Annotated in this window: 90 protein-coding genes, 1 tRNA gene and 2 pseudogenes (2 of these 93 running past the window's edge); 53 read left to right on the top strand and 40 right to left on the bottom strand. The window is 72.6% G+C overall.

The window, feature by feature from the left end; all coding sequences use genetic code 11:
* From AC0VYL_RS27450 to AC0VYL_RS27440, 3 genes are all read right to left on the bottom strand, one after another.
* Window positions 1–624, bottom strand: partial view of a JmjC domain-containing protein gene (locus AC0VYL_RS27450; protein WP_475481897.1) — the 5' portion only. The gene continues 231 nt to the left of window position 1, outside the view; 624 of the gene's 855 nt are visible here — the first part of the coding sequence; it begins with the start codon at window positions 622–624; its stop codon lies beyond the left edge, outside the window.
* The gene (locus tag AC0VYL_RS27445; protein ID WP_475481896.1) at window positions 621–1,775 is read right to left on the bottom strand and encodes a hypothetical protein; all 1,155 of its coding nucleotides are present in this window, start codon (window positions 1,773–1,775) and stop codon (window positions 621–623) included. Before AC0VYL_RS27445 ends, AC0VYL_RS27450 begins: the two co-directional genes overlap by 4 nt.
* An 894-nt stretch (window positions 1,776–2,669) precedes the next feature.
* Window positions 2,670–3,554: an NAD(P)-dependent oxidoreductase gene (locus AC0VYL_RS27440; protein WP_475481895.1), complete on the bottom strand. Its 885-nt coding sequence runs from the start codon at window positions 3,552–3,554 to the stop codon at window positions 2,670–2,672.
* A gap of 133 nt (window positions 3,555–3,687) precedes the next feature.
* Between AC0VYL_RS27440 and AC0VYL_RS27435 the strand changes: the two genes are divergently transcribed.
* A complete protein-coding gene (locus tag AC0VYL_RS27435; RefSeq protein ID WP_475481894.1) occupies window positions 3,688–6,798 on the top strand; it encodes a BTAD domain-containing putative transcriptional regulator in 3,111 nt (1,036 codons plus the stop codon).
* Between the two features lies 1 nt (window position 6,799).
* Here the strand turns inward: AC0VYL_RS27435 and AC0VYL_RS27430 are convergent, their stop codons facing one another.
* The 3 genes from AC0VYL_RS27430 to AC0VYL_RS27420 form a co-directional block, all read right to left on the bottom strand.
* On the bottom strand, window positions 6,800–7,471 hold the full coding sequence (locus AC0VYL_RS27430; RefSeq protein ID WP_475457337.1) for a response regulator: 672 nt from the start codon (window positions 7,469–7,471) through the stop codon (window positions 6,800–6,802).
* Between the two features lie 260 nt (window positions 7,472–7,731).
* Window positions 7,732–9,261, bottom strand: a complete 1,530-nt coding sequence (locus AC0VYL_RS27425; RefSeq protein WP_475457335.1) for an amidase — start codon at window positions 9,259–9,261, stop codon at window positions 7,732–7,734.
* Window positions 9,262–9,287: 26 nt separating this feature from the next.
* Window positions 9,288–10,319, bottom strand: coding sequence for a D-2-hydroxyacid dehydrogenase (locus tag AC0VYL_RS27420; protein ID WP_475481893.1), 1,032 nt, complete (start codon window positions 10,317–10,319; stop codon window positions 9,288–9,290).
* Window positions 10,320–10,672: 353 nt separating this feature from the next.
* Here AC0VYL_RS27420 and AC0VYL_RS27415 point away from each other — a divergent pair, with 353 nt between their 5' ends.
* From AC0VYL_RS27415 to AC0VYL_RS27400, 4 genes are all read left to right on the top strand, one after another.
* Window positions 10,673–11,155: a DUF3830 family protein gene (locus AC0VYL_RS27415; RefSeq protein WP_475483585.1), complete on the top strand. Its 483-nt coding sequence runs from the start codon at window positions 10,673–10,675 to the stop codon at window positions 11,153–11,155.
* Between the two features lie 98 nt (window positions 11,156–11,253).
* Window positions 11,254–12,123 (top strand): maleate cis-trans isomerase family protein, encoded by an 870-nt coding sequence (locus tag AC0VYL_RS27410; RefSeq protein ID WP_475481892.1) that lies wholly within the window; start codon window positions 11,254–11,256, stop codon window positions 12,121–12,123.
* 22 nt (window positions 12,124–12,145) lie between these two features.
* Entirely contained in the window at window positions 12,146–12,895 is a 750-nt protein-coding gene (locus tag AC0VYL_RS27405; RefSeq protein WP_475457329.1) for a maleate cis-trans isomerase family protein, read from the top strand.
* Between the two features lie 48 nt (window positions 12,896–12,943).
* A complete protein-coding gene (locus AC0VYL_RS27400) occupies window positions 12,944–13,612 on the top strand; it encodes a GntR family transcriptional regulator (protein ID WP_475457328.1) in 669 nt (222 codons plus the stop codon).
* Window positions 13,613–13,664: 52 nt separating this feature from the next.
* Here AC0VYL_RS27400 and AC0VYL_RS27395 read toward each other — a convergent pair whose 3' ends face one another.
* The gene (locus AC0VYL_RS27395) at window positions 13,665–15,131 is read right to left on the bottom strand and encodes an NAD-dependent succinate-semialdehyde dehydrogenase (protein ID WP_475481891.1); all 1,467 of its coding nucleotides are present in this window, start codon (window positions 15,129–15,131) and stop codon (window positions 13,665–13,667) included.
* A 160-nt stretch (window positions 15,132–15,291) separates the two neighbouring features.
* Here AC0VYL_RS27395 and AC0VYL_RS27390 point away from each other — a divergent pair, with 160 nt between their 5' ends.
* Window positions 15,292–16,542 carry an aspartate aminotransferase family protein gene (locus AC0VYL_RS27390; RefSeq protein ID WP_475457324.1) on the top strand — a complete coding sequence of 417 codons (1,251 nt, stop codon included), beginning with the start codon at window positions 15,292–15,294 and terminating at the stop codon, window positions 16,540–16,542.
* A gap of 147 nt (window positions 16,543–16,689) precedes the next feature.
* Window positions 16,690–16,765, top strand: a tRNA-Arg gene (locus AC0VYL_RS27385).
* Between the two features lie 228 nt (window positions 16,766–16,993).
* Here the strand turns inward: AC0VYL_RS27385 and AC0VYL_RS27380 are convergent.
* The 3 genes from AC0VYL_RS27380 to AC0VYL_RS27370 form a co-directional block, all read right to left on the bottom strand.
* Entirely contained in the window at window positions 16,994–17,107 is a 114-nt protein-coding gene (locus tag AC0VYL_RS27380) for a tyrosine-type recombinase/integrase (RefSeq protein WP_475481890.1), read from the bottom strand.
* Window positions 17,108–17,951: 844 nt separating this feature from the next.
* Window positions 17,952–18,878, bottom strand: coding sequence for an SLATT domain-containing protein (locus tag AC0VYL_RS27375; protein WP_475481889.1), 927 nt, complete (start codon window positions 18,876–18,878; stop codon window positions 17,952–17,954).
* A gap of 523 nt (window positions 18,879–19,401) precedes the next feature.
* On the bottom strand, window positions 19,402–20,352 hold the full coding sequence (locus AC0VYL_RS27370) for an SDR family NAD(P)-dependent oxidoreductase (protein WP_475457320.1): 951 nt from the start codon (window positions 20,350–20,352) through the stop codon (window positions 19,402–19,404).
* Between the two features lie 84 nt (window positions 20,353–20,436).
* Between AC0VYL_RS27370 and AC0VYL_RS27365 the strand changes: the two genes are divergently transcribed.
* Window positions 20,437–21,027 (top strand): TetR/AcrR family transcriptional regulator, encoded by a 591-nt coding sequence (locus AC0VYL_RS27365; RefSeq protein WP_475481888.1) that lies wholly within the window; start codon window positions 20,437–20,439, stop codon window positions 21,025–21,027.
* A gap of 231 nt (window positions 21,028–21,258) precedes the next feature.
* On the opposite strand, the gene AC0VYL_RS27360 is transcribed toward AC0VYL_RS27365, so the two are convergent.
* Together AC0VYL_RS27360 and AC0VYL_RS27355 are read right to left on the bottom strand one after the other, a co-directional pair.
* Window positions 21,259–21,567, bottom strand: coding sequence for a GNAT family N-acetyltransferase (locus tag AC0VYL_RS27360; RefSeq protein WP_475481887.1), 309 nt, complete (start codon window positions 21,565–21,567; stop codon window positions 21,259–21,261).
* A gap of 14 nt (window positions 21,568–21,581) precedes the next feature.
* Window positions 21,582–22,226 (bottom strand): hydrolase, encoded by a 645-nt coding sequence (locus tag AC0VYL_RS27355; protein ID WP_475457313.1) that lies wholly within the window; start codon window positions 22,224–22,226, stop codon window positions 21,582–21,584.
* A 144-nt stretch (window positions 22,227–22,370) separates the two neighbouring features.
* Here AC0VYL_RS27355 and AC0VYL_RS27350 point away from each other — a divergent pair, with 144 nt between their 5' ends.
* The 21 genes from AC0VYL_RS27350 (at window position 22,371) to AC0VYL_RS27250 (ending at window position 58,397) form a co-directional block, all read left to right on the top strand.
* Window positions 22,371–23,303: a DUF5996 family protein gene (locus AC0VYL_RS27350; RefSeq protein WP_475457311.1), complete on the top strand. Its 933-nt coding sequence runs from the start codon at window positions 22,371–22,373 to the stop codon at window positions 23,301–23,303.
* Between the two features lie 77 nt (window positions 23,304–23,380).
* Window positions 23,381–23,848 (top strand): MarR family winged helix-turn-helix transcriptional regulator, encoded by a 468-nt coding sequence (locus AC0VYL_RS27345; RefSeq protein ID WP_475481886.1) that lies wholly within the window; start codon window positions 23,381–23,383, stop codon window positions 23,846–23,848.
* Between the two features lie 487 nt (window positions 23,849–24,335).
* Entirely contained in the window at window positions 24,336–25,091 is a 756-nt protein-coding gene (locus AC0VYL_RS27340) for an SDR family oxidoreductase (protein WP_475457307.1), read from the top strand.
* Window positions 25,092–25,163: 72 nt separating this feature from the next.
* Window positions 25,164–26,327: an isochorismate synthase gene (locus AC0VYL_RS27335; RefSeq protein ID WP_475481885.1), complete on the top strand. Its 1,164-nt coding sequence runs from the start codon at window positions 25,164–25,166 to the stop codon at window positions 26,325–26,327.
* Window positions 26,327–27,973 (top strand): (2,3-dihydroxybenzoyl)adenylate synthase, encoded by a 1,647-nt coding sequence (locus AC0VYL_RS27330; protein WP_475481884.1) that lies wholly within the window; start codon window positions 26,327–26,329, stop codon window positions 27,971–27,973. The genes AC0VYL_RS27335 and AC0VYL_RS27330 overlap by 1 nt, the downstream gene beginning before the upstream one ends.
* Window positions 27,973–28,632 carry an isochorismatase family protein gene (locus tag AC0VYL_RS27325; protein WP_475481883.1) on the top strand — a complete coding sequence of 220 codons (660 nt, stop codon included), beginning with the start codon at window positions 27,973–27,975 and terminating at the stop codon, window positions 28,630–28,632. The genes AC0VYL_RS27330 and AC0VYL_RS27325 overlap by 1 nt, the downstream gene beginning before the upstream one ends.
* 1 nt (window position 28,633) lies before the next feature.
* Window positions 28,634–29,980, top strand: coding sequence for a lysine N(6)-hydroxylase/L-ornithine N(5)-oxygenase family protein (locus tag AC0VYL_RS27320; RefSeq protein WP_475481882.1), 1,347 nt, complete (start codon window positions 28,634–28,636; stop codon window positions 29,978–29,980).
* Window positions 29,981–29,983: 3 nt separating this feature from the next.
* Window positions 29,984–30,235, top strand: a complete 252-nt coding sequence (locus AC0VYL_RS27315) for a phosphopantetheine-binding protein (protein ID WP_475481881.1) — start codon at window positions 29,984–29,986, stop codon at window positions 30,233–30,235.
* Between the two features lie 79 nt (window positions 30,236–30,314).
* Window positions 30,315–41,672 (top strand): amino acid adenylation domain-containing protein, encoded by an 11,358-nt coding sequence (locus tag AC0VYL_RS27310; protein ID WP_475481880.1) that lies wholly within the window; start codon window positions 30,315–30,317, stop codon window positions 41,670–41,672.
* Window positions 41,669–45,505, top strand: coding sequence for a non-ribosomal peptide synthetase (locus tag AC0VYL_RS27305; RefSeq protein ID WP_475481879.1), 3,837 nt, complete (start codon window positions 41,669–41,671; stop codon window positions 45,503–45,505). Before AC0VYL_RS27310 ends, AC0VYL_RS27305 begins: the two co-directional genes overlap by 4 nt.
* Before the next feature lie 97 nt (window positions 45,506–45,602).
* Window positions 45,603–49,679, top strand: a complete 4,077-nt coding sequence (locus tag AC0VYL_RS27300) for an amino acid adenylation domain-containing protein (RefSeq protein WP_475481878.1) — start codon at window positions 45,603–45,605, stop codon at window positions 49,677–49,679.
* Window positions 49,680–49,758: 79 nt separating this feature from the next.
* Window positions 49,759–50,736, top strand: coding sequence for an ABC transporter substrate-binding protein (locus AC0VYL_RS27295; RefSeq protein ID WP_475481877.1), 978 nt, complete (start codon window positions 49,759–49,761; stop codon window positions 50,734–50,736).
* A gap of 35 nt (window positions 50,737–50,771) precedes the next feature.
* Window positions 50,772–50,978, top strand: coding sequence for an MbtH family protein (locus AC0VYL_RS27290; RefSeq protein ID WP_475457287.1), 207 nt, complete (start codon window positions 50,772–50,774; stop codon window positions 50,976–50,978).
* Between the two features lie 98 nt (window positions 50,979–51,076).
* Window positions 51,077–52,348, top strand: a complete 1,272-nt coding sequence (gene entS, locus AC0VYL_RS27285) for an enterobactin transporter EntS (RefSeq protein ID WP_475481876.1) — start codon at window positions 51,077–51,079, stop codon at window positions 52,346–52,348.
* 77 nt (window positions 52,349–52,425) lie between these two features.
* Window positions 52,426–52,872 (top strand): Clp protease N-terminal domain-containing protein, encoded by a 447-nt coding sequence (locus AC0VYL_RS27280; RefSeq protein WP_475481875.1) that lies wholly within the window; start codon window positions 52,426–52,428, stop codon window positions 52,870–52,872.
* A 704-nt stretch (window positions 52,873–53,576) separates the two neighbouring features.
* Window positions 53,577–53,951 (top strand): urease subunit gamma, encoded by a 375-nt coding sequence (locus AC0VYL_RS27275; protein ID WP_475457281.1) that lies wholly within the window; start codon window positions 53,577–53,579, stop codon window positions 53,949–53,951.
* Window positions 53,948–54,460 carry an urease subunit beta gene (gene ureB, locus AC0VYL_RS27270; RefSeq protein ID WP_475457279.1) on the top strand — a complete coding sequence of 171 codons (513 nt, stop codon included), beginning with the start codon at window positions 53,948–53,950 and terminating at the stop codon, window positions 54,458–54,460. Before AC0VYL_RS27275 ends, ureB begins: the two co-directional genes overlap by 4 nt.
* Window positions 54,457–56,166, top strand: a complete 1,710-nt coding sequence (locus AC0VYL_RS27265; protein WP_475457277.1) for an urease subunit alpha — start codon at window positions 54,457–54,459, stop codon at window positions 56,164–56,166. Before ureB ends, AC0VYL_RS27265 begins: the two co-directional genes overlap by 4 nt.
* A gap of 8 nt (window positions 56,167–56,174) precedes the next feature.
* Complete coding sequence (locus AC0VYL_RS27260; protein ID WP_475457275.1) at window positions 56,175–56,885, top strand: urease accessory protein UreF; 711 nt, start codon at window positions 56,175–56,177, stop codon at window positions 56,883–56,885.
* Between the two features lie 46 nt (window positions 56,886–56,931).
* Complete coding sequence (gene ureG / locus AC0VYL_RS27255) at window positions 56,932–57,630, top strand: urease accessory protein UreG (protein WP_475463284.1); 699 nt, start codon at window positions 56,932–56,934, stop codon at window positions 57,628–57,630.
* Complete coding sequence (locus AC0VYL_RS27250) at window positions 57,627–58,397, top strand: urease accessory protein UreD (protein WP_475457273.1); 771 nt, start codon at window positions 57,627–57,629, stop codon at window positions 58,395–58,397. The genes ureG and AC0VYL_RS27250 overlap by 4 nt, the downstream gene beginning before the upstream one ends.
* A 292-nt stretch (window positions 58,398–58,689) precedes the next feature.
* Here AC0VYL_RS27250 and AC0VYL_RS27245 read toward each other — a convergent pair whose 3' ends face one another.
* Genes AC0VYL_RS27245 through AC0VYL_RS27230 form a run of 4 tightly spaced genes read right to left on the bottom strand, consistent with a single transcriptional unit; the run spans window position 58,690 to window position 63,712 of the window.
* Window positions 58,690–59,337 carry an ABC transporter ATP-binding protein gene (locus AC0VYL_RS27245; RefSeq protein ID WP_475457271.1) on the bottom strand — a complete coding sequence of 216 codons (648 nt, stop codon included), beginning with the start codon at window positions 59,335–59,337 and terminating at the stop codon, window positions 58,690–58,692.
* A complete protein-coding gene (locus AC0VYL_RS27240) occupies window positions 59,321–61,087 on the bottom strand; it encodes a dipeptide/oligopeptide/nickel ABC transporter permease/ATP-binding protein (RefSeq protein ID WP_475481874.1) in 1,767 nt (588 codons plus the stop codon). Before AC0VYL_RS27240 ends, AC0VYL_RS27245 begins: the two co-directional genes overlap by 17 nt.
* Window positions 61,080–62,108, bottom strand: a complete 1,029-nt coding sequence (locus tag AC0VYL_RS27235; protein WP_475481873.1) for an ABC transporter permease — start codon at window positions 62,106–62,108, stop codon at window positions 61,080–61,082. The genes AC0VYL_RS27240 and AC0VYL_RS27235 overlap by 8 nt, the downstream gene beginning before the upstream one ends.
* On the bottom strand, window positions 62,105–63,712 hold the full coding sequence (locus AC0VYL_RS27230) for an ABC transporter substrate-binding protein (protein WP_475481872.1): 1,608 nt from the start codon (window positions 63,710–63,712) through the stop codon (window positions 62,105–62,107). The genes AC0VYL_RS27235 and AC0VYL_RS27230 overlap by 4 nt, the downstream gene beginning before the upstream one ends.
* A gap of 164 nt (window positions 63,713–63,876) precedes the next feature.
* Here AC0VYL_RS27230 and AC0VYL_RS27225 point away from each other — a divergent pair, with 164 nt between their 5' ends.
* On the top strand, window positions 63,877–64,191 hold the full coding sequence (locus AC0VYL_RS27225) for an ArsR/SmtB family transcription factor (RefSeq protein ID WP_475457263.1): 315 nt from the start codon (window positions 63,877–63,879) through the stop codon (window positions 64,189–64,191).
* 61 nt (window positions 64,192–64,252) lie between these two features.
* Here AC0VYL_RS27225 and AC0VYL_RS27220 read toward each other — a convergent pair whose 3' ends face one another.
* The 12 genes and pseudogenes from AC0VYL_RS27220 to AC0VYL_RS27165 all read right to left on the bottom strand — a co-directional run bounded on the left by AC0VYL_RS27220 (window position 64,253) and on the right by AC0VYL_RS27165 (window position 79,216).
* Window positions 64,253–65,941 (bottom strand): choice-of-anchor I family protein, encoded by a 1,689-nt coding sequence (locus tag AC0VYL_RS27220; RefSeq protein WP_475481871.1) that lies wholly within the window; start codon window positions 65,939–65,941, stop codon window positions 64,253–64,255.
* 205 nt (window positions 65,942–66,146) lie between these two features.
* Entirely contained in the window at window positions 66,147–68,996 is a 2,850-nt protein-coding gene (locus AC0VYL_RS27215; RefSeq protein WP_475481870.1) for a DEAD/DEAH box helicase family protein, read from the bottom strand.
* Between the two features lie 91 nt (window positions 68,997–69,087).
* Window positions 69,088–71,469 (bottom strand): FtsX-like permease family protein, encoded by a 2,382-nt coding sequence (locus tag AC0VYL_RS27210; protein WP_475481869.1) that lies wholly within the window; start codon window positions 71,467–71,469, stop codon window positions 69,088–69,090.
* A complete protein-coding gene (locus AC0VYL_RS27205) occupies window positions 71,466–72,194 on the bottom strand; it encodes an ABC transporter ATP-binding protein (RefSeq protein ID WP_475481868.1) in 729 nt (242 codons plus the stop codon). The genes AC0VYL_RS27210 and AC0VYL_RS27205 overlap by 4 nt, the downstream gene beginning before the upstream one ends.
* A complete protein-coding gene (locus tag AC0VYL_RS27200) occupies window positions 72,191–72,718 on the bottom strand; it encodes a PadR family transcriptional regulator (RefSeq protein ID WP_475481867.1) in 528 nt (175 codons plus the stop codon). Before AC0VYL_RS27200 ends, AC0VYL_RS27205 begins: the two co-directional genes overlap by 4 nt.
* 412 nt (window positions 72,719–73,130) lie before the next feature.
* Window positions 73,131–73,592, bottom strand: coding sequence for a hypothetical protein (locus AC0VYL_RS27195; protein ID WP_475481866.1), 462 nt, complete (start codon window positions 73,590–73,592; stop codon window positions 73,131–73,133).
* Between the two features lie 435 nt (window positions 73,593–74,027).
* Entirely contained in the window at window positions 74,028–74,765 is a 738-nt protein-coding gene (locus AC0VYL_RS27190) for a hypothetical protein (RefSeq protein ID WP_475481865.1), read from the bottom strand.
* 58 nt (window positions 74,766–74,823) lie between these two features.
* Window positions 74,824–75,579, bottom strand: a complete 756-nt coding sequence (locus AC0VYL_RS27185; protein WP_475481864.1) for a L,D-transpeptidase family protein — start codon at window positions 75,577–75,579, stop codon at window positions 74,824–74,826.
* Between the two features lie 66 nt (window positions 75,580–75,645).
* Window positions 75,646–76,890 (bottom strand): hypothetical protein, encoded by a 1,245-nt coding sequence (locus tag AC0VYL_RS27180; RefSeq protein WP_475481863.1) that lies wholly within the window; start codon window positions 76,888–76,890, stop codon window positions 75,646–75,648.
* Between the two features lie 148 nt (window positions 76,891–77,038).
* Window positions 77,039–77,904, bottom strand: a pseudogene (locus tag AC0VYL_RS27175) (ACT domain-containing protein).
* Window positions 77,905–78,104: 200 nt separating this feature from the next.
* Window positions 78,105–78,671, bottom strand: a complete 567-nt coding sequence (locus AC0VYL_RS27170; RefSeq protein ID WP_475481862.1) for an anti-sigma factor — start codon at window positions 78,669–78,671, stop codon at window positions 78,105–78,107.
* The gene (locus AC0VYL_RS27165; RefSeq protein WP_475457239.1) at window positions 78,662–79,216 is read right to left on the bottom strand and encodes an RNA polymerase sigma factor; all 555 of its coding nucleotides are present in this window, start codon (window positions 79,214–79,216) and stop codon (window positions 78,662–78,664) included. The genes AC0VYL_RS27170 and AC0VYL_RS27165 overlap by 10 nt, the downstream gene beginning before the upstream one ends.
* A gap of 206 nt (window positions 79,217–79,422) precedes the next feature.
* On the opposite strand from AC0VYL_RS27165, the gene AC0VYL_RS27160 reads away from it, so the two are divergent.
* Genes AC0VYL_RS27160 through AC0VYL_RS27145 form a run of 4 tightly spaced genes read left to right on the top strand, consistent with a single transcriptional unit; the run spans window position 79,423 to window position 81,381 of the window.
* Window positions 79,423–79,929, top strand: a complete 507-nt coding sequence (locus tag AC0VYL_RS27160; protein ID WP_475457237.1) for an Asp23/Gls24 family envelope stress response protein — start codon at window positions 79,423–79,425, stop codon at window positions 79,927–79,929.
* Between the two features lie 38 nt (window positions 79,930–79,967).
* Window positions 79,968–80,159, top strand: coding sequence for a hypothetical protein (locus AC0VYL_RS27155; RefSeq protein WP_475481861.1), 192 nt, complete (start codon window positions 79,968–79,970; stop codon window positions 80,157–80,159).
* Window positions 80,153–80,776 carry a DUF6286 domain-containing protein gene (locus AC0VYL_RS27150; protein ID WP_475481860.1) on the top strand — a complete coding sequence of 208 codons (624 nt, stop codon included), beginning with the start codon at window positions 80,153–80,155 and terminating at the stop codon, window positions 80,774–80,776. Before AC0VYL_RS27155 ends, AC0VYL_RS27150 begins: the two co-directional genes overlap by 7 nt.
* Window positions 80,773–81,381, top strand: a complete 609-nt coding sequence (locus AC0VYL_RS27145; RefSeq protein WP_475481859.1) for a hypothetical protein — start codon at window positions 80,773–80,775, stop codon at window positions 81,379–81,381. The genes AC0VYL_RS27150 and AC0VYL_RS27145 overlap by 4 nt, the downstream gene beginning before the upstream one ends.
* A gap of 450 nt (window positions 81,382–81,831) precedes the next feature.
* On the opposite strand, the gene AC0VYL_RS27140 is transcribed toward AC0VYL_RS27145, so the two are convergent.
* A complete protein-coding gene (locus tag AC0VYL_RS27140) occupies window positions 81,832–83,049 on the bottom strand; it encodes a DUF418 domain-containing protein (RefSeq protein WP_475481858.1) in 1,218 nt (405 codons plus the stop codon).
* Window positions 83,050–83,231: 182 nt separating this feature from the next.
* On the opposite strand from AC0VYL_RS27140, the gene AC0VYL_RS27135 reads away from it, so the two are divergent.
* The 10 genes from AC0VYL_RS27135 to AC0VYL_RS27090 all read left to right on the top strand — a co-directional run bounded on the left by AC0VYL_RS27135 (window position 83,232) and on the right by AC0VYL_RS27090 (window position 92,141).
* Window positions 83,232–84,227: a dihydroxyacetone kinase subunit DhaK gene (locus tag AC0VYL_RS27135; RefSeq protein ID WP_475457231.1), complete on the top strand. Its 996-nt coding sequence runs from the start codon at window positions 83,232–83,234 to the stop codon at window positions 84,225–84,227.
* Window positions 84,228–84,238: 11 nt separating this feature from the next.
* Window positions 84,239–84,847, top strand: a complete 609-nt coding sequence (locus AC0VYL_RS27130; protein WP_475457229.1) for a DAK2 domain-containing protein — start codon at window positions 84,239–84,241, stop codon at window positions 84,845–84,847.
* A gap of 505 nt (window positions 84,848–85,352) precedes the next feature.
* Entirely contained in the window at window positions 85,353–86,108 is a 756-nt protein-coding gene (locus AC0VYL_RS27125; protein WP_475457227.1) for an SDR family oxidoreductase, read from the top strand.
* Window positions 86,109–86,283: 175 nt separating this feature from the next.
* Window positions 86,284–87,084, top strand: a complete 801-nt coding sequence (locus tag AC0VYL_RS27120) for an ABC transporter permease (RefSeq protein ID WP_475457225.1) — start codon at window positions 86,284–86,286, stop codon at window positions 87,082–87,084.
* Entirely contained in the window at window positions 87,077–87,934 is an 858-nt protein-coding gene (locus AC0VYL_RS27115; protein ID WP_475481857.1) for an ABC transporter permease, read from the top strand. The genes AC0VYL_RS27120 and AC0VYL_RS27115 overlap by 8 nt, the downstream gene beginning before the upstream one ends.
* Before the next feature lie 124 nt (window positions 87,935–88,058).
* Entirely contained in the window at window positions 88,059–88,865 is an 807-nt protein-coding gene (locus AC0VYL_RS27110; RefSeq protein ID WP_475457221.1) for an ABC transporter permease, read from the top strand.
* Window positions 88,858–89,724 (top strand): ABC transporter permease, encoded by an 867-nt coding sequence (locus AC0VYL_RS27105; protein ID WP_475481856.1) that lies wholly within the window; start codon window positions 88,858–88,860, stop codon window positions 89,722–89,724. Before AC0VYL_RS27110 ends, AC0VYL_RS27105 begins: the two co-directional genes overlap by 8 nt.
* Window positions 89,725–89,727: 3 nt before the next feature.
* Entirely contained in the window at window positions 89,728–90,774 is a 1,047-nt protein-coding gene (locus AC0VYL_RS27100) for an ABC transporter ATP-binding protein (protein WP_475481855.1), read from the top strand.
* A 42-nt stretch (window positions 90,775–90,816) separates the two neighbouring features.
* Window positions 90,817–91,713, top strand: a complete 897-nt coding sequence (locus AC0VYL_RS27095; RefSeq protein ID WP_475481854.1) for a DMT family transporter — start codon at window positions 90,817–90,819, stop codon at window positions 91,711–91,713.
* Window positions 91,620–92,141, top strand: coding sequence for an HAD family hydrolase (locus AC0VYL_RS27090; protein WP_475481853.1), 522 nt, complete (start codon window positions 91,620–91,622; stop codon window positions 92,139–92,141). The genes AC0VYL_RS27095 and AC0VYL_RS27090 overlap by 94 nt, the downstream gene beginning before the upstream one ends.
* Window positions 92,142–92,502: 361 nt before the next feature.
* Here the strand turns inward: AC0VYL_RS27090 and AC0VYL_RS27085 are convergent, their stop codons facing one another.
* Window positions 92,503–93,780, bottom strand: coding sequence for a sensor histidine kinase (locus AC0VYL_RS27085; RefSeq protein ID WP_475481852.1), 1,278 nt, complete (start codon window positions 93,778–93,780; stop codon window positions 92,503–92,505).
* Between the two features lies 1 nt (window position 93,781).
* Window positions 93,782–94,438 carry a response regulator transcription factor gene (locus AC0VYL_RS27080; RefSeq protein ID WP_475457210.1) on the bottom strand — a complete coding sequence of 219 codons (657 nt, stop codon included), beginning with the start codon at window positions 94,436–94,438 and terminating at the stop codon, window positions 93,782–93,784.
* Window positions 94,439–94,665: 227 nt separating this feature from the next.
* Between AC0VYL_RS27080 and AC0VYL_RS27075 the strand changes: the two genes are divergently transcribed.
* From AC0VYL_RS27075 to AC0VYL_RS27060, 4 genes are read left to right on the top strand one after another with little or no spacing between them, the layout of a single operon-like run.
* Complete coding sequence (locus AC0VYL_RS27075) at window positions 94,666–95,196, top strand: hypothetical protein (RefSeq protein ID WP_475457208.1); 531 nt, start codon at window positions 94,666–94,668, stop codon at window positions 95,194–95,196.
* The gene (locus tag AC0VYL_RS27070; protein ID WP_475481851.1) at window positions 95,193–96,338 is read left to right on the top strand and encodes a peptidoglycan-binding protein; all 1,146 of its coding nucleotides are present in this window, start codon (window positions 95,193–95,195) and stop codon (window positions 96,336–96,338) included. Before AC0VYL_RS27075 ends, AC0VYL_RS27070 begins: the two co-directional genes overlap by 4 nt.
* Window positions 96,335–97,123, top strand: a complete 789-nt coding sequence (locus AC0VYL_RS27065) for an ABC transporter ATP-binding protein (RefSeq protein ID WP_475481850.1) — start codon at window positions 96,335–96,337, stop codon at window positions 97,121–97,123. The genes AC0VYL_RS27070 and AC0VYL_RS27065 overlap by 4 nt, the downstream gene beginning before the upstream one ends.
* A complete protein-coding gene (locus AC0VYL_RS27060; protein ID WP_475481849.1) occupies window positions 97,120–98,352 on the top strand; it encodes an ABC transporter permease in 1,233 nt (410 codons plus the stop codon). Before AC0VYL_RS27065 ends, AC0VYL_RS27060 begins: the two co-directional genes overlap by 4 nt.
* 84 nt (window positions 98,353–98,436) lie before the next feature.
* On the opposite strand, the gene AC0VYL_RS27055 is transcribed toward AC0VYL_RS27060, so the two are convergent.
* Window positions 98,437–100,173, bottom strand: a complete 1,737-nt coding sequence (locus tag AC0VYL_RS27055; protein WP_475457200.1) for a sensor histidine kinase — start codon at window positions 100,171–100,173, stop codon at window positions 98,437–98,439.
* Between the two features lie 320 nt (window positions 100,174–100,493).
* Between AC0VYL_RS27055 and AC0VYL_RS27050 the strand changes: the two genes are divergently transcribed.
* Both AC0VYL_RS27050 and AC0VYL_RS27045 read left to right on the top strand, forming a co-directional pair.
* Window positions 100,494–101,336, top strand: coding sequence for a hypothetical protein (locus tag AC0VYL_RS27050; RefSeq protein ID WP_475457198.1), 843 nt, complete (start codon window positions 100,494–100,496; stop codon window positions 101,334–101,336).
* A 375-nt stretch (window positions 101,337–101,711) separates the two neighbouring features.
* Window positions 101,712–102,797 carry a hypothetical protein gene (locus AC0VYL_RS27045; RefSeq protein WP_475481848.1) on the top strand — a complete coding sequence of 362 codons (1,086 nt, stop codon included), beginning with the start codon at window positions 101,712–101,714 and terminating at the stop codon, window positions 102,795–102,797.
* A 228-nt stretch (window positions 102,798–103,025) separates the two neighbouring features.
* On the opposite strand, the gene AC0VYL_RS27040 is transcribed toward AC0VYL_RS27045, so the two are convergent.
* From AC0VYL_RS27040 to AC0VYL_RS27030, 3 genes are all read right to left on the bottom strand, one after another.
* Window positions 103,026–104,915: an LCP family protein gene (locus AC0VYL_RS27040; RefSeq protein WP_475481847.1), complete on the bottom strand. Its 1,890-nt coding sequence runs from the start codon at window positions 104,913–104,915 to the stop codon at window positions 103,026–103,028.
* Window positions 104,916–105,418: 503 nt separating this feature from the next.
* On the bottom strand, window positions 105,419–106,111 hold the full coding sequence (locus AC0VYL_RS27035) for a hypothetical protein (protein ID WP_475481846.1): 693 nt from the start codon (window positions 106,109–106,111) through the stop codon (window positions 105,419–105,421).
* Between the two features lie 583 nt (window positions 106,112–106,694).
* Window positions 106,695–107,882 carry an ROK family transcriptional regulator gene (locus AC0VYL_RS27030; protein WP_475481845.1) on the bottom strand — a complete coding sequence of 396 codons (1,188 nt, stop codon included), beginning with the start codon at window positions 107,880–107,882 and terminating at the stop codon, window positions 106,695–106,697.
* A 233-nt stretch (window positions 107,883–108,115) separates the two neighbouring features.
* On the opposite strand from AC0VYL_RS27030, the gene zwf reads away from it, so the two are divergent.
* The 3 genes from zwf to eda all read left to right on the top strand — a co-directional run bounded on the left by zwf (window position 108,116) and on the right by eda (window position 112,137).
* Window positions 108,116–109,591 (top strand): glucose-6-phosphate dehydrogenase, encoded by a 1,476-nt coding sequence (gene zwf / locus AC0VYL_RS27025; RefSeq protein WP_475481844.1) that lies wholly within the window; start codon window positions 108,116–108,118, stop codon window positions 109,589–109,591.
* Complete coding sequence (gene edd / locus AC0VYL_RS27020) at window positions 109,588–111,429, top strand: phosphogluconate dehydratase (RefSeq protein WP_475457186.1); 1,842 nt, start codon at window positions 109,588–109,590, stop codon at window positions 111,427–111,429. Before zwf ends, edd begins: the two co-directional genes overlap by 4 nt.
* Window positions 111,430–111,498: 69 nt before the next feature.
* Entirely contained in the window at window positions 111,499–112,137 is a 639-nt protein-coding gene (gene eda / locus AC0VYL_RS27015; RefSeq protein ID WP_475457185.1) for a bifunctional 4-hydroxy-2-oxoglutarate aldolase/2-dehydro-3-deoxy-phosphogluconate aldolase, read from the top strand.
* A gap of 140 nt (window positions 112,138–112,277) precedes the next feature.
* On the opposite strand, the gene AC0VYL_RS27010 is transcribed toward eda, so the two are convergent.
* From AC0VYL_RS27010 to AC0VYL_RS26990, 5 genes and pseudogenes are all read right to left on the bottom strand, one after another.
* A complete protein-coding gene (locus tag AC0VYL_RS27010) occupies window positions 112,278–113,048 on the bottom strand; it encodes a TetR/AcrR family transcriptional regulator (protein WP_475457183.1) in 771 nt (256 codons plus the stop codon).
* Window positions 113,049–113,147: 99 nt separating this feature from the next.
* Window positions 113,148–113,339: pseudogene (locus AC0VYL_RS27005) on the bottom strand (ABC transporter permease); the annotation flags it as partial.
* A gap of 65 nt (window positions 113,340–113,404) precedes the next feature.
* On the bottom strand, window positions 113,405–114,421 hold the full coding sequence (locus tag AC0VYL_RS27000; protein WP_475481843.1) for a zeta toxin family protein: 1,017 nt from the start codon (window positions 114,419–114,421) through the stop codon (window positions 113,405–113,407).
* A complete protein-coding gene (locus tag AC0VYL_RS26995) occupies window positions 114,418–114,708 on the bottom strand; it encodes a hypothetical protein (protein ID WP_475481842.1) in 291 nt (96 codons plus the stop codon). Before AC0VYL_RS26995 ends, AC0VYL_RS27000 begins: the two co-directional genes overlap by 4 nt.
* Before the next feature lie 492 nt (window positions 114,709–115,200).
* A protein-coding gene (locus AC0VYL_RS26990; RefSeq protein ID WP_475481841.1) for an NAD(P)H-binding protein crosses the window boundary here: on the bottom strand, window positions 115,201–115,343 show its 3' end. The gene runs 682 nt beyond the window's last position; only the last 143 of its 825 coding nucleotides appear in the window; the start codon falls outside the window, past its right edge; the stop codon is at window positions 115,201–115,203.

The raw sequence follows: 115,343 nt of genomic DNA, 5'->3' as shown, positions 1-115,343 counted from the left end.
GATGTAGAGGGTCTGACCGGGTTGCAGGACAGTCCGCAGGGTGGGCGTGAACTCGGGCCGGGACGCACCGCACGGGACGGTGGGCCAACGCTGCTCGGGTTCTCCGACGTGCCAGGACTTCGAACCGTGGACCTGGCACAGCAATCCGCTGGCCAGGTCGTAGTGCGGCCAGATCCCGGCGGTGTCCGCCGGAGTGAGGAAGGCGGCGCAGTAGATCCTGAACCCGAGCTCCTCGGCGAGGTCCGCGGCGAGGGAATCCACCGCAGGGACGAGAGTCCTGACCTCCTCGAAGATGACGGTCGCGCCGGCATCGTGCGCGCGGCGGAGCGCGTCGACGTCCACGGTCGCCTCACGACCCGGACCGGGGCGCCCGCGTCGTACCTCGAACTCCTCCTGCGGTACCGGGGCGCCGTCCCTGAAGAGGCGGAAGCAGGAGGCGGGCAGCCCCGGACGGCTCATCAGGTCGAGGGCGGTGTCCAACGAGAACACCTTGGCCAGGTCGTCCCCGGCGGCAGCGGCGAAGGCTTCGCGTTCCCAGTTGGCCGCCAGGGTTTCGGTGTCGCGAACCAGTCGTCCCAGCGCGCCGTGCTTCTCGGGGGCCGCCGCTTGAGGTGGCGTCGTCATGTCATCTCCAGGAGTGAGGGGGATACTCGGGACACGGCCTCCCGCTCCGCGTCCAGCAGGGCGACCAACCGCGGTTCACCCACCGCTGCGGGGGGTGAAGGAAGGCCCGCGCCGCGCCGGATCAGGGCGTGACCGGTCCGGTCAGCGATGGCGCGCGCCTCCTCGGAGCATTCCGCGCCGGCGGACAACGGTGCCAGCGCGGTGAGCACCCAGTAGAGGTCGACCTCGTCGTCGATCTCCCGGCACGCGCGCTCCGCCGCGCGGAGTACGCGCGTGGCGTCGTCCGTGCGGCCCTTGGACAGCAGGGTGTCGGCGCCAGCACGCAGTACCGCCACGAGGTCCGCCGACGCGGGAACCGTCTCGAGCGGTTCCAACTCAGAGACCAGGGCGTCGACGTGGTCCTCACGGGCCGCCGCAGCGTGAACCCTGATCGCCGCGTCGGCCAGCGGGGTCGCGGCGCCCCTGGGAGAGCCAAGTTCGACGGGGTCCCCCTTACGCAGGGCGAGGACGGTCGCGGCCTCCCTGAGGTGGGGGACGCGCTTCTCCCGACCGCGCGAGCGCTCCACGTGCTCCTCCAGCAGGTCCATGCGCCCTCCCCGCGCGAACGCCTTGGCCGTCTCCACGATGTGGGAGTCGCGGATGAAGTCGGCAGCAGCCTGGAACGAGAGCACGGCCCGGATCTCCTCCGAGGTCAGAACGCTGCCGCCCAAGGGGAGCCCCCGCTCCGGGTGCTCCAGGTCGTCCGGGTCGGTGAAGTGGCCGAGCGCTTCCTCCCAGCGCCCCTGGATCACGCGCAGGCGTCCGATGTTGACCCACGGTTGGAACACCCTAGAGAGCTCCCGAACGGGAACCTCGCCGCTGCGGACCAAGGCGAACACGACCCGGATCTGTCGGAGGCACGAGCGCTCGCTCTCGGCGGCGTCCCCGGCGAAAGCCAGGGTCAGCGCGCTCCGGTTGGCCGAACGGCAGTACGTTTCGACGTCGAAGGGCCGGGCCAGCGCCGCAGCTCTCAAGTCGGCCGCGCACTGCTCCGCGCGTGTCCACACCGGGATCTTGGGCAGCCGGTTCTCCGGGGAGAGGAAGCGCAGCGGCGGCCCTCCGGCGGAGGGTGTCCGCGCGGCCGCCGCCGACGTGCCTGTCCGGGTTCTCACAAGTGCTCCTCTGTGCTGGTCGGTCAGCGCGCGGCCAAGGTCGGGGAAATCATGTGGAAAGGGAACGGTGGCAGGGAGAAAGAATCCCGGTATTCGTGAATTGAATCCCGGGACCTTTGTCTTTCCTGTTTGCGGAGCGATGCGCCGGTCCGAGCATTGTGGCACCGTGCCGGTGAATGGCGTCGCCGTGTTCGGTTCCATGCTGCAAGCGTTGAGGGGCAGGGCCAGCGTGACTGGTGTTTGTGTCCGTCGCCCCGTCTGGTGAAGTATCTAAGCAAGGACGCCGGAAATTCGCAAGGCTCCATCGGATCAGGCCGGTTGAGTACTTTCCGTTGCCGCTTCGAAACAGGGTCGGCGGACACCCGACGTTGTTCCCTCGTCGCACATTTCTGCCCCAACTTGCCGCGAACACTTCCGGGCGACCGCTGTTCCCGCCAGGGCTGTCTCGACGTCGGGTGAGGGGTCCGTGGCCAGCAGGTGCACGGCCTGGGGCCGGCGGGGGTGTGTGTGTCCTCCAGGGCAGAGCGCGCCGGAAAATCAGGATGATGCGGCCCAGACAGTGGCGAACAGGGCGTGGGGCTCCGTTGTTGTGTCTGTGGTCTTGTACTGGAGCGCAGGCCTGCGATCAGCGCTGACGCTACTCACCGCCGACTCTGAAAGAGCCCTGCTGTTCCCGCGGCTCCGGGCGGTACGGGAGGAGGACTTCATGATCCCTGGTCGGGCAGGCGACGGGGGCGGGCCCCCTCCGCACCGGAGGGGGCCCGCCCCGGGGTCAGTCCCCCTTCGGGCGCCCACGTAGCCAGTTGTTCCTCATCCTCGTCCACGCCTGGCTCGTTCCTCGCTGGCGGCCTGACGCGTCTTGCGGAACCCTGGCGGTCCCCCTTCCGGCGGGGGTCAGGAACGACCCTCCAGGTAGTGCACGGCGAGGCGGGCGAAGTTGTCGTCGCCGTGCCCCGCGTCCACGACGGCCTGGGCGAAGGGGAGGACGGCCCCGAGCGGGCCCGGGTCCATCGCCCGGTCCCGGGCGGCGTGGATGACGTGGCTCATCGTGGTCGCGTTCGAGAGGACGCTGGAGCCGTCGGCGGAGAACTCGCCCTGGTCGAGCTTGCCCGCCATGTGGGTCACGGACTCGGGCAGGAGCCCGATGATGCCCTGGGCGAAGGGGGCGAAGTCCGCCGCCTCGACCCCTTCCGCCCTGGCCAGGGCGAACGCGTGCGCGAGCCCGGATATCGAGGTCCAGAAGATGTTGAGCAGCGCCAGGTCGTAGCCGGCGGCGCGGCCGTGGTCCGGGCCCAGGTGGGTGTGCGAGCCGTTGAGCGCGGCCAGCGTGTCCTCGTGGGCACGGTAGACCTCCTCGGAGCCGCTGTAGAGCACGACGGCGGAGGGCGTGCCGATGGTGAAGGTGGGCGACATCACCGCGCCGTCGACGTAGTCGATGCCGTGCTCGGCCGCCCAGGCGGAGGCGGCGCGGGACCGGTCCGGGGTGTCGGCGGTGAGGTTGATGAGCGTGCGGCCCCTCAACGTGTCCGCGATCGGCAGGAGGATCGCGTCGGAGGCGTCGTAGTCGAGGACGCAGACGATCACCAGCGGGCTGGCGGCGGCGGCCTCGGCGGGGGACGCGGCGAGGACGGCGCCCTTCCCGACGACCGCGTCGGCCTTTGAGGCGGTGCGGTTCCAGACGGTCGTGGGGTGTCCGGCCTCCACGAAGGCGGTGGCCAGTGCCTCGCCCATCGGGCCGAGGCCGATCACGGTGACGGGGGCCTTGGTGGCGGTGCTCATGGTGTTCCTCTCGTCGTTCGGTGGTTCCCACGGTGCCCGGGGGCGCTGTCGGACGGCCGTCGGTCCGCTGCCGCCCGGACGGGGCCCGGTCGCCACCGGCGCCGGTCCGACGTCGGCCGGTTAGTCTGCGTGAATGCGTTTCGGGGTGCTCGGTCCGCTCACGGTGTGGACCCACGACCAGCGGCCCGTCCGGGTGGCCGAGGCGAAGGTCCGCGCCCTCCTGGCGGACCTGCTGGTCCATCGCGGTCGACCGGTCCCGGCCGACCGGCTCGTCGACGACCTCTGGGGGGAGCGCCTTCCGGCCGATCCCGCCGGGGCGTTGCAGGGGAAGGTCTCGCGGCTGCGGCGCGCCCTGGGGGACGCGGGCGCGGTCGGGTTCGGACCGTCCGGATACCGGCTGAGGGTCGGTGCCGACGACGTGGACGCGGACCGGTTCGAGGCGGGGGTGGCGCGCGCCCGGACGCTGGCGGACCGGGAGCGCGCGGAGGGGCTGGCCGACGCCCTGGCGCTCTGGCGGGGGGAGGCGTTCTCCGGCTTCGAGGACGAGGGGTTCGCCCTCGCGGAAACCCGCAGGCTGGCGGAGCTGCGGCTGGCCGCCGTGGAGGAGCTGGCCCGGACGCGCCTCGAACTCGGAGAACACGGTCTGGTGGCGGGTGAGCTGGCCGACCTGGTCGCGGCGCACCCGCTCCGGGAACGGCTCCGCGCCGTCCACATCCGCGCGCTGTACGGCTCCGGCAGGCAGAGCGAGGCCCTGGAGAGCTACGGCGACGTCCGCGCGCGGCTGCGCGACGAACTCGGCGTCGACCCCGGCCCGGAACTCACCGCCGTGCACGCGGCCGTCCTCCGGCAGGACCCCGGTCTGCGTACGGAGCCGAGCCGCCCGCTGGCGCGCGGCAACCTCCCGGCCCGACTCACGGAGCTGGTCGGCCGGGAGGGGGCGGTGACACAGATCGGCGCGCTGCTGGGGACCGGGCGGATGGTGACGCTCACCGGTCCGGGCGGGGTGGGCAAGACCCGCCTGGCCGTGGAGGTGGCCCGCACCCTGGTCGGGCGGTTCCCGGACGGGGTGTGGCTGGTCGAACTGGCCGGGCTGCCGTCCGGGAGCGGGGCCGGGGAGGTGGCCGACGCGGTGGCGGCGACCCTGGGGGTGCGACAGGACGGGCCCCGGCCGGGGGAGGCCGCCCCGGAGTCCGGGACCGCCCGGCTGGCGGCCGCGCTGCGCGGCAGGCGGACGCTGGTCGTGCTGGACAACTGCGAACACGTGGTGGGGGCCGCCGCCGAGGTGGCCGCCGGTCTGCTCGGCGGCGTGCCCGGCCTGCACGTCCTGGCGACGAGCCAGGAACGCCTCGCCACCGCCGGGGAGCTGCTGTGGACCGTCCCGCCGCTGGACGCCGACGGGGCGGCGCGGATGTTCGTCGAGCGCGCGGCGGCGGCCGAACCCGGGTTCGCCGTCACACAGGAGAACCGGGCCCACGTGGAGGCGATCTGTCGACGCCTGGACGGCGTCCCGCTGGCCCTGGAACTGGCCGCCACCCGGGTACGGTCCGTGGACGTGGCCGAACTCGCCGCACGCCTGGACGACCGGTTCCGCCTCCTGACCTCGGGCCGTCGGGACGCCCCCGCCCGGCAGCGGACCCTGCGCGCGATGATCGAGTGGAGCTGGGAGCCCCTGACCGACCCCGAACGGGCGGTGCTGCGGCGCCTGGCGGTCCACGCCGACGGCTGCACGCTCGGCGCCGCCGAGGAGCTGTGCTCCGGGGAGGGTGTGGACCCGGCCGACGTCCTGGACCTGCTGGGCCGCCTGGTGGACCGTTCGCTGGTCGTGCACCGCGACGGCCGCTACCGGCTGCTGGAGTCGGTGGCGGCCTACTGCGCCGAACGCATGGCGGCCGCCGGTGAACTGGAGCGCGTGCGCGACCGGCACCTCGCCCACTACCTCGGCCTCGCGGAACGCGCCGACCTGCGGGGGTGCGAGCAGCGCGGCTGGCTGGAGAGACTGGACGCGGAGACGGGCAACCTCCGCGCCGCCCTCCAGCACGCGGGCGGCTCGCGCGACGGCCTGCGGCTGGCCAACGCCCTGGTCTGGTACTGGTTCCTCCGGGGACGTCTCGGTGAGGCGCGGCGGTCGCTGACCCTCGTGCTCTCCCACGGACCCGACGGCCCGGGGGTGCCCGACGGCGACCCGCTCAGGGTCGAGACGACGGCCTGGCGGACCGGCATCGGGATGCTGCTCGGTGACGACGTCGACCCCGTCGGCCGCTCCCGCGAGGTGTTGGAGCGGTTCGACGCCCACGGGGTGCGGGCCGCGCGGGCGAAGTGGTTCATGGCCTACGCCCAGTACGGCTACGGGGGCCAGCGCATCCGCGAGGACCGGGTGCTGGCGGCACTGGCGGAGTCCCGCGCCGAGGACGACCGCTGGGGTGTGGCGGCGGCGCTGGTCACACTGGCATCGCCCGCGCTCCTGCGCGGCGACATCGAGGCCGCGCGGCGGGCCGGTACGCGGAGTCTGGCGCTGTTCGAGGAGATCGGTGACGGCTGGGGGCGGCTGCGGAGCACCGCCGTCCTGGCCGACCTGGCCGAGATCGCCGGAGACTACACGGAGGCCGCGCGGCTGCGGCGGGACGGGCTCAGCGACGCCGAGGAACTCGGGCTCTGGCCCGAGGTCTCCTACCGGCTGGCCGCCCTGGGGCGGCTGGCGCTGCTCGCCGGGGACCTCGACGAGGCCGACGACCTGCACGAACGGGCACGGAGGATCGCGGCCGAGCGGTCCAGCAGGCAGGAGGAGCAGTTCGCGGAGATGGGCCTGGCCTTCGCGGCGCGGCGGCGGGGACGGCTCGACGACGCCGAACGGCACCTCGGCCACTGGCTGGAGTGGAACCGCAGCAGGGAGGGGGAGCCGGGGGTGGCGCTGATCCTCGCGGAGCTCGGCTTCGTGGCGGAGCTGCGCGGCGACGCCGGGGCCGCCCTCGCCCTGCACCGGCAGGGGGAGGCCAGCGCGCGGACCATGGGCGACCCGAGGTCGGTGGCGCTCGCCCTGGAGGGGCTGGCCGGCGCCCACGCCCTGGCCGGGGAGCACGAACGGGCCGCCGCCCTGCTGGGGGAGGCGGCCGCGCTCCGTGAGTCCGTGGGTTCCCCGCTGCCCCCGGGCGAGCGGGGCGACGTCGACCGCGCCACCGCCCGGGCGCGCGCGGCGCTGGGGGAGCGGGGGTTCGCGGCGGCCTTCGCCGCCGGACGGGACGGCTGAGTCAGTAGCGGCGGCCGCGCAGCTCCGCGACGAGCACCGCCGCCTGGGTCCGGCGCTTGAGGTCCAGCTTCGCCAGCAGCGCCGAGACGTAGTTCTTGACGGTCTTCTCCGCCAGGTACAGCCGCTCACCGATCTGCCGGTTGGTCATGCCCTCACCGATGAGGTCGAGGATCTGGCGCTCCTGCGGGGTCAGCTCCGCCAGCGGGTCCGGCTCGGCCTGGGCGCCGCGCAGCCGCTCCAGCATCGCGCCGGTGCTGCCCGAGTCCAGCAGGGAGCCGCCCGCGGCGACCGTGCGCACCGCGCCGACCAGGTCGGCGCCGTGGATCTGCTTGAGCACGTACCCGGCGGCCCCGGCCATGACGGCGTCGTACAGGGCGTCCTCGTCCGCGAAGGACGTGAGCATCAGGCAGGCGATCTCGGGGTGGTCGGACCGGATCTCCCGGCACACCTGCACCCCGGAGCCGCCCGGCAGGCGCACGTCGAGCACCGCGACGTCGGGCAGGACCACGGGGATGCGCGACAGCGCCTGTTCGGCGGTCCCGGCCTCACCCACGACGGTCATGTCGTCCTCGGTCTCCAGCAGCGAGGCCACCCCGCGCCGGACCACCTCGTGGTCGTCGACGAGGAAGACCCTGATCGGCTTCCGGGCACCCTCGGCTCCACCGTCGATCATCGCGGACCTCCCTCGTCTCGTGTCCGTACGCACATGACACCACTCCGAGGAAGACGTTAACGCCTGCGGGGGGTGCGGCGGGGGTCTTAAGGCACCGAACTCTCCGGGCGAAGGTCCCGGAAACGGACAAAGGGCGGACCCGGGGAGCAAAGAGCCTGATCACGGCCGGTGCCGGTGTGAACACCGTCGCCGCATCGTCACCATCTCGTCACCCGGGTCCGGGCACCGGGCCCCCGTGCCCGGGGCCCGGTGCCCGCGCGTCACGGCCGCCGACCCGCCCAGGGGCGGGCGAGCTCGAAGGCGCGGCAGGCCCGGAGCACGCGCTCGTCGGAGTGCCGGGGACCCACGACCTGGAGGCCGATCGGCAGACCCGACTCGCTGAACCCGCACGGAACGCTCGCGGCGGGCTGCTGGGTCATGTTGAACGGGTAGCTGAACCCGGCCCAGGAGGTCCACCGCTTCCCGGACAGCTCCGGCGGCGACTCCAGCCCGGCCTCGAAGGCCACGATCGGCATGGTGGGCGTCAGGAGGAGGTCGTAGGTCTCGTGGAACCGCCCCATGCGGGCGCCCATCGCCATCCGCAGCGCCATCGCCGTCAGGTAGTCCTGCGCCGAGTAGGTGCCGCCCTCCTCGATGATCTCCCGCAGGCCCGGGTCCTGGAGGTCCCGGTCCCGGTCGCTGAGCCGGTCGGTGGCCTTCGCGGCGCCCGAGTACCAGAGCACGTGGAACTCCTCCATGGAGTCCGGCAGACCGGGGTCGGCCTCCTCCACCTCGGCGCCCAGCGACGCGAACACGCGCACCGCGTCAGCGACCGCGCTGGCCACCTCCGGGTCCACGTCCTGCCCGCCCAGGGTGGGGCTGTAGGCGATCCGCAGCCCTCTGACCAGCTCCTCGGGGTCGGTGCCGCGCCCGGCCTCGGCCAGCCCGGGGCCCGGGGTCGGCATCGCCATCCAGTCCCGGGAGTCGAACCCGGAGACGACGTCCAGCATGAGCGCCATGTCGCCCACGGTCCGGGTCATCGGACCGGTGTGCGCCAGCGACCCGAACGGGCTCGCCGGGAAGTGCGGCACCAGGCCCCAGGTGGGCTTGATCCCGCAGATGCCGGTGAAACTGGCCGGGATGCGGATGGATCCGCCCCCGTCCGTCCCGGTGGACAGCGGGCCCATCCCGGCCGCCACCGCCGCCGCCGAGCCCCCGCTGGAGCCTCCGGGCGTGGTGGACAGGTCCCACGGGTTGCGCGTGATCCCGGTGAGCGGGTTGTCCGTGACGCCCTTCCAGGCCAGCTCAGGGGTGGTGGTCTTGCCGACGAACACCGCCCCCTGCTCGCGCATCCGGGCCACCACCGGGGAGTCCTCGTCCCACGGACCCTCCTGCGAGGAGGTCACCGACCCCTTGAGGGTGGGCCACCCCTTCGTCAGGTGGATGTCCTTGACCGAGGCGGGCACCCCGTCCAACCGCCCCTCGGGTTCGCCGCGCCGCCACCGCTCGGCGGAGGCGCGGGCCGCCTCGCGCGCCTCCTCCGGGCGGACCAGGCAGAACGCGTTCAGAGCGGGGTTGTCCTGCTCGATGCGTTCGAGCACCGAGTCCACCGCCTCCACCGGGGAGAGCTCCCCCGTGGAGTAGGCGCGGAGCAGTTGTTCGGCGGACAGGTCGGCCGGTGTCACGGGTTGGCCCGCGCGCGCCGACGGGACGCCGCGCGCGGCGTCCGGGTCGGCACCGGCGGAGCCCTCGGCCGCACCGACGGCCGCACCAGCGTCATCGGTCCCGGCCCGGTCGGAACGGATCGTCACTTCAGCCTCCCAAGTCACGCGAGGGGTCAGCCGGGTACGTAGCCCCGGCTCTTGTCCACGGCGTTGCGCGGTCCCCGCCCGTCCAGGTAACGGGCGAGGTTGTCCAGGAACAGCTCCACCAGGTCCTCCCGCCAGCCGACGACGTCACCGGACATGTGCGGCGACACGACGGATCCGGGCAGCCCCCAGAGCGGGTTGATGGCCTTGAGCGGTTCCCGTTCGAAGACATCCAGTGCCGCACCGGCGATCACGCCCCGGTCCAGGGCGACGACCAGGTCGGACTGGACGACGATGGGGCCGCGCGCGATGTTGACCAGCCGCGCGGTGGGTTTCATCAGGTCGAGGAAGGTCCGGTCGACCAGGCCCCGGGTGGCCTCGGTGAGCGGCGCGGCGACGATCACGTAGTCGGCCTCGGGGAGCTCGTCGAGCAGGGTGCGTCCGCCGCCGGTGCCGCGTTCGGCCAGGCTGGACTCCGCGACGGAGCCGAAGTCGGGGTCGCCGTCGCGGGCGTGGCTGCCCGAGCCGCGGACCTCCATGCCCATCGCCGTGAGCTTGCGGGCGATGGCGCGTCCGATGGGTCCGGTGCCGACGACGAGGGCGCGGCGACCGGCCACCCGCTCGGTCTCGCGGTGCCGCCACCGGCGTTCCCGCTGGAGGCCCCAGGTGCCGTGGAAGTCCTTGGCGAAGGAGATGACCAGGCCCAGCACGTACTCCGCGATGTGCTCGTCGAACACGCCGCGCGAGTTGGTGACGAGGACGTCGCTCTCCACCAGCCCGGGGAACATCAGGTTGTCCACACCGGTCGTGGCCGCGTGCACCCACTTCAACGAGTCGGCCTTGGACCAGGAGTCGGACAGCGCCTCGGTGAACAGGTCCCACACGAGCAGGACGTCCGCGCCGGGAAGGGCGGCGGGGAGTTCGTCGGCGGTGGCGTAGACGACCCCGCCGAGTCCCGGGTGGTCGTCGATGCGCTCGTGCCCGGGTGGAAGGTCCTCACCTCGGAGCACGACGAGTCGGGGACGTTCGGACACGGACGGGTTGGTGGTGGAACTGTTCACGGGCGCGCTTTCCGGTTGCGACGGTGTTCTGACTTGCCGATCCTGTCGTCGGAGGGGTGGTTCCGCCCTGCACGGGAAACGCTAGGGAGCCGACATAGGATTGTCAACAATCCACAAAACGGCTGTTTCGGGCCTATGGGGCGTGTCTCGCGGAGGCGTCCAGCGCCCGCCCGGAGTGTCGTCCACCCGCACCGACGCTCCCGACATACCCGCACGTCCCGGTGTCTATTGCCGATCTCGGTAGGTAGATCGTAAGATTGTCGACAATCAACAGTTCACAAGGGGCCGAAGGGACAGAGGGAAACAGAGGGAAACCGAAGAGGAACCCGAAGGGACACCACTTGCCCAGACACATGACCGTCACCCTCGCCAGCCGCGGGGTCTCCTGCGTGGCGGAACTCCTCGACAAGGACGCGCCCCGCACCTGCGAGGCGGTGTGGAACGCCCTCCCGCAGGGGGACGCCGTCCAGCACGCCAAGTACGCGCGCAACGAGGTCTACACGATGGTGCCGAGGTTCGCCGACCCCGAACCGGGCCAGGAGAACCCCACCGTCACACCGATCCCCGGCGACATCGTCTACTTCTCCTTCGACGAGGGCATGCTCGACCGCACCTTCAAGGAGGACAAGGGCATCGACCACCTGCCCGGCGTCATCGACCTCGCCCTCTTCTACGGGCGCAACAACCTGCTGCTCAACGGAGACGTGGGCTGGGTCCCCGGGAACGTGTTCGCCAGCGTCGTGGAGAACCTGCCCGCCATGGCCGAGGCCTGCAACGACGTCTGGCGTTCCGGCAGCGTCGGTGAGCGCCTCCTGTTCGAACGGCTCGAACGCTGACGGGCCCGAACGGAGGACCCCGCCCCGAGGGGACGGGACCGGGGCGGCACCGGCCGCGCCCGGCGGAACCTGGACCAGCACTGGGAGGTGAGTGACCGATGCGGACCGAGGGAAACCGACCGGACCACGAGGACGGCCCCGAACCCGAGACCCCCGCCACGGGCGGCCTGTTCACGGGACATCCGGCCCTGCCCGCGCAACCCACGGCGCACGACGTCGTCGAACTGTCGGCGGCGGCACTGACCCCCTGGCAGGCCGGGGTCGGCGTGGTGGCGCCCTACGACTTCGCGCTCGACCGCGAACTGTGGCGCTGGACGCCGGACGACGTTTCGCTGCTCATCACCCGCCTGCCGTTCGTGCGCATCCCGGTGACGGTCGACCAGGCCGCCGCCCTCAGCAAGAGGAAGGGCGTGACCAAGGCGGTCCGCGCCCTCATGGCCCCCGAACCCCTCGCGGTCGGCTACGCCTGCGCCTCGGGCAGCTTCGTCCACGGCGCGGAGGGGGAGCGCGAGCTCCGAAGAACCATGATGGCCGCGGGGGCACCCACCGCCGTCACCACCTCGGGCGCGCTGATCCGCGCGCTGCGGGCCCTGGACGCGGACCGGATCGCGGTCGTCACCCCGTACGTGGACAGCGTCACCGACCGGCTCCTCGACTACCTGGACGAACACGGAGTGGGCGTCACCTCCAGCGTGGGCCTCGGCCTGCTCAGCCACATCTGGAGGGTCACCTACGCCGAGGTCGCCCGCGCGGTGCACGAGGTGGACCGCCCCGACGCGCAGGCCGTGTTCATCAGCTGCACCAACGTCCTCACCTACGACATCATCGCGCCCCTCGAACGTGAGCTGGGCAAACCGGTGATCGCGGCCAACCAGGTCACCATGTGGGACCTGCTCCGCGCCGCCGACCACCAGGCCGTGGCGCACGGGCAGCGGCTGATCGACGCGACGGCCCCCAGCTCCGTGTGACCACGGCCCCGGAAGGAGAACCATGACCCGAGTAGGAATCCTCTATCCCGGTCACAGCGCCGAGGACGACTACAGGACCTTCGCCGACATGCTCGGCGGGGAGATCGAGCTCCCCGTGGTGCACACGCTCATGCGCGAGGACGCCCACCGGGTGGACGCCCTGCTGGACGTGGGCAGCGAGGGCGTCCTCGCCAAGGGCGCGCAGGAGCTCAACACGATGGGGGTCGACTCCGCCGTCTGGGCCTGCACGAGCGGCAGCTTCGTGTTCGGCTGGGAGGGCGCACGCCGCCAGGTCGAGGGCGTCCGGGAGGTGACGGGGGTCCCGACCTCCAGCACGTCCTTCGCCTTCGTGCACGCCCTGAGCCAGCTGCGCGCGTCCCGGGTCGCCATCGCCGCCACCTACCCCGACGACGTCGCCCTGCGCTTCGTGGAGTTCCTCACCGACGCGGGGGTGACCGTGATGTCCATGGCCAGCCACGGCATCGCCACGGCCGCGGAGGTCGGCTACCTCGACCCCGACGACGCGCTCGACTTCGTCATCTCCAACGACCACCCCAGGGCCGAGGCGGTCCTGGTCCCGGACACCGCCCTGCACAGCGCCGACCTCATCGAACCGATGGAGGCCCTGCTGGGCAAGACGGTGCTCACCGCCAACCAGGTCAGTATCTGGGAGGGCCTCCGGCTCGCCGGCCGGTGCGAGGCGCGGTCCGGCCCGGGGACGCTCTTCCGGTCCGGGGCCTCGGTGGTCAGGAGCGCCTTCGAGGCCGAATAGCCTCGGGGCCAACCCACGCCCGATTCGTCACCTTTCGGAAGGAATGCCATGCCAGCCCCCGGCCAGCTCAGACCCGTACCCAGGCGGTCCACCGCCGAGCTGATCGCCGACCAGCTGAGATCGGCGATCATGTACGGCTCCCTCGCGCCCGGGGACCAGCTCGGTGAGGCCGAGCTGGCGGGGCGGCTGGGCGTGAGCCGGGGGCCCCTCCGCGAGGCCATGCAGCGCCTCGTCCAGGAGGGCCTGCTCCGCAGTGAACGGCACAGGGGCCTGTTCGTGCGCGAGCTGACCCCGGACGACGTCCGGGACGTCTACGTGGCCCGGCTCGCGGTGGAGCGGACCGCCTGCGAGCTGATCATGCGGGGCAACCGGGGGGAGGCCCTGGCCCGCCTCACCCCGGCCGTGGACCGGCTGGCCGAGGCAGCCGCCAGCGGCGACCGGACCGCCATGAGCGACGCCGACCAGGAGTTCCACCGGACCCTGGTCAGCTGCTCGGGCAACTCGCGCCTGGAGCGCATGGCCCAGACCCTCCTGGTGGAGACCCGCATGTGCCTGACCGTGATGCAGGCCGTCTACCCCGAACCCCAGGAACTCCTGGACGAGCACCGCCGCATCCTGGACGCGATCGTGGACGGCGAGGAGGACCGGCTGCTCACGCTGATCGAGTCGCACATGATCGACACCGTCGACCGGATCAACGCGGAGACCGGCGCCTGAACGGAGCCCGCCCCGGGCGGCGTTCCCGCCACCCGAGGCGCCTCCGGTCGGATCAGTCGAGCCCGCCGATCCCCACGTACTTGGTGTCCAGGAACTCGTCGATGCCCACACGGCCGCCCTCGCGGCCCAGACCCGAGTGCTTGACCCCGCCGAACGGCGCCGCCGGGTTGGACACCACGCCCTGGTTGAGGCCGACCATGCCGGTCTCCAGGGCCTCACTGACCCGCATGGCCCGGTTCAGGTCCCGGGTGTACAGGTAGCTGACCAGGCCGAACTCGGTGTCGTTGGCGGCGCGGACCGCCTCCTCCTCCGTCTCGAAGGTCAGCACCGGAGCCACCGGGCCGAAGATCTCCGTGTTGGACAGCTCCGCCGCGAACGGGACGTCGGCCAGCACGGTCGGCTGGTAGAAGTGCCCCGGGCCCTCGCCCGCGCCGCCGCCGACGAGCACGCGCGCGCCCCGCCGCACGGCGTCGTCCACGAGCCCCTGGACCTTGTCCCGCGCCTTGTCGTCGATCAGCGGGCCCACGTCCGCGTCGTCGTCCAGGCCCCGGCCCAGCCGGAGCGCGCCCATGCGCTCGCTCAGGCGGCGGGAGAACTCCTCCGCGATCCCCGACTGCGCGTAGATCCGGTTGGCCGCCGTGCAGGCCTCACCGATGTTGCGCATCTTGGCGAGCATCGCCCCGTCCACGGCCGCGTCCAGGTCGGCGTCGTCGAACACCAGGAACGGCGCGTTCCCGCCCAGCTCCATGGAGGTGCGCAGGACCTGCGGCGCGCTCTGCTCCAGGAGTTTGCGGCCCACGGCGGTGGACCCGGTGAAGGACAGCTTGCGGATACGGCCGTCCGCCAACAGGGGCTCGGTGATCGCCCCGGGGTCGCTGGTGGGCAGGACGCTGAGGACGCCCTCCGGCAGCCCCGCCTCGGTGAGGATCCCGGCCAGCGCCAGCGCCGAGAGCGGCGTCTGGTGGGCGGGCTTGAGGATCATGGTGCACCCGGAGGCGATGGCCGGCCCGATCTTGCGGGTGCCCATCGCCATGGGGAAGTTCCAGGGGGTGATGAGCATGCAGGGGCCCACCGGTTGGCGCATGATGAGGAAGCGGGACTTGCCGTCCGGCGAGGTGGCGAACCCGCCCTCGATCCGTACGGCCTCCTCGGAGAACCAGCGGAAGAACTCGGCGGCGTAGGCGATCTCCCCGCGCGCCTCCGCCAGCGGCTTGCCCATCTCCAGGGTCATGAGGACGGCGAGCTCCTCCTGCCGCTCCATGAGCAGCTCGAAGCTCCTGTGCAGGATCTCGCTGCGCTTCCGGGGCGCGACCCTGGCCCACTCCGGCTGCGCCCGCGCCGCGGCGTCCAGGGCCTCCATGGCGTCCTCCCGGCCCGCGTCGGCGACGTCGCACAGCACCTTGCGGGTGGAGGGGTCCTCGACCTCGAAGGTCGCGCCGGAGGAGGCGTCCCGCCACTTCCCGCCGAGGAACAGTTTCTTGTCCACCTGTGCGACGACCCGTGCTTCGCGATCCGACATGTTCTCTCCTCCGTCGACGGGCCGACCCGGCTTGGGGCGGCCTGTGGTCAGAACTGCCCGACGTGCGTCCGCTGGACACCGCCGCGCCCCGGATGTTTCCATAGCAGCGTCGATTGTCAACAATCCTACGGAACTCGACACAAGGAATTGAGGCCACCGCATGGCGGAGCTCTCCCCGGTTCTCAAGCAGGCGACCCCGGTCGTCGCGGCGCGAGGCGAGGGTGTCTACATCTACGACGAGGACGACCGTCGTTTCCTCGACTTCACCGCCGGGATCGGCGTGACCAGCACCGGGCACTGCCACCCCAAGGTGGTCGCCGCCGCCCAGGAGCAGGTCGCGACGCTGATCCACGGCCAGTACACCACCGTGATGCACCGTCCCCTGCTGCGACTCACCGAACGCCTCGGTGAGGTCCTGCCCGAGGGGATCGACCGCCTGTTCTACGTGAACTCCGGGAGCGAGGCCGTGGAGGCGGCGCTGCGCCTGGCCCGCCAGGCCACGGGCCGCCAGAACGCGGTGGTCTTCCAGGGTTCCTTCCACGGGCGCACGATGGGAGCCGCCTCCCTGACCACGTCCGGGGTGAAGATCCGCGCCGGGATCGGCCCGCTCGCCCCCGGCGTGGTGGTCTCGCCCTTCCCGTACGCGTACCGCCTCGGGCTGTCCGAGGAGGAGGCGGTGGCCTACGCCCTCCGGGAGCTCGACTACCAGTTCGCGACGGTGACCTCCCCCCAGGACACCGCCGCCGTGTTCATCGAGCCCGTCCTCGGTGAGGGCGGCTACGTGCCCGTCCCGGACGCGTTCCTCCAGGGGCTGCGGGAGCGCGCCGACAAGCACGGGTTCCTCCTCGTCATGGACGAGGTCCAGACCGGTTTCGGCCGCACGGGCACGTTCTGGGGCCACGAGCCCTCGGGGGTGCGCCCGGACATCGTCATCACCGCCAAGGGCCTGGCCAGCGGCTTCCCGCTGTCCGCGATCGCCGCCCCGGCCGCGATCATGCAGAGGGCCTGGCCGGGCTCCCAGGGCGGCACCTACGGCGGCAACGCGGTCTCCTGCGCGGCGGCCCTGGCCACCCTGGACGTCATCCAGGAGGAGAACCTGGTGGAGAACGCCGCCCGCCAGGGCGAACGGCTCCAGCAGGGCCTGGCCAAGATCGCGGAGGCCCACCCGGCCATCGGTGACGTCCGCGGCCGCGGCCTGATGCGGGCCAACGAGTTCGTCAAGGAGGACGGCACCCCGGACGGCGCCGCGGCGCAGCGCGCCCAGCAGGCCGCCGCCCAGAACGGCCTGCTGCTGCTCACCTGCGGCCCGGCGGGCAACGTGGTCCGGTTCATCCCGGCCCTGGTCGTCAACGGCGAGCAGATCGACACGGCCCTCGAACTGTGGGCCGCCTCCGTCGAGGAGAGCGCCTAGGTCCTGTGGGGCGCCGACCGCCGCGTCGGCGCCCCATGGCCCGGGTCACACCGGAAAACGGCGCGAACGCACTCCAACACCGTGATAGAGTCGGAGACGTCGCAAGGGAGAGCCCAGCTCACCCGGGCGACACACAACTGAAGACCTGCACTCGTAGCTCAATGGATAGAGCATCTGACTACGGATCAGAAGGTTGGGGGTTCGAGTCCTCCCGAGTGCACCACCTTGAGACAGTGGAGAAGCCGCCCGAACTGCGTAAGCAGCTCGGGCGGCTTCTTTTGTGGCATGGGTCGGAGAGCCCACGTGCGGGCCGCGTTGCACATTCAGTGCAGATGCCCGGGATCGGTCCCGGTTCAGTCTCAGGCGGCGAGCGCCCGGGACCGTGCGGCGTCCATCGCTTCGGCGACCTCAACCAGCCGGTCCGGGAACAGGTGCCCGTAACGGTCGAGGGTCATCGTGTGGCGGTCGCATGCCCGAGCATGGCTTGCACGACCTTCACGTCCGCACCGGCGGCGATGGCCAGTGACGCGGCGGTGTGCCGGAGCTTGTGCGGAGTGAGCCCCATGCTCGCCAGACCAGCCGCCTTCACCGCCTTGCCAGCAGGGGCACCGTCGTCCTCAACGAATACCGTCGCTTCCGGATTCGATATTCGGACAGGACCTCCAGCCCTTGTAGGAGGATGGGCTCGTGCCAACGGGTCTGTATAGGACGGAATCATGATCCGGCGGTGTTCGCGGGGGTGGTGACAACCCGATAATCACGTTAGCAGGGCGGTAGCTTGCTCAGGATTTCGAAAATTCTTAGTACTCACCAGAGACGCACGCGTTGATGAACGTCTCCCTTACAAGTTCCTCCCACTCCGGAGTCGGGTCGTAGCCCCAGGAGCGGTTGGATGGGATATCGTCGTTCAGGGCTGAGTTTGCCGACAGACAGAGTTCCTGGTTGATCTCTTGGCCTTGCCCTCGGAAGAGTTTGTTGACTTCGACGCCCCTCTGTGCCATGTGTAGTAGGTAGTCGCTTCTTTCTTGGTAGTTGGCTGCGCAGCCAACAGAAAAAATCGAAATCAACAAAACGAGACTTATGAGTCTGACATCAGCGTTTGTCAACCTTGGCCCCCTAGTATCTTCCGGAAGTGCATGCACTTACGAATACTCCTTCCACGAGTTCATGCCATGATTCCCTTTCCTTCTTTTCAATACGGGGATAGTCCTTATTTAGAACTCGACTTGCGTCTCGGCACTGTTCTTCGCCTGCTTCCGTGCCTTCGAGGTCCTCGATGATTTTGTGCACCTCCACTCCTCTTTGCGCGACTTCCTCTAAGTGTCGGACCTTTTCGTCGTAAGTAGCAGAACAGCCGCTCAGGATCAAAGTGGTCACGAGGACTATTGGTAGACGTGTTGTCGACTGCACTACTTCTTCGCCTCTTCTCCGCTGGAGGAGGGTTGGTCAAGATTCTGCTCGCGCATTTTTTGATCCTGCCGTAGACGCAGGATCTCTCTTGCAAAAGACAGATTAATATCCTCGTCGGTTCCGGTCTCGTACCGCCCGATCCGCAAATCATAAGACTCGATCTCGTGCTCGATTAGATCGGCAGTCTGCTGAGAATAGAAGCTTCGCTCCTTGTATTTCCAGTACCCTGCAAATCCAGAAGCGATGCCAATGGCGAGGCTGTTTACGGCCACGAACCAAGAATATTCCCGGATGAAGAAGGAGCTGGCCGCCATGAAGGACCCAAGGAGCGATCCGACGATAACAATTCCTTGCACCACGTTGCTGACGTTTCGATAGTACTGACTCTCCCTTCTTAGCTCCTCGATGTAGAAAGTCGCCTCTTCCTTGTAGGACCTCCTGCGCTCGTCGGCATTTTCGTTCGAGTCCGCAGTGTCCTCTTTTCTTTTGTCTCGGATTCGGCGCAGTTCGATTTCGAGTTGGCTGGCGGTTCGGTACCCATTGCGGGCTGTAGTGATCAGTTCACTTTCAAGTTCCTGCTCATGGACCCTCGCCCCAGGGGTTGCTCGCAGGATGACGCCCCAAAGCAGCAAGCTGATGAACGCGGCCATTATGAGTAGCTTCGCGTACGGGGCTATTCCCTGCCAGTCGAGCGTAAAATGATCGATAAGGTAGGCGACTGTGCCCACAATGCCAATTGCGATAAGAAGAATTCCGTACGCGGATTTCTTTCGGGCTGATTCTATGTAGCTTTTGAGAAGGACGATCTTGTTGTTCAGGCTGGCGAGCCCATTCTCGGAGGTCGGCAAATTTTTCCTTTCCATGGAGTGGTTGTCAACTATTCCAGGTTCCTGTGGCTTGGGTGTGCAATGGCCAGATGTGGCCAAGTTGGCATGGGGGATCTTGGTTCTAAAGTTCTCTCGTGGGGTGCAAGGTGTAAATAAAATAGATTAGTACAAATTGGATCAAAGCGATGGCATGCGGTGGGGTTGGTCCTGTGCTCGCCGTTTTGCGTAACGACATTGGTGTTCAGTGAATTATTACTATCTGGATTACTTGTCTGATTTCGTGTGAGGGCTCCGAGGTGCCTGATGCCGGGCAGGACTCCTGCGGGGCGCTCGAGGTCTCGATAGGTGCGGTCACCCGCACTTGGCGGATTCCAGGAGCAGAAGACGCGAAGCAGATTCAGTGCAGATGACTCCGGGGAGCCGCCGGAAGCAGTGGGAAGCCGCCGGGGCTCACGCCCAGGTCACAAGCGGATCTGTCGGCTTGTCGACAGGTCGACGCTCGCCCCCGGGAGAGTCAGAAGGTTGGGGGTTCGAGTCCTCCCGAGTGCACCACCTTGAGACAGTGGAGAAGCCGCCCGAACTGCGTAAGCAGCTCGGGCGGCTTCTTTTGTGGCGAGGGGGCTCAGGCCGGGGTGCGGTCACCGGTGGTCGGCAGCCGGACCCCGGCCAGGGCCTCCAGCTGGTGCCACACCGACTCCATCGCGTTCTGAGGGGGCGACTGGGTCAGCGGGTTCGGGGTCAGTCGGACCGGCTGGCCCTTGACTCCGCCGCTCGGGGAGTAGAGGTCGCCGCCCTGGGCGCGGGGGTCGGTGAGGGCGCGCAGGGCGGACCAGGCCGCGGCGTCCTTGCCCTGGGCCCACAACGTATAGGGGTTGCGCTGTACGGGGACCGTCTCGTCCCGGATGCCCGGTCGGCGCGGTGTCCGGGCGTCCACGCCGACCCCCGGACGCGAGACCAGGGAGGCCACCGGCACACCCGCGGCCCTCAACCGTCGGTCGAGTTCGTAGGCGAACATCTCCGTGACCGCCTTGCCGCGGGTGTAGGCGAGGACGCCGACGCGGGAACCGGCACGCACGTCCCGGACCTCCTTGCGCAGCAGGTCCACGAACGACGTCGAGGTGTGCACGATCCTGGCGGTTCCGCCGTGCCTCCGCGCCGTTCGTTCCATGAGCGGGAGCGCCCCCGCCACCAACGCCACGTTCGCTCGTACGTGGGTCGCCAGGAGAGTCGGCAGGCCGTCGGCGGTCCGGTCGGCGGCGCGCAGCGCCATGGACCCCCCGTTCAGCAGCAGCCCGTCCAGGCGTTCGTACTCCGCGAGCCCGGAGACGGCTTCGGCCGTCGACTCCGGTGACGCCAGGTCGAGGAGCAACGAGCCCAGACTCGCGGTCGGTACCTGCGCGCGGATCGCGGCCCCGGCGGTGTCCAGGCGTTCGGACGAACGTCCCGCGAGCACGACGTGCGCCCCGGCGGCGGCGAGCCGTTCCGCCGCGAAGTACCCGATGCCCGCGGTCGCCCCGGTCACCACCAGAGTGCGTCCGTGCTGTTGGGGCAGCACTTCGGGGTTCCAGTCCATGGCGTCTCTCCCGTCAATCGGATGACTTATCCGGCTACTGTAACAGTAACCGGATTTCTTATCCGCTTCGGGTAGGATGCCTCCATGAACGCACTGCGCGCCGACGCCGTCCGCAGCAGGGAGCGAATCCTTGAGGTCGCGCGGCGGAGCGACCCCAAGGACCTCCGTCTCAACGAGATCGCCCGTGAGGCGGGGGTCGGGGTCGGGACCGTCTACCGCCACTTCCCCACGTCCCACGCCCTCGTCGAGGAACTCACCGTGGAGACCCTGGGCCGACTGCGCGTGCTCACGGCACGGGCCTGCGCCGACCCGGATCCGGGGCGCGGGTTCGAGGTGGCACTGCGCGCCGTGGTCGACCTGCACCTGGAGGCGGGTGGGCTCCAGGCGGTCCTCCTCGCCAACGACGACGTGAGCGAGGAGGTGGCGGCGCTCAAGGCCTCCATCTTCGGCGAGCTCCACGATCTGCTCGGGAGAGCCCAGGAGGGGGGCGCGGTGCGCGGGGACCTGACCACGGCCCAGATCGAGCGTCTGGTCTGCGGGATCGAACACGCCATCCGCCTGGGGGTGCCGGAGGACCGCGACGTCTTCGTGGACACCCTCGTCGCGGGTCTGCGGCGACCGGTCGCCGTTCCGGTGGAATCGGCTGACGTGGGGGAGTTCCGAGGCCCCCGATAGCGGACGGACGGTCACGTTCGCGGCCCCTGCGGCCATCGGGGCCTCGCTGGCGCTCTGCGGCTGATGGAGCCTGACCGGGAGGCGTCCGGCCCGGCGCCGCGAGGAACCAGGGGCGCGAAGAAGGAGACCTGTCGGTTTGTCGACAGGTCGATGGTCTGCGGACCCGCACCGGACAGCGGAAGCCGCCCGGACCGTGCAGGCGGTTCGGGCGGCTTCCCTCACGGTCCGAGCTCAGTCGGTGACCCGGCTCCCGGACTGGTAGAGCAGGTCCTGGTACTCCGGGTGGCGGGCGATCCAGCCCGCGAAGAAGGGGCAGGTCGCCAGCACCCGCAGGCGTGCGGAGCGCGCCTCGTCGAGGGCCGCGCGGACCAGCGCGGACCCCACTCCCCGTCCCTCGTACTCCGGGGCGACCTCGGTGTGCACGAACGCGACGAGTTCCGTCGTGCGGATGTACTGCGCGATGCCCGCGACCTTCGATTCCCCGTCGACGCGGGCCTCGTAACGCTTGGACTCGGGTACGTCGCCCACTTCGACCGCCATGGGTCCTCCTCGTGTCAGGCTCGGCTGCCCAGCAGCTGCATTTCCCAGGCGAAGGCGACGCCGGTGGCGCCGCCGTGCTGCGCCTGGACCCCCGCGAGGGCCTCCACGGTCTCCTCGCGGGCCCAGTCGCGCTGCCACTCGCCGGCCACGGCGAGCCAGGTGATCGGCACCACTCCGGCCTGGACCATGCGCCGCACGGCCATGTCGTGGGCCTCCACGGAGACACCGCCCGACGCGTCGGTGACGGCGAAGACCTCGTAGCCCTCGCCCGCCGCCTGGATGGCCGGCATCGCCACACAGATCTCGGTCCAGAGGCCGGCGATGATCAGCTTCTTCCTGCCGGTCGCCCGGACGGCGTCGACGACGCGCTCGTCCTGCCAGGTGTTGATGAACGTGCGGTCGATCGGCTTCTGCTCCGGGAACACGTCGCGCAGTCCCTGGATGAGGTAGCCGCCACGCTCCTCCAGGACGGTGGTGAGGATGGTCGGAACGTCGAACGCCTTCGCGGCCTTGGCCAGGGCGACGGCGTTGTTGACGACCATCGACGGCTCGTGGCTGTTCAGGTTGGCGAACTGGAACGGCTGGTGGTCGATCAGGACGAGAACGCTCTCCTCCGGCGTCAGCAGTGCCTGAAGTCCGTTCTTGGGCTCGGTGCTCACAGGGGGTCCCTCTCAAGGTGGGGGCGAGACAGATGATGCATCACCTAAATTAGCAGTATTGGATGATGCGTCAACCATCTCGAAATAAGTTGATGCATCATCTACTGTGGAGGTGATGCGTCAACCACTGAGAAGCGAGAGACGATGACCCTCCCATCACAGAAGAACTGGCCTGGCCTGCGGGTTTCGGATTGGACCCCCACCCGGGACACCCTGCACATGTGGACCCAGATCGTGGGAAAGATCCGCATGGCCCACGCTCCGCTGATCAACCACTGGTGGCAGGTGACCCTCTACGTCAGCGCGCGCGGACTGACGACCTCGGCCATCCCGTACAGCGGCGGGGCCTTCGAGATCGAGTTCGACTTCGTCGGCCACCAGCTGGAGGTGCGCGGCAGCGACGGCGGCGTGCGGAGCTTCCCGCTGCGGCCGATGCCGGTCGCGGAGTTCTACGCCCGGATCCTGGACGCGCTCGGGCGGCTCGGGATCGAGGCGCCGATCCGGCCGAGTCCCAACGAGGTCGACCCGGCGATCCCCTTCGCGGAGGACCACGAGCACGCCTCCTACGACGCCGAGGCCGCCACTCTCTTCTGGCGTCAGCTGTTGCAGGCGAACCGGGTGATCGGTGAGTTCCGGTCGCACTTCGTCGGGAAGGTCAGCCCGGTGCACTTCTTCTGGGGCGCGATGGACCTCGCCTGTACCCGCTTCTCCGGGCGGTCGGCTCCCCCGCATCCGGGCGGGGCGCCCAACTGCGGGGACTGGGTCATGGTCGAGGGCTACTCCCGGGAGCTGTCCAGCTGCGGCTTCTGGCCCGGCGGTGGCGAGGAGGGCGCCTTCTACTCCTACGCCTACCCCGCTCCCGACGGGTTCGCCGATCAGCCGGTCGGCCCCGAGGGCGCGTACTTCAGCACCGAGTTCCAGCAGTTCCTGCTGCCCTACGAGGTGGCTCGCGCCGCCCCCGACCCCGACCGCGCGGTCTCCGAGTTCCTCCGCACCACCTACGAGGCCGCCGCGGGCCTCGGGAACTGGGACCGCGCCGCGCTGGAGGACGACCCCCTCAGGTGGGGCGGGGCCTGAACCCACGGACGGCGGAGGGCCGCGCCTCCGCCGTCCCGAAGTGGATGAGGTGTCAACTTCTTCGTTACACTGCGCCCATGAACGAGACACCACGCTGGCTGGATGCGGACGAGAAGGCCGCGTGGGACAGCTTCATCCGCATGCAGGAGACGCTCATCGGGCGGCTCTCCCGTCTCGTCCAGGCCGACTCCGGGATGTCCGCCTCCGACTACATGATCCTCGTCAACCTCACGGGGACCGACGACGGGAAGATGCGCTTCCTGGAACTGGCCAAGCTCCTGAACTGGGAGAAGAGCCGTATCTCCCACCAGGTCAGGCGGATGACGAAGCGCGGTCTCGTGGCCCGGGAGGAGTGCCCCGACGACGCTCGCGGAGCCTTCATCGTCGTCACCCCGGCCGGTTACGCGGCGATCGAGGAGGCCGCGCCCCTCCACGTCGAGCACGTGCGCCGCCTGTTCGTCGACGCCCTCACGCCGCACCAGCTCAGCACGTTCGCCCGGCTGACCCAGCGCGTCTCGGACCACATGGAGAAGCAGCCCGACTGAGTCGGCGCCGCCCCCACACGCGTCCGCCTCCGCATGCCACCCCCCCACGCGTCCGCCTCCCGGACGTGTGCCCGTCCCGCGTGCCCTCCGCGCGTGCCATCGACCGAACCCGACCCCCCGACGGTCCGGGTGCGCGGGTGCGCATACCCGGGCAGGGTTCGCACGAAGGTGACAACCACCTCACCCCGGACAGGGTTTCGGCTCTGTTCGGGGTGGGTGGCCCCGGGGTTTCCCGCGCCGGTGGTAACGCCGGTTCTGGCGGTTTGACCTGCGCAAACACCGTCGCTCTGCGTGCTGTGGGGCTGGCTCCGGGTGAGGTGGGGTCTCGCTTGCCACTGATCTCGTGTGATCCAGGTCTCCCTGGGGCTCTGGTTGACATCCCGCCGTGGCTCGCCGGAGACTTGCCCCGAACTTCTTAGGTAAGGATTGCCTAATTAAGGCAAGGGTTACCTAATTCCTTGCAGGTCAGTGAGGCTGGGGGCGACAGATGGACGGGATCGACGGTGCCGTCGTCGTGGTCACCGGAGCCGCGAGTGGTGTGGGGCGGGCGGTCGCCGTCGACCTCGCGGAGCACGGGGCCCGGGTCGCGGCGGCCGATGTGGACTCCGCGGGGCTCACCGAAACCGTGCGCCTCCTGGACGGGGCCCGCGCCTTCACGGCCGACGTCACCGACACCGCCGCGGTCGAGGCGCTCTTCGACCGCGTCGAGACGGAAGTCGGACCGGTGACCATCACCGTCAACGCCGCCGGAACCCTCAGCACCGGCCCCCTCACCGACTGCACCGACCACGACTGGCACCGCATGATCGCCGTCAACACCACCGGGGTCTTCGCCGTCGCACGCGCCGCCGCCCGACGCATGGGCCCCCGGGGCCGGGGATCCCTGGTCACCATCGCCTCCAACGCCGCTGGCGTCCCCCGCGCCAACATGGCCGCCTACGCCGCCTCCAAGGCAGCCGCCGTCGCGCTCACCAAATCCCTGGGACTCGAACTCGCCCCCCGGGGCGTGCGCTGCAACGTCGTCTCACCCGGCTCCACCGACACCCCCATGCTGCGCGCGATGACCGACGACACCCAGGCCCTCATCACCGGCGACCCCGCCAACTTCAAGGTCGGCATCCCCCTCGGCAGGCTCGGACGCCCCGAGGACGTCGCCGCCGCCGTGCGCTTCCTGGTCTCCGACGCCGCCCGCCACATCACCATGCACGAGCTCCACGTCGACGGCGGCGCCGCGCTGCGCTGACCGGACCGGTCACCCCCCTGCCCCGCGGCCCCGGCCGCCCTCCCACGTGCCTGACACAGAAAGGCCACACCCATGCCTGAACAGCGCACCGCCGCCCCCGCGGCCACGGCGGGTGAACTCCTCGCGGCGTACCGGCCAGGGGACTCGTTCTTCTCCACCGCCTCGCGCGCCCTCCACGGGACCGGGGCCCTGACCACCCTGGACCGGCTCGACGCCATCCCCGGCGCCCTGGCCGACGCGGGCGACGGCGCGGTCGCCGTCGGCGCGATCCCCTTCGACACGACGCACCCCGCCCATCTGGTCGTTCCCGAGACGGTGCGCTGGTCCCCCTCCCCGACCAGGGCCGCGAAGAGCGAACACCGGTGGAGCCCGCTCGGCGGACCGTGGACGGTCACCCCCGTGCCCTCTCCCGACGAGCACGTCGCCGCCGTCGAACGCGCCGTCAAGCTCATGGCCGAGGACGACGAACTGCGCAAGGTCGTCCTCGCCCGCTGCCTCAGGGTGGAGAGCGGCGAGGACGTGGACGTGGCCACCGTTCTGGCCAACCTGGTCTGGCGCGACCCCACGGCCTTCGTCTTCGCCACGGACCTGCCCGAGCGGGGCTCCGGCACCCGGTCCCTCATCGGCGCCAGCCCCGAACTCCTCGTCGCCAAGCGCGGCCGCCACGTGCTCTCCAACCCCCTGGCCGGGTCCGCGCCGCGCAGTGCCGACCCCACCAAGGACCAGCGGCGCGCCGTCGCCCTGCTCACCTCCGCCAAGGACCGCCACGAACACGCCGTGGTGGTGGAGGCGGTCGCGGACGCCCTGCGCCCCCACTGCCGGGGCCTCTCGGTCCCCACCGAGCCGGAGCTGGTAAGGACCGCCACCATGTGGCACCTGTCCACCCGGGTGACGGGCGAGCTCGTCGACCCCGACGTGCCCGCCCACCGGATCGCGGCGGACCTGCACCCCACCCCCGCCGTGTGCGGCACGCCCACCGGCCGTGCCTTCGACACCATCGGCGGCCTCGAACCCTTCGACCGGGGCTTCTACACCGGGGCGGTCGGCCACACCGACGCGGCCGGAGACGGCGAGTGGGTCGTCACCATCCGCTGCGCCGACGTGGCCGGACGCACCCTGGAGCTCTACGCGGGCGGCGGGATCATGCCCGAGTCCGACCCCGACGCCGAGCTGGCCGAGACCTCCGCCAAGCTGCGCACCCTCCTGCTCGCCCTCGGTGTGGACGGAGCCGCCTGATGACCGCCGACCGAACCGTGTCCGACCACGACTGGACGCCCTGGCCCAAGGACCTCGCGGACACCTACCGCGAGGCCGGGTACTGGACGGGCGAGACCTTCCCCGCCTTCCTGCGTGAGCGCGCCGCGCGCTTCGCGGACCACACCGCCGTCGTGGACGGCGGCGTCCGCTGGACCTACGCCGAACTGGACCGGCGCGCCGACTCCGTGGCGACCGGCCTGTCCCGCCTGGGCGTGGCCGAGGGCGACCGGGTCGTGGTGCACCTGCCCAACACCGCGCCGCTGTTCGAGGTGGTCTTCGCCCTGTTCCGGCTGGGCGCGCTGCCGGTCTACTCGCTGCCCGCCCACCGACGCAGCGAACTCCTGCACCTGGCCGCCACCTCCGGGGCCGTCGCCCTGGTCACCTCCGACGTCCACGCCGGGTTCGACTGCCGCCCCATGGCCGCCGAGGTGCGCGCCCAGGTGCCCGGTCTGGAGCACGTGGTCGTGGCCGGGGAGCCGTCGGACGGTATGACCGCCCTGGCCGGGCTGCGTGTCGAGCCGGACCCGGCCGTGCTGGCCGCCCCCGACCCCGGTGCCGTGGCCTTCTTCCAGCTGTCCGGCGGCACCACCGGCCTGCCCAAGCTCATCCCCCGCACCCACGACGACTACCTGTACTCGGTGCGGGCCAGCGCGGACATCTGCGGTCTGGACGCCGACACCGTCTACCTGGGCGTCCTGCCGGTCACCCACAACTTCCCGATGAGCTCGCCCGGGTTCCTCGGCGTGCTGCACGCGGGCGGGTCCGTCGTCCTGGCGCCCGACCCGAGTCCGGCCACGGCGCTGGCGTTGGTCGAGAGCGAACGCGTCACCCTCACCTCGGTGGTCCCTCCGGTGGCCATGCTCTGGCTGGACGCCGTCGAGCACGGTTCCCAGTCCGACCGCGACCTGTCGTCCCTGCGCGTGCTCCAGGTCGGCGGCGCCACCTTCCCCGAGCAGGCGGCCCGCCGCGTCGCCCCGGTCCTGGGCTGCGCCCTCCAGCAGGTCTTCGGCATGGCCGAGGGACTGGTCAACTACACCCGGGACGGCGACCCCGACGACGTGGTCACCGCCACCCAGGGCCGCCCGATCAGTGCCCACGACGAGGTCCTCATCGTCGACGACCACGACCGCCCGGTCCCCGAGGGCGAGCCCGGCCACCTGCTGACCCGGGGCCCCTACACGATCCGCGGCTACTACAGGGCGCCCGAGCACAACGCCACCGCCTTCACCCCGGACGGCTTCTACCGGACCGGCGACATCGTCCGCCGCCACCCCTCCGGCAACCTCGTGGTCTCGGGCCGGGCCAAGGACCAGATCAACCGGGGCGGGGAGAAGATCGGCGCCGAGGAGGTGGAGAACCACATCCTCGCCCACCCGGCCGTGCACGACGCCTCCGTCGTCGCCGTCCCCGACCCCTACCTGGGCGAACGCACCTGCGCCTACGTCATCACCCGAGGCCAGGCGCCCACGCGCGGCGAACTCCTCGCCTTCCTCCGTGAGCGAGGGCTCGCCGCCTACAAGATCCCCGACCGTGTCAGCTTCGTGGACTCCTTCCCGGCCACCGCCGTCGGCAAGACCTCCAAGCGCGACCTGCGCGGCGCCACCGAACCGTCCGGAGACCAGTGATGGCACTGCCGACCATCGACCCGTACCCGCTGCCCACCGCCGAGGACCTGCCCGAGAACCGGGCGGCCTGGACCGTGGACGCCAGCCGGGCCGTGCTGCTCGTCCACGACATGCAGCGCTACTTCCTGCGCCCCTACACCGAGGGGACCCAGCCGGTGGCGGGGGCGACGACCAACATCGCCGCCCTGCGCGCCGCCTGCCACGCGGCCGGGGTCCCGGTCGTGTACACCGCCAAGCCCGGCGACATGACGCCGGAGCAGCGCGGTCTGGAACGCGACTTCTGGGGCGGCGGCATGAAGTCGGTCGCGGAGCACACCGACATCACCGCCGAGCTCGCCCCCGAGGGCGAGGACGTGCTGCTCACCAAGTGGCGCTACAGCGCCTTCGCCCAGACCGACCTGGCCGAGCGCATGGCCGTCCAGGGCCGCGACCAGATCATCGTCACCGGCGTGTACGCGCACATCGGCTGCCAGCTCACCGCGGCCGACGCCTTCATGCGCGACATCCAGCCGTTCCTGGTGGCCGACGCCGTGGCCGACTTCAGCGCCGAGCACCACCGCTCCGCCCTGGTCTACGCGGCGGGGCGCTGCGCCGCCGTCGTCACGGCCGACCAGGCGCTGACCGCCCTGCGCGAGGTCCCGGCCCGCACCGGGGCCTGACATGACCGACCACGACCGAGAAGGAAACACCGTGGCCTCCAACGACCACCCGCCCGCCGTCCACGACCTGGTCGGGGTGGGTTTCGGACCCTCAAACCTCGGCCTGGCCATCGCCCTGGCCGAGCGCCGCGACCAGGGCCAGGAACCGCCGCTGTCCGCCGTCTTCCTGGAGCGCCAGGAGGGTTTCGGCTGGCACCGGGGGATGCTCATCGACGACGCCACCATGCAGGTGTCCTTCCTCAAGGACCTGGTCACGACGCGCAACCCCGCCAGTGACTTCAGCTTCCTGTCGTTCCTGCACCACGTGGGGCGGCTGCACGACTTCATCAACCACAAGACGCTGTTCCCGCTGCGCCAGGAGTTCCACGACTACCTGTCCTGGTGCGCCGACCGGGTTGCCGACCAGGTCCGCTACGGGCGCGAGGTCGTGGAGGTGCTCCCCGTGTACTCGGGGGAGCGCGTCACCCACCTCGACGTGGTCTCCGAGGACGCCGCCGGAGAGCGGCTCGTGCTGCGCGCCCGCAACGTCGTCTTCGGCCCCGGCCTGCGCCCCCGCATGCCCGAGGGCGTGGAGCAGTCCTCCCGCGTGTGGCACAACGAGTACCTGCTCACCCGCCTGGCCGAACTCCCGCCCAAGGCCGACCCGCGCTCCTTCGTGGTGGTCGGTGCCGGGCAGAGCGCCGCAGAGGTCGCCGACCACCTGCACCAGCGGTTCCCGCGCGCGCAGGTCCACGCGGTCCTGTCCCGGTACGGCTACAGCCCCTCCGACGACAGCCCCTTCGCCAACCGCATCTTCGACCCCGAGGCCGTGGACGCCTTCCACGCCGCCCCGCAGGAGGTCAAGGAACAGCTCACCGGCTACCACCGCAACACGAACTACTCGGTGGTCGACCCGGACCTGATCGGTGAGCTGTACCGCCGCCACTACGCGGAGAAGGTCCACGGAAACCAGCGCCTGCACCTGCACAACACCTCACGGGTCGCGGGGCTCAGCGAGAGCGCCGAAGGGGTCGCGGTGGTCGTCGAGGACCTGGTCACCGGGAAGCAGACCCCGATCCCGGCCCACCACGTGGTGTTCGCGACCGGCTACCACCCGGCCGACGCCCGGCCCCTGCTGGGCGACCTGGCCGACCAGGTCGTCACCACCCCCGAGGGCCGCCCGGCCGTGGAACGCGACTACCGGGTCGTCACCCACGACACCCTCACGTGCGGCCTGTACCTCCAGGGCGGCACCGAGCACACCCACGGGGTGTCGGCCTCCCTGCTGTCCAACATCGCGACCCGTGTCGCGGAGATCATCGACTCCGTCGCCGCCCGCGCCGGAGCCCCCGCCGAAGAGAGGGTCTGACCCGTGTCCCAGGAGACCGACAGCAACACGGACACCGCGTTCACGGTGGAGCGCGTGCGAGCCGACGCCGCGCACATCCTCGCGGAACCGGCCGAGGACATCGACCCCGCCGAGAGCCTCTTCGACCGGGGCATGGACTCGGTCCGCATGATGAGCCTCATGGAGCAGTGGCGGGCGGCCGGAGTGGAGGTCGACTTCGCCGACCTCGCCGAGCAGCCCACCGTCGACGCCTGGGTCGCCCTCCTCAACCGCTGACCCGCGGCCCCCGACCTTTCACCCTGCCCTGCCCCTGCCCCCGATCCGACCGCGCACCCTCCCGAGGAGCCCGATCCCCATGGCTGACACCCACGACACCCGTTTGGGCCTCACCGGCGCCCAGGCAGGTGTCTGGTACGCGCAACAGACGGCGCCGGACAGCCCGGTGTTCAACGTCGGCCAGTACACCGACATCCCCTCCGACCTCGACACGGACCGCTTCGCCCAGGCGGTGCGCACGGTGGTCTCCGAGAGCGACGCCCTGCGTGCCCGCGTCGTGGTGGACGGGGACCGGATCGGGCAGGTCGTCGGTCGCGGGGTCCCCAGGGAGCTGGAGGTCGTCGACCTCACCCTCGGCGGCCCGGGGGACGGGGGCGACGAGGAGGCCGCCGTCGGCCGGGCCCTCGACTGGATGCGCACCGACCGCGAACGCCCGGTCGACCCGACCGGCGAGCCCCTGTACCGGTTCGCGCTGCTGCGGGTGGGCCCCCGCCGGTGGTTCTGGTTCCAGCGCTTCCACCACATCGCGGTGGACGCCTACGCCATCACGATGATGGCGCGCCGGGTCGCGGACGTGTACACGTGCCTGGGCCGGGGCGAGGAGCCCCCGGCCACCAGGTTCGGCTCCCTGGCCGACCTCGTCGCGGACCAGGAGGAGTACGCGGCCTCACCCCGGTACGCGGAGGACCGCGACCACTGGACCGCTCTGCTCACCGACCGCCCCGAACCCGCCCTGCTCTCCGCCGCGCCGCCCGCCCCGCACGCCTCGTTCCTGCGCTCGCGCACGACCGTCGGACCCGAGGTGGCCGAGGGCCTCGACACCCTGGCCAAGGCCTCCGGCGCGACCTGGGCCGACGCCCTGGTGGGCGCCTTCGCCGCCTACACCCACCGCCTCACCGGCGCGGACGACGTCCTCCTGGGCTCGCCGTCCATGGGCCGGGTCGGCTCCGTCGGCCTGCGCACCCCCGCCATGGTCGTCAACGTGCTGCCGTTGCGCCTGCGCACCGCCTCCTCCCACACGGTGGCCGAGGTGACCGCCCGCACCGCCGCCGCCCAGCGCGACCTGCGCGCCCACCAGCGCTACCGCTCCGAGCAGCTGCGCCGTGACCTCTCCGCGGTCGGGGACCGGTTCGGTCTGTACGGGCCCGAGATCAACGTCAAGCTGTTCGACTACACGTTCACCTTCGACGGCGTCCCCTCCACCACCACCAACCTGTCCGAGGGACCGGTCGACGACATCGCCGTGTCCGTCTACCGCCCGGCCGACGGCGGCCTGGTCCTGGAGGCCAACGCCAACGACGCCCGCTACGACCGCCAGGGGGCCCGCGCCCGACTCGACGGGTTCGCGCGCTTCCTCGGCGCGTTCGCCCGCGCCACCGGAGCCACCCCGGTGGCGGCGCTGGACACCACCGACCCCGCCGACGCGCCGCTGGTCACCCCCGCCGTGGCCCAGGACCCGCCCACGGTCACCGAACTCCTCGGCCGGGCGGCGGACGCCGACCCCGACGCCACCGCCCTCGTGCACGGCGACACCCGCCTGACCAGGGCGGAGCTCACCGACCGGATCGACCGCCTCGCCCTCCTGCTCCGCGACGCCACCGTGGGCCCGGGCGACGTGGTCGCCCTCGCCCTACCCCGCTCCGTGGACCTGGTCGTCGCCCTCTTCGCGGTCCTGCGCGCGGGCGCCGCCTACGTTCCCCTGGACCCCGAACACCCCGCCGACCGGATCGCGCACGTCCTCGACGACGCGCGCCCCACCCTGGTCCTGGCCGACTCCACCACCTCGCACCGCCTCCCCGAGGAGGCCGAGGCGCGCCTGCTGGAGCTCGACGCCGACGAGGTCCGCTCCGCCCTCGACGAACAGAGCGGCGGCACGCTCCCCGCCCCCGACCCCCGGTCGGCCGCCTACCTCATCTACACGTCCGGCTCCACCGGCAGGCCCAAGGGCGTGGTGGTCGAACACCGCGCCCTGGCCGCCCTGGCCGCCACCCAGCGCGCCCACCTGGGCCGGTACCTGCCCGAGCGCGCGAGGATCGGCCACGCCGGGTCCTTCACCTTCGACGCCTCCTGGGACACCCTGCTGGGCCTGGTCCACGGCCACGAGCTCCACCTGATCGACTCCGACCTGCTCTTCGACCACGCCCGCCTGGCCGCGCACGTCGCCGGGCAACGCCTCGACCACCTGGACTTCACGCCCACCTACCTCCAGGGCCTGCTCGACTCCGGCGAACTCGGCCAGCCGCCCGCGCTGATCACCTTCGGCGGCGAGGCCTGCCCGCAACCCCTGTGGGACCGGCTGCGCGCCCTGCCCGGCACCCGGGCCCTCAACTTCTACGGGCCCACCGAGAACACCGTGGACGCCCTGGTCTGCGACGTCCGCGACAGCGCCGCCGCCTCGATCGGCCGCCCCGTCGCGGGTGTGCGCGCCCACGTCCTGGACGCCGCCCTGCGTCCCGTCCCACGCGGTGTCCCCGGTGACCTGTACCTGGCCGGGGACCAGCTCGCTCGCGGTTACGCGGGCCGCCCCGACCTGACCGCGGAGCGCTTCGTGGCCGACCCCCACGGTCCGTCCGGCGCCCGCATGTACCGCACCGGCGACAGCGCCCTGGTCCGCGAGGACGGGAACGTGGCCTACCTGGGCCGCGCCGACGGCCAAGTGCAGGTGCGCGGCTACCGGGTGGAACCCGGCGAGGTCGACGCCGTCGCCCGCACCCACCCGCGGGTCGCCCAGTGCGCCACCGTGGTGCGCCGGACCCCCGCGGGCGCCGTCCAGCTCGTCTCCTACGTGGTCGCCGCCGCTGACCAGGGGACGGCCCCGGAGCCGGTCGCGCCCACCGAGGACGAGGTCCGCGACCACCTCGCCGCGCGCCTGCCCGACTACATGGTCCCCGCCCGCGTCGTGGCCCTGGAGCGGCTGCCGCTCAACACGAGCGGCAAGGTCGACACCGCCGCCCTGCCCGAACCCGCCGCCCCCACCACGGGCACCGGCTCCGGCACGGGCGAGCCCGAAAGCCCCGCCGCACACGCCCTCCTCGACATCCTGCGGGAGGTCCTCGGCACGGAAATCGGCCTCCACGACGACTTCTTCCGGCTGGGCGGGGACAGCATCCTCGCCATCCAGGCGGTCAACCGCGCCCGGTCCGCAGGGCTGGCCCTGGCCGTGCGCGACGTGTTCGAGGCGCCCACCGTCGCCGGACTGGCGCCCCGCGCGGGTGCCGCGTCCGACGCCCCCCGCGTGCCCGACAACCCCGTCGGGCCGGTCGAACCGACCGCCGTCACCGCCGAACTCCTCGCCGGGGGCGAGCCGCGTCCCCGCTTCACCCAGTCGCAGGTGCTGTGGACCCCCGCCGGGATCACCGAGGAGACCCTCTCCGCCGCCCTGCGCGCCGTCGTCGCCCACCACGGCGCCCTGCGCCTGCGCGTCCGCGAGGGCCGGATCGACGTGCCGCCCGCCAGGGACCTCCGGGGGCCCTCCCCCCTGACCAGGGTCGACGCCACGGGACTGGCCGAGGGCGCTCTCACGGAGCGGGTCCGGTGGGAGGCGGACCACGCGTACACCCGGATCGACCTCACCGAGGGCCGCCCGCTCGCCGCCGTGTGGTTCGACGCCGGACCCGACCGCATGGGGCAGCTCCTGGTCCGGGTCCACCACCTGGCCGTGGACGGCGTGTCCTGGCGGGTCATCGGCCCCGACCTCGCGGACGCCGTCGCCGCCCTCAGCTCGGGCCGCGCGGTCGAGCTCCCGGGCGCGGGCACCTCCCTGCGCCGCTGGACCCGCCTGCTCCAGGAGGAGGCCCGCCACCCCGGCCGCCTCGCGGAACTCGACCACTGGATCGAGCAGACCGATCCCGCCCTCCACCGCCGTCTGGGCGCCCGCGACCTCGACCCCGAATCCGACGTGGTCGCCACGCGCCACAGCCTCGAACTCGAACTGGACACCGAGCTCACCCACCAGGTCCTGACCGGGATCGGCGCCACCTACCGGGTGGGCGCCGAGGAGGTCCTGCTCACCGCCCTCACCCTCGCCGCCGACCAGCGCCTCCTCGTGGAGCTGGAGGGCCACGGCCGCCGCGACCTGCTCACCGCCCCCGTGGACCTCGCCCGCACCGTCGGGTGGCTCACCACCTCGCACCCGGTCGCCCTGTCCCCCGGCGCCGACCCCGCCCACACGCTGAAGCGGGTCAAGGAGACCCTGCGGGCCACCCCCGGCCACGGCCTCGGCTACGGACTCCTGCGCCACCTCAACCCCGAGACGGCGCCCCGCCTCACCGGCCGCGCCCGCCCCGACGTGCTCTTCAACTACCTCGGCCGCTTCGGCGCCCCGGCCGCCCAGCCCTGGGAGTCGGCGCCCGCCTCCACCCGGGTCATGCTCGGGGAGGACCCCGGGCAGCCGCTCACCCACGGCCTGGAGATCGGCGCCATCGCCCACGAGGGCCCCGACGGTCCCCGCCTGCACCTGACCCTGCGCTGGGCACCCGGTGTCCACGACCACCACGGCGTCCGTGCCCTGGCCGACGACCTCACCGCCGCCCTGCGCGCCCTGGCCGCGTCCGCCGCCGACCCCGGCCCGCACACCCTCACCCCCTCCGACCTGCCCCTCCTCGCACTCGAACCGTCCAGGATCGAGCAGGTGGAGCGGGCCTGGGCGGAGACCTCGGGCGACCCCCGGGCCCGCCTGGCCGAGCTCTGGCCGGCCACCCCGCTCCAGGCGGGGCTGGTCTTCCACAGCCTCTACGGCTCCGGCCATGACGCCTACACGGCCCAGTCGGCCACGCGGATCGACGGTGACCTCGACCCGGACCGCCTTCACCGCGCCGCGTCCCTGCTCCTGGACCACCACCCCGGCCTCCGGGCGGGCTTCCACGCCGAGGGCGAGGACCTCGTCCAGTTCGTCCCCGCCGACCTCCGGCCCCGCTGGCGGAGCGTCGACCTGTCCGACCACCCGGACCCCGAGGCCACCCTCGAACAGCTGCGCGCCGAGGAGCTGGCCACCCCCTTCGACCTCGCCCACCCGCCGCTGCTGCGCTTCACCCTGGTCCGTCTGGACCCGGCCCGGCACGTGCTGGTCACCACCGACCACCACACCCTCCTGGACGGCTGGTCCACGCCCCTCTTCCTGCGCGCCCTGTTCACCCGCTACGCGGAACCGGGCACCCCCGCTCCCGGCACCCACTTCCGCGACCACCTCGCCTGGCTGGCCGACCGCGACGGCGACGCCGCCGACCAGGCGTGGTCCACCGAACTGGCCGGCCTCGGCGGCCCCACACTGCTCGCCCCCGAGGCACCCACCCACGGCGGACGGGAACAGCGGGTCCTGCACTCCGCCCTCACCCCGGAGGAGACCGAGCGGGCCGCCGCCACCGCCCGCGACCTCGGCGTCACCACCAACACCCTGGTCCAGGCGGCCTGGGCGCTGGTCCTGGGCGCCGTCACCGGACGCACCGACGTCGTCTTCGGCGCCACCGTCTCCGGGCGACCCGCCGACCTGCCCGGTGTGGAGTCCACCCTCGGACTGTTCATCAACACCGTCCCCGTCCGCGTGCGCACGGCCCCCGACACCCCGCTGACGGACCTGCTCACCGACCTCCAGCGCCGCCAGGCCGCGCTCTCCGAACACCACCACACCGGGCTGACCCGCACCCAGGAACTGTCCGGGTACGCGCCGCTCTTCGACACCCTCCTGGTGTTCGAGAACTTCCCGGCGCGTGACGCCCTGGCCGACCAGGACCACGACGGGGTCCGCCTGACCGACGTCCGGATCGAGGACGCCACCCACTACCCCGTCTCCCTCAACGTCTTCCCGGGGCGGGCCCTGAGCCTGCGCCTGTGCCACCGCCCCGACGCCGTCGGCGCCGACCGGGCCGCAGCGCTCCTGGACCGCCTGCGCGCCGTCATCAACCAGATCGCGGCCAGCCCCGAACGGCCGGTCGCCGGGATCGCCACCACCGCCCCGGCCGAGCGCGACCGGCTGCTGGAGGGGTTCAACCGCACCGGGACCGCCGTCACCGCTCCGCGCCCCTGCGACGCCCTGGCCGACTGGGCCGCGTGGGCGCCCGACACCACGGCCGTGGTCGACGCCGAGGGCGAGCACACCTACGCCGAACTCGACGCCTGGGTGGAGGAGATCGCCGCCCTGCTGCGCTCGAACGGCGTGCGCTCCGGCGGCGTCGTGGGCGTGGCCGTGCCCCGTTCGGTGGACATGTTGGCGTCGCTGCTGGCCGTGCAGCGGGTGGGCGGCGCGTACCTGCCGCTGGACCCGGAGTTCCCGGCCGACCGGCTCGCGTACATGCTCTCCGACTCCGGCGCGGTCCTCGTTCTCACCGGTGGGGGAGTGGAGGCCCCCGCCGGTGCCACCACCCCGGTGCTCGACCTCTCCGCCACGGGGCATCCGCCCGTCGGAGGCGTCGCGCCCGTCGGCCCGGCCGCCCCGGACACCGACGCGGTGGCGTACGTGCTGTACACGTCGGGTTCGACCGGTCGCCCCAAGGGGGTGGTGGTCAGCCACCGCAACCTGGCCAACTTCCTCACCGACATGGGGCAGCGCTTCCCGCTCAGCCGGGGGGAGCGGTGGCTGGCGGTGACCACGGTCAGCTTCGACATCTCCGCGCTGGAGCTGTACCTGCCGCTGCTTCACGGTGCCACGGTCGTCCTCGCTGACAGGGACACGGTCCGTGACCCCCGTCTGCTCGCCGAACTGGCCGCCTCCTCCGGGGCCACCGTCATGCAGGCCACCCCGTCGCTGTGGCGCTCGCTCACCGAGCACGACCCGGCGGTGCTCGCCCCGCTCCGCGTCCTGGTGGGCGGTGAGGCCGTGCAACCGCCCCTGGCCGCCCTGCTCGCCGGGCACTCCCAGGGCGCGCACAACGTGTACGGGCCCACCGAGACCACCATCTGGTCCACCACCACACCCCTGGACACCACCGGACCCGTCACCATCGGCCGTCCCATGGCCAACACCCGGGTGTACGTCCTGGACACGGCCCTGCGCCCGGTGCCCGTGGGCGTGACCGGGGACCTGTACATCGCGGGCGCCGGGGTCGGGCTCGGCTACCACGGGCGTTTCGGCCTCACCGCCGAGCGCTTCGTGGCCGACCCCCACGCCGCCTCGGACCAGCCCGGTTCCCGCATGTACCGGACCGGCGACCTCGCCCGCTGGCGGGACGACGGCACCCTGGACTTCCTGGGACGCGCCGACTTCCAGGTGAAGGTGCGCGGCTTCCGGATCGAACTCGGGGAGATCGAGACCGCCCTGCTGTCCGCCCCCGGCGTCGCCCAGGCCGTGGTCACCGCGCACGAGGACGGGACCGGCGGTGCCTGGCTCGCCGCCCACGTCGTCCCCGCCAGTGCGGTTGTCCACAGCTCCGGCACCGCCGCCTTGTCCGAGCCCGCCCGGCCGGGAGATCCTCGAATCGGGGGAGCCTCCGGTTCCGCCGACTTCGCCGTGCCTTCAAGCGCACCAGGTGTCGCGTCCGCCCCAGGATCTGCCCTGGACGGAGCCCCCGCCCTGGATGGAGACCTCACACCGGGCATCCCCTCCGCACCAGGTGTCACGTCTGCCCTGGACGGAACATCCGCACCAGGTGTCGCGTCTGCCCCGGACGGAGCCCCCGCCCTGGATGGAGACCTCACACCGGGCATCCCCTCCGCACCGGACGGAACTCCCGCCCCGGATGCCCCTTCCGTACCAGGCGTCCCCTCTGCCTCGGGTGTCACCTCTGCCTCGGATGGAACCCCTGCCCCGGACGAAACTCCCGCCCCGGCCGCCGCCGTCGCGGCGAACCTCACCGTGACCGGGCTGCGTGAGCACGTCGCGGCGCGGCTGCCCGACTACATGGTGCCGAGCGCCTTCGTGCTCATGGACGCCCTGCCACTCACGGCCAACGGCAAGGTGGACCGCAGGGCCCTGCCCGACCCGGGCGCCCCGGAAGGGCACGGCCGCGCACCCGCGACGGCCCGCGAGGAGATCCTGTGCGGGATCCTCGCCGACGTGCTCGGCCGGGACGCGGTCGGACCCGACGAGGACTTCTTCACCCTCGGCGGGCACTCGCTGCTGGCCACCCGCGCGGTCTCCCGGGTCCGGTCCCTGCTCGGCGCCGACATCGGCGTGCGCGACCTGTTCGAGGCGCCCACCGCGGCCGCCCTGGCGCGTCGCACCGAACACGCCACCCACACCAGGCCCGGCGTCACCCCGCGTCCCACGGACCGGCCGCGCCGACTCTCCCACGCCCAACACCGGCTCTGGCTCGTCGACCGCCTCCACGAGTCCGGCGGTGCCTACAACGTGCCGCTCGCGGTACGCGTCGCGGACCCCCTGGACACCGGCACCCTGCGCGCCGCCGTCACCGACCTGGTCGGGCGGCACGAGGTCCTGCGCACCGTCATCCGGACCGACCCGGAGCAGCCGGGCACCCCGGTCCCGCACCTCCTCGCCGCCGACACCCCGGACCTGGTCGACGTGACGACCGAGCACCTCAGCGAGCCCCTGGACACCGCGCTCGCCCGGGTCACCGCCCAGCCCTTCGACCTCGCGGAACGCCCGCCCCTGCGGGTCCGCCTGTTCACCGGTGCGGACACGGGCTGCGTCCTCCTGGTGGTCCTGCACCACATCGTCGCCGACGAGTGGTCGTTCGGGCCGCTCCTGCGCGACCTGGACACCGCCTACCGCGCCCGCGCCGAGGGCCGTACCCCCGACTGGACGCCCCCGCCGCTCCAGTACGCGGACTACGCCGCCTCCCGAGCCGACTGGCTCGGCGCCGCCGACGACCCCGAGAGCCCGCTCGGCCAGCGGCTCGACCACTGGCGCCGCAGCCTGGAGGGGATCCCCGACGAACTCGCCCTGCCCGCCGACCGGCCCCGACCGGCCACCCCCTCGCACGCCGGGGGCCTCGCCCAGACCCCCGTCGACCCCGAACTCCACGCCGCCCTGCGCGACCTCGCCGCCGCCCACGGCGTCACCGTGTTCATGGTGGTCCAGGCGGCGGTCGCCACCCTCCTGCACCGCCTCGGCGCAGGAGAGGACATCCCCCTCGGCAGCCCGGTCGCGGACCGCGCGGACGAGGGGCTCCAGGACGCGGTCGGCTTCTTCCTCAACACCCTGGTCCTGCGCCTGGACCTGTCCGGACGGCCGACCTTCGCGGAACTCCTCGCCAGGGTGCGCGAGGTCGACCTCGCGGGCTTCGCCAACGCCGACGCCCCCTTCGACACCGTGGTCGAGGCCCTGCGCCCGGAGCGCTCGGCCAGCCGTCACCCGCTGTTCCAGACGATGGTGTCCTACCAGCGCAGGCCCGAGGACGCCGACCGGCTCTTCGGTTCGGTCACCCGGCTGGTCGAGACCCCGCTGGACACCGCCAAGTTCGACCTGGAGTTCGCCTACGTCGAGGACCCGCTCCAGGGGACCCGGCTGGCGCTCAACCACTCGGCCGACCTGTTCGACGCCCCGACCGCGCAGCGGATCGCGGACCGCCTCGTCCACCTGTTGGGCCAGGTCGCGGCCGCGCCGGAGCGCACCCTCGGCGCCTTCGACGTGCTCGGAGCCGCCGAACGCGAGCGGTTGCTGGAGGGGTTCAACCACACCGTCACGGCCGTCACCGCCGCCCGCCCCTGCGACGCCCTCGCGGACTGGGCCGCACGCACCCCGGACGCGGTCGCCGTCGAGGACGGGGCGGGCACCCACACCTACGCCTCGGTGCACGAACGCGCGGAGGGGATCGCCGCCCTGCTCCGCGCCCGGGGGGTCGGTGCCGGACGGACGGTCGCGGTGGCGATGCCGCGTTCGGTGGACATGCTCGCGTCGCTGCTGGCCGTGCAGCGGGCGGGCGGTGTCTACCTGCCGTTGGACCCGGAGTTCCCGGCCGACCGGCTCGCGTACATGGTGGAGGACTCCGGGGCGGTCCTCGTGCTCACCGGCGGGGGAGTGGAGGCCCCCGCCGGTGTCACCGCGCCCGTCCTGGACCTGGAGGAGGTGTCCGACCCGCCCGTCCCCGCGCACGCGCAAGGTCCGGTGGACGCGGACCCGGTCAACGCGGACCCGGTGGCGTACGTGCTGTACACGTCGGGTTCGACCGGTCGCCCCAAGGGGGTGGTGGTCAGCCACCGCAACCTGGCCAACTTCCTCACCGACATGGGCCAGCGCTTCCCGCTGGGTCCGGGTGAGCGCTGGCTGGCCGTGACCACCGTGAGCTTCGACATCTCCGCCCTGGAGCTCTACCTGCCGCTTCTCCACGGGGCCACGGTCGTCCTCGCCGACAAGGACACCGTCCGCGACGGCGTGGCCCTGGCCGACCTGCTGGACCGGGGCGGGATCGGGATCATGCAGGCCACCCCCACCCTGTGGCGGATGCTCCTGGAGGCCAAGCCGGACGTCCTGCGCGACCTGCGCGTGCTGGTCGGCGGCGAGGCCCTGCCCCAGGCGCTGGCCGACGGGCTCACCGCCCACGCCCCGAGCGTCACCAACGTGTACGGGCCCACCGAGACCACCGTCTGGTCCACCACGTCGCCCGTACGGACCGGCGCACCCGTCTCCATCGGCCGTCCCATGGCCAACACCCGGGTGTACGTCCTGGACGCCGACCTCCAGCCGGTCCCGGTCGGGGTCGCCGGGGACCTGTACATCGCGGGCGCGGGGGTCGGGCTCGGCTACCACGGGCGTTTCGGCCTCACCGCCGAGCGGTTCGTGGCCGACCCCCACGCCGCCTCGGACCAGCCCGGTTCCCGCATGTACCGGACCGGTGACCTCGCCCGCTGGAAGGAGGACGGCACCCTGGACTTCCTGGGACGCGCCGACTTCCAGGTGAAGGTGCGCGGCTTCCGGATCGAACTCGGGGAGATCGAGACCGCGATCGCCCGCGTCGACGGCGTCGCCCAGGCCGTGGTCACCGCCCAGGAGGGACCGGACGGCCATCACCGCCTGGTCGCCTACCTCACGAGCTCCGGTACCGCTCCGACCCCGGACGCCCTCCGATCGGCGCTCTCCGCGCGGCTGCCCGCCTACATGGTGCCCTCCGCGTTCGTCCCGCTGGACTCCTGGCCGCTCACCGCCAACGGCAAGGTCGACCGCGGGGCCCTGCCCGACCCGGCGTCCACCGCCAGCGACCGCCCCGCCGGACGCGCCCCCGCCACCGACGCCGAGCGCGCCCTCTGCGCGGTCTACGCGGACGTCCTCGGCCTGCCCGGGGTCGGCGCGGACGAGGACTTCTTCGCCCTGGGCGGCGACAGCGTCCTCACCCTGCGCCTGGTCGGCGGCGCCCGCCGTGCCGGGTGGACCGTCACCGGCCGCCAGGTCTTCCGCCACCCGGTGGTGGCCGATCTCGCCGCGGTCGCGGAACCCGCCTCCCCACCGGACCCCGAACCCGCCCCCGCCGCCCCGGAGGAACCCCTGATCTCCCTGGCCCCCGGACAGCTCGACCAGCTCGAATCGATGTGGAGGAAGCGGCGATGACCCAGCCCACCAGCCCCGCCCCCGGAACGCCCGCCGCCCCCGGAACGCCCGCCGCCCCCGGGGCGATCGCTGACGTCCTGCCGCTCAGCCCTCTCCAGGAGGGGCTGCTGTTCCACCACGCCCTCGACGGGGGCGAGGCCGACGTGTACGGCATCCAGCTGCGCGTGGAACTCCTCGGCCGTGTCGACGCGGAACGCCTGCGCCGTGCCGCGTCCGCGCTGCTCGACCGCCACCCGAACCTGCGCGCGGGCTTCCTCCACGAGGAACTCGACCAGCCGGTCCAGTTCGTGCCCGCCGCCACCGAACTGGACTGGACACGCACCGACCTCACGCGGCCCGGGGCGGGCACCGGGAGCGGTGCCCCGAACGAGGAGCCCGCGCGGAACGCGGCGCCCGGTTCCCCGAACGTGGTGCCCGGTTCCCCGGGGGCGGTGCCCGCGCGGAACGCGGTGCCTGGTTCCCCGGGGGCGATGCCCGGATTCCCGGGGGCGGTGCCCGCGCGGAACGCGGTGCCTGGTTCCCCGGGGGCGATGCCCGGATTCCCGGGGGCGGTGCCCGCGCGGAACGCGGTGCCTGGTTCCCCGGGGGCGGAGCCCGGTTCCCCGAACGCGGAGCCCGGATCCCCGGGGGCGGTGCCCGCGCGGAACGCGGAGCCTGGTTCCCCGAACCCGGTGCCCGGTTCCCCGGGGGCGGACCCCGTGTACCCGGACGCCGAGGACCGGGTGGCCGAGCGTGAGTTCGCCCGTGGGTTCGACCTCTCGGCGCCGCCGCTCATCCGCTTCCACGCCCTCACCACCGGCCCCACCCGCACCGTCCTCGTGGTCACCGCCCACCACGTGCTGCTCGACGGCTGGTCACTGCCGATCCTCGCCCGCGACCTCCTGCGCCTGTACGAGGCGGACGGCGGCGCGCTGCCCGCCGCCCCCCGCTACCGGAACCACCTGGCCTGGCTCAACGGCCGTGACCGCGAGTCCGCCCGCAAGGCGTGGGCCGCCGCCCTGGACACCCTCGCCGAACCCACCCTGCTCGCGCCCGGCCGGGTGGTCGGAGCAGAGGAGGCCGTGTCCGGGGGGCGTCCCTCCCCACGCACCGGCACGCCCGCACCCGCCCCGGCCAGCGTCGGGGCACGGCTCGGGGCCACCGCCAGCCAGCGGCTCCGCGCCCTCGCCGCCGACACCGGGGTCACCGTCAACACCGTCCTCCAGGTCACGTGGGCGCTCACCCTCGCCGCGCACACCGGGCGCGGGGACGTCGTCTTCGGCCAGCCCGTCTCCGGGCGCCCGGCCGAACTCCCCGGCGCCCGGGACACCGTCGGCCTGTTCACCAACACCCTCCCGGTCCGGGTCCGCCTCGACCCCGCCGAACCCCTCGCGGACCTGCTCACCCGGGTCCGGGTGGACCAGGCCGACCTGTTCGACCACCAGTGGACCGGCCTGGCCGAGGTCCAGCGCGCCGCCGGACACGGCACCCTCTTCGACACCCTCCTGGTGGTGGAGAACTACCCCCTCGACGAGGCCGCCGCCCGCGCCGACCACGCCGGTGTCCGGGCAGGGGACATCCGGGTCCGGGACGCCACCCACTACCCGGCCACGCTCACGGTCCTGCCGGACGACGGCCCCGACCTCGGCACCCCGCTGCGCCTCGACCACCTGCCGGGCGCGGTCCACGGGGACACCGCCCGCCAGCTGCTGGACCTGTTCACCCACCTGCTGGACCAGGTGTGCGCCGACCCCCGGCGCACACCGCGCGAACTCGACCTGCTCACTCCGGCCCAGCACACGGAACTGGCCGACCAGAACGGCACCGCGCACCCCACCAGCCACGACACGGTCAACGCGCTGCTCGCGGCGGCCGAACGGGCCCACCCGGACCGGACCGCCGTCGTCACCGAGGACCGCGAGCTCACCTACCGCCGGTTGCACGGTGACGCCGCGCGGCTGGCCGGGCTGCTCCACGAACACGGCGTCGGCCCCGACACGGTGGTCGCCGTCGCCCTGCCGCGCGGCGCCGACCTGGTCACCGCGTTCGTCGCGGTCGTGCGCGCCGGGGGCGTGCTGCTTCCACTGGACCCGGACCACCCGCCCGCGCGCCTGGCCGACATGGCCGAACGCGCCGGGGCGGTCGCCGTGGTCACGACCTCGGGGCAGCGGGCGGACCTCGCGGACCTGCCCGCCGAGGTCGCACGGATCGAACTCGACGCCCCGCACACCCGGGACCGGATCGCCGCGCTCCCGCCCCTGCCGTGGGCCCGGCCGCACCCCGACCAGCTCGCCTACACCCTGTTCACCTCCGGCTCCACCGGGCGCCCCAAGGGGGTCGGGGTCTCCCACCGGGCCATCGCCAACCGCGTCGAGTGGACCCAGGCCGCCTACGGGCTGACCCCCGAGGACCGGGTCGCGCAGAAGACCCCGGTCGGCTTCGACGTCTCCGTGTGGGAGTTCCTCTGGCCGCTGGCCGTGGGCGCGGCCGTCGTCCCGGCCCGCCCGGACGGCCACCGCGACCCCGCGTACCTGGTCGGGTTCCTCGCCGGTCGGCGCGTGACCGTCTGCCACTTCGTCCCGGCCGTGCTCCGCCTGTTCCTCGACGAACTCTCCGCTGGCGCCGGACCCGACCCCGCGTCGAGCCCCGGGTCGACCCCCGGGTCGGCCACGAGGCCGGTCTCCGCCTCGGCGACCACGTCGTCCTCCGCGTCGGTCCCCGCTCTCCGCCTGGTCATCGCCAGCGGTGAGGCCCTGGGCGGCGACCTCGCGCGGGCCTTCGCCGCGGCCCTGCCCGGCACCCGCCTGGAGAACCTCTACGGCCCCACCGAGGCGGCCATCGACGTCACCTCCCACCCCGCCGTGGTTCCGGGGGACCCCGCACCCGACCCGTTCCACGGCGGTTCGGTCCCCATCGGGCGCCCGGTCTGGAACACCACCCTGCACGTGCTCGACCACGCCCTGCGCCCCGTCCCGCCCGAAGCGGTCGGGGAGCTCTACCTGGGCGGCGTCCAGCTCGCGCGCGGCTACACGGGCCGCCCCGACCTCACCGCCTCCCGCTTCGTCGCGGACCCGTCCGGTCCGGCCGGGGCACGCCTCTACCGCACCGGCGACCTCGTCCGCCGCCGGGCGGACGGGGCCCTCGTCTACCTCGGACGCTCCGACGACCAGGTCAAGATCAACGGCGTCCGCGTCGAACCGGGCGAGGCCGAGGCGGTCCTGCGCGCCCTGGGCGGGGTCGCCGACGCCGCCGTCACCGTCCGCACCACGGGCGACACCGGTACCACCGCCCTCGCCGGGTACGTCGTGCCCGCGCCCGGCCGCACCCCCGACCCGGACGACCTGCGCGCCCAGCTGACCACCGCGCTGCCCCCGGCCCTGGTCCCCGCCACCGTCACCGTCCTGGACCGGCTGCCGCTGAGCGTCAACGGCAAGCTCGACCGGGGCGCCCTGCCCGACCCCGCTCCCGCCACCGCCTCGGGGCGGCCCCCGGCCACCGAGGCCGAACGGGTCCTGGGCTCCGCCGTCGCGGACCTCCTGGGCGTGGCCGGTGATCAGGTCCCCGCCGACGCCGACTTCTTCGCCCTGGGCGGCGACAGCGTCACGTCCATCCGCCTCGTCGGCCGCGCCCGCGCCGCCGGGCTGGAGCTCACCGTCCGGGACGTGTTCACGTACCGCACGCCCGAACGCCTCGCCGCGCACGCCGAGCGGAGCGCGGACCGGGAGCGGTCCGGGTCCGGCTCGCCGTCCGAGGAGGAGACCGGGCCCACCCCGGCACCGGGGGAGGAGTTCACGGACCTCCTCGACGCGGGCGACATGGACCAGCTCCAGCAGCTCTGGAACACGCGGGACTGAACCGCGCTCGGGGCCGCCCGCCGCGAGCCCCATCACCCCCCGAGCCCCATCACCCCCCCCGCACCTCCACACCGGCACCGACCAGAAGAGGACACCCATGAACGCCAGCGCCACGGGCCCGGGCGACATCCAGGACGTGCTCCCCCTCGCGACCCTCCAGGAGGGTCTGCTGTTCCACTCCGTCAAGGACGAGCAGCACCTGGACGTCTACACCGTCCAGAACGTCTTCGAGTTCACCCGCCGGGTCGACGCCGCCGCCCTGCGCGAGGCGGCGCGGACCCTCCTGCGGCGCCACCCCGCCCTGCGCGCCGGGTTCATGCACGAGGGCGTCGAACGCCCCGTCCAGTTCATCCCGCGCGAGGTCCCGGTCGCCTGGCACGAGACCGACCTGTCCGACCTGCCGGTGGTCGAGGCCCGGCGCCGCTTCGAGCACATCCGGGTCGGCCAGCGCGAACGCCGCTTCGACCTCTCCCGGCCGCCGCTCATCCGGCACGTCCTCGTGCACCTGCCCGACGACCGCGACGTCCTCGTCCTCACCTTCCACCACATCGTCATGGACGGCTGGTCCGGCGAGCTCCACAACGCCGAGCTCATGGACCTGTACCTGCGCGGCGGGGACGACACCGGACTGCCCGCGCCCCGGCCCTACCGCGACTACCTGGTGTGGCTGGCACGCCAGGACCGTCAGCGCTCCGTGGACGCCTGGCGCTCCGCCCTGGAGGGCGTCGAGGAGGGGACCCTCGTCTCGGCCGCCGACGCCGGGGACACCACGATCATGCCCCGCACCGTCGACGGGGTCGTCGCCCCCGACCTGGTCGGCCGCCTCACGGCCCTGGCACGCGACACCGGGATCACCCCCAACACGCTCTTCCTCGCCGCCTGGGGGCTGGTCCTGCGCTCCCACACCGGAGGCGACGACATCGTCTTCGGCAGCACCGTCGCCGGGCGCCCGCCCGAGATCGAGGGAGTGGACTCGATCGTCGGCGTCTTCTTCAACACCGTGCCGGTCCGTGTGCGGGTCCGCCCCGCCGAGACCGTCCGCGACCTCCTCGTCCGCCTCCAGGGAGAGCAGGCCGACCTGCTCCCGCACCACCACGTCAGCCTCGCGGACATCCAGGGCGCGGTCGGCGGGCAGCGGCTCTTCGACTCCCTCTACGTGCAGCGCAACATCCCGCGCGACGACGAGCGCTACCGGGAGGTGCGCGAGCGGACCGGCCTGGAGTCGGTCACCGGCAACGACGCCACCCACTACCCGCTGACCTTCGTCGCCCAGCCCGGCGACGAACTCCGGCTCAGCCTCGCCTACCGGACCGACGTCGTCACGGCCGAGACCGCGCGGGACCTGTACGACCGGGTCGTGCGGCTGCTCGAACAGATCGCCGCCCAACCCGACGCCCCGGTCTCCGACCTCAACGCGCTCCCCGCGCACACCGCGGGCGCCGCCCTCAGGCTGGGGGAGGGGGTGCGGCGCGCACTCCCCGACACCACCCTCGCCGGGATCTTCGAGGAGTCCGCGCGCCGTGCCCCCGAGCGCACGGCCCTGGTCACCCGTGACGAGAGCCTCACCTTCGCCGTGCTCGACGAACGCGCGGAGCGTCTGGCCCGCCTGCTCGCGGGCCTCGGCGTGGGCCCGGAGGCCAGGGTGGCCATCGCGCTGCACCGCTCCGCCGACTGGGTGGTGACCCTGTTCGCCGTGCTCAAGCTGGGTGCCGCGTACGTGCCGTTGGACCTGGAGCACCCGGCGGCCCGGCTCGGCCACATGCTCGTCGACTCCGACCCCCTGGTCACCGTCACCACCGCCGACGCCGCGAAGAACCTGCCCGCGGAGCGGGACCCCGAGGCGGGCGCCGGTGGCCGCCGTGTCCGCCTGGACGACCCGCGCGTCGTCGCGGACCTCGCCCGGGTCGACCTCTCCCGGCCCCGGACCCCCGCCGCCCACCGGCCCGACCACCTCGCCTACGTCATCTTCACCTCGGGTTCCACCGGGCGCCCGAAGGGCGTGGAGATCCCGTACCACGGCCTGGTGAACATGCTGGTCAACCACCGCACGGAGATCTTCGACCCGGTGGTCGAGGCCCAGGGCGGACGGGTCATGAGGGTCGCCCACACCGTGTCGTTCTCCTTCGACATGTCCTGGGAGGAGCTCCTGTGGCTGATCGACGGCCACGAGGTGCACCTCATGGACGAGGAGCTGCGCCGGGACTCCGCCGCCCTGGTGGCCTACTGCTCCGACCAGGACATCGACGTCGTCAACGTCACCCCGTCCTACTGCGGACAGCTGATCGAGGACGGCCTCCTCGGCGGCGCCGCGGACGCGGACGCGGAGGCCCGCGGCGGCGCCCACCGCCCGCCGCTGGTCCTGCTCGGCGGTGAGGCGGTCAGCGCCACCGTCTGGGACACCCTCCGCGAGGCCGACGGCGTGCTCGGCTACAACCTGTACGGGCCCACCGAGTACACGATCAACACGCTCGGCGGCGGCACCGACGACAGCCGCACCCCCACGGTGGGGCGCCCCATCGCCAACACCGACGTCCACGTCCTCGACTCCGCCCTGCGCCCGGTCGCCCCGGGGGTCCCCGGCGAGCTGTACGTGACCGGGGTCGGCCTGGCCCGGGGCTACGCCAACCGACCCGACCTCTCGGCGGAGCGGTTCGTCGCGGACCCGTACGGCCCGCCAGGTTCGCGCATGTACCGGACCGGTGACCTGGTCCGCTGGGACGCCGAAGGGCTCATCGACTACCTCGGCCGGGCCGACGACCAGGTCAAGATCCGCGGTGTGCGCATCGAACCCGGCGAGGTGGTGTCCGCCCTGGAGGAGCACCCGGCCGTCGCGCAGGCTGCCGTGGTCGTCCGCGAGGACACCCCCGGCCTCAGGCGCCTGGTCGCCTACCTCGTCCCCGCCTCGGGTGCCGACGTCGACACCGACGCCCTGCGCCGGGACCTCCAGGGGACTTTGCCCGACGCCATGGTGCCCTCGGCCCTGGTCACCCTGGACCGGCTGCCGCTCACCATCAACGGCAAGCTCGACCCGGCCGCGCTGCCCGCGCCCGCCCACACGGGCAGCGAGGGCCGCCCGCCGCGTGACGACGTCGACCGCGCCCTGTGCGACGACTTCGCCGCCGTCCTCGGCCTGGGCGGGGAGGCCGACGCGCCCGGCGCCGCACTCGGCATCGACGACGACTTCTTCGACCTGGGCGGGCACTCGCTCCTGGCCATGCGCCTGGTCGGCCGCGTCCGCAAGCGCACCGGGCAACGGCTGCGCGCGGGCGACCTCATCGCCGCGCCCACCGTCGCCCGCCTGCGCGCGTACCTGGAGTCCCCGCGCCGCGAGGACCTCCTCGCCCCGGTGCTGCGCCTGCGGGAGGGCGGACGCAGGAGTCCGCTGTTCTGCTTCCACCCGGCGAGCGGGTTCAGCTGGTCCTACGCGGGGCTCGCCCCCCACCTGGACAAGGAGCGGCCCATCGTCGGCATCCAGTTCCCGGGCCTGCGCGAGGACGACCTGCCGCCCACCATGGACGGACTCGTGGAGCGCTACGCCCGCCTCGTCCGCACCGTCCAGCCCAACGGCCCCTACCACCTGGTCGGCTGGTCCTTCGGAGGGCAGATCGCGCACGGCCTCGCCACCCTCCTCCAGGCCGAGGGGGAGGAGGTCGCCTTCCTCGGGATGCTGGACACCTACCCCACCGACTCCGCGCCCGTCCTGCGGGCGGGCGGCGCCATGTCCGACGCCGAGGCCGAACAGGAGGCGCTGGAGTTCCTGCTCTCCAGCTCACAGCGCGACCTGCCCTCCTGGCTGACCGCGCCGTACCGGCGGGAGGAGGTCGTGGAGTTCATGCGCGACAGCGACGGCGTCTGGGCCGACTTCGACACCGACACGATCGAGCGCGTGGTCCGGGCCCGCATGTACACCAACGAGGTCATGTACCGCACGGGATACCGGGTCTTCGACGGCGACCTGCACTTCTTCTCCGCCACCGCCCAGCGCGAACCCGACTCCGGCATCACCGCCGAGCTGTGGAAGGAACACGTGCGGGGGCAGGTGCACGACACCCCCGTCGACCACCACCACGACGACCTCACCGGCCCGGCCGCGCTCTCCGTCATCGGCCCGGTCCTCGACCGCGCCCTGAGGGCCGCGCGCGGGAACCCGACCCCGGGTTTCCAGTCGAAATAAGGCAAGGCTAGCCTAACTAGTGACTCGGGCTCCCCGCCGTATCCCCGTGCCCCACCCCACTCCCACGAAAGCGAAGACCGTGAAACAGCTGACGACCCCTCTCAGGGGAGGTGCCCTCACCTCCGGCGGCCTCGCCCTGGCTCTGGCCCTCACCGCCTGCGGTACCACCTCGGACGCGGCCGACGGGACCGACGCCGGTGCCACCGTCGAGGTCGAGACCGACTACGGGACCGTCGAGGTTCCCGAGGACCCCCGGCGGATCGTGGCCCTGGAGTTCGGCAACGAGATCCTCGTCGAGGCCGGGATCGACCCCGTCGGCGTGATCGAGCCCAACCCCGGCCTCTACACCGAGGACGAGCTCGCCGTCCTCGAGGAGGCCACGGTCGTCCAGGCCTCCAGCCTCGAACTCAACCTGGAGGCCATCGCCTCCGCCGAACCCGACCTCATCATCGGCGGCGTCCGCGAACAGAGCCACGAGGACTACGAGGAGCACTTCGCGACGCTCTCCGAGATCGCGCCCACCGTCCTGTTCGACTTCGAGGGCGCCGGACACGAACTCCGCGACATGAGCCTCGGACTCGCCGAGGTCGTCGGTGACGGCGAGCGCGCCCAGGCCGAGCGCGACCGCTACGAGGAGCGCGTCTCCGAGATCAGCGAGACCTACGCCGACCAGCTCAGCGACCACACCTTCGCGGTGGTCTTCGGGGTCGACAACGAGTTCGCCGTCATCAACACCAACGCCTGGGGCGCCCACATCCTCGACGAACTCGGCGCGGAGGCGACCGCCGTCACCGAGGAGGCCGGGACCGACTTCGCCGCCTGGCAGTCCTACGAGAACATCGACAAGCTCCAGGACACCGACGTCGTCTTCTACGAGACCGACGTCGCCCACGAGCCCGACCCCTTCACCGCTGACCTCCTCGGACAGGACCTCTGGCAGCCCCTCCCCGCCGTCGAGGACGGGCAGGTCCACCCGCTGCGCTACGGCGCCGCGCGCACCTGGGCCCAGGGCAACGACGTCCTCGACCAGATCGAACAGGTCCTGGAGACCCTCTAGGCCCCGTGTCACGCGACCCCAACGAAGGAGCGACCATGACCAACCCCTTCGACGACACCGAAGGCACCTTCCTCGTCCTCGTCAACGACGAGGACCAGCACTCGCTGTGGCCCGGGTTCGCCCGGGTCCCCGAGGGATGGACCCCCGTCCACGGACCGGTCTCCCGGGACGAGGCGCTCGCCTACGTCAACGCGCACTGGACCGACCTGCGCCCCCGCAGCCTGCGCGAGGCGCTCGCCTGACGGCGCGGTGGGCCCCTCTCCCGGACGAGGGGCCCACCGCCTCCGGACGGCGGCACACCGAGGGCGGACCACCGCCCGCCCCACCCGTGAAGGACCCCGTGAAGCTCTCCCAGCTGATGGTCGACACCAGCCCCCTGCGCCTGAGCCGCGAGTTCAGGATCGTCTTCGTCGCCCGACTCGTCTCCGTCTTCGGGCTGGGGTTCGCCGCGGTGGCCCTGCCCATGCAGGTCTACGAGCTCACCGGGTCCTCGCTGCTCGTGGCCACCGTCCACACCACGTCGGCGGTGAGCGTCCTCGCGGGCACCCTGGTCGGCGGCATGCTCGCGGACCGGGGCGACCGGCGGCGCCTCATCGTCATCGGCCGGGCCTCCGCCGTCGTCGGCTTCGGGGCCCTGGCCGTCAACACGCTCGTGCCCGCCGAACCCTGGCTCTGGGTGATCTACGCGGTCGCCGCCTTCAACGGCTTCCTCGGCTCCTTCAGCGCCGTCGCCCTCCAGGCCGCCGCCCCCGGGTTCGTCCCGCGGGACAGGCTTCCGGCCGCCGGTGCCCTGCTCGCCCTCAACGGTGAACTCGGCTCCGTCCTGGCGCCCGCGCTCGGCGGGGTGATCATCGCGGCTCTGGGGATGGGCGGGAACTTCGTCATCACGGCGCTGCTCTCGCTCTTCACCACCGTCCTGGTGTGGCGCCTGCCCCGGCTGGAGGCCCCGGAGGAGAGCCGCGCCCAGCCGGTCCTGGACGCCCTGCGCGAAGGAGGCGGCTTCGCGCTCCGGCACCGCGTCGTCGGCCCACTGCTGCTCCTGGGCCTGGCCCAGATGCTGTTCGCCGCACCCCAGGTGCTCATCAACGAGTTCACCGACAAGGTCCTCGGCGGCGGACCCACGCTGGTCGGCCTCCTGTACACCGCGCCCGCGATCGGCGCCCTCATCGGGTCGCTGACCAGCGGCTGGGCCGGACGGGCCCGGCGCACGGGCGCGCTCCTGCTCGTCGCCGTGGCCCTCTGCGGCCTGGCCGTGCTGGGGCTCGGCGCGAGCACCTGGGCCCCGGTCGCCTTCGCGTTCCTGGTCTTCCTCGGCTTCGGGCAGGTCGTGGAGGAGATCCTGCGGTACGCGCTGCTCCAGTCCCACACCCCGGACCGCCTGCGCGGACGCGTCAACTCGGTGTGGACCGCGCAGTCCACCGTCGGCAGTTCGGCGGGGGCGCTCACCCTCGGAGGCCTGGCCCCCGTCATCGGCGCCGCGGGCGCGATGATGGCCGGGGGAGCGCTCACCGTCGTCAGCGTCGGGGCGCTCGCGGTGGCCTTCGCCGGGCTCCGTACCGCCCGGGTCCTCGCGGAACCCGAAGCCGTCTCCCGGGTCCAGCCCGAGCAGTAGCCCGGCCGCTTTCGGTTCCGGGAGACGCGGGAGGATGGGACCCTCATCCCCCTCCGAACGATGCGGGAACCCTGCCCATGTTCGAAATGTTCACCGACACCGCGAAGCGTGTGGTCGTCCACGCCCAGACCGAGACCGTGCGTTTCCACCACAGACGGTTGGGCCCCGAGCACCTGCTGCTCGGCCTCGTGTACGAGGAGGAGGGGATGGCCGCGCGGGCCCTGCGGGGGCTCGGGGCCAGCTACGAGGCGACCGAGGCGGAGGTCCTCAGGGTCACCAGGCCGAGGAAGCGGCCGCCGTACGACGACCCGGGTTTCTCCCGGGAGACGCGCACGGCCCTGAAGTACGCCTTCCACGCGAACGCGCGGTTCGACCACGGCCACTTCGGAACGGAGCACCTGCTGCTCGGCGTCCTGTACCGGGACCGGGCGACGGCCCCGGCCGTCCTCCGGGGGCTCGGAATCGAGCCCGAGCTGGTGCGCGGAAGGGTCGAGGAACTGATCGCCGAGATGAGCGCGAGGTAGCCCCCGGGCCCCAGGGAGATGATCACGCGGTCGGTTCCCCCGGCCATTGTCGGGTGAATTCCGCCGGTGTCCGGACGGGGGCGTCACCGCCCCTCGCCTGGGCGGCCCACTCCTGCTCCGGTCCTGGTCAGGGGGCTCACGGCGACACAGGAGGTCGGAATGCGACCCTCCCCGGCGCGGATTCCACCGAATCCGCGCCGGGGTTTCTTCATGCGCGGGAAACGGCGTCTTGATCCGCGTGAAATAGGGGTCCTGTCGTGTGTTCTCCCGAAAGGGTTCCGCGCGGCACGAGCGGACGCCCGGTGGCTCCGACGCGGTCGGTCCGGCCACGGGGTCGACGCGGTGGCACGTGGCGGCGCCATGGCACGCGGGTCCCCGCCGTCGACGACGGAGTCGGCCGAGGGGACGCCGAACGACCCCGTCGGGCGCGTCCGAGAAAACACGCGGGCGTGTTCCCTCGGAGGCGGCGCGAGCACTCCGTGAGAGCGGGGCGGAGGGGGTCGTCTCACAAAAAATGTACCAGTGTTTGTCGCACATGGTGTGGGGGTGTTTCCCCTTGTCCGACAGTGCTTCCGGGGCCGGAGCGATGGCCCGCGAAAGCCTCCCCGACGCTCGTGGGGGCTTGCCACACGCCTCTCACGTGCTAAAACCTAGATGGGTTGGTGTTGCTACCAAACCCATAACGAATCGTTGAGAGGTGGTTCATGCATCTACTTCCCTCCGATACCGAGAAGCTTCTCCTGGCCGTCGCGGGCATGATCGCCCGGGACCGGCGGGCCAGGGGCGTCAAGCTCAACCAACCGGAATCGGTAGCGCTGCTGTCCTGCTGGGTGATCGAGCGGGCTCGTGAAGGTGCCAGAGTGGCCGAGCTGATGCAGGAGGGGCGCACCGTGCTCTCCCGCGAGGAGGTCATGGACGGGGTCTCCGAGATGATCCCGAACGTCCAGGTCGAGGCCACGTTCCCCGACGGGCGCAAGCTCGTCACCATCACGGAGCCGATCCAGGCGCGGACCCGTCCCCTCCCCGGAGGCGACCCGTCCCCTGAGCTGACCCGTCCCGTCCAGGGAGCGACCCCGTGATCCCCGGTGAGATCCGTACCCGCGCCGTGCCCCTGGACCTGAACGCCGACCGTGAACGGTTGACCCTCGTCGTCGTCAACGCCGGTGACCGAGCCATCCAGATCGGCTCCCACCTGCACTTCCCGGACGCCAACCCCGCGCTGCGCTTCGACCGCGAAGCGTGCCAGGGCTTCCGGCTGGACGCCCCCGCGGGCACCTCGGTCCGTCTGGAACCCGGCGTGAGCCGCACCGTCGAACTGGTCGCCCTCGGCGGCCGACGGTACGTTCCCGGCCTCCAGATCCAGGACCTGAGCAAGGAACCCAAGACCGGCGAACGCGTGCCGCGGCCGGTCATCCCGTTCGGCACCCCCGGCGTCGAGGTCCCCGAACCGGAGCGCGCCTCCGGTACGACGATGCGCGTCGGTGAGCTCGACGCGCACGACGGCGACCCGGCCGAGGTGGTGCCCACCGAGGTCCTGCCGGGCGACCAGGAAGACGCGACCGAGGACACTGAGGAGCAGCAGCCGTGAGCCGCATCGACCACCGTGAGTACGCGCAGCTGTACGGACCCACGGTCGGGGACCAGATCCGCCTGGGCGACACCGACCTGTGGATCGAGGTCGAGGAGGACCGCACCGTCGGCGGTGACGAGGTCGTCTTCGGCGGCGGCAAGAGCATCCGCGAGTCGATGGGCCAGGGCATGACCCTGCGCTCCGAGGGCGCCCTCGACCTGGTGATCACCAACGTGGTCGTCATGGACCACTGGGGGATCGTCCGGGGCGACGTCGGCATCCGCGACGGCGACATCGTCGCGATCGGCAAGGCCGGCAACCCGGACGTCATGGACGGCGTGCACCCGGACCTGCTGATCGGCCCCGGCACCGACGTCATCGCCGGTGAGGGCAAGATCCTCACCGCCGGGGCGATCGACACCCACGTGCACTTCCTCAGCGAGATCGAGATGCACGAGGCCCTGACCACCGGTACGACCACGGTGATCGGCGGCGGCACCGGCCCCACCGAGGGCTCCAAGGCCACCACGGTCACCCCGGGCGCGCACGCGCTGCGGACGATGCACCGCGCCCTGGACAAGTTCCCGCTCAACGTCCTGTTGTTCAGCAAGGGCAGCACGGTCTCCATCGACGCGCTCCGGGAGGACGCCCTGGCCGGGGCGGGCGGCTACAAGGTCCACGAGGACTGGGGCGCCACCCCGGCGGCGATCGACGCGGCCCTGCGCGGCGCCGACGAGTTCGGCCTCCAGGTGGCGCTGCACGCCGACTCCCTCAACGAGACCGGTTACGTCCAGCACACGCTGGAGGCGATCGGCGGTCGCGGCATCCACGTGTTCCACTCCGAGGGCGCGGGCGGCGGCCACGCGCCCGACATCATCATCACCGCCGGTGAGTCGAACGTCCTGCCCGCCTCCACCAACCCGACCCTGCCGTTCACGGTGAACACCGTGGCCGAGCACATGGACATGCTCATGGTGGTGCACCACCTGAACCCGCGTGTCCAGGAGGACCTGGCCTTCGCCGACTCGCGCATCCGCGCCTCCACGATGGCGGCCGAGGACGTCCTGCTCGACATGGGCGCGATCGCGATCACCTCCACGGACGCCCAGGCGATGGGCCGGATCGGTGAGCTGATCTGCCGCACGTGGCAGGTGGCGCACGTGATGAAGAACAGGTACGGCCGACTCGCCTCGGACCTGCCCGCCGACAACGCCCGTGCCCGCCGGTACGTCGCGAAGTACACCATCTGCCCCGCGGTGGCCCACGGCGTCGACCACGTGATCGGTTCCGTCGAGCCCGGGAAGATGGCCGACCTGGTGCTGTGGGACCCCGCGTTCTTCGGCATCCGGCCGTCCGCGGTGATCAAGGCCGGCGCGATCGTCGCCGCTCCGCTGGGCGACCCCAACGGCGCGGTCCCCCTCCCGCAGCCGGTGCTGCTGCGTCCGACCCTGGCCGCGCAGCCCACGTCCGCCGCCGACCTGGCGGTGAGCTTCGTGTCCCCGATGGCGATCGAGGACGGTCTGGCCGAGCGCCTGGGGCTCCAGCGCAGGCTGGTGGGCGTGCGTCCCACGCGGGACGTCACCAAGGCGGACATGCCGAACAACAACGCGCTGCCGAAGATCGACGTGGACCCGGAGACGTTCGCGATCAGCATCAACGGTGAGTTCGTGAAGCCGCAGCCCGTGGACGTGGTACCGCTCGCGCAGCGGTACTCGATGTTCTAGGCCGCCGTGTGAGCACTGGACTGGGCACACTGCTGCTGGCCGACGCCCGGCTGCCGGTGGGCGGCCACACCTACTCGGCCGGGCTCGAACCCGCCCTGCTCGACGGCCTTCCGCCGCACCGCGTCCCCGAGTACATCGCGGCCCGCACGCGCACGGTGGGCCTGGTGGAGGCGGCCGCCGCCGTCCTCGCCCACCGGGCGGTCGGGGGCGTCACCGCCGCGACCGCCGACGGACCCGAGGGGGTCGGCGTGGACCCCGGGGCCCTGGCCGACGTGCACGCGGCGCTGCTGGCCCGCTCACCGAGCGCGCCGCTCCGGGACATCTCGGGGCTGCTCGGCCGGGGGCTGGTCCGTCTCGCGGACCGCCTGTGGCCGGAGCACCCGGCGGTGAAGGCGCTGCGCACGCTGGGGCGCGCCCCGCAACGGCCGGTCGCCCTCGGAGCGGTGGCCGCCGTCATGGGGGCCGACGAGGCCGAGGTCGCCCGGGTGAGTCTGTACGACGACGCCCAGACGGTGGCCTCCGCCGCGCTCAAACTCGCACCCGTCGACCCGGTGGACGCGGCCGGGTGGGTGCTCGGAGCCGAAGGGGTGATCTCCGCGACCGTCGCGGAGGCGCTCGCGGTCCGGGGGCCCGACGACCTTCCCGCACGTACCGCACCCCAGATCGAGGGGTGGTCCCTCGAACACCAACTCAAGACCAGGAGGATCTTCGTTGCCTGAGCAGACCGAAGCGAACACGGGTTCCACCACCGGCACCCGGCGCGCGATGCGCCTGGGCGTGGCCGGTCCGGTCGGAACCGGCAAGAGCACGCTGATCGCGACCCTGTGCCGCGAGCTCGCCGACGAGCTGAGCATGGCCGTCGTCACGAACGACATCTACACCGACGAGGACGCCCGCCTGCTGCGCGCGGCCGGGGTCCTGCCGATCGAGCGCATCCACGCGGTGGAGACCGGTGCCTGCCCGCACACGGCCATCCGTGACGACGTCACCCCCAACCTGCTCGCCGTGGAGGACCTGGAGGCGGAGTTCGCCCCGCTGGACCTGGTCGTGGTGGAGAGCGGCGGCGACAACCTCACCGCCACGTTCAGCCCCGCCCTGGCCGACGCGCAGATCTTCTGCCTGGACGTGGCCGGCGGCGGCGACGTGGCCCGCAAGGGCGGGCCCGGCATCGAGCGCGCCGACCTGCTCGTGGTGAACAAGACCGACCTCGCCCCGCACGTGGGCGTGGACGCGGAGCAGATGGTGGCCGACGCCTCCAGCTCCCGCGGCGGTCTTCCGGTGCTGGCGCTGAGCCAGCACGACGACGTCTCCATCAAGGCCCTCGCCGGGTGGGTGCACCAGGTGCTGGCCGACTACCGCGCCGGGAACCACGTGCCGCGCGACCCGGGCCCGATGGCCCCGCACACCCACGCCGACGGCACCACGCACACCCACGAGGGTGACGGGAACCACGAGCACGGATGAGTGAGACCGTCGCGGCCCGCGTGACCGTCGAACGGGTCGGCGGGCGGGTACGCCTGACCGACCTGGCGGGGGGAACCTACCTGCGGGCCCAACCCCTGGGCGTCCGCGGCGACACCGCGCGGGTGGCCCTGCTGGGCACCTACGCGCTGCTGCTCGCCGGGGACGACCTGCGGATGGAGATCACCGTGGGGCCCGGCGTGTGGCTGGAGCTGGTGGAGCCGTCCGGGATGGTCGCCTACGACGCCCGGGGAGGCGCCGCGAGCTGGCGGGCCGACCTCAACGTGGCGGACGGCGCGTGCCTGGTGTGGCGCGGCGCGCCGTTCGTGGTGACCCAGGGCGCGGACATCACCCGGCACACGCGGGTGCGCCTGTCCGGCTCCGGTCGGGCGCTGGTGCACGAGACCCTGGTGCTGGGGCGCAGCTACGAGTCGTCCGGGGGGCCGCTGCGTTCGGTCACCCGGGCCGAGATCGACGGTCGTGCCCTCCTGGTGGAGGACCTCGACCTGCGGGATCCGCTGCTGTCCACGGCCCCCGGGGTCATGGGCGGCAACCGGGTGCAGAGCTCGACCTTCCTGCTCGGCGCCCGCCCGGAGCGGTCGGTGGGCGTGCGGGAGACCCTGCTGCACGGGCCCGGCGCCCTGGCGCGGGCGGTGGCGGAGCACGCCCACGAGGCGGACGCGCAGGTCGCTGACTCCTGGGAGCGGTGGCGGGCGGAGTTCGCCGATCGGGTCGGGTACGAGGGCGCGACGGAGGACGTGTTCGCCTGAGGGCCGCACGGCCCACGAAGTGCACGGACCACGCGGGGCCGGGGAGTGTCCCCCGGCCCTTCGCCGTGTCCGGTCGGGGGCGTGGCCTGACGGGAGCGTCAGCTGGTCGCTCGGTCGCCCACTTAACCGGTCACCCCTGGTCAGGGCCCGGTCGGCCGGTGAGGCGACAGGTCGGGGTGGAACCCCGGGCCGGTGGCGGGCGGGCAACCGCATCCGCGGCCGTCCACCGGTCCAGCCCCTCGGTCACCTGGTCGGTCGGTGGGCCGTTCGGCGGACGGGCCCGCCCCTCCGCTCAGTTGGCCAGGTCCCCGATGTCCACGACCTCGTCGGCCCAGGCCCTCAACAGCGCGTGGTCGTGGCTGATCGCGAGGACGCCGACCCCTTCGGCGGCGAGTCCGGACAGCAGGTGCGCGACGGTCGCCGTGGAGGCGGCGTCGAGCATGGCGGTCGGCTCGTCGCAGACCAGGTACGCGGGGGCGGCGGCCAGCGCCCGGGCCACGCAGGCCCGTTGCAGCTGACCGGCGGAGACCTGGTCGGGGTACCGGTCGAGCAGGTCCGGGGTCAGCCCCACCCGGCGCGCCAGCTCGGCGGTCCGGTCGGCCGTCTCCGCCGCCCGCGAGCGGCCCCGGGCGGAGAACGGTTCCGCGATGATCCGCCGCAGCGGCATCCTCGGGTCCGTGGCGGACCCGGGGGACTGGTGCAGCAGCCCCAGACGACCGTCCATCCGACCCCGCCGGGTGGAGGGCGGCAGGCCGTCGGCCACCACGGTGCCCGCGTCGGGTGGGCGCAGGCCGGTGAGGATCCGGGCCAGGGACGACTTGCCGCTGCCGGACGGGCCGGTCAGCCCCAGGACGCGCCCGGGTGGCACGGTCAGGCTCACCCCCCGCAGGACCACCCGGTCCCCGTAGCGGCAGGTCACACTGTCAGCTACCAACGACATCGGTCTCTCCCGTCCGGTCGGTGAGGGAAGGGTCGGCGGGCGGGTCCGTGAGTTCCGGAGGCAGCCCCGGCAGCGGGTGCAGCCCGTGCGCGGGCAGCGCCGCCATCAGCGCCCTGCTGTAGGGGTGCCCGGGTTCGGACAGCACCCGTCGGGCGGGTCCGCGTTCCACGATCCGTCCCGCGTACATCACCGCCACGTGGTCGGCCACCTGCGTCGTCTCCAGGATCTGGAGGTCGTGGGTGATGACCAGGACCGCCGTGCCGGAGTCGGCCACGCGTCGCAGCAGGTGCAGGACCTGCGCGGCCAGCTCCGGGTCCAGCCCGGCGGTGGGCTCGTCGGCCAGCAGCACCCGGGGCCGACCCGCGAGCGCGGCGGCCGTCACCGCCCGGACGGCCATGCCGCCGGACAGCTCGTGGGGGAACAGCTCCGCCGCGTCGGCCTCCAGACCGACCCGTTCCAGGAGGTCGGGGACCGACTCCTCGGTGCCCAGGGCGGAGACCACCTCCGCGATCTGCGGCCCCACCCGGCGCACCGGCGTGAAGGTCCCGGCCCCGGACTGCGCGGCCAGCCCGATCGTGCGCCCCCGGAGCGCGCGCCAGACGCGTTCCTCGGCGCCGAGCACCTCCCGGCCGTCCACCAGCACGCTCCCGGAGGAGCGGGTCCCGGCGGGCGACAGCCCGCACAGGGCCGAGGCCAGCGTGGACTTCCCGGACCCGGACTCCCCGACCAGCGCGGTCAGTTCACCCGCCCGCAGGTCGAGGTCGAGCTCCGTGGCGGCGTGCACCCAGCGGCCGTCGCCGGTGGGCAGCCGCAGGGTCAGGGACCGCACCCGGACCAGGGCCGGGACGGTGTCGGCCGGTTCGTCCGGTGGCACGGTGACCGGCAGCGGGTCCGGGCCACGGCCGCGCCGCCGACCGGACCGGCCGCCGTCCAGCGCGCGGGTCAGCCCGGCCACCGAGAGCGTGGTGGCCACGAGCACCCCGGCGGGGGCCGCCAGTGTCCACCACGCCCCGGTGAACACGTCGCCGCGCGCGACCTCCAGCAGGGTGCCCAGGCTGGCCTCGTCGGGGGAGAGGCCCAGGCCCAGGAAGCTGAGCGTGGACTCGTGCCAGACGGCGTGCGGGACCAGCATCACCAGGCCGACCGCCGCCTGCGGGAGCGCGGCGGGCAGCAGGTGCCGGTACAGCACCTGACCCCGGGAGGCCCCCCACAGGTAGGCGGCCTCGACGTACTCCGAGGAGCGCACCGAGAGCATCTCGGCGCGCACCACACGGGCGATCTGCGGCCAGTGGGTGAGCGCGATCGACGCGATGATCGCGGGCAGCGACCCGGGGTAGAGGGCGACGATGACGACGCCGATCAGCAGGTGGGGCAGGGCGTTCACCCCGTCGGTGGTGCGCATGAGCAGCCGGTCGACCCGGCCGCCCGCGGTGGCGGCGACCGCGCCGACGGCCACCCCCAGCACCGTGGCGACCACGGCGCAGACCAGCGCCACCAGCAGGGACACCCGCAGCCCCTCGGCGGAGCGCACGAACAGGTCGTAGCCCGAGTGGTCGGTACCGAACGACTGCCCGGGGCCGGGGGGCAGCAGCGCCCGGGCGAAGTCGGCCGTCTGCGCCCCGGCCCACCAGGGGACCAGGACGGCGTAGGCGACGAGGACGGCCAGGGTCGCGACGGGAAGGAACCGGACGGTGCGGCGTCGGCGGGGCCGCGCGGTCGGCGCGGTGGTCGCGGACTTCGGCTCAGACATCGGCGCTCACCCTCGGGTCCAGGAACAGGTAGGCGGCGTCGGCCAGCAGCGAGCCGAGCAGCACCACGGCGGTGGTGGCCAGCGTGAGGGCGGCCAGCAGCGGGAAGTCGAGCGACTGCGCCGAGGCGACCAGCGCGGCGGCGATCCCCGGCCACGCGAAGATCTCCTCCACCAGCACCGCTCCCACGACGAGTTCGGGCAGCCGCGCCCCCACGATCGTCACGAGAGGGGCGAGCGAGACCGGCAGCACGTGCCCGGTCACCACCTTGGCGGGGGAGAGCCCGCGCGCCCGTGCGGCGCGGACCGGTTCCGACCCGCGGGCGCTGGCCACGGCGGTGCGCACCGCCAGCAGCAGCCACGGGAGCTGGGTCAGGGCGAGAGTGCAGGCGGGCAGCACGAGGTGGGTCACCACGCCGCCGAACGTGGGGGCCTCACCGGGGGCGGCGGCCCCCGCCACCGGGGCCCAGCGCAGGATCACCGCGAACACGGTGACCGAGCCCAGGGCGAGGACGAACGGGGGCACCGCCTGCACCAGCACGCCGACACGGGTGACGACCCGGTCCGACCACGAGCCGGGCCGGAGCCCGGCGACCGTGCCCCACACCAGGGCCGACAGCACGGCCACGGCCAGGGCGGTGCCGGAGAGCAGCAGGGTCCACGGAAGGCGTTCGGCGAACACCTCGGAGACCGGCATCGTGTACCCCCGGGACCAGCCGAGGTCCCCTTGGAGCAGGTCGGAGGCCCAGGACCACCAGGCCCGCCACCAGGGGACGTCGAACCCCAGCGCGGCGCCGAGGGACTCCCGCTGCTCGGCGGTGGTCCGCTGGTAGCCCGCCCCCAGGTAGGCGGCGAGCGGGTTGAAGGGGGAGCGCGCGGCCAGCAGGAACACCAGCGCGCTCAGTCCCACGAGCATCGGGAGCCCGACGGCGACGCGGCGCGCCACCAGTCCCGCCAGCTCGCGGCGGCGGTCCCGCCACCGGGTCCGGTGCGACCGGGCCCGGCGGACGGGGGAGGAACTCATCGACGCCACTCGGAGAGGTTCCACCACGGACCCCAGGAGACCCCGTGGGCGTGGGGTTCGAGTACGAGCGGGCCGCGGTCCCAGTCGTCCTCGGCGGCGATGTAGGTGTGGTCGACGAACGCCATGAACACGTACGTGGGGTTCTCGACGTAGGCCCGCTGGATCCGCTGGTAGGCCTCGACGCGCTCGTCGGGGTCGAGGGTCCGGCGGGCCTCCTCCAGGTCCTCGTCGACGCCCGGGATGGCGAAGTCGCCCGGGTTCTCGTAGGTGGGGGTGTCGGCCTCGCGGGTGTGCAGGGTGGCGTACACCTGGGTGTCCAGGTCGTAGGGCTTGTCGCCGCCGCCGAGCAGGATGCCCGCCTCGGTGGAGTTCTCACCCATCTCGTCCCAGGAGGCGCCCTGGATGTCCACCTCGATCCCCAGCGGCAGCATCTCGGCGGCGAAGGCCGTGGCCAGGTCACGGCGCAGGTTGTCCGAGGCGAGGTAGTACAGGGTGAACTCGGCGCGGTCGCCGTCGCGGACGCGGACGCCGTCCGGGCCCTCCTCCCACCCGGCCCCGTCCAGGAGGTCGGCGGCGGCGTCGGGGTCGTACTCGAAGACGGCCTCCGGGTCGTGCGCCGCGCCGTAGACGTCGGGGACCGGGGTGTGGGCGGGGCGGCCGTGGCCGGCGAGCACGTTCTCCACGACCCCGTCGCGGTCCACACCGAGGTTCATCGCGAGCCGGGCGTCGGGGTCGGCGGTGAAGGGGTTGTCCGAGGGGAGGGAGAGGCCGCGCCACTCGGCGGTGCGCACGGGCAGGACCTCGGAGCCGTCGACGTCCGCGAAGGTCTCGGCGGTGACCGGGGGGAGCACCGTTCCGTCGATGTTGCCCGCCCGCATGCGCTGGGCGCGGGTGTTGTCGTCGGGCACCGAGAGGATGACCAGTTCGGTGACCTCGGGCGCGGTGCCGTGGTACTCGGGGTTGACCTCGAACACGGCCTGGTCGGCGCTGAGGTCGGACAGCACGTAGGGGCCGGTGCCGACCGGTGCGCGGTTGCGCTCGGAGTCCGCGGCGGGGCCCGGGGTGATCTCCTCGGACGGGGTGATGCCGAGGGTGAGCCGCGCGGGCATGGCGTAGTAGGGGTAGTTCAGGGTGAAGCGCACGTTGTGGTCGTCGACGGCGGTGACCGACTCGATCATCGAGTAGGAACCGGCGACCTCCGACGCGGTGTCGGGGTCGATCACGGCCGAGTAGGTGGCCACCACGTCCTCGGCGTCGAGGGCGGAGCCGTCGGAGAAGGTGACGTCCGTGCGCAGCTCCACGTCCCAGACGGTGTTGTCGTCGTTGGGTTCGGGAGCGGAGGCGGCGAGGGCGGGGACGAGTTCGGGGAGTGTGTCGTCACCGGAGGACTCGGGGCGCAGGAGGCCCTCGAAGATCGGGGAGACGCCGAGTTCGCCGTAGCCGTTCACGGGGTCGAACTCACCGACGGGCTGGGCGTCGGCCAGGACGATGCGGTTCGGTGTGCCCGTGGCGTCGGCCTCGGTGGAGCCGGTGCAGGCGGTCAGGAGGAGGGTCGGGGCGAGAGCGGTCGCGAGGAGGGCGCGTGTCGGGACGGTTCCGTTCATTCAGTTCTTCCTTGTGGGAGTCGTGGTCTTTCGATGGCGAAAGGTTGACCATCTGATCAGATGATAAGGTATTGGTCGTTCCCGTCGGCCACCGGTTCGACCCGGGCCCCCGAACCGGAGACGACGGTCACCCCTCGGGCCCGCGATCGGGGATAATGGACCCGATGACCTCCCACAGCGACCGGTTCCCCTCGGAGCCCAAGATCGACATCGGAGCCTGGGCGGATCGCTTTCGCCTGCTCGGAGACCCGACACGCCTGCGTCTGCTGGCCGCCATGCACCACGCGGGCCCGGCGAAGGCCTCGGTCGGGGAGCTCGCCGCGATGGCCGGGATCACCGACGTCGCCGCCTCCCAGGCGCTGAGAACCCTGCGCCTCCAGGGCTGGGTCCAGGACGAACGCGACGGGCGCACGGTGCGCTACACGCTCGTCGACACCACGGTGCACTCCCTGCTGCACCTGATGGGCGCCGAACACTGAGAACGCCGTCGGGGCGGGTGCCTCACGCACCCGCCCCGACGGCGTCCCCCCACGCTGTCTCCTAGTCGATCCGGAACAGCGTGGTGGTGCCGGACACCTCGTTGGCCACGACCAGCACCGGGACGCCCGGAATCGGGGAGTCACCGGCGCTGATGAAGGTCAGCCCCTCCGCGCCCAGGTCACCGGCCTCACGGCTGGCCGGGTCGGCGCCGAGGTCGCGGTTGTTGAGGTACTGGGTGAAGGTCACGTCGCGCGGGTCCGTGACGTCGTAGACCATCACCCCGCCCACGCGCTCCAGGCCCACGAACGCGTAGGTGCGGCCCTGCACCTGGCCCAGCACGACCCCCTCGGGCTCGGGGCCCTTGTCGTCGCTGCGGCCGTCGAAGTTGTTCTCGCGGTGGTTGGAGTTGAAGAACTCCGGCGCGACCTCGGCGGTGATCCGCTCGAAGTCGGAACCGGAGTCGAACAGCTGCTCGCCGTCCGCGCCGAAGATCGAGAAGGACCGGCCGCCGAACGAGTGGATCTCCTCGTGGCAGGAGCCGTCCTCGCGCAGACCCTCGGCGGTGCTGACCGAGAGCCGCCCCAGGTGGTGGTCGGCGGTCAGCTCCTCGACGGTCTCGATCCCCCGGTCGTTGTCCTCCAGGAACTCCCGGACGCGCGGGGCGTCCTCGCACAGGTCCAGGTTCTTCACCCGGGTCTCCTCCGAGTAGCCGTCCCAGTCGCGGGCGTCGCCCTCGTTGGCGGTGACCAGCAGGGTCTGTCCGCGCCACCGGTAGCTGTCGAAGCCGTCGGGCTGGTACACGCCCTGGACCGGCCAGTTGGCGATGGTGATCGCTCCGTCGCGGTCGGACGCGTCCAGCTCGTTCCCGGGCTCCATGTGGTCCTTGGTGCCGAAGGGGACGATGTCGGTGATCTCCGCCCGGCGCAGGTCCAGGACGGCGAAGGCGTTAGCCTCCTGGAGCACCACGTGGGCACTGTGGTTGGTGTCGGCCACGATGTACTCGGGTTCCAGGTTGCGCGCCACCCGCCCGGGGGTCCCGGCCTCGCCGGTGGACAGGTCCGGGCCGTACACGCGCACGTCCGGGTGGAGCTCGCGGCCCTCGTCCCAGGCGCGGAAGTCGGCGGTGCGCACGTCGTCCTGGGTGAGCGCGGCCGGCCTGCGGTTCACGGGGACGACGCTCACGGAGCCCTCGGGGTCGACCGTGACGTCGTCGTTCGGCTCCCCCTCGTTGGCCACCAGCAGGGTGCGGCCCTCGGGGGTGAAGGTCAGCATGTCCGGCAGCGCGCCGACCCGCAGGGCGTTCACGGACCTGCCCTCGGTGTCGAAGAGGACCACCCATCCGTAGTCGGTGCGGTCGGCGGCCTCCACGGCCACGGCCACCACGTTCCCGTGCACCGCCACGGAGTTCGCCGCCCCGCCCCGCTCCACCACGGACCCGTCGGCCGCCCGGACACCGGCGGTCTCCAGGTCGAAGAGCTTCTCGGGCCGCTCGGGGTCGGACACGTCCAGGACCTCCACCACGGCGGCGGCCGCGTTGACCACGAACAGGCGCTGGGTGCGCGGGTCGTGGGCGACGATCTCCGCGCCCGAGGCGTCGAAGACGTCGGCGTGATAGGTGCCCGACGCGGAGAGCCGGATGTCCCCGGTCGCCTCGGGAGCCCCGTACGAGGGCGCCTCGTCGGCATGGACGGGGGCGGCCAGGGTGAGGCCGAAGGCCAGGACGGCCGAGGCGGTGAGGGATCTGCGCATGCTGTTTTCTGGAGGTTCGGGGGAGGCGGACGCCGGTCGCGTCCGTGCCGAGCCAACCAGGGGAGGGCGATCCCGCGCCGAACGGCCGGTGTCCTGGGGATGAAACCCGTGGTTCGGGGGTTCGACCGGCCTCCTGACCCGCCCCGACCAGCTCCCCGACCAGCTCCCCGACCCGCTCCCGGACCCGCTCCCGGAACCGCCGGTCTCACTCCCAGGTGAGGCGGCGGGCCGTGGTCACCTCCAGGGGGGAGGCGCCGAAGTGGGCGGCGAGCAGGACCCGCCCCTCCTCGGAGCGGGTGTGCACCACCGAGCCCTGGGAGACCCACCGACGCCACGCCCGCTCGAACGCGAGCGCGCCCTTCCGGTTGCGGGCCAGGGCGGAGGGCACCGCGTGGAACACCGGCACGGTCGTGTCCGTCGGCGTCACCCCGGAACCGTCTCCGGTCCCGGCCCCCTCCTGGTCGACGAGGACGTGCCGGGGGACCAGGTAGCGCAGGTCGCCCACCAACGGCCCCAGGGTCTCGTCCAGTGACTCGGTGAACAGCTCCGCCGAACCCGGGTCGGTGAGCGTGAACCGGTACACGCCGTCGGTGTCCACGTGGACGCGGACCCCCTCGGCGCCGGTGGCCGAGCGGCCCGCCCAGCGCAGCGCGTCGGCCACCGCGCACGCGTACCGCGAGGTCCCCACCGGTTCGCGGGCCAACGCGCGGACGCGAGCGGCCTCCCGCTGCCTGCGCAGGGTCTCCCGGCGGATCCGGCGGGTGTCGCGCCACCAGTGGACCAGGGCCGCCAGGCCGAACCCGGCGGCCACGGCGAGCGGCCCGATTCCGAGCGACCCGAGTCCGAGGGACGCGAACACCAGGCAGAGCGCGGCGGCGGCCCCCAGGACGAGGGTGGGCACCAGGTGCCGGGCGGGCGGTGTGTCGACCGGCTCCGGATGGATCACCTGATCCCCCACCAGCACCTCGGGTGGTCCGGGAAGTGCCAGGTCCAGGCCCGCCTCCGCAGTCTCCGCCGGTACCGCCCGCCCCGTGTGCACCCGGAGCGTGGGCAGCACCAGGTCCGCGTAGCCCGCGCCCAGACGCCACCGTGCCCGGGTGCCCTCGCGGTCGGCCGCGCGCCCGGCCATCCGGCGGTTGACGCGCGCCGGGTCCTCGGGCGGGTCGTACGGGGACAGCTCCGGGTCCACGTGCGCGACCCCGCTCATCACCTCGCCGTCGGCGCCCACCCCCAGATAGCCCTCGTGCTTGCGCACGAACCTGCTCCAGTCGGCCGCGCCGCGCGGGTGCCCCCGGCTCACGCACACCACCGACCAGGTGTGCGCCACCTTCTCCGGCCACTCCGGGTCGAGGCGCAGCGCCCGCCCCCGGCTCTGCACCACCGCCGTGGGAGTGGTGGCGGTGGTCAGGTCCACCACGGTGTTCACGCCGCGCGCGTCCCACCCCTCACCGAGCAGTGCCCGTGTCCCCACCAGGACCTGGCAGCCGCCGGACTCCAGGAACCGCGTCACGACGCCCACCCACGTGCGTGAGGTCCAGGAGCCCTCCACCGAGTGCAGGCCGCCGGTCTCGCGGAGGGCCAGCTCCACCCCGGGCAGCTCGGCCCGGGCGAACTCCAGGAGCGCCGCGCCGGTGCCGGGTCCGGTCGCCACGGTGCGGCCGGTGACCAGGACCGGATCCAGCGCGGAGGTGCGCGGGTCGGCGGCGAGCTGGCTCACCTGGAGCCAGGCCGAACCGGCGTCGTCGGGGAGTACACCCCGGAGCGCGGCGGGGGCGCGGGCGGAGGCGCGTTCGTGGTCGCACAGGACCAGCGCCCGCAGCCGGGGACCGAGGGCGTCCCTCTCCGCGGCGAGGATCTCCACCGTGGCCAGGGACTTCGCGGCGCTGCGGGCCAGGACCCGGTCCACGGGGGAGGTGCCGCGGCGAACGCCGTTGCGGGTGAGGTGGTGGCCCACGGACGGCAGGGCGGCGCGGATCCGCTCGCGGGCCTCCCTGTCCCGCGCGGAGTCGTCCAGGCAGTTCCTGGCGTAGTCACCGATCAGCGCCGTCCAGTCCTCGGCCCGCGGAGGGTGCCGGTGCCGTTCGTGGACCCTCGCCCCCTCGGGCAGGGCCACCAGCCCCCGGTGGTGCAGGCGCAGCACGGCGTCGGTGAGCTCCGGTTCCCGGACGGCCAGATCGCCCCACCCCACCCGGCCGCCCTCCCGGGTGTCCCGGGTGACGAAGCGCGCGTCCAGCCAGGGCAGGAAGTCGGTGGTCGCGAACCCGGGGGCGAGCAGGTCCGTGCACATCTCCTCGAACCTCGCCGCCTGTCCGGCCAGGTACTCGTCTTCGGTCAGGGTGGGCTCGGTGACGTGCACGAGTTCGGCGAAGGGGGCCAGGTACCCGTCCCGCACCAGCGCGGGGATGGACGCGCCGGTCACGGGCGGGCCGAAGAGACGGTCGACCAGGTCCCGTTCCGTCGCGGTGAGGCTCGCGGCGGGGGTCCCGGTCAGCCCGACCACCCGGGTGTCGGGGAGTTCGTCGAGGATCTCGGAGAGCAGCCGTCCCCACACCTGGAGGAGGTGGTGGCACTCGTCCAGCAGGAGCGTGAGCGGACCGGCGCCGTGCAGGGCGTCCACCAGGGCCCGCCCGTTCGCGTGCAGCCGGTCGCGGACGGGCGTGGCCGAACGCCCCTCCTCGTCGGTCTCGGCGTCGGGGTCGAAGACGGCCAGCGACTGGTAGGTGAGCACGTTGACGGCGTGCCCGAGGTCCCGGCCGCTCCCGGCGGAGCACCCCTCGGGGCGGGCGAACCCCTCCCAGTGCCGGATCCACTGCCCCTGGATGGCGGTGTTGGGGACCAGGACCACGGTCCGGCGGCCCAGACGTCGGGCGGCCTCCAACCCGACGAGGGTCTTGCCGGACCCGGGCGGGAGCACGACCCAGGTCCGCCGGGCGCCGTCCGTCCAGCGCCGGTCCACCTCCGCGAGCGCCTCGCGCTGGTAGGGGCGCAGCTCACCGGGCCAGGCGGCGCCGCTCAGCGGTGCCGCGTCCCGTGGCGGTCCCCCGGTCTCCGACATCCCGCCAGCCTAGCCAGGGCGGTCCGGTGCGTCCGTGGCGGGCCTGGGTCGGGTGGTGGGCCCGCCGTCTCGGGCGGACCCACCGCGCCCCTCACTCCGAACGCAGCCCCTCCGGGCGCATGGTGCGCAGCAGCGCGGGGATCGCCAGCAGGGTGGTCAGGAACGCCACCCCCATGCCCGCTCCGACGATGACCAGGGTGTCCGTCGGGATGAAGGCCGGGGGGATGCCCGCCAGCCGTTGCACCAGGAGGCCGAGTGCGGTCCCGACCGTCGCGGCCAGCGTGACGCCCAGGAGCACGGGCAGCGTGGTCTGCCACAGCACGGACGCCACCAGTGTGCTCCGCCGTGTGCCGAAGGCGGTGAGGACCGCGTGCACCCGCCTGCGTTCGCGGACCTGCTCGACCGTGCCCACCACCAGCCCGGCGGCGATGACCGCCAGACTCGCCAGGGCACCGGCGATGAGCGCGTCACGGATGTTGACCATGCCCGAGTAGGTGGCGCTGAGCATGGGAAAGCCCACGTGTGACGTCGGGTCCAGAGCCACGGCCGCGAACCTGAGCTCCTCCTCCATCTCGGGGACGGACGGGTCGACGCGGATCCAGACCGTACTCCGGGTGGCGATCTCCTCGGGCACCGCGGCGGCCTCCGGGGTGGCCAGGACGACGTCGGCCGCCGTCAGCCCCATCCCGCTCCACGGGTGTTCGACCAGCGGCCCCTCGAACCCGGTGAGCCGGGGCACCGTCCACGCGCTCTCGGCCCTCTCGTCCCTGGGCCGGACCATGACCGTGTCACCGGCCGCCAACCCCGGCACTCCGCTGAAGGCGTCCCCGGGGGAGCACTCCGGCAGGTCGGCCATCTGCCGGAGGGCGGCGCAGCCGGCGACGTACACCACGACGTCGGAGCCGCTGTCGTCGACGCCCCACACCCTGCTGAAGGTCACGGCCTCCTCCACTCCGGGGACCCCCGACACGGCGTCGGCGGGGTCGTCGTCGGTCGGCGGCATCATCAGCTCCGCCTGGACCTGGAACCCGGCCGCCCCGAACGCGTCCTCCGTGTACGCCTGCGCGCGGGTCTCCGCCCGTTCCACCGTCGACTCGGCCCAGGCGTTGGCGAACAGGCTCTGCAACGCGATGGCACCGGCGACGGTCACCACGATCCCGCTGACGGCGCGTGTGGGACCACCGCCCGCCGCGCCCAGACGGCGCAGGGCCAGCTGGAGCGAGAGGGGTCCGCCCGAGGCACGGCCGAAGAGGCGGTTCACCACCCAGGGCAGCACGGCGGTCGTACCGAACAGGGCGGCCAGGAGCCCGATCGACACCAGGGGGAACCACGTGCCCCCGGTCAGGCCGAGACGCCCGGTCAGTTCGGGGTTCGCGCTCAGGACGATGAGTACGAAGCCGAGGACGAGCAGCAGCAGACGCCACCACAGCCTGGGCCGCTGCCGTTCGGCTCGCCGGACGGTGCCGAGCGGTTCGACCACCACGCCCTTCAGGGAAGCGAGCACCACCCACAGGGACAGCAGCGGAACCCCGACCAGGACCAGGAACCCGAGCAGGGGCTGCGGTGTCACGTCGGACGTGAAGAGCCCGGAGGACACCGGCACCGACTCCACGACCGGGCGTCCCAGAAGGAAGAACCCCACCCCGAGAGCCAGACCGAGCGCGACCCCCGGAAGGGTCTCACCGGCCGCGACACACCGGGTGGCCCTGCGGTCGGCACCCATGAGTCGCAGTGCGGCCAGGCGGCGGTCGCGCTGTTCGCCGCCGAAGCGCACGGCCGCGCTCAGGAACACCACGACCGGGGTGAGCATGACGACCACGCCCACCACGCCGAGCAGCAGGACGATCGGTCCCGCCAGGACGGGACTGGGCTCGCCGCCGAACTCGGTGATGCGGACCCCGGCGTTCTCCAGGGACAGGTCGTCGCTGCCGAGGTAGAAGGCGAGCTCGCCAGGGCCCATGAGGCCCTCGGGCCCGATCTCCCCGACGACGGTGTGGTGGTCGAACCCCTGTCGGAGGGCCTTCGCCCCGGGGCCGTCAAGGACCTCGGCCAGGGCGGGGGAGAGCACGATCTCGCCGTGGCCGGGGATCTCGGCCACCCCCGGTGGGAGCGGGGGGTCGGAACCCTCGGCCCGCAGCACCCGCCCGTGGATCTCCCGCCCGTCGTACTCGGTGCCAGCGAGACCGACCAGCAGCGTGTCGTCACCGGCGGGGGGCTCCGGATGGGGTGCCGCCTGGTAGTCCACGCGATCCGCGGCCCGCTCGGCCAGGTTGTCCAGGATGGTCGGCAGGGAGGCGGCCAGGAGCAGGGCGGCGGTGGCCACGCCCACCCCGATCGCCGTCAGCACGGATCGGAGGACCACCTCCCGCCCGCCGCGCAGGGAGAGCTGCGCGCCCAACCAGAGGTCCTTGGGCAGGGACGAGCGGACCCGGTCCGCGCCGGTCCCGTCCTCGGAGCCCCCACGCGGGCTCATTCCGGTCCTCCCACGTTACGGGTGCGGCCGTCCCGGCACACGACCTCGCGGTCCGCGTAGGCGGCCACCCGGGGTTCGTGCGTCACCACGACGACGGCGGCCCCGCTCTCCCGGGCGGCGTCCGTGAGCATCCGGATCACCCGTTCCCCGTTCAGGGAGTCGAGGGCGCCGGTGGGCTCGTCGGCGAACACGACGCGGGGGCCGGTGATGAGGGCCCGGGCCACCGCGACCCGTTGTCCCTCCCCGCCCGAGCACTCGCCCGGGGTCTTGCGCGCGAGTTCACCGACGTCCAGCCGGTCCAGCCACTCCGCCGCCGTGCGTTCGGCCCGGCGGCGGGAGTGCCCGCCCAGGCGGAGGGGGAGGGCGACGTTCTCCAGACAGGAGAGTTCGGGGACGAGCTGCCCGAACTGGAAGAGGAAGCCGAACTCGGAGCGTCGCAGGGCACTGAGCCGGGTGTCCGAGGTGTCGACCAGGTCCTGCCCGTCGTACTCGATCCTGCCTTCGTCGGGTCGCACCACACCGGCCAGGCAGTGCAGGAGGGTGGACTTCCCGGAACCGGAGGGGCCCATGATCGCGACGATCTCGCCGGGGTACAGGCTCAGGGAGGCGTCCTCTAGGGCCTGGGTGAGGCCGAAGGACTTGCGCAGTCCCGAGGCCGCGAGCAGGGGCTTCCCGGGCTCCTCGGGGAGCTGGTCGGGCAGGGTTCGGGGGGTGGGTCGGGTCATCGTCCGCGGACCTCCCCGGCGAGGTCGTTCAGTCGGGCCGCGGTCAGTTCCAGCCAGCGCAGGTCGGCTTCGAGGTGGAACAGGGCGTGGTCGCAGATGAGCTGGTCGGAGAGGTCGCCGTTCGCCTTCCGGCGGGTGAGCTCGCGCATCTGGCGCAGGTGCTCGGCGCGTTGGACGTCGAGTACCCCGTCGGCCGGTCGGCCCGTGAGGAGGGCCAGCACGACCTTGGTGTACAGGGTGCTCTGGAGGTAGGGCTCGGGGGTCTCCGGGTGGGAGAGCCACTGCTCCACGTCGGTGACCCCGGCCTCGGTCACGGTGTACCGCTTGCGTTCGGGGCCGGCGCCGGGCTCGACGGTGTCCACCTCCACGAGCCCGTTCTTGAGAAGCCGGGAGAGGGTCGCGTAGACCTGCCCGTAGGCCAGGGGTCGTTTGGTGGCGAAGCGCTCGTCGTAGGCGCGCTTCAGGTCGTATCCGTGCTGGGGGCGGGTTTCCAGCAGTCCCAGGAGGGTCTGGCCGAGTGACATGCGTCGACTATACACACGATGTATACGCGATGTGTATAGAGCCCGGAGCGCCCGCACACTCGGGGGTGCCCCGGGGGCGGGGGACCTCGGGCGTCAGGGCCGTCGGCGGTGGGGCGCCGACTCGGGTCGGCGTCGGCTGGCCCGGCTCGGATCGTCCGGAGGCGGTCGGGAGGCAGGGGTGCGGGTTCCGGTCGGCGGAACGGAACCCGGCCTGGCCGGGTGGATCACCCGTGGCGGCGGTACCGCCCAGGCGGCGGCCCGGGACGGGGCGCGCGGTGACGCCGGGATTCCGTGGATCGGAGGCGTTCCGGGTGCGGGCGGCGCGGTCGGGCGTCACCGGTTCGGGCACGCGGACAGGAGCTCCCGGCCCGGCTCACGACGCGGGTCGCTGCCAGGGGAGCCGTCCGTCCGGTCAGTGCTGGTGCTGCTCGTCCGGTCTCGCGACGCGCTTGGCGTCCTCCTCCGCACGGGCGGCACGGCGCAGGCGGTGCCAGGAGGTGGCCCAGCGGAGGCGTTCGCCCTCGTCGGTGCCCACGCAGGCGGTGACGAAGGCCATCAGGAACACGTACCCGGGCAGGTCCGTGCCCTCCAGCGCGCGCTGGAACTTGGCGGCGCTGACCACGCCCCCGCACTTGTACTCCAGTTCCAGGTACGACCAGCCGCCCGCCCAGGCGAGGTAGCGGCGCATGGTGAGGAGGAACTCGGCGGGGGTCCGCGCGTCCATGGGGTTGGGGCGCCGCTCGGCTTCGGGGCGCACGCTCTCGACGGGATCGACGGGGAGGCTCATGGGTTCGGAGGGCACGTGGTCCAGCCAACCGTCCCGGTGTGGTGTGCGGTTGGGTCCGGTCGGTTCGAGGAGGCCCGGGACACTCACACGGTCTCCTTTTCGGCGGTCGGGGTGACGGCCTGTGTCATGGGAGGACTCTCCAGTACCCGTGGGTCACGGGTACGGACAAGGGGGGATCTGAGAGAGCCGACCGTCTGAGAGGGAGCGTTGTGGCGGGAACGCTGACCGGCCGGTTGCAGGGAATCTACCTGAAGAAGGCGAAACGCGAAAGCGCCTGGTGTCCGCGTCCGCGGGAGGCGTACGTCTCTTTTTCGAGGTGACGGCCTCGCGGCACCGTGTTCTGTTGGGAAGTTCTCTCAGAAAACGGATTCCCGGTGATCGTTGGTCCCAATGTAAACGTCAGCAATGCCGGGAACATTCTTCTCCCAGTTCACTTGGGTTCCACTGGGAAATGATCTTTCTTTTTCGTCAGATTCGGCGCCCGAAACCTCTGATTTTCGGGTGTCCATAACCCGGCGAGGGTCAGGGGGTCCACCAGAGTGCGGTGGCGTCGTCCCGTACCTTGCCCCGTGGGAACCGCTGACGGGTGGGATCAGCCTCCTCCAGCTCCCGGACCCGGCGCACCAGGGACCCGGGGCCGCGGTGCCGGACCAGATCGAACGCGCCCTCCCAGGACAGGTCCCCGAACACCTCCACGGCCCGGCTCGCACCGTCGGTCATCGCGAGGAAGGGGCCCAGGGGAGCCGTGCCGACCACGGCCTCCTCGGCGGCGCGGGGGTCGGCGCCCGCCGTCCAGAAGCCGCCGGGGACGTTGCGCCAGGCGCGGACGTCCCCCACCCGGGGCCGCAGGTCGTCCAGCCGGGTGTCCGCGATCAACCGGACCCCGCCGTCCCCCTCGGTGAGCAGCACGGAGTCCGACAGCACCAGGTACTCCAGTCGGTCCGCCCCGACGCGGACCGCCACCACCGTGGCCGAGGGCGTCTCCCGGACGCCGAGGTCGCAGGTCCCCTCGTGCAGGGACGACACGGCGGTGACCGCCTCCGCCAGCGCGTCGCGCGGGGCGGCGCCCGCGTCCAGCCCCGCGAGCAGCAGCGAACCCAGGCGCCGGGTGTGCCAGGCGACCCCGTGCGAGCAGCCGTCGTCCAGGTCGGTGGGGGCGCTCACCCCGTCGAGCAGCACCGCGACCGTGGCGGTCGCGGCGGCGAAGTCCTCGTTCGGACGGTCGGGGCGTCCCGGGGCGGTGGCGATGAGGAAGGGCACGAGCCCCCTCCTACCCGCGACGGGCGCACCGACACGGGAGGAGGGGGAGGGGGTTCGGTCAGCGCACGACCACGGTGGTGTAGACGTCCAGGTGCCCCTGCTCCCACAGCCAGTCCATGGCGGCCAGGCTCACGCGGGCGCAACCCTTGGAGGCGGGCTGGGCCGGGACGCTGGGGTACCCGTGTACGGCGATGCCGCCGTTGAAGTACTTGGGACGGTAGAGCGCCCCGTAGGGGCCCGGGTCCCAGGCGTCGACGTCACGGAAGACCGAGTACTCGCCCGTGGGCGTGGTGGCGATCCGCTCGGAGCCGTCCGAACCCTCGTAGGGCTGGCCGGAGCCGGTGGACGTGTGGATCACCTTCTCGACCGCGCCGTCGACGACCACCAGCAGCAGCTGGCGTTCGAGGTCGATCTCCACCGCCGTGCCCGCGCTCGTGGCGGAGGGCACCGTGCCCTCTTCGAGCGCGGTGCGGGTGGCGGGGCCGACGATCCCGTCGCGGTCGATCCCGGCGGCCTTCTGGAGCGCGATCACGGCCTGCTCGGTGTGCGGGCCGAACTCGCCGTCCACACCGTCGATCCAGTAGCCGAGCGCGGACAGTCTCTCCTGGAGGGCGTTCACCTGGGCGCCGGAGTCACCCGTGCGCAGGTCCGAGGTCACTCCCACGGGGGAGGACGCCGAGGCGGGGGTCGTCGGGACGGCGTGCGCCGGTGCGGCCAACAGCGCCGAGCCCACCGCCAGGGCGCAGGCCGCCCCGAGGGTGAGGGTCGTAGTGCGGAGGGTGTTCCTTGCGAGGTGTGATCGGGGGGAAACCATAGGTTCCATTTACCCACAAGTCCGCCGCCGTCCCGGATTCGGGGCGGCCGAGATCCGCACGGCGGGCTACTCGAAGCGGGAGCTGCGCACCGGGCCGGAGGTGGACACGGGCAGACGCGGACCCCGGGCCCAGCGGTCCGCGACGGCCTCGGCGAAGGTCGGCAGCGCCGGGTCCGGGTCCTCGGTGTCGGCCGCGACGATCCGTTCGGCCAGCTCCTCCTCGGGCGACTCGTCGGCGGGGACGCGCTCCACCTCGTCGTCCACCACCCGGAGGTGCTCGCCCCACGGCGACGCGACGTTCTGGTGCAGCACGGAGACGACGTCGGCGGTGACCCCGGGCGGGGAGGTCCAGCAGGAGGCGTGCTCGAACAGGACCTGTCCGGGAGCCCGGGGCACCAGATCACGCACCAGGTCCGGCTCCGAGTCGGTCAGGTCGTAGGCGACCACCAGGGCGTCCGAGCGCTCCGGGTCCACCGGGACCACGGGCAGGTCCAGTACGCGGGCGGCGGCCAGCCCGAGGACGCGGCTGGAGCGGTCCGGGAGCGGCATCACGGCGTCCGGTCGGCTCCCCGCGGCCTCCAGCACCGAGGCGAGGTCGCGGAGCCCGATCCGGCACGCCTCGTAGGAGTCGCCCAGGTGGGCGTAGCGGCCGTTCATACCCTCGTCGAACCCGAACGGGGAGATCTGCCCGAGCAGCGCCCCGGTCAGGGCGAACTGCCATCCGCGCAGGTCCCGGCTGTCCAGAGGGCCCGCGGCCCCGGCCGCTCCGGCGCGCTCCACCATGCGGGTGATCCGGTCGTGGGCCAGGTCCCAGCCGTCGTCCTCGGGGGTGGACAGGCGGGCGAGGACCTCCCGTGCGGTGTCCACGTCCCCGGAGCACAGGGAGTTGTACGCGAGCAGGTAGCCGCCCGGCCAGTCCGGCAGGACGTCATCCCAGGCGCGCAGCTCGCGGACCGCGTCGGAGTGCCGCTCCTGGTCCTCCAGGGCCGAGACCAGCTCCCACAGGGCGGGGGCGGCCGCCGGGGCGAGCCGACGCGCCGCGCGCAGGGCCGGGACCGCCAGGTGCGGGGCGCCGGCCTCCAGGCACTCGAACCCGAAGTCGTAGCAGGCCTGGGCGCTGTCGGGATCGGCCCGCAGGGCCCGGGAGGCGGTCGAGAGGTCGTCGAGGCCCACGGCGCCGGCGACCGCCGAGGCGAACGCGGCCAGGTCCCCGAGCGGCAGGTCGTCCGCGACGTTCCTCAGGGAGTTCACGGCGGCCGGGACGTCCCCCGCCTCCAGCAGCTTCCAGGCGCCGGGGAGTGCCGATGTCATGGTGGTGCCCTTCGCTCCGGGTACGGGCCCCGTTCAGGACCCGCGGTGGTCCGGCACCCGGCCCCGTCGTCCACGTCGGCGGTGCGGTCTGCGACCAGGGGTTCCCGCCCGGTCGGCGCGTGCCCCCGCCCTGTCGGCGGGGGCGCGGTCACCGACCCAGCGGTACCTCAGCCAGGGAACGGGCCACCTGGGCCAGGGCTCGGCAGCGGGCGAACTCTACCGGAGTGAAGGGCAGCCCCGCACGGTGGACGGTCAGGGCGCCCCGCCGGGCGCGGGCAGGGTCATGACGGTGCCGGACAGCTCCTCCCGTGGCCCGGACGATCGCGGCCACGCCCCCTCCGCTCCCTCCTCGCCCCCGTGGACGTGTCGTGGCCCCGCATGGCGGACCTCGTGGGCGGCGGCGAGGGCGATCAGGCAGCGTTCGAGTGTGGTCGCACCGGTGACCAGCGCGTCCACCATGGTGAGTGTTCGGCTCGTGGTGTCGCTGAGCTCGTGGACGTCGGCGGTGCGCACCACGGCGCGACGGGCCCCGGCGTCCCGCACGGCGCGGCGCAGGTCGGCCTCGTCCACGTTCGGGGGCACGGTCACGAAGAACTCGTCGACGGCGTCGGTGCCGTCGGGGTGGACCTGCATGAGACGGATATCGACCCCGAGTGCCGCGAATCGGCCGGTGAGGGCGGCGAGTCCGCCCGGCACGTCGGCGACGGTGACCCGCACACTCCAGAGCCGGTCCTCGACGGGGGAGGTGGAGCGGGTGCGGTCAGGGGGGAGCGTCGTGGCCGGGTTCGCGGGTGTACGGCGGCGGTGTCTGCGCCAGCGGTGCAGGGCGGAGAAGGCGAGGAGCAGGACCCCCAGCGCGATCAGGGCCCGGATGCCGCTGTCGCTGTGTCCCAGGGAGACCACCAGCAGGTGCGCCGCTCCGGCGGCGAACAGCAGGGTCCCCGTCTCCAGCACCTCACGGCCGAGGAAACCGTGACGGTCGTCGTGTGCATGGCTGCCACTGAAAGCGTCCATACCCCCGAAGATCCCAGGCCCAGGTTGCGTCCGTCCTTCGTCCCGTGTCGCCCCGGTAACGACGGAGAGTGATGTCGCTCACTGTCCCGGTCTCGTGGCTCGGGGTACACGGCGGTGGTCGTTCCTCGCGGACACGCCGTGCGGATCGTTCGACCGACCTCGGTCGACGGGGGTCCCGGCGCGGGCGCCGGGGAGTCGGTTCAGGGAAGGTCGATGACGTCGGTGACGTCGATGTCGATCCGCGCCACCCGCAGTCCGAGCCGGTCCTCGACGAAGGCGCCCATGTCCCGGCGCGCCGTCGCGGTGGCCTCGGGGATGACGGTGCCGGTCAGGACCCGGGCGGTGGCGGCGATGACCAGGCCCTCCGGGGTGTCCTCGATCCGGCAGCGGCCCAGGACCAGGCCCCCGGCCGGGTCCACGCGGGCCCGCAGCATCGCGGAGACCGCCGAGTGGCGGATCCGCGTGTCGCCGGGGGCCCCGCCCGAGCCGGTGTCGGGCAGCCGGAGCGTCCTCCGGGAGCGCCCCTCGGCGCGCACCACGCTCATGACGTCGTCGAGCAGGCCGGGCGGGGCGGTGACCTGGCGGTCGTCCTCCAGCGCCGCGCCGAGCGCCGACAGCAGGGGTCGGAACTCCTCGGTGGTGGCCCGGCAGTGCGGGCAGGTCCGTTCGTGTTCGGTGACGGTGCCCGCCCGGAGGTGGTCCAGGAGCGCGTCGGCGGAGGTGCCGCAGGGCAGTCGTTCGTGGTCGTCGGACGGTTCTACCGCCATGGTTCGAGCGCCTCCACGAGATGGGTACGCGCGCGGTGGATGCGCCCGCGTACGGCGGTCGGGGTCGTGTCGACGATCTCCGCTATCTCCTCATAACCCAATCCTTCCATTTCCCGGAGGACCCAGCAGATCCGCTGCGGGGGCGGCAGGCCGGACAGCGCCGCGCGCAGGGCCTCGTTCAGGTCGGTGGCCAGGGCGCTGTCGGCGGGGCCCGCGCCGCGTTCCCTGAGCGCGGAGTGGTCGTCCTCCTCGGCGGGGTCCTCGGGGCGGCGGGCGCGCAGGGCGTTCAGCGCGAGACGGCCGACCATCCGGTGCAGCCAGGCGGGGAACGCCTGCGGGTCCCTGAGGTCCGGCAGCCTGCGCCAGGCCGTGATCAGGGCCTCCTGGGCGGTGTCCCTGGCCTCGGCGGCGTCGCCGAGGGTGCGCAGGGCGATGCGGTAGACGGTGTCCTGGTGGCGGCGCACCAGGGTCTCGAAGGCGTGGTCGTCACCGTCCTGTGCCCGTTCCACGAGCACGCTCTCCGGTAGTGCGGTGTCCGTGTGCATCTGCGGGGTCCAGCTCCCGAGGCCGGGTCAACTACCTGTGGTCAGAAGGTGACCACCTTACGCAAGGTCGCCCCGATGTCTAGTGTGGTGCAGGTCACATCAATATGAGCGTGAGCCGGAGCCCTCCGGTCGTGTCCTCCACGTGACGGCCCGAACAGAACGAAGGGCCGCGACGAACCGTCCGCACCGATCCGCAGGAGCACCCCATGGCAGCCAAGGACCCCGCGACCGCCCGCACCGACATCCACGAGGCCCCCGCCCCGACCGCCCTGGACACCACCTCGTCCGGGCGCACCGACCGCGCCTCAGCCCGCTCCGCCGAGCAGGGGCGCACCGACATCGCCGACCACGTCGTCGCCAAGATCGCGGGGATGGCCGCCCGCGAAGTACGCGGCGTCCACCAGATGGGCGGGGGAGCGGCCCGGGCCTTCGACGCCGTCCGCGAGCGCATCCCCGGCTCCACCTCCACCAACGCCGCCGCCCGGGGCGTCTCCGTCGAGGTCGGCCAGACCCAGGCCGCCGTCGACATCAACCTGGTGGTCGAGTACGGGATCTCCATCCCGGACCTCGCCGGAGTGGTCCGCCGTAACGTCATCGCCGGGGTGGAGCGCATGACCGGCCTGGAGGTCACCGAGGTCAACGTGACCGTCGACGACATCCACCTGCCCGACGACGAGGCCCCGGAGGCCCCGTCCGAGCCGCGCGTCCGCTGACACGCGCCCCCTCTCACAGCAGCTAAGGAGCACGAACGATGTGGTCGATCGTCGGACTGGCCTACGGGTCGTTCCTCGGCCTGGTGGCCTACTTCGGCGGGTTCGGGGCCTTCCTCCTGGTCCTGCTCCTCGGGGCGGTCGGGTTCCTGGCCGGGCGCGCCTACGCGGGGGAGACGGACCTGTCGCCGCTCTTCTCCCGCGAGCGCTCGGGCAAGGACGCGCGATGGTGAGCGCCACGGTGGTCGACCCGGTCCGTCCGGCCGCCACCGGGGTCGAGGCACGCGCCGCCCGCCGCGTCGCGGTGCGCACCTTCCGACCCCGGCGGTCCACCGCCGCCGTCCTGGTCAGTGCCGTCACGGCGCTGGTCGCGGGGGTGGCCGCCGCCGAGCTGATCGCCACCCTGGTCGGCAGCCCGCTGCGGATCATCCCGCTGGAACGGGTCACCGAGCCGACCGTCGGAGTCCACTGGGACGGCCCTGAGATGCTCGTGGCCTCCGCGGTCACCGCCGTCGTCGGTCTCTTCCTGCTGCTCACCGCGCTCGTGCCGGGACAGGGCAGCCACATGGTGCTGCGCACCGACGACCAGGACCTGGTCGTCGGGCTGTCCCGGCGGGGCCTGTGCCAGCTGGCAGAGACCTCCGCCCGTGAGGTCGCCGGGGTCACCGGTGCCCGCGCCCGGGTCCGGCGCCGCACCGTCCGGATCACCGTCCGTGCTCCCGCGCCGGTCGACACCGGACTCCGGGGGCGGGTGGAGGGCCTGGTCCGGGACCGCCTGCACGATCTCGACACCGTCCGTCCGGTGCGCGTGCGCGCTAGGATCCGCCGGGTGGAAGGGGGGCTCCGGTGAGGCGCCACCCGCACCGTTCGGCACGTCGGACCACTCGGGGGAACCGGCAGGGGCTGGCCCTGGTCGGCGCGGTGCTGACGGCCGCGGGCACGGCCGTCCCCCTGCTCGTCCACGGGCCCGTCGACCTCCTTCCTCCGGGAGCCTCGGGGGAGACACTCGGATCGGTGGGTGAACTCCTCGCCCCGCACCTGTCCGCGCCGTGGGTTCCGTACGCGGCGGCCGGGCTGGCCGTGGTGGTGGCGGTGCTGGCCCTCCGCTGGCTGGTCGTCCAGGGGCGCACCGCGCGGGTGCCCTCGCTCCGCCTCGACGAGGGGGAGCGAGGCCGCACCGACGTCGCGGCCCGCGCCGCCTGTTCCGCCCTGGCCAGGGAGGTCAGCGGCTACCCGGGTGTGCGCAGGGGTCGGGCCCAGCTGACCGAGTCGTCGCGCGAGCCCTGCCTGCGTCTGGACCTCGTCCTGGCCGAGGACACCGACCCCACCGCCGTGTGGCGGCGGTGCCGCGACGGTGCGCTCACCAGACTGCGGGTGTCCCTGGGACTGGACCGGCTGCCCACGGTGCTCCGCATCTCGGTCTCCGGGCAGCCGTCCGGACGCGAACTCGCCTGAACCCGCCGCGCACACGCGCGGGTTCCGGTTGAGCGACGGGGGTGGCGCGGGCCCCGGGCCACTGGGGAGGACCCGGCACGGCCCCCACCCCCGTCCGACCTCGGTTTTCTCCTCTGGAGGGCTCCTTCGACGAGACTTCCGAACGTTGAGTGCCCTGCCCTGCACCCGTCACCTCCCGGACCGGAGCACGCCCGTGTGGTGCTCCGGTTCTCACGTGCGGACGCCCGAGGGCGATCGACCGAGGTAGGCACCGAACAGGCCTCGCGGGCCTCGCGTGCGCACGCCCGAGAGGCGATCGCTGAACGCCCTGCCACCTGGTACCTCCTCGTGTGGAGACTCCGCCCGTACGGTGCTCCGGTTCTCGCGTGCGCACTCAGAGAGACGCCCTCCGGTGAGGAAGGCCCCGGCCCACTGACCTCCACTCCGCATGAGGACCCTGTCCCCGCGACCTCAGCCGTCGCCTCTGGCGGTCTCCTTCGAGACGGCGGTTCTGCGGGCCTTCCGCCCGCCGTGGACGCAGCGGCGCATCAGCTGGTCGAGCGGGCCCGGCCGGTTCCGGACCTCCAGCCAGGCCGCCAGCACGAGGCTGACCGACCAGGCCAGCGCAGCCACCAGCAGCGCGCCGAAGGGACCCGCCTGGGTGCCCAGACCGACCAGGTCCGGGTGGAGCATCACCGCGACCAGCACCGAGTTCAGGAGGTAGAAGGTCAGCGAGCGCTGGCCCATCGCGGCGACCGCCCCGGCCAGCGGGCCCTTCCGGCGTTCCAGCCGGATGCCCCACAGGGCGAAGAGCGCCGCGTACCCGGCGCCGCCGAGCACCCCGCTGAGCACCTGGAGGGCCATGTACAGCCCCTCGGTGAGTGCCCCCGGGGAGAGCACGCCCTGTACGGTCAGCGCGGTCGGCAGTGCGCCCAGCACCGAGACCGAGGTGCACACGACCGCCACCCGGGTGAGGAAGCCCCGGTGCGCCTCGGGGTCGTCCAGCAGACCGGCCCGACCCGCCCGGTAGCCCAGGACCACCAGGATCAGCAGGGGGAAGGCGAAGGCGATGAACACCGGGCCGAACGGCAGGAAGACCAGCCGCTCGATCCAGTCCCCGGCGGTGAGGTAGCCGGGGACGGGCGCGTACTCCCCGGCGGCGTCCGAACCGTCCGCCGCGGCCATGCCGACCATGGCGAGCGGAACCGTGATCACGTAGAACACGGCGAAGACCACGGCGGCGCGCACGATGGCCCGGTTGGAGCGGAACAGCAGCCAGCCGGTGACCAGCGCCGCCAGGCCGTACGAGGTGAGGATCTCGCCGGGGAAGACGAGGAACGCGTGGACGAAGCCGAACAGCAGCAGGAAGCCGCCACGCCGCCGCAGCAGACGCCGGACCTCCCGCTCCGACGTGCCCCTGTCCAACTGCCGGGAGACCATCCAGGCCATCCCGTAGCCGAAGAGGATCGCGAACATCGGGAAGGCCCGGTTGTCCAGGAACAGGGTGGTCAGCAGCGAGGCCGCCCGGTCCTGGAGCGGGTAGCCCACGACGTCCGTGCCGAACCCGGCCCCGACGTACACCCCCGCGTAGGCCATCGCGATGAGCAGGAGCATGGCGCCGCGCGCGAGGTCGGGTGCCAGCCTGCGTGGGGCTCTGGTGGGTGGCCCGACCCCTGTTGTCGCCGACATGTCGATGGTCCCCTCTGTTCGTGGCACGCCTGGGAGTCTGGTGGCAGTCTTCGCCAACCGGTTGGTGCGGCGCATCGGTCAACCGGCCAGCCGATCGGCCAGAAATGGGTAGGCAGGTGGTGGGACGCGGTGCCCCGCGCGGCGCGGTCCCCGGCCGAGGGATCCCTGAACCAGGAGGCGGCATGAGCCGGTTCTTCATGAACGAACGCGAGACCCTGGTCGAACAGGCGTTGGAGGGGCTGGTCGAGGCCCACGGCGGACTGGTCGACGTCCATACCGACCCCCTCTTCGTCACCCGGCGCACGCCCGCCAGGGACAAGGTCGCGCTGCTGTCCGGAGGGGGCTCGGGCCACGAACCGCTGCACACCGGATTCGTGGGTACCGGGATGCTCGACGCCGCGGTGCCCGGCGACGTGTTCGCCAGCCCCACCGCGCTCCAGGTGCGCGCCGCCATCCGCGCCGTGGACGCCGGGGAGGGCACGGTGATGGTCGTCAAGAACTACACCGGCGACGTCCTCAACTTCTCGATCGCCGCCGAGCTCCTGGCCGAGACCCACCGGGTCGAGCAGGTGCTGGTCGACGACGACCTCGCCACCCAGAAGGAGGACGACGGCGGTCCCGGGCGCCGGGGCACCGCGGCGGTGGTGGCGGTGGAGAAGGTCTGCGGGGCCGCGGCCGAGGCCGGTGCGCCCATCGCCCAGGTACGGGCGCTCGGCCAGGAGGTGGTGGCGCGTTCCGCGACGCTGAGCGTGGCCTTCGAGGCCTGCACCAACCCGATGACCGGGAAGCGCTCCTTCGAGCTGGAACCGGGCCGGATGGAGTTCGGCGTGGGCATCCACGGCGAACGCGGGATCGAGACCCGCACCGTCACCGAGGCCGCCGCCCTGGTGGAGAGCCTGGTCGACCCGCTCGTCGAGTCCGTGGGGATCAGGCGGGGGGACTCGGTCCTGGCGATCGTCAACGGGCTCGGCGCCACCCACGGTCTGGAGCTCGGGGTGGCGGCCCGCGAGACCCGCAGGGTCCTCGACGGTAAGGGCGTCACCCTCGCGCGGTCGCTGGTGGGGCCGTACGTCACTTCGCTGGACATGAAGGGGCTGTCGATCACGCTCACGGCGTTGACCGACGACCTCGTGGAGTTCTGGGACGCGCCGGTGCGGACCCCCGCGCTGGCCTGGTGAGAGGAGCGACCATGTCCGACAACGAACTCACCGGTGCGGACGCCAGGGCCTGGCTGCTGGCCTTCGCGGACCGGGTGGTGGCCGACGCCGACGAGCTCACCGAGCTCGACCGACAGGCGGGTGACGGCGACTTCGGCTGGAACATCGGTTCCGCGCTGAAACGGGCCCGCGCCAACCTGGACGGCGACGACCCGGCCGGGGTCTTCCAGTCCGTCTCGGACACCTTCCTGGCCTCCGGCGGCACCAGCGGGCCGCTCTTCGGGCTCTGGTTCGGCCGCCTCGGCGCCGGACCTCCGGCTCCCTGGTCCGTTCCGGACCTGGCCCGGGCCTTCGAGACCGCCACCGGTGCCGTCCGGCGCCTGGGCGGGGCGGAGGTCGGTCACAAGACCATGGTCGACGCGATGGTCCCCGCGACGCGGGCCCTCGCGGAGACACGGGCCACCGCCTGGCGGGAGGCCCTGGGTGAGGCCGCTGAGGCGGCCCGGGCCGGGGCCGAGTCCACCAGCGGGATGATCGCCCACCGGGGACGGGCCAGTTACCTGGGGGAACGGGCCCAGGAGGTCCTCGACCCCGGGGCCGTCTCGATCGCCTGGTTCTTCGAGGCGGCCGACGGGATCTGATCCGGCCCCCTTCCGCCCCGGGTGCCCGGAACGGGTTTCGCGCGCGTGCGGGAGTCCGTGTACGGCGGGCCAGGAATCCGGGGGATGGCAGGGGTTCCGTGCGCGTGTTGGAGTCCGGTACCGGGAGCCCGTCACTGGGAGCCTTGTACCGGGTGTCCCGCCTCGGGAGCCTTGCCCGGGAGTCCCGTACCGGGTGTTTCATACCGGGGAGTCCCGTACCGGGTGTTTCGTACCGGGACTCTCGTACCGGGAGTTTCGTGTCGAGAGCCCAGGACCGGAAGCCTGGCACCAGGATTTCCGTGACGGGAGTCCCGGCACCGCAGCCGGGCCGGGAACCGGCGGGCGTGGGGCGTGGCCGACCCCATGGTGGAACCGGGGCGCCGACGCTCGGGGTTGCGTGCCGTTCGGTTGTCCACAGCCTGTGGACAACCGAACGGACCCGTGTCGGTAGTCTCCAGCTGGCGGCCCCGGCGCGGGCCCGCCGAACCGAACGAGGGAGCCGACCGTGGGTGCTGCAGTCAACGACCACAAGGTCATCGTGATCACTGGCGCGGGCGGGGGGATCGGCCGGGAGACGGCGCGGCGGCTGCTGGGCGACGGCCACTCCGTGGTGCTGGCCGGGCGGCGCCGCAAGACCCTGGAGGAGACGGCGGGAGAGCGTCCCGGAGCGGTGGTGGCCGAGGCGGACGTGACCTCCTCGGAGTCGGTCCGAGCGCTCTTCGGGACGGTCCGCGAGCGCTTCGGCCGCGTCGACGTGCTCTTCAACAACGCCGGGGTGTTCGGCCCCGCCGCGTCGGTGGACGAGATCGGGGACGAGGCCTGGCGCGAGGTCCTGGACACCAACGTCACCGGCTCGCTGAACTGCGCCCGCGAGGCCGCGCGGATGATGAAGGACCAGACCCCCGGCGGCGGGCGGATCATCAACAACGGCTCGATCTCCGCGCACGTCCCCCGGCCGTCGAGCGTGGCCTACACCGTCAGCAAGCACGCGATCAGCGGTCTCACCGCCTCGCTCAACCTCGACCTGCGGGGCCACGGGATCTCCTGCACACAGATCGACGTCGGCAACGCCGCCACCGCGATGACCGCTGGTTTCGGCGCCAGCGCACGACAGGCCGACGGCTCGGTCCGCCCGGAACCCACCATCGACGTCACGCACGTGGCCGACACCATCGCGCACATCGTCTCCCTGCCCCTGGACGTGAACGTGCCGACGGTCACCGTGATGGCCCGGGAGATGCCCTTCGCCGGGCGCGGCTGAGTTCCGCGAAGGCGTGGCGGCCCGGCGGGGGCCGTGCTAACGTCACTCCTTCGCGGCGACCCGGACCTGGCCTCCCGGCCCAGGGACGTGCCGAACCCGTGTCTCCCCGCCCTGTCGAGGGCCGGTGGAGAGCGGACGTTTCTGCACGTTCTCCGACTGCCAGGGAGCCACGCCCGTGCGTGTCCACTGCGCGGTGTACGCCCTGGGGCTGCGCCGCTACTCCACCTACCGCGCGGCCGCCGCCGCCGGGGTGTTCACCAACTCGGTCTTCGGCGCGATCAACGCCATGGTGCTGCTCGCGCTGTTCGCCGCCCGCCCCGAGATCAACGGTTACGACGCCACCGACGCCGTCACCCAGGTGTTCGTCGCCCAGGCGCTGCTGGCCCCGCTCGCCATCATGGGGCCCGCACTCGACCTCAGCGAGCGCATCCGCACCGGCGCGGTCGGCGTGGACCTCCTCCGACCGGTCCCCCTGCTCGGCTGGACCCTGGCCCAGGACATGGGCCGGGCCACCTTCGACTTCGCCTTCCGCAGCGCACCCACCTTCGCGGTCGGCGCGCTCCTGTTCACCCTGGCCCTGCCCGGGGACCCCGCGCGCTGGCTCCTCACCCTGGTCTCGTTCGTGCTGGCCGTCGTGGTGGGCTTCGCGCTGCGCTACCTGTACTCGGTGGTGGGGTTCTGGCTCATGGACACCCGGGGCGTGTGGGCCGTGATGGGCCCGGCCGGGCCGGTCCTCGCCGGAATGCTGCTCCCGCTCACGCTCTTCCCCACCGGCGTCGCGGACGTGCTGAGGTATCTGCCGTGGGCGTCGATGGTGCAGATCCCCGCCGAGGTCTTCCTCGGCAAGGACTCGCTGCCGGGCGGGGGCGTGCTCGGCGGGTTGGCGTTGCAGGCGGCGTGGGCGGTGGCGCTGCTCTCCCTGGCCGCCTGGCTGACCGGCCGGGCCACGCGCAGGGTGGTGGTCCAGGGTGGCTGACACGCTCTCAGCGAGGAGGCGGGGCGCCCCCTCCCCGCTCCGGAACCTGGGCCCGGAGCTGCGCACGTACGTCCGCCTGGCCTGGACCTGGACCCGCGCGGTCGCCCAGTACCCGATGGCGCTGTCCCTGTTCACTCTCGGGATCACACTCGCCTCGCTGGCGGAGATGGGCGCCGTCGTCGTGGTGTTCGCGCACGCCGGGACCCTGGCCGGGTTCACCGTGTACGAGGGACTGCTGGTGTACGCACTGGCCGCGTTCTCCTTCGGCGCCGCCCAGCTGCTCACCGGATCGGTGGACCGCCTCGGGGAGCACATCCGCACGGGCAGCTTCGACACCATGCTGGTCCGGCCGGTGTCCCCGCTGATCCAACTGGCCGCCGACCAGTTCTCGCCGCGCCGCTTCGGCCGGATCGTCCCGGCCCTGGTCGTGCTGGTGTTCGCCCTGGTCATGTGCGACATCGACTGGACCGTCGGGCGGATCCTCATGCTCCCGGTGCTGCTGGCCTCGGGTGTGGCCGTGTGTACCTCGGTGTGGCTGATCGCGGGCTGTCTCCAGTTCTTCGCCACCGACGCCCGGGAGGCGGCCAACTCGGTCACCTACGGCGGGCAGGCGCTCACCGAGTACCCGATCGCGATCTACGGGCGCGACCTGGTGCGGTCGGTGACGTACGTGGTTCCGCTGGCCTTCGTGAGCTGGCAGCCCGCGCTCCACCTCCTGGACCGGCCCGACCCGACGGGGCTGCCCGGGTTCCTGCGCTTCCTCGGCCCCGTCGTGGCCGTCGCCCTCGCGCTGGTGGCCGCCCAGGTGTGGCGGTTCGGCCTGCGCCGGTACCGCTCCACCGGAAGCTGACCCGGACCCGGAACCCGACGCGGGTGCCCCGACGGGGCAGGGAAACCCGGACGCTCGAAGACCCCCGACCCCCGACCCCCGACCCCGACCCCCGACCCCGAACGACAGGAAGGAGTGTGCCCCCTTGCGGGTCCACGCAGCGGTGTACGCCCGAGGGCTGCGCCGCCACTCGACCTATCGCGCCGCGCTCGTCGCCGGCGCCCTCACCAACTCGGTCTTCGGCGCGATCAACGCGATGGTGCTCCTGGCCGTGTTCGCCGCGCGCCCCGAGATCAACGGTTACGACGCCAGTGACGCCGTCACCCAGGTGTTCGTCGGCCAGGCGCTGATCGCCGTCACGATGATCGTCAACACCGCGCCCTCCCTCGACCTCGCGGAACGCGTGCGCGGCGGCGACGTGGCCACGGACCTGCTCCGCCCGGTCTCCCTCCTGGGCTGGTGGATGGCGGAGGACCTCGGCCGGGCCACGTTCACCTTCCTCTTCCGCGGCGTGCCCACCTTCTGCGTCGGCCTCCTCCTGTTCGACGTGGTCCTGCCGGGCGGCCCGGTCCGGGCCGCGGCGGTCCTTCTCTCGGCGGTCCTGGCCGCCGTGATCGGGTTCGCGCTGCGCTACCTGTGCTCGCTGAGCGGTTTCTGGCTGATGGACACCCGGGGGCTGTGGACGGTGAGCGGCCTCGTCGCCCCGGTGGCGGCCGGGATGCTGCTGCCGCTGGCCCTGTTCCCGCCCGCGCTCGCGGACGTGCTGCGGTATCTGCCGTGGGCGTCGATGGTGCAGATCCCGGCGGAGATCCTGCTCGGCAAGGACTCGCTGCCGGGCGGGGGCGTGCTCGGCGGGTTGGCCTTGCAGGCGGGGTGGGCGGTGGCGCTGCTCCTGTTCGCCGCCTGGCTGACCGGCCGGGCGACGCGCAGGGTGGTGATCCAGGGTGGCTGAGACGACGACACGGGACCGCGAGCCCGGGACCCCGCTGGCCCGCGCCGCCGGGGCCGTCCTCCGGCCGGTCCAGGACTACCGTCGGCTGGCCTGGATCTGGGTGCGCGCCTTCGCCCAGTACCCGGCCTCCCTCCTCCTGATGTCCCTGGCCGTCGCGGTGAGCGTGCTCGCCCAGATCGGCGCGGTGGTGATCGTGTTCGGCCACGCCGGAACGCTGTCCGGGTTCACGGTGTACGAGGGACTGATGGTGTTCGGGCTGGCGGCGAGCGCCTTCGGGATCGCTGACATGTTCATGGGTGCCGTGGAACGGCTCGGCCTGCACATCCGCGCCGGTTCCTTCGACGCCATGCTGGTCCGGCCGGTGTCCCCGCTGGTTCAGTTGGCGGCGGACGAGTTCTCCCCGCGCCGCCTCGGCAAGGTCGTCCCCGCCCTCGTGGTGCTGGGGATCGCGCTGGCCAACGTCGACGTGGAGTGGACGCCCGGCAGGGTGCTCCTGCTCCCGGTGATGATGCTGTCCGGGGTGCTGATCTGCGGCGCGATCTGGGTGGCCACCGCCTGCCTCCAGTTCTTCGTCGCGAACGCCCGCGAGGCGGCCAACTCGGTCACCTACGGCGGGCAGGCGCTCACCGAGTACCCGCTGGCGATCTACGGCCGCGAGATCGTCCGCTCGGTGACGTACGTGGTGCCGCTGGCCTTCGTCAGCTGGCAGCCCGCCCTTCTCGTGCTCGACCGACCCGACCCCCTCGGCATGCCGGAGGCCCTGCGCTACGCGGGCCCGGTCGTCGCCGTACTCGCCTGCACCGGAGCCGCGCTGCTGTGGCGGTTCGGGCTCCGCCACTACCGATCCACCGGGAGTTGACCGATGACCGCAGAAGGAACAGAGGAACCCACCAACGTGGCCACCGAGACGGGAGAGGCCGCCGAGGCACCCGAGGTCTCCGAGGCCGAACCGATCATCGAGGCGGCCGGGCTCGGCCGCGACTTCGTCGTCTCCGAGGGCCCCTTCCTGCGCCGTACCCGACGCACCGTGAGCGCCGTCCGCGACGTGACCTTCACCGTGCGGCGTGGGGAGATCGTCGGCTACCTGGGGCCCAACGGCGCCGGGAAGTCCAGCACCATGAAGATGCTCACCGGCATCCTCACCCCCACCTCGGGCAGCGTCCGGGTGGTCGGGAGGGATCCGTCCCGCGAGCGCACCCGCCTGGCGAGGGACATCGGCGTGGTGTTCGGCCAGCGCACCACGCTCTGGTGGGACCTGCCGCTGCGCGACAGCCTCAGCCTTACCCGGCACCTGTACCGGGTGCCCGCCGACGTCCACGCGGAGCGGCTGGCCGAACTCACCGAGCTCCTGGAGCTGGAGCCCTTCCTGGACACCCCGGTCCGCCAGCTCAGCCTGGGCCAGCGGATGCGCGGCGACCTCACGGCGGCCCTGCTGCACGCCCCGCCGCTGCTGGTGCTGGACGAGCCGACCATCGGCCTGGACGTGGTCAGCAAGTCGACCATCCGGGAGTTCCTGCTGCGGATCAACCGGGAGCGGGGCACCACCATCCTCATCACCACGCACGACCTCGGGGACGTGGAGCGGCTGTGCGACCGGGTGATCGTGATCGACAAGGGGCGGCTGGCCTTCGACGGGGACCTCCCCGAGCTGCGCGCCACCGTGCCCACCCCGCGCGTGCTGGTGGTCGATCTGGTGGCACCGGCGCCCGCGATCGAGGTGGAGGGAGCCGTCACGGTCCGGGTGGACGGGCCGCGCCAGTGGCTGGAGCTGGCCGACAACCCGGCGCGGGTGATCTCCCGGGTCACGGCGGAGCACGAGGTGGCCGACCTGACGCTTCGGGAGCCCGACATCGAGGGCGTGGTCTCGGCTCTCTACCGGGGGGCGCTGCCCACCGAAACCCGGGCCTGATGCCCCTGTACCAAGGGGACGCGTTCGGGGACCATGGGATGTATGTCCCCTTTGTCATACGGTCTGTGGCTCGGGGTCGCCTTCAGTGTCCTGTCCTGTTGCGCGTACACGGCGGCCGCCGTCGCGCAGCGCAGACTCGCCGTCCGCGTTCCTGAGCCACTGACCGGCGGACACCAGATCGGAGCGCTGCTCCGGCACCCCCTCTGGTGGATCTCCCTCGTGTTCAACGGCGGCCGCGCCGGTTTCCAGGTGGCGGCGGTGAGCTTCGCGCCGCTGACCGTCGTGCAGCCCCTCGGCGTGCTGGTGCTGGTCCTCGGTATCCCCTGGTCGGCGCGGCTCTCCCACCGGAGGGTGAGCAGCGCGGAGTGGCGGGGAGCGGCGTACACGATGGTGGCGCTGGGGGTGCTGCTGGCGGTCACCGTCACCGGTGATCATGGCGGGGTCCTGTCCTACGAAGGGGCGGCGCTGGTGGGCGTCGGGACCGTGGTCCTGCTCGGCGCGGTCGCGTGGGTCGCGGGTCGGGTGCCGTCGCGGGCCTGGCGGAGTTACCTGCTCGCGGGTGCGGCCGGGGTGGCCTTCGGTGTCTCGGCGGCGACGGTGAAGACCGCCGTGTGGGCCTTCGACGAGGGTGTGCTGGCCGGGCTCACGCACCCGTCGAGCCCGGCGACAGCGGTGATCGCGGTCTTCGGGCTCCTCCTTGCGCAGGCCGCCTATCAGGGGATGGACCTGGGGGCGCCGCTGGGCATCACGACGCTGGCCAACCCGGTCGCGGCCGCCGTGGTGGGGGTGGCCCTCATGGGGGAGACCTACGCGGGCGGTTGGCTCGGAGCAGTGGTCGCCGTGGGGTGCGCGCTGGTCGCGGCGCACGGGATCCGTCTGTTGACCGTGCCCTCCACCGACGAGGGGGCGAAGGCGCCGGAGGGGACACGGGGGACGTAGGGGCGGGAGTCTGGCTGTGTGGCCTTAGCTCGTACGCAGGAGTGCGACCCATTCGGGGTCGGGGAGAGGTGACGCCCGTGGCAGGGGAACTCGGAGTCCCGGACCGTGCTGCACAGCTCCTCCACGAGTTGAACCTTCCGGTTGAGGCCGTCGCCACGTCCGGACAGTGGGGCGTGGCCAAACCCGACCGCGACTTCTTCGCTCACGTCATCGCCATGGCCCCCGGGGAACCCGAGGAGATCGTGTATGTCGGTGACCACCGTGACAACGATGTACGTCCCGCCCGCGAAGCCGGGCTGCGGCCAGCGCTGATCCGTCGCGGCCGCTGGGGATACCTGTGGGCGGATCAGCCGGAGGTGCGCGCTGACGCGGACTGGGTCATCGACTCGATCAGAGAGCTGTCAGGCCTGCTCACCGCAACGGACTGACCCCGTCCGCAGTTTCCACAACGCATCGAGGGGTCCTCCGTCACCTGCGGGTGCAACGAGATGACTCCACAGTAACCACGGTTCCCTCTCCACATTCAGGTTCTCGTCATCGCCTGTAAGCCGATGAGGAGTGGTCGGACCTGTTTTTGTCCCCAGCCTGTGGACAACCCGGTCGAGAAACGTTACGGCGACCGCCGCCGGGAGCGCCCCAGCAGCAGGGGTCGGCTTTCGTTGCGTATTTTCGTCACGGTGAGTTGCGTCCCCGCGACCGTTCCGCCGCAGGTCACCGCGTCATCCTCGCACCTCGGAACCGGGGAAGTCGGCGTTGCGGAACCCTTGGGACGCACGCTCCGCTCTCGACTCAGAGCTCCGGGAAGCCCACCGTGACCACCAGACCCCCCTCCGGACGTGCCCTCGCGGTGGCCTTGGCACCGTGCGCCGTGGAGATCGAACGGACGATGGACAGCCCGAGCCCGGTCCCGGGGCGGTCCCGGTGCAGACGGGCCGCGTCTCCCCGGTGGAAGGGCTCGAACAGCTCCTCCGCGTCACTCACTTCCGCTCCAGTGTTGGTCACCCTGAGCACCGTGCGGCCCGCCGCCGTGCGCACCCGCACTTCCACCCACCCGTCGGCGGTGTTGTACCGAACGGCGTTCTCCACCAGGTTGCGCACCAGGTGCTCCAACAGGACCGGGTCGCCGTCCACGAGGGCGGGCCGCACGTCCACCCGCAGATCCACCCCCTCCGCCTCGGCCGCCCCCGCGTGCTGGGCCACCACACCGTGAACCACCTCGGCCAGGTCCACCTCCTCGGTCCGCGCCAGTCCGCGATCCGAGCGGGCCAGCAACAGCAGTCCGCTGATCAGCGCCTCACTGCGCGCCACCGAGTCCAGCGCCCGACGGAAGGTCGGCCGCAGATCGTCCGGGACCCGGTCCTGGGCCAACGGCACCTCCAGCGCGGCACGCTGCACCGACAACGGTGTGCGCAGCTCGTGCGAGGCGTTGGAGACGAAACGGCGCTGGGAGTCGAAGGCCCGCTCCAACCGGGACAGCATCCCGTCGAACGTGTCACCCAGCTCCCGGAACTCGTCGTCGGGCCCCCTCAGGTCCAACCTGCTGTGCAGGTCGTGCTCGGACAGGGTGCGCGCCGCGTCGGTCACGCGGTGCAACCGCCGGAGCGGCCCGCCCGCGATCACCCACCCGGCCAGCGCCGCCAACAGGGTCACACCCAGGAGGATCAGCACCGAGTTCAGGAGAAGGTCCGACAACACCCCCACCTGGTAGTCGTCCACGAGAAGGGCCAGGGGCTCGGCCTCGGTCTCCGCCCAGTCGGTGGTCGGAGCCGCCTCCCCGGACTCCTCGGCCTCCCCGGTCTCCCCGGTCTCCCCGGTCGGCGCGGGAACGGTCGGGGCCGGGACGACAAGGGTCTCGGACGGATCGCCGGTGGGCAGCGCCGCCGTCGTGGACAGCTCGACCCCCCGCATCTCCAGACTCGCGGAGACCATCGCGTAGTTGGCGGAGAGCAGCAGCGCCCCGCCGAGGGCGAAGACCCCCGTGTAGACGAGGGCCAGCTTCGTGCGCAGGGTCAGGCTGGTGAACCGGCTCAGCCAGCGTCGTGGCACGGCCATGGATGCGGCGGCCACGTCAGATCCGGTAGCCGTGGCCGGGGACGGTCTCGATCACCGCGGGAGCGCCCAGCTTGCGGCGCAGCCCGTGCACCACCACCTTCAGCACCCCGCTGAACGGGTCCAGGTGGGCGTCCCACACCTTCTCGATCAGGTGGGTCGCGGTCACCGGCGCACCGTCCGCGCGCAGCAGCTCCTCCAGCACCCCCAGTTCCTTGGGGGAGAGGGAGAGCACCCGCCCGTCACGGGACGCGGTCCGCCGGGTGGTGTCCAGCACCAGACCCGCCCGGCTCAGTGTCGGAGGCGCCGCCGGACGCGCCCGGCGGCCCAGTGCCCGGACCCGCGCCACCAGCTCCAGGTACGCGAAGGGCTTGGCCAGGTAGTCGTCGGCGCCCAGGTCGAGCCCGTCCACCCGGTCCTCCAGCCCGCCCGCGGCGGTGAGCATCAGCACGCGGGCCTGCACCCCGGGGTCCTCCGCGATCCGCAGGCACACCTGGTCCCCGTGCAGCACCGGCAGGTCGCGGTCCAGGACGACGACGTCGTAGTCGTGCACGGTGGCCATCTCCAGGCCGGTGTCGCCGTCGTGGCACACGTCCACCGCCATGCCCTCACCGCGCAGCCCCTCGGCCACCGTCTCCGCCAGGTCCGGCTCGTCCTCCACCACCAGAATGCGCATGCGTTCCCCTCGCCCCTGAACTCCGGCCGTCGGCGTTCCCGACCGACAAGCACTATCCACCGCCCGGTTAGGCCGAGGTTAACCCCGCGAAACCCCCCAACGAGCGGGGAACCGGGGGCCTCAGAACCCGGAGGACCCTAACCACCGGCTAACCGCGGTCCCGCTGACATGTGCTGTGCACCCACCAGCGGCGTCGGCCCATCCGGCGCCCGACCAAGGAGGACCTCATGCGTTCACTCACCCTCGCCGCCGTGGCCACGGCGGCGGCCGGGCTCCTGCTCACCGGCTGCGGGGCCTCCGGCGGGGACGAGGCGGCGGACTCGGAGGCCGCCCCCGAGAAGTCCATGGACGAGGCGATGCTGGACTACGCCGCCTGCATGCGCGAGGCCGGTTTCGACATGCCCGACCCCGACCCGGACAGCGGCGTGATCGCCCTCCCCGGCCTGGAGGAGCCCGACGACGAGATGTTGGCGGCCATGCAGGAGTGCGAGGAGCTCCTCCCCGTGGACGAGAACGCGCCCACCGAGGAGGAGCAGTTCGAGGCCGACCTGGAGATGGCCGAGTGCCTGCGGGAGCACGGCATCGACGTCGAGGACCCCGAGCGCGGCATGGGGCTGTCGCTCCCGGTCATGCCCGAAGACGACGAGCACATGGCGGCCATCAGCACCTGTAGCGGCTCCGAAGGGGGCAGCACCGAAGAAGGCGGCGCCGAAGAGGGCGGCGTCGACTTCCAGCCCGGGACCGAGGGCGACTCGTGAGCGCGGACACCGACCTCCTTCCGGAGGAGGAGACCGACGACGCCGAGCGGCCACGGCCCCGCAGGGGGAGGGGGTTCGTCTGGCTGGCGGCGGCACTGCTGAGCCTCGTGGTCCTGTGCGCCGGGGCGGCGGTGACGGTCTGGGGCTGGCCCCAGGCCGCCAAGGAGGAGGAGACCACCGCGCCCGCCGCCACCGCCTCGGTCGAACGCACCACCCTCCTGCGTGAGGAGCGGCTGGACGGCGTCCTCGGGTACGCGGGCGGGGGCTCGTTCTTCGCGCGTTCCGACGGTGTGCTCACCTGGCTCCCCGAGGAGGGGGCCGAACGCTCCGCCGGGCAGCGGGTCTGGGAGATCGACGGCCGCCCGGTGATCCTACTGCGGGGCGACAAGCCCGCCTACCGGACCCTGGAGCCCGGCTCGAAGGGCCCGGACGTGCGCCAGTTCGAGCAGGCGCTCGCCGAACTCGGGTACGGCGGCTTCACCGTCGACGACGAGTTCACGTGGCTCACCGCCGAGGCGGTGAAGCGCTGGCAGAAGGACACCGACGGCATGGAGGTCACCGGCACGGTCGAGCCGGACCAGATCTGGTACACCTCCGGTCCGGTCCGGGTGACCGGGCACGAGGCGGCGGTGGGCGAGAGCGTGGGCCCCGCGACCCCGCTGGTCACCACCGCGTCCACCCACAAGGTCGTCCGGGTCGACCTGAAGGTGGGCGACCGCGACCTCGTCGACGAGGGCGACGAGGTCACCGTGGAGATGCCGGACGGCCAGACGGTCACCGGAGAGGTGGAGTCCGTGGGCGACGTGGCCCAGGTGGAGGAGGACGAGGAACCCGGCGGGGGCGGCGGGTCGCCCACCGTGGAGGTGCTGGTCGCCCTGGACGCGGACGCCGAGGGGGCCGAGGGCTTCCTGGACCAGGCACCGGTCAAGGTCCTCGCGAAGGGGGAGTCGCGCGAGGACGTGCTCGCCGCTCCCGTGGGGGCGCTGATCGCCCTCTCCGGCGGCGGCTACGGGCTGTCCGTGGTGGACGGCGACGGGTCGGTGCGGGACGTACCGGTGGAGACCGGCTGGTTCACCGACGGCCTGGTGGAGGTGACCGGTGACGGCGTCGACGCGGGCACCGAGGTGGTGGTCCCCGAATGACCGCCGTGGAGTTCACCGGGGTGAGCCGCCACTATCCGGGCGGCGTACGCGCGCTGGACGGGGTGGACCTGCGCGTCGAGCGCGGGGAGATGCTCGCGATCGTCGGCCCCTCGGGGTCGGGGAAGTCCACGCTGCTGAACCTGCTCGGCACCCTGGACGCCCCGACCTCCGGGAGCGTGCGCGTGTTCGGGTACGACGTCGGGGAACTCGGGGACGACCAGCTCGCCGCGCTCCGGGCGCGGACGATCGGGTTCGTCTTCCAGCAGTTCCACCTGGCGCCCAACGTGTACGCCGTGGACAATGTGGCCGACGGCCTGCTGTACGCCGGTGTGCCCGCCCGGACCCGGGTGCGGCGGGCCCGCAGGGCCCTGGAACGGGTGGGACTGGCGGACCGGGCCCGCCACCGGCCGCACGAGCTCTCCGGCGGGCAGAAGCAGAGGGTGGCGATCGCGCGGGCCGTGGTGGGTTCCCCGCCGCTGCTCCTGGCCGACGAACCCACCGGGGCGTTGGACACCGCCTCGGGCGAGGCCGTGATGCGGGTGCTGCGGGAGCTGAACGAGGACGGGGTGACCGTCGTGGTGATCACCCACGACCGCGAGCTGGCCGCCTCCCTGCCGCGCCGGGTGGAGGTGCGCGACGGTCGTGTGGTCGCGGACACGGGTGCCTCACGGGGAACGGGCGACTCCCGGACCTCGACTGACCCACAGACCTCGAAGGACTCTCCGACACCGGACACCGTCCCGGGCTCGGAAGACACCCGGAACCGGGCGGAGGCGGGCCGGTGAGGGGGCTCCTGCGGCGGTGGCGCGACCGCCGATCACCGCTCCGCCCCGCCCGGCTCTCCCTGGTCGACCGCCTGCGGACCGGGTCGAGCGGGCTGCGCGCCCGGCCCACCCGCGTGGTGCTGTCCGCCCTGGGTATCGCCATCGGAATCGCGGCGATGGTCGCGGTGGTCGGCGTCTCGTCCTCCGGCCAGGCCGAACTCGACCAGCGGATCGCCCGGCTGGGCACCAACCTGGTGTCCGTCGCGCCGGGCGACGACCTGTTCGGTGAGGCCGCCACGCTTCCCGAGGAGGCGCGCGGACGGATCGGCCGGATGCCGGAGGTGGAGCACACCTCGCAGGTGGAGCAGGTGAGCGGGACCAACGTCTACCGGAGCGACCTCGTTCCGAGCGCCGAGTCCGGCGGAATCTCCGCCTACGGGGCGGACCTCGACCTGTTGGAGGCCGTCCGCGCCGAGGTGGCCGTGGGCACGTGGCTGAACGGGGCCACCTCCGACCACCCGGCGGTCGTGCTCGGCGCCTCGGCGGCCGGGAGACTGGGGATCGACCGGATCACCCCGGACACGCTGGTGCTCATCGGTGACACCTACTTCTCCGTGGTCGGCGTGCTGGAGCGGGCGGAGCTGGCACCGGAGCTGGACAGCGCGGCGCTGGTCGGCCAGGAGGTCGCGGAGGAGGTACTGGGCGCCAAGGGCGAGGCCTCCACGGTGTACGTGCGGGTCGACCCCGAGCACGTGGAGCGGGTCCGGGACGAGGTGGGCCGCAACGCCAACCCGGAGAACCCGAACGAGGTCAAGGTGTCCCGCCCGTCGGACGCGCTGGAGGCCCAGCAGGCCGCCGACCAGACCTTCCAGGGGCTGCTGCTCGGTCTGGGCGGGGTGGCCCTGCTGGTGGGCGGGGTGGGGGTGGCCAACACGATGGTCATCTCCGTGCTGGAGCGCCGTGGCGAGATCGGTCTGCGGCGCGCCCTGGGCGCCACCCGCCGCGACATCAGGGGGCAGTTCCTGGTGGAGGCGATGGCCCTGTCCGCGCTGGGCGGGGTGTTCGGGGTGCTGCTGGGTTCCCTCGCCACGGCGGGGTACGCGCTGCTGCGCGGTTGGCCGGTCTCCCTGCCCTGGTGGGCGGGGGCGGGCGCGGTGGTCGCGACGGTGGCCATCGGGGCGGTCGCCGGGATCGTGCCGGCCCTGCGGGCCGCCGCCCAGCACCCCACCGAGGCGCTCGGTACCGCCTGAGCCCGTTCACGGGTTCCGGCCGACGCGGCGGCCCGGCCCGGTTCCCCGGGACCGGGCCGCCGCGTCATGTCCTGGCCTCCGGCCTCAGCCCTGTGAGTCGGCCCCCGCCACCGGAACCCGCCACACCAGCACGGTCCCGCCGTCCTCGCCCCGACCGGCGCTGAACTCTCCGCCCAGGGCACGGGCCCGCTGCTCCAGGTTGCGCAGGCCGCTGCGGCGGCCCTCCTCGGGAAGCCCCACCCCGTTGTCGGTGACGGTCAGGATCAGGGTGGTGGGGCGGCCGGTGGCCGACCGCTCCTCCACCGTCACCGAGACGTGCACCTCCGTGGCGCGGGCGTGCCGGGCGACGTTGGTCAGTCCCTCCCCCAGGACCGCCAGCAGCTGCTCGCCCACCTCGTCGGGGACGGACGCGTCGATCGGCCCGTCCAGGCTCACCCCCGGGTGGCAGCCCAGGCTGTGCGCGGTGTTCTCCGCCAACCGCAGGATCTGCTCACGCAGCGAGGTGTCCCTCCTGCTCGGCGGGTGCTGGAGGTCGAAGATGGTCGACCTGATCTCCCGGATCGTGCTGTCCAGCTCGTCGATGGTGCTCTGGACCCGTTCCCCCGCCTCCGTGGAGCTGATCAGCCGGACCGTGCTCATGAGGGTCATCGCGGACGCGAACAACCGCTGGATCACCACGTCGTGCAGGTCCTTGGCGATCCGGTCCCGCTCCTCCAGGACCACGATCCGCTCGCTGTCCCGCCGGGCCTCGGCCAGCTCCAGAGCCACCCCCGCCTGGACGGAGAAGGAGTTCAGCATGCGTCTGATGTTGGAGTCGAACGGTGCCCTGTCGGAGAGTTTGCCGAGCAGCAGGACCCCGCGCGTGTTGCCGGGGGTGCCCAGCGGCACCAGCAGCCCGGGGCCGTAGCCGCGGTGGGTGAGCATGGGGCAGTTGGCCTGGCGCAGGTCGGGGATGGTCTCGGCCTCGCCCGACTCGTACACCCAGCCGCAGGCGGAGTCCTGGATCTCCACCGGGGTCCCCAGGATCTCCTGGGCGATCGGCCCGTCCGCGAACTCCGCGAACAGGTGACCGCGCGCGTGCGGATCCGGCAGCATCACGACGGCGGTGTCCGCGCGGGCGATCTCCCTGGCCTGGGCGGCCATGTAGGCCAGCACCTCGTCGGTGTCGGCCCCCGACAGCAACCGGGTGGTGATCTCCGTCGAGGCGGCCAGCCACCGCTCGCGCAGCCGGGTCTCCTCGTACAGGCGGGCGTTCTCGATGGCCACACCGGCGGCGGTGGCCAGCGCGGTCACGATCGTCTCGTCCTCCTCGTCGAACTCCCCGCCGTTCTCCTTCTCGGTCAGGTAGAGGTTGCCGAACACCTCGCCGCGCACCTGGATCGGCACCCCGAGGAAGCTCGACATCCTCGGGTGGCCCTCCGGGAACCCGCCGAAGTCCGGGTGGTCGCGCAGGTCGGAGAGGCGGAGCGTGGCCTGCTCGAACGAGGGCGTGCCGAGCACGCCCTTGCCGTGCGGGAACCGCCCGATCCGTTCGGCCTGCGCCTGGGTGAACCCGACCGGGATGAACTCGGTGAAACCGCCGTCCTCACCGATCACGCCCAGCCCGGCGAACCTGGCCTCGGCCAGGTGGGCGGCGGCCTCGGTGAGCCGCCGCAGTACGGTCGCCAGGTCCAGATCGCCACCGATGTCCAGGACCGCCTGGAGCAGAGAGTGCATCCTCCCCTGAGCGGAGAGCCCCGGGTTCATCTGGGAGTGCACATCCGCGAGGAGCTCGTCCAGGGACTTCGGGGACCACCGGTGGCTCTGGGGGATCTTGGTCATGTGTGGTTCAACCTCCGCAGAGCCGTTGAGGGGTTGAGGGCTAATACTCGAATTGTCGTTGGTTTTTTCCCGGTTTGCCACATCTTGCTGTTAGGAAGCTTGTTCGAGCGGCCGGGAATTCCCCTGGAATCGAGGACAGCGGCCCGGCAATTCATGCTAACGTCACGTTCAGTTGGCGCAGGAAGGCACTCTGTGACCTCGCGCCGCTGCCTCCCCCGCACCCCCAGGTTCCGGGGTGCCTCCCACACGAACACCACGAGCCCCTCCTCCCCCGGTGACCCACCGGAGCGGACCGGCTCACACGGCGGAAGGAAGCCCCGGTGTCTGGATACCACGGTACGGTCGGCGCCATCGGCGTCCGCCTCGCCGTGTGCCCGGAACCGGTCCGACGGGCCCTCACGCTCGCCGGTCTGCTCACCGGCGTCCTGTTCACCGTGTGGCTCGTCTCCGCCGCCCCGGCGCACTCCTCGGAGCTGCCCGGTACCGAGAACCCCCTCACCGCCGGTGTGGTGGGTTCCGGACTGGTGACGGGCACCGAGACGCTCGGCGGTTCACTCGGCGGAGCGGTCACCACCGTGGGTGAGCGGGCCACCCAGCACGCCACCGAGGCGGTGGACGGCGCCTCGGAGGCCGCGCGTGCGGTCGAGACCGAGGCCTCCGCCCCCGTCCAGCAGGTCCGGGACGCGGTCCGGGAGACCTCCCTTCCGCACCCCGACCAGCTGTCCGAACTGGTCGCCCCGGCCCCCGCGCGGGTCACCGAACCCGCGCAGGCCCCCGAGGGCGACGACCCCGCCGCCGAAGACCGTCAGGACCGCGAGACCGGGGCCGAGGCCCCGGAGGAGCAGCGTGCGGTGGCCGAACGGCCCGCCGCCGACGCCCTGGTCGCGGCCCGGGAGCGCGGTTCCGTCGACCACCCGGCCGAGGACGCCACCGAGCGCGACCGGTCCGCCGACACCGCCCCCCGTTCCACCGAGGCGCTCACCACCATCGCGGGCGGCACCGCCCCCGCGTCCGGTGGTACCGCCTTCGCGCCCGCCGTCGCCGGGTTCCTGCCCGTCACCGGCGCCCCGGCGCCCGCCCCCGGCCTGTTCGAGGCCGCCCGGCACGTCCTGCGCTCGGTTCCCGCCGAGTCCGCCGACGAGCCGACCTTCTCCCCGGACTAGCGGACCACCGGACCGCGTCCCGCGCCCGTACGCCCTGAGCGTCCCGCGCCGCACGCGATCAGCCCGGCACGGCTTCTCCAGCCACACCCTTCCCAGCGGCACCAGCACTCGGTGACCTTCTGGGGGTTGACGTGAACCCCGCACCTCGAACGCGAGGTTCACGTCAGCCGGTGGTCCGCCAGACCGACCGACTGAATCCGGATCGAACCCGCTCGCCCGCACCAGGGACGCAGGGGTTCACCGACCGGAGAGCTCGCCCGTACCACCCTCAGGACCGACGCCCCTGGCCAGGGAGACGGTCCGACGCGACGGAGCACGACACCCGCTCCGTCGCGCCCCTCGAACAGAACACACGCTCACTCCGGAAGGACTCACATGTTCCACACCGCCCGTACCTCTGCTCGGACCCTGCTGGTGGCCGCCGGCACCGCCGGATTCGTCGCCCTCGGCGCCGGTGTCGCCGGAGCCGACACGCTCGGCGGTGCCACGGACGCCCTCCCCCTGGGTGAACTGGGCAACCAGGTCCCCAACGTCCTGACCGAGGGTGTCGCCACGCCCCTCGGTGACCTGGTCAAGGTCCAGCCCGGCGAGATCTCCGCCCAGCCCGACATCCAGCACCAGAACAACCCCGTCGGTACCGTCGTCGGTGACACCGTCAGCACCGACGCCCCGATCACGACCGGCCAGGACAACGCGGGCAACGTCGGTCCGCTGGACCTCGGAACGGCGACGGAGACCCTCCCGCTGAGCGAGGCCGGCGGCGCGGTCGACCCGATCTCCATGCTGCTCGGCGGGACCGGCCTGCTCGACGGCCTCGGGGGCGGCGGCCTCCCCGTGTCGATGAGCGCTCCCAGCGCCTCCGTCGTCGGGGACACCGTCACCGAGCTGGGCACCCGGGCGCAGGAGGGCCTGCACCAGCCCGGCCTCGACGTGGTCGGCCTGGACGACCTCGACGTGAAGCAGCAGCTGGGCGAGACCGTTCCGCTGAGCGAGCCGGTCGGCCTGGACGCGGGCGAGAACGCCGACCTCACCGGCGGTGTGACCACCCTGCTGCCGAAGGACGTCAGGGAGACCCTGCCGATGTCCGCCCCCTCGGAGCTCCAGGTGGTGGGCGCCACCGAGGAGGCCGTCACCAGCACCGTGGGCGACGTCCGTGGCGCGGTCGGCGGCCTGGGGATCGAGGAGACCCTGCCGATGTCCGGTGTCGACGGCCTGGAGCCGGCCCTCGACGGTGGCCTCCACGGTGTCGCCGGTCTGGGCGAGAAGGTCGGCAGCATGGAGGCCGGTGACGTCGTCGACCTGGCCGGTGGGGCCAGCGAGTCCACCGGCGGCCTGGTCGACGTCCAGGGCCTGCCCGAGCTGGGCCAGCCCGAGGTCGGCCCGCTGCCCCTCGCCTCCGAGCTGCCCACCGAGGAGCTGCCCACCGGTGACCTGCCCGTCCAGCTGCCGCTCGGACTGTAGGTCCACGAACGTGCGCCCGTCGGTCGTGGCGGGCGCACCACGCCTCGGGCGGTGAGCGGAACCACCTTCGTTGACCGTGGTGCCAGTGGGGACTGTGGGGGTTTCCCGGCACGTACCAACGGAAAGTCAGAGTTCCCGCCGCCCGAGGCACCTGCCCTGCCAGGGGCATGAAGGGGCCCCCGTCGCTGATCGCGACGGGGCCCCTTCTCCGTGTGGGGACGGGTCGGTCTACCAGTCGTCCTCGCCGGTGCCGAAGCCGAGGCCGTCCTGGCAGGGGTTGGACGTGGCGTCGCGGCCCTCGCCCGGGCGCGCGGACGGTTCGGTGGAGGCGCCGGCCTCGGTCTCCTCCGCGTTGCCCTCCGGGCTCGGATCGACCGGGGTGGGCTCGTCCATGGGCGACTCCTGCGGCACGGGCGCGTCGTCGGCCAGCAGCGCGGGCAGCGGGCGGTCCTCGCGTACGGCGGAGAACAGCTCGGCGGCCTCCTCCTCGTGCCACATGACCCGGTTGGGGTCGTAGGGCGCCTGGTACCAGGGAACGGTGTGGAACTCGATGTCGGACAGGTCCACGTCGGCCATGGTGACCGCGATGGAGAGCATCCGGTCCAGTGACAGCTCGCCGTCGGTGGCGCTGTGCTGGGCCACCGCCTGGAGGATGCCGTTGAGCTTGGACGGGCTGCTGAGCACGTCGCTGCTGGTCACCTGGTCCGCGAGTGCGGCCAGGAACATCTGTTGCCGGTCGATGCGCCCCATGTCGCCGCCGTCACCGATGTCGTAGCGGGCGCGGACGAAGGACAGCGCCTGGTCGCCGTCCAGGGTCTGGTCACCGGCGTCGAGGCTGAGCTTCGACCGGCGGTCCTCCATGGGTTCGGGGATGCACATGTCCACCCCGCCGATGGCGTTCACGACGTCGCGGAAGCTCGCGAAGCTCAGGTGGACGAAGTGGTCGACCCGGATGTCGGTGAGGGTCTCGATCGTCCTCACCACGCAGGGCGGTCCGCCGTGGTACATCGCGGCGTTGATCATGCCGAAGTAGCCGTAGGTGCCCTCGGTCTGGCCGTAGGCGTCGCACTCGGGCAGCTGCACCAGAGAGTCGCGCGGGAAGCTGACCACCGAGACGCGCTTGTCGGGCGAGATGTGCGCGAGCATCAGGGAGTCCGAGCGCTCGCCCTCGAACTCGGTCGAGTAGGCGGGGCTGTCCTCCTCGTAGCCGTCCGATCCGATGAAGAGGATGTTGACGGCGTCGCTGATCTTGTCCGGCCGCTCCTCGTCTCCGAGCAGGGCCTCGATGTCGTGCTGCACCATGTCGGAGCGCAGGGAGTGGTAGTAGGCGTAGGCGGTGCCCACCCCGACCACCAGGACCAGGGCCAGGGAGGCCGAGGTCCACATGACGGCCCTGCGCAGGCGGCTGCGCCTACGCTTGTTCCCCTTGACCGCCGCCACCGCGGCGACGCCGTTCTCGGAAGCGTCTTCCGGGCCGTCTCCGCCCTTGGCGCCCGGCTCCGGAGTGACCGGCGCCGCGGCGGTCGCGTCGACGGCGTCGTCCGCGCCTTCGGAAGCGTCCGGTTCCGGGGAGTCCCCGTCCCTGGTTCCGGCGGCCTCCCCGGCCTCCGGCTCCGAGGTGTCCGTGTCGTCCGCGTCCGGTACCGGCGCGGCCGCGTTGACGGCCTCGTCGTCCCCGGCCTTCTCCCCGTCCTCCGGCGCGTCCTCGTTCGGACGCTCCTCGGAGGGCTCGTCGGAGTCGGAGTCGGCCTCGGCGGTTTCCTCCCGGCCGGTCCCCCCGGTGGTGACCGGCGCGTCGACGTCGATGACGACGGTCTCCGGCCGGTCGTCCCCTTCGGTCGCGTCGTCCGCGTCGGCCGCGGGCTCGTGTTCGGCCGAAGCCTCCCCGGTGGGCGCTTCGGGCTTGGTGGGCTCGTCGGCGGCATCGGAGCCAGTGGGCTCGCCAGTCGCGTCGGATCCGGTCTCTTCCGGCTCGTTCCGCATCACGTCCCGTCCTTCCAAGTCCGACTCGGCGGAGTCCGCCGCAGTCCCCTCAGCACCCTCGACCTGGGAGGGCTCGGAGTTCTCGTGTGGTGTCTGGTCCGCGCCGGAATCGGCGGAGTTCTCGTCAGCGGGCATCGTGACAATCTCGGTGAGTTCGGACGGCTGGGCGTGCCAACGGCTGGACACCGACCCTGGTGGGTCACGCGTCCGAGTCCGGGGGAGGGCGGGGGTCGCGCGGGGGAAACACGCGGGCAGACCGGAATCCTGACCGAAAAGTCGCCGAGGGGGAGTCCCAAGGCCGGGGGGAAAGCCGGGACACCAGCGGACAGGGGTTGCCAAGTACACCGGAACCCGCGCGTGGCAGTGATCCTAGGTGAAGTTCTCGCTGAGTGCGTGCTCGGGTTGTCCATGCGCGCGGTTCCTGACCACAATTGCGCCGTACAATTCCTTGCCCGGGTGGCAGTAGTCTGCGGCTTTCCTGCCCGACTGTCTCATCTGTTCCCTTCGGAACCACGTCCGACGCGCCGGGGAAGAGTGGATTACTGCTGATGAGACACCATTCGGGCTGAATCTCCCACTCTGTCCGTGTTCGGGAGCGCCTGCGGCCCAGGGGAGAAGCGCTGTCCGAAACGGTGGGATCAGTCGTCCCAGAAACCGCTCTCCTTCTCGTTCTCCTTCTTCTCGGTCCCCTCGGCGGTGGCGGTCGCGGTACGGCCCTTACCGCTCGGCTTGGCGCCGGTCCTCGTGCTCTTGGTGGTCTTGCGGGCGGTGCCTCCGGAGCCACCGGCGGCCTTGGCCGTGCCGGTGTGGCGCGGACGCGGGGTGACCGGGCTCTTCTCGATGGGCGCGCTGGGTCTGGGGGCCTCGCCGGAGTGGATGCTCAGGGCCTCCTCCTCCACGCTGAGCATCTTGCGCATCAGGGCGGGCACCTCCGGCAGGCGGTCCGCGCGCAGGTGGGCGCCGAGCACCTCCAGCGCGTGGTCGCACAGGACCCGCTTGGCGGAGGCGGCGCCGACCCCGCTCAGCTGCTGGACCTCGGGCAGGTCGTGCTCGCGCAGCAGGCGGACGACCTCGCTGAGCCGCTCGCGGGCCTTGCGGTCGGTCATCGACATGACCGTGAGTTCGGCCTCGCGCAGGAAGTCGGTGCCGTCGCCGTCGCCGTCGCGCTCCGCGATGAAGGCGCTGGTGAGGTTGCGGGCCGAGGTGCGTGTGCCGGTGCGCAGTTCGGCGCGGCGGATCTGCCGGGAGTGCAGCGCGGTCACGACCACGCTGGTCACGAGGCTGATACCGGCGCCGATCACGACGAGCACGGCGGGGTTTTCGAGCAGCATGTGTACGGGAGACCTTTCCGGGCGGTGGTCCGCACGGGACATGGCCACGGTGTCGACGGGGGCGGCGGGTGCGGGGGTGACGGAGGGTGTTCGAGTGCCAGCCGGTACTCGGGTGCGTGACTATTCGGCAGATCGGTACTCGTTGTCAAGTGTCATGACGGAGGGGGCGCTCGCGGGCACGGCGCCTTCGCAGGTCAGGACAGATGGGGGCAGGATCGACGGTTCGTCCTCCCTACCGCTTGCCCGGCCCCGATCCGGGTAAACATCCGTTGTCCACAGCCTGTGGACAACGGCGCTAGGGAGTGTTTTTTGGATGCTTTCGCTGGTGGCGGCGGAGCCGCCATCGATGCGATCGGCCGTCGCCCCTACTGTGCACTGCTACGCAAGCTCCGCAGCCTCGCACAGCGGGGGCCCGGCAATCTCTCGCAAGACGATGAGTGAAGCTGCCCCTACTGTGCGCTGCTACGCAAGCTCCGCAGAGTCGCACAGCGGGGGCCCGCCCGGGTTTGGCTGTCCGAGCTTCATCGGCGCAGTGAGAGGCAGCCTGGTGGTCGTGAGCGCGGAATGATCCAAAAAACACGACCTAACCGGCCAGGAGTCCGTTCACGGCCTCCGGCGACAGGATCTCCTCGCTGACCATCGCCGCGCAGCCGCGCACGCCGGCGTCGTCCCACAGCGTGCTCGCCACGATCCTCAGCTGGCGGGTGGCCAGGGCGGTGCACTGCTGGAACACCACCTCGCGCACGCCCGCCACCAGGTGGTCGTAGGCCTCCGAGAGGTCTCCGCCGAGCACGATCAGCTCCGGGTTGAGCAGGTTGACCGCGCCCGCCAGGGTCTCGCCCAGCCGCCGACCGGCCTCGCGCACCAGCGTGACCGCCACCGGGTCGCCCTCCGTCGCCAGCGCCACCAGCTCCTGGAGCCCGGCCGCCTCGCGGCCCCGCTCGGCGGCCTGGACCAGCAGCCTGCGCCCGCCCGCCACCGCCTCCAGGCAGTCGGTGTTGCCGCAGCGGCACGGCAGGCCGCCCCCGTCGCGCACGGGGACGTGGCCGATCTCCCCGGCCGCGCCCAGGGCGCCGCGCAGCAGACGCCCGCCGGAGACCAGCCCGGCGCCGATCCCCGTGGAGACCTTCACGAACACCATGTCGTCGGTGTGGCCGTGCCCGCCCGCGATGTGCTCCCCGAGCGCCATCACGTTCACGTCGTTGTCGACCATCACCGGGACGGGGAAGCGCTCGGCGACCAGCGGCCCCAGGGCCACGCCCGCCCACTTGCCGAGAAACGGGCGGTCCTCGGCCCGCCCCGCGTGGAACTCCACGGTGCCGGGCAGCCCGATGCCCACCCCGCGCACCTCCTCGGGGGAGCGGCCCAGCCCGGCGATCTGCTCCGACCAGGTGTCCAGGAGCCAGGGCACGGTGGTGTCCGGCCCCTGTTCCATCCGGGGCGAGCCGGGGGCGCGCACGAGCACCCGGCCGTCGAGGTCGCACACCGCCGCCTGACTGCGGACCATGCCGAGGGCCGCGGTGAGGATCAGTCCGCTGGAGGCGTTGAACTCCAGGAGTGTGGGCGGGCGGCCCCCGCTGGAGGCCGCGCGGGTCCCCTCCGTCACCAGTCCGCCGTCCATCAGCTCGGTGACCCGCAGGGCCACGGAGGGCCGGGAGAGCCCCGTCGCCCGGGCGATCTCGGAGCGGCTGGTGGCGCTGCCGGTGCGGATCATCTCCAGGATGTGTCCGCTGGTGGCGGTGGAGGACAAGCGTCCGGGGGTTCTGGCCATGCCTCATTCAACCATTCACTCGACGGTGTGGCTTGAAGGTCGTGCACTTATGTAAATTAATGTTAGGAAGTGTGCTTGGATTTTTACCATAGTGGGATTAAGGTCGAAACCGGACCGCAAGCCTCTGGACAGCGCCCCCCGCCCCGTGCGGCGGTCTCCCCCCCCACACCCCCACCACCCCCGCCACCCCCGTTCCACCCCTCGCACGTCCCCCTCCCGCAGGAGCCCACCGAATGCCGCAGCAGCCCGCGCCCAGCCCCACCGACCTGGTGGTCTTCGGCGGAACCGGTGACCTGTCCATGCGTAAACTGCTCCCCTCCCTCTACCTCCTGGACCGCGACGGCCACCTGGGCGCGGACACCCGGGTCGTCGCGGTCTCCCGGGACGGCCTCACCGACGCCGACCTGCGCGACAAGGCCTCCTCCGCCGTCCGGGGCCACAGCGCCGTCCAGGTCGTCGAGCCCGACGTCCTGCGCCGCTTCCTCGGCCGCCTCTCCCACGTGACCCTCGACGTCGGCGGCGACCCCTCCGGCTGGGCCGACCTCGCCGCCGCCCTCACCCCCGGCCGCGACCGCGTCTTCTACCTCGCCGTGCCGCCGATGATCTCCGGGGCCATCTGCCGGGGACTCCGGGACGCGGGCCTGGTCACCCCCGAGTCCCGCGTCGTCATGGAGAAGCCGCTCGGCCGCGACCTCGCCTCGGCCCGGGCCGTCAACGACGAGGTGGGCGCGGTCTTCGACGAGTCCCGCACCTACCGGATCGACCACTACCTGGGGAAGGAGACCGTGCAGAACCTGCTCGTACTGCGGTTCGCCAACGTCTTCCTCGAACCCCTGTGGAACGCCCGGTGGATCGACCACGTGCAGATCACCGCCGCCGAGACCGTGGGCGTGGGCGGACGGCGCGGCTACTACGACTCCTCCGGCGCCATGCGCGACATGGTGCAGAACCACCTGCTCCAGCTGCTCTGTCTCACCGCCATGGAACCCCCGGCCAGCTACGACCGCGACGCCGTCCGCGACGAGAAGCTCAAGGTCCTCCAGTCCCTGAGACCGATCACCGGGGACCGGGTCTCCGAGCACACCGTGCGCGGCCAGTACACGCGGGGGACGGTCCAGGGCGAGGAGGTCCTCGGGTACCTGGACGAGGCGGGCGGCCCGGCGACCAGCGACACCGAGACCTTCGTGGCCCTGCGCGCCGAGGTCGCCAACTGGAGGTGGGCGGGCGTCCCCTTCTACCTGCGCACCGGCAAGCGCCTGGAGCGCGCCCGCTCCGAGATCGTGATCCGCTTCCGCGACGTCCCGCACACGATCTTCCCCGGGGCCACCGCCGCCGGAGCGGGCAGCCTCGTCATCCGCCTCCAGCCGGACGAGGGCATACACCTGACCATGCTGGCCAAGACGCCCGGCGCCGGGGCGCTGCGGCTGCGGCCGGTCCCGCTGGAGCTCAGCTTCGCCGACACCTTCTCCACCCGCTCTCCCGAGGCCTACGAGCGGTTGCTGACGGACGTGTTGGCCGGGGACTCCACCCTCTTCATGCGCCGCGACGAGGTCGAGGCCGCGTGGCGCTGGGTGGACCCCGTCATCGAGGCCTGGAACGGCCTCGGCACCGCACCCGAGACCTACCCCGCCGGAAGCTCCGGTCCCGCAGGAGCGCAGCGGCTCATCGGCCGCTCCGGCAGCACGTGGCACGAAGAGGAGCAGGCATGACCGCGCACACCCACGGCACCGCGACCCCCGCCGCCGTCCATCCGGTGATCGAGGAGGTCACCCGGCGTCTGACCGAACGCAGCGCCCCGACCCGCGCCGCCTACCTGGCACGTGTCCGCGAGGCGGTCGGCCAGGGCCCGGCCCGCACCTCCCTGGGCTGCGCCAACCTCGCGCACGGGTTCGCCGCCTGCGGGGTCGGTGACAAGCTCTCCCTGGCCGGGGACGTCACCCCCAACCTGGCGATCGTCTCCGCCTACAACGACATGCTCTCCGCCCACCAGCCGCTGGAGACCTACCCGGCCGTCATCAAGAAGGCGGTCGCGGAGGCGGGCGGCGTCGCCCAGTTCGCGGGCGGGGTACCCGCCATGTGCGACGGCATCACCCAGGGCCGCGCGGGCATGGAGCTGTCCCTGTTCAGCCGGGACGTCATCGCGATGTCCGCCGCCGTGGCGCTGTCCCACGACATGTTCGACGGCGCCCTCATGCTCGGCGTGTGCGACAAGATCGTGCCCGGCCTGCTCATCGGCGCCCTGTCCTTCGGGCACCTGCCGGTGGCGTTCGTCCCCGCCGGTCCGATGCACTCCGGCCTGCCCAACAAGGAGAAGGCGCGGGTCCGCCAGAAGTTCGCCGAGGGCAGGGTCGGCCGCACGGAGCTGCTCCAGGCCGAGTCCGCGGCGTACCACTCGCCGGGCACCTGCACCTTCTACGGCACCGCCAACTCCAACCAGATGCTCATGGAGGTCATGGGCCTGCACCTGCCCGGGGCCAGCTTCGAGCAGCCCGGAACCCCGCTGCGCGAGGCGCTGACCGCCGAGGCCGGTCGCCGCGTGCTCGGGCTGACCGCCCTGACCGGGCACCACACCCCGGTCGGAGAGCAGGTCGACGAGAAGGCCGTCGTCAACGCGGTGGTCGCGCTGCTGGCCACCGGTGGATCCAGCAACCACACGCTGCACCTGGTCGCCATCGCCCGCGCGGCCGGGATCCAGCTCACCTGGGACGACTTCGCCGCCCTGTCCGAGGCCGTGCCGCTGCTCACCCGCATGTACCCCAACGGCGCCGCCGACGTGAACCGCTTCCACGAGGTGGGCGGCATGGCCTTCCTCATCGGCACCCTGCTGGACGCCGGGCTCCTGCACGAGGACGTCCGCACCATCGCCGGACCGGGCCTGGACCGCTACCGCCGGGTGCCCGAGCTGACCGAGGGCGGTGAGCTGACCTGGGTGGACGGCCCCACCGAGAGCGCGGACACGACGGTGCTGCGCCCGGCCGACGACCCCTTCGCCCCCGACGGCGGGCTGCGCATGCTGGAGGGCAACCTCGGCCGCGCCGTGATCAAGGTGTCCGCCGTGGCGCCCGAGCGGCACGTCGTGGAGGCCCCCGCGCGGGTCTTCGCGGACCAGGCCGAACTCCAGACGGCCTTCGCCGCAGGTGAGCTGACCGGGGACTTCGTCGCGGTGGTGCGCTTCCAGGGGCCGCGCGCCAACGGCATGCCGGAGCTGCACAAGCTCACCCCGCCGCTGGCCGTCCTCCAGGACCGGGGACAGAAGGTCGCCCTGGTCACCGACGGGCGCATGTCCGGGGCCTCCGGCAAGGTGCCCGCCGCCATCCACGTCTCGCCCGAGGCGGAGGCGGGCGGCCCGCTGGCCAGGGTCCGGGACGGCGACACCGTTCGACTGGACGCGGTCCGGGGCACACTGGAGGTCCTGGCCGACCTCGACGGGCGCGAGGACGCCCGGCCCACGGTGGACTCCTCCGTGGGGACCGGACGCGAACTGTTCGCCGCCCTGCGCGGGGCGGTCGGCCCGGCCGAGACCGGGGCCGGGGTCTTCGGCCACTGAGCCCGGGCGGGTCCTCGGGCCCGCCACCCACTCCCGTCCTCCGTACCCACTGACCACTTGGAGACAGCCATGACGACGATCCCCCGCTCAGGTGCGGACGTGCTCGACCTCGCACCGGTGATGCCCGTGGTGGTGGTCGAGGACGCCGAACAGGCCGTGCCGCTGGCGCGCGCCCTGGTCGAGGGCGGACTGCCCGGCATCGAGATCACCCTGCGGACCCCGGCGGCCCTGGACGCCATCGAGCGCGTCGCCCAGGAGGTGCCGGAGGCCGTCGTGGGCGCCGGGACCGTCGTCAACGGCGAGCAGGCCCGCGCCGCCGCCCAGGCGGGGGCGCGCTTCCTCGTCAGCCCCGGGTGCACCCCGACCCTCGCCCGGGAGATGGCCGACACCGGGCTGCCCGCCCTGCCGGGGGTGGCCACGGTGTCGGAGGCGATGGCGCTGCTGGAGCTCGGGCTGACCGAGCTCAAGTTCTTCCCGGCCGAGGCCTCCGGCGGGGCGGCGTTCCTGAAGTCGCTCACCGGCCCGCTGCCGCAGGTCCGGTTCTGCCCCACCGGCGGGATCACCGCGCGGAGCGCCCAGAGCTACCTCGCGCTGGCCAACGTGGGCTGCGTGGGCGGCAGCTGGCTGACCCCCGCCGCGCTGGTCCGCGAGGGCCGCTGGGACGAGGTCACCCGGCTCGCGCGGGAGGCCGCGGCGCTGGAGCGCTGAGGCCGAAGCCCGGACGACCCCGGTCCGGCCCCCGCCGTGCCAGGCCGCGGAGCTCGCGTGGCAGCGCGCAGTGGGGGAGACGGCCGCCCGCACCGGTGGCGGCTTCGCGGCCACCGGTGCGGGCATCCGCGAAACACGCCCTAGCCGACACCGGAGGACCGGGCGTCGACCAGGACCTGCACGCCGTCCAGGACCCGCTCCAGGCCGAAGGCGAACTCGTGGTCCGCCTCGTAGAGCGCCTGGTGGGTGGTGCCGACCGACACACCCACCCGGGCGGCGGTCGGGTGCTTGGACTCGTCGGCCAGCGCGGCCAGCAGGGGGTCGGCGGTCCGCCACCACTGCTGGTCGTCCATGCCCGAGTCCCGCGCCAGCCACTCGGAGTTCACGGTCTGCCGCGCCGTGCTCTCCACGTAGCCGTTGACCAGGCTGACCGTGGAGTCCATCTCGACGTCGCTCAGACCCAGCCCGTCCACGGCGGAGAGCTCGTGGTCGTACTTGGCGATGAGGTTCGGGCCGAGCAGGCGCGTGGTGACGGTCTGGAGCATCCACGGATGGCGGATGTAGAGGTCGCGATTGGCGTGCGCGATCCGGTGCAGGCGCTCCCGCCAGGTACCGGACCGGTCGCCGGTGTCCAGGTCGGCGTAGGCGGCGTCCACCATCAGGTCGATGAGCTCGCCCTTGCCGGGCACGTAGGTGTACAGGGACATCGTGCCCACGTCCAGGGCCTCCGCGACCCGGCGCATGGACAGCGCGTCGAGCCCCTCGGCGTCGGCCAGCCCGGTGGCGGCGGCCACGATCCGGTCGACGCTCAGCCCCGGTTTCCCCCTGCGGCGGCTCGCGGGTTCCTGGGTGCGCCACAGCAGGGCCAGACTGCGCGCGGGGTCGCCACTCTTGCTGTTCTGCGGGGACATCGGTCCGTCCTGGTACTGGGTCCGTAGGGCGTACGGGTCAGTGTACGTCCGTGAAGCCCCGCCCCCGCGCGCGCCTGAGGGGCCGCGCGGGGGCCGGGGTCAGCCGCCCAGGGAGCGGTACCGGTGCACGGACAGCGGCGCGAACACCGCGACCAGCAGCAGCGGCCAGACCACCGCCATCAGCAGCGGGTTCTGCGCGATCCAGGAGTCACCGGCCACGGTCGGGTTGCCGAACAGCCCGCGCGCGGCGGCGACCGTGGACGACATCGGGTTCCAGTCCGCGACCAGACCCGCGTGCCGGGCTGTTCTGGCTCCGGGCGACGGTCATCCTGCGGGGTCGCCCAGCCGCACTGCTCCTAGCGTTCGATCTCGGGGCCCTTGGGTGGCGGTGACGGCGAACCCTTGCGTGCGGCTGCCCGCGCCCGCAGATCCATCGGCTTACCGGCCGAGGGACCACCCCTACTGGCACGCTGGACGGCTTCGGCCGCCTTGGCGGTGGCGATCTTCGGTTTGGCCCGTTCATCCAGGTCGGCCATCCTGGACTGCCAGTCCGGTCCGAGCTTGGCCTGCACCTCGGGGCGCTGCGGAGACTTCATGCGCTCCTGCGTCTGCTGGAAGCCGTTCACCGTCTCAGGTGTCCACGGGCGTACCTCTCGCTCGTGGCGCAGGGTCTGGGCCAGCGACTTCCCCTTCCACCTGCTGTCCGCGGTGTCGTAGCAGGGTGTGTTCTCCCCGCGTCGCCACATGCGCGCGCGCTCGACCAGGCCGGGTTTGTCTTCGATGATCTGCGCCAGTCCCTGGGTTCCCTGGTAGGAACGGTCAGCAGCGTCCTGAACGGTCAGACGGCCGGCCCCGCGGTCCAGGACCTGCTCGAAGTAGCGGGCGTTGATGCCCTGGTCGCTGAGGGTCTTGTCCACCGCCATGAGTTCGGCGGTGACGTTGTACCCCTTCTGCCGGTAGCTCTCCATCATCTGGGCGCTGTACTCGGGGTTCTGCGCGGTGTCCTGGACGATGACGTTGAGATTGCGCTCGCGAGCGTACTCGGCAGCCAGGCGCATCCACTCTCGTCCGTCGGCACGGGTGGCGGCCGTCATGAGCTTGTCGTCGCGCCGCATCAGCGCGTCGTAGTCGTCGTGGTACGGCTTGTACAGGTCGCTGTCGAGGTCGACGTAGCCGCCCTGCTCAAGCAGAGGCCGTTCGACCTCCTTCTGCAGGCGGCTCTTGCCCGAGCCGGGTTGGGAGATCAGGAAGAGCGCGGTGGGGCGTTCCTGGGGGGTCTTGCCTTCCAGGAGGTCGGGAACGATCCTCTGCCGGAAGATGTGCCTGTTGCGTTCCGCGGGGAGCCGGTAGTCCTCGGCGTTGAAGTCGTTCACTGCATCCTTTCCCGCACGGTTCGCGTCAGTTCGCTGTAGTACGCGCGGGTGCGGGCGACCTGATCGGCGTCTGCCGGGTCGAGGCTCTGACGGTGCGCGATGCAGGCGCGCCGGTCGGCGTTGGCTTGCTGGATGAGTTCGTGATCAGGGTTCGGCTTGCCCTCTTCACGGGCGATGAGGGCGTTGTAGGCCCCCATGGCGCCATGGATGGCTTCCAGGGCGGCCTCGTAGAACACGGCCTCCTGCGCACTCCAGGTGCGCATCGGGGGAGTGTGGTCACTGGTCATGTACTTCTCCTCTCCGTATTCGTTGGAAAGCCCGGTCCGATTATCTCCCGTATCCGCCCGTAGGCGTGGGGGTCGGTCCGGGTTCGCGCCGCGGGTCAGGTTCCGAGAGGGCCAGGGGAGGAGGCGTGCACGGTTTCGCGGTGCGGGGAAACGTCCGGGTCCAGGGGCGTGAACACATCGTGGCGCACCACGTCAGGGCCGGTGTTCGATTTCTCCCAAGACCCCGCACGACCCCCCGATCCCTCGCCGCGCCGCTTAGGGGGTGGAGGGTGATCAGGTCCAGGACTCTGGCCGCAATCGGCCACATGTCGGCCGCCCTTCTTCGGTGAACCCGACGATCACCGTCTGGCGAACGACCGCCCCCCACCTCGGAGCGGAACCCGTCTCTTGCCGGGGTGCCGCGACCAGCCTCCAGGCCAGGCGTGGGAGAACGGACGGGACCGACGGGCCGGGGAAGGAGGTGCCGGCGGGCACCAGGCCCGATCGGGGGCGCTACCCGGTGAACTGCTCCGCGTGCTCGGCGGCCCACTGGGCCAGGGAGCGGCCCGGGCGGCCGGTGACGCGCCGGACGGTGTCCTGGACCTGCCCGCCGACCTTCGGGGGGTTGGCCGCCAGATCCAGGGCGAAGGCCACGT

This window comes from Nocardiopsis sp. iso_238 (assembly GCF_056173325.1).
This window is presented reverse-complemented; position numbering and strand designations above follow the sequence as displayed.

Coding starts and splice junctions, on each gene's coding strand:
- AC0VYL_RS27370 (WP_475457320.1), bottom strand. CDS start 20,352: ATGGACTGGAACCCCGAAGTGCTGCCCCAACAGCACGGACGCACTCTG.
- AC0VYL_RS27235 (WP_475481873.1), bottom strand. CDS start 62,108: ATGAGTTCCTCCCCCGTCCGCCGGGCCCGGTCGCACCGGACCCGGTGG.
- AC0VYL_RS27320 (WP_475481882.1), top strand. CDS start 28,634: ATGACCGACCACGACCGAGAAGGAAACACCGTGGCCTCCAACGACCAC.
- AC0VYL_RS27210 (WP_475481869.1), bottom strand. CDS start 71,469: ATGAGCCCGCGTGGGGGCTCCGAGGACGGGACCGGCGCGGACCGGGTC.
- AC0VYL_RS27335 (WP_475481885.1), top strand. CDS start 25,164: ATGCCTGAACAGCGCACCGCCGCCCCCGCGGCCACGGCGGGTGAACTC.
- AC0VYL_RS27215 (WP_475481870.1), bottom strand. CDS start 68,996: ATGTCGGAGACCGGGGGACCGCCACGGGACGCGGCACCGCTGAGCGGC.
- AC0VYL_RS27165 (WP_475457239.1), bottom strand. CDS start 79,216: ATGCACACGGACACCGCACTACCGGAGAGCGTGCTCGTGGAACGGGCA.
- AC0VYL_RS27200 (WP_475481867.1), bottom strand. CDS start 72,718: ATGTCACTCGGCCAGACCCTCCTGGGACTGCTGGAAACCCGCCCCCAG.
- AC0VYL_RS27365 (WP_475481888.1), top strand. CDS start 20,437: ATGAACGCACTGCGCGCCGACGCCGTCCGCAGCAGGGAGCGAATCCTT.
- AC0VYL_RS27275 (WP_475457281.1), top strand. CDS start 53,577: ATGCATCTACTTCCCTCCGATACCGAGAAGCTTCTCCTGGCCGTCGCG.
- AC0VYL_RS27410 (WP_475481892.1), top strand. CDS start 11,254: ATGCGGACCGAGGGAAACCGACCGGACCACGAGGACGGCCCCGAACCC.
- AC0VYL_RS27440 (WP_475481895.1), bottom strand. CDS start 3,554: ATGAGCACCGCCACCAAGGCCCCCGTCACCGTGATCGGCCTCGGCCCG.
- AC0VYL_RS27290 (WP_475457287.1), top strand. CDS start 50,772: ATGACCAACCCCTTCGACGACACCGAAGGCACCTTCCTCGTCCTCGTC.
- edd (WP_475457186.1), top strand. CDS start 109,588: ATGACCGCGCACACCCACGGCACCGCGACCCCCGCCGCCGTCCATCCG.
- AC0VYL_RS27035 (WP_475481846.1), bottom strand. CDS start 106,111: ATGCTGCTCGAAAACCCCGCCGTGCTCGTCGTGATCGGCGCCGGTATC.
- AC0VYL_RS27030 (WP_475481845.1), bottom strand. CDS start 107,882: ATGGCCAGAACCCCCGGACGCTTGTCCTCCACCGCCACCAGCGGACAC.
- AC0VYL_RS27305 (WP_475481879.1), top strand. CDS start 41,669: ATGACCCAGCCCACCAGCCCCGCCCCCGGAACGCCCGCCGCCCCCGGA.
- AC0VYL_RS27250 (WP_475457273.1), top strand. CDS start 57,627: ATGAGTGAGACCGTCGCGGCCCGCGTGACCGTCGAACGGGTCGGCGGG.
- AC0VYL_RS27400 (WP_475457328.1), top strand. CDS start 12,944: ATGCCAGCCCCCGGCCAGCTCAGACCCGTACCCAGGCGGTCCACCGCC.
- AC0VYL_RS27430 (WP_475457337.1), bottom strand. CDS start 7,471: ATGATCGACGGTGGAGCCGAGGGTGCCCGGAAGCCGATCAGGGTCTTC.
- AC0VYL_RS27225 (WP_475457263.1), top strand. CDS start 63,877: ATGACCTCCCACAGCGACCGGTTCCCCTCGGAGCCCAAGATCGACATC.
- AC0VYL_RS27245 (WP_475457271.1), bottom strand. CDS start 59,337: ATGTCGTTGGTAGCTGACAGTGTGACCTGCCGCTACGGGGACCGGGTG.
- AC0VYL_RS27360 (WP_475481887.1), bottom strand. CDS start 21,567: ATGGCGGTCGAAGTGGGCGACGTACCCGAGTCCAAGCGTTACGAGGCC.
- AC0VYL_RS27095 (WP_475481854.1), top strand. CDS start 90,817: ATGTCCCCTTTGTCATACGGTCTGTGGCTCGGGGTCGCCTTCAGTGTC.
- AC0VYL_RS27135 (WP_475457231.1), top strand. CDS start 83,232: ATGAGCCGGTTCTTCATGAACGAACGCGAGACCCTGGTCGAACAGGCG.
- AC0VYL_RS27080 (WP_475457210.1), bottom strand. CDS start 94,438: ATGCGCATTCTGGTGGTGGAGGACGAGCCGGACCTGGCGGAGACGGTG.
- AC0VYL_RS27155 (WP_475481861.1), top strand. CDS start 79,968: ATGTGGTCGATCGTCGGACTGGCCTACGGGTCGTTCCTCGGCCTGGTG.
- AC0VYL_RS27380 (WP_475481890.1), bottom strand. CDS start 17,107: ATGGGGCTCACTCCGCACAAGCTCCGGCACACCGCCGCGTCACTGGCC.
- AC0VYL_RS27010 (WP_475457183.1), bottom strand. CDS start 113,048: ATGTCCCCGCAGAACAGCAAGAGTGGCGACCCCGCGCGCAGTCTGGCC.
- AC0VYL_RS27435 (WP_475481894.1), top strand. CDS start 3,688: ATGCGTTTCGGGGTGCTCGGTCCGCTCACGGTGTGGACCCACGACCAG.
- AC0VYL_RS27390 (WP_475457324.1), top strand. CDS start 15,292: ATGGCGGAGCTCTCCCCGGTTCTCAAGCAGGCGACCCCGGTCGTCGCG.
- AC0VYL_RS27240 (WP_475481874.1), bottom strand. CDS start 61,087: ATGTCTGAGCCGAAGTCCGCGACCACCGCGCCGACCGCGCGGCCCCGC.
- AC0VYL_RS27230 (WP_475481872.1), bottom strand. CDS start 63,712: ATGAACGGAACCGTCCCGACACGCGCCCTCCTCGCGACCGCTCTCGCC.
- AC0VYL_RS27405 (WP_475457329.1), top strand. CDS start 12,146: ATGACCCGAGTAGGAATCCTCTATCCCGGTCACAGCGCCGAGGACGAC.
- AC0VYL_RS27310 (WP_475481880.1), top strand. CDS start 30,315: ATGGCTGACACCCACGACACCCGTTTGGGCCTCACCGGCGCCCAGGCA.
- AC0VYL_RS27395 (WP_475481891.1), bottom strand. CDS start 15,131: ATGTCGGATCGCGAAGCACGGGTCGTCGCACAGGTGGACAAGAAACTG.
- AC0VYL_RS27185 (WP_475481864.1), bottom strand. CDS start 75,579: ATGGTTTCCCCCCGATCACACCTCGCAAGGAACACCCTCCGCACTACG.
- AC0VYL_RS27340 (WP_475457307.1), top strand. CDS start 24,336: ATGGACGGGATCGACGGTGCCGTCGTCGTGGTCACCGGAGCCGCGAGT.
- AC0VYL_RS27040 (WP_475481847.1), bottom strand. CDS start 104,915: ATGCCCGCTGACGAGAACTCCGCCGATTCCGGCGCGGACCAGACACCA.
- AC0VYL_RS27065 (WP_475481850.1), top strand. CDS start 96,335: ATGACCGCCGTGGAGTTCACCGGGGTGAGCCGCCACTATCCGGGCGGC.
- zwf (WP_475481844.1), top strand. CDS start 108,116: ATGCCGCAGCAGCCCGCGCCCAGCCCCACCGACCTGGTGGTCTTCGGC.
- ureG (WP_475463284.1), top strand. CDS start 56,932: ATGCGCCTGGGCGTGGCCGGTCCGGTCGGAACCGGCAAGAGCACGCTG.
- AC0VYL_RS27140 (WP_475481858.1), bottom strand. CDS start 83,049: ATGTCGGCGACAACAGGGGTCGGGCCACCCACCAGAGCCCCACGCAGG.
- AC0VYL_RS27350 (WP_475457311.1), top strand. CDS start 22,371: ATGACCCTCCCATCACAGAAGAACTGGCCTGGCCTGCGGGTTTCGGAT.
- AC0VYL_RS27055 (WP_475457200.1), bottom strand. CDS start 100,173: ATGACCAAGATCCCCCAGAGCCACCGGTGGTCCCCGAAGTCCCTGGAC.
- AC0VYL_RS27205 (WP_475481868.1), bottom strand. CDS start 72,194: ATGACCCGACCCACCCCCCGAACCCTGCCCGACCAGCTCCCCGAGGAG.
- AC0VYL_RS27300 (WP_475481878.1), top strand. CDS start 45,603: ATGAACGCCAGCGCCACGGGCCCGGGCGACATCCAGGACGTGCTCCCC.
- AC0VYL_RS27100 (WP_475481855.1), top strand. CDS start 89,728: ATGACCGCAGAAGGAACAGAGGAACCCACCAACGTGGCCACCGAGACG.
- AC0VYL_RS27325 (WP_475481883.1), top strand. CDS start 27,973: ATGGCACTGCCGACCATCGACCCGTACCCGCTGCCCACCGCCGAGGAC.
- AC0VYL_RS26995 (WP_475481842.1), bottom strand. CDS start 114,708: ATGACCAGTGACCACACTCCCCCGATGCGCACCTGGAGTGCGCAGGAG.
- AC0VYL_RS27075 (WP_475457208.1), top strand. CDS start 94,666: ATGCGTTCACTCACCCTCGCCGCCGTGGCCACGGCGGCGGCCGGGCTC.
- eda (WP_475457185.1), top strand. CDS start 111,499: ATGACGACGATCCCCCGCTCAGGTGCGGACGTGCTCGACCTCGCACCG.
- AC0VYL_RS27170 (WP_475481862.1), bottom strand. CDS start 78,671: ATGGCGGTAGAACCGTCCGACGACCACGAACGACTGCCCTGCGGCACC.
- AC0VYL_RS27045 (WP_475481848.1), top strand. CDS start 101,712: ATGTTCCACACCGCCCGTACCTCTGCTCGGACCCTGCTGGTGGCCGCC.
- AC0VYL_RS27280 (WP_475481875.1), top strand. CDS start 52,426: ATGTTCGAAATGTTCACCGACACCGCGAAGCGTGTGGTCGTCCACGCC.
- AC0VYL_RS27330 (WP_475481884.1), top strand. CDS start 26,327: ATGACCGCCGACCGAACCGTGTCCGACCACGACTGGACGCCCTGGCCC.
- AC0VYL_RS27130 (WP_475457229.1), top strand. CDS start 84,239: ATGTCCGACAACGAACTCACCGGTGCGGACGCCAGGGCCTGGCTGCTG.
- AC0VYL_RS27220 (WP_475481871.1), bottom strand. CDS start 65,941: ATGCGCAGATCCCTCACCGCCTCGGCCGTCCTGGCCTTCGGCCTCACC.
- AC0VYL_RS27415 (WP_475483585.1), top strand. CDS start 10,673: ATGACCGTCACCCTCGCCAGCCGCGGGGTCTCCTGCGTGGCGGAACTC.
- AC0VYL_RS27150 (WP_475481860.1), top strand. CDS start 80,153: ATGGTGAGCGCCACGGTGGTCGACCCGGTCCGTCCGGCCGCCACCGGG.
- AC0VYL_RS27160 (WP_475457237.1), top strand. CDS start 79,423: ATGGCAGCCAAGGACCCCGCGACCGCCCGCACCGACATCCACGAGGCC.
- AC0VYL_RS27345 (WP_475481886.1), top strand. CDS start 23,381: ATGAACGAGACACCACGCTGGCTGGATGCGGACGAGAAGGCCGCGTGG.
- AC0VYL_RS27180 (WP_475481863.1), bottom strand. CDS start 76,890: ATGACATCGGCACTCCCCGGCGCCTGGAAGCTGCTGGAGGCGGGGGAC.